At 69.4% G+C, this 115343-nt stretch carries 101 protein-coding genes and 2 tRNA genes (2 of these 103 only partly in view); 64 read left to right on the forward strand and 39 right to left on the reverse strand.

Annotated features, from left to right (window positions below; all coding sequences use genetic code 11):
- Both AB5J53_RS25860 and AB5J53_RS25865 read left to right on the forward strand, forming a co-directional pair.
- Positions 1-256: the 3' end of a substrate-binding domain-containing protein gene (locus AB5J53_RS25860; protein ID WP_369252465.1), read on the forward strand. It extends 1277 nt beyond the left edge of the window; only the last 256 of its 1533 coding nucleotides appear in the window; its start codon lies beyond the left edge, outside the window; the stop codon is at positions 254-256.
- 149 nt (positions 257-405) lie between these two features.
- On the forward strand, positions 406-1335 hold the full coding sequence (locus tag AB5J53_RS25865) for an NAD(P)H-binding protein (RefSeq protein ID WP_369248042.1): 930 nt from the start codon (positions 406-408) through the stop codon (positions 1333-1335).
- Between the two features lie 103 nt (positions 1336-1438).
- Here the strand turns inward: AB5J53_RS25865 and AB5J53_RS25870 are convergent, their stop codons facing one another.
- Positions 1439-2179: an SLATT domain-containing protein gene (locus AB5J53_RS25870; protein WP_369248043.1), complete on the reverse strand. Its 741-nt coding sequence runs from the start codon at positions 2177-2179 to the stop codon at positions 1439-1441.
- A gap of 278 nt (positions 2180-2457) precedes the next feature.
- On the opposite strand from AB5J53_RS25870, the gene AB5J53_RS25875 reads away from it, so the two are divergent.
- The 3 genes from AB5J53_RS25875 to AB5J53_RS25885 all read left to right on the forward strand — a co-directional run bounded on the left by AB5J53_RS25875 (position 2458) and on the right by AB5J53_RS25885 (position 4135).
- Positions 2458-2802, forward strand: a complete 345-nt coding sequence (locus AB5J53_RS25875; protein ID WP_369252467.1) for a YbaB/EbfC family nucleoid-associated protein — start codon at positions 2458-2460, stop codon at positions 2800-2802.
- Positions 2803-2883: 81 nt separating this feature from the next.
- Entirely contained in the window at positions 2884-3483 is a 600-nt protein-coding gene (recR, locus tag AB5J53_RS25880) for a recombination mediator RecR (protein ID WP_369248044.1), read from the forward strand.
- The gene (locus AB5J53_RS25885) at positions 3476-4135 is read left to right on the forward strand and encodes a DUF5063 domain-containing protein (protein WP_369248045.1); all 660 of its coding nucleotides are present in this window, start codon (positions 3476-3478) and stop codon (positions 4133-4135) included. The genes recR and AB5J53_RS25885 overlap by 8 nt, the downstream gene beginning before the upstream one ends.
- Positions 4136-4151: 16 nt before the next feature.
- Here AB5J53_RS25885 and AB5J53_RS25890 read toward each other — a convergent pair whose 3' ends face one another.
- Positions 4152-4667 (reverse strand): DUF3592 domain-containing protein, encoded by a 516-nt coding sequence (locus tag AB5J53_RS25890; RefSeq protein WP_369248046.1) that lies wholly within the window; start codon positions 4665-4667, stop codon positions 4152-4154.
- A gap of 268 nt (positions 4668-4935) precedes the next feature.
- A complete protein-coding gene (locus AB5J53_RS25895) occupies positions 4936-5655 on the reverse strand; it encodes a sulfite exporter TauE/SafE family protein (protein WP_369248047.1) in 720 nt (239 codons plus the stop codon).
- 226 nt (positions 5656-5881) lie between these two features.
- Between AB5J53_RS25895 and AB5J53_RS25900 the strand changes: the two genes are divergently transcribed.
- Positions 5882-6391: an SgcJ/EcaC family oxidoreductase gene (locus tag AB5J53_RS25900; protein ID WP_369248048.1), complete on the forward strand. Its 510-nt coding sequence runs from the start codon at positions 5882-5884 to the stop codon at positions 6389-6391.
- On the opposite strand, the gene AB5J53_RS25905 is transcribed toward AB5J53_RS25900, so the two are convergent.
- Both AB5J53_RS25905 and AB5J53_RS25910 read right to left on the reverse strand, forming a co-directional pair.
- Positions 6354-7694, reverse strand: coding sequence for a sensor histidine kinase (locus AB5J53_RS25905; RefSeq protein ID WP_369248049.1), 1341 nt, complete (start codon positions 7692-7694; stop codon positions 6354-6356). The genes AB5J53_RS25900 and AB5J53_RS25905 overlap by 38 nt on opposite strands.
- On the reverse strand, positions 7691-8404 hold the full coding sequence (locus AB5J53_RS25910) for a response regulator transcription factor (protein ID WP_369248050.1): 714 nt from the start codon (positions 8402-8404) through the stop codon (positions 7691-7693). Before AB5J53_RS25910 ends, AB5J53_RS25905 begins: the two co-directional genes overlap by 4 nt.
- Positions 8405-8663: 259 nt before the next feature.
- On the opposite strand from AB5J53_RS25910, the gene AB5J53_RS25915 reads away from it, so the two are divergent.
- The 4 genes from AB5J53_RS25915 to AB5J53_RS25930 all read left to right on the forward strand — a co-directional run bounded on the left by AB5J53_RS25915 (position 8664) and on the right by AB5J53_RS25930 (position 13220).
- Entirely contained in the window at positions 8664-9941 is a 1278-nt protein-coding gene (locus AB5J53_RS25915) for an aspartate kinase (protein ID WP_369248051.1), read from the forward strand.
- Positions 9942-9972: 31 nt separating this feature from the next.
- A complete protein-coding gene (locus AB5J53_RS25920; RefSeq protein WP_369248052.1) occupies positions 9973-11037 on the forward strand; it encodes an aspartate-semialdehyde dehydrogenase in 1065 nt (354 codons plus the stop codon).
- A 468-nt stretch (positions 11038-11505) separates the two neighbouring features.
- Positions 11506-12081, forward strand: coding sequence for a SigE family RNA polymerase sigma factor (locus tag AB5J53_RS25925; RefSeq protein WP_189188804.1), 576 nt, complete (start codon positions 11506-11508; stop codon positions 12079-12081).
- A complete protein-coding gene (locus tag AB5J53_RS25930; protein WP_369248053.1) occupies positions 12078-13220 on the forward strand; it encodes a hypothetical protein in 1143 nt (380 codons plus the stop codon). Before AB5J53_RS25925 ends, AB5J53_RS25930 begins: the two co-directional genes overlap by 4 nt.
- Positions 13221-13397: 177 nt before the next feature.
- Here AB5J53_RS25930 and AB5J53_RS25935 read toward each other — a convergent pair whose 3' ends face one another.
- The 3 genes from AB5J53_RS25935 to AB5J53_RS25945 all read right to left on the reverse strand — a co-directional run bounded on the left by AB5J53_RS25935 (position 13398) and on the right by AB5J53_RS25945 (position 15570).
- Positions 13398-14261, reverse strand: coding sequence for an SURF1 family protein (locus AB5J53_RS25935; RefSeq protein WP_369248054.1), 864 nt, complete (start codon positions 14259-14261; stop codon positions 13398-13400).
- A gap of 44 nt (positions 14262-14305) precedes the next feature.
- Positions 14306-14680 (reverse strand): nuclear transport factor 2 family protein, encoded by a 375-nt coding sequence (locus AB5J53_RS25940; protein ID WP_369248055.1) that lies wholly within the window; start codon positions 14678-14680, stop codon positions 14306-14308.
- Positions 14681-14745: 65 nt separating this feature from the next.
- The gene (locus AB5J53_RS25945; RefSeq protein ID WP_369248056.1) at positions 14746-15570 is read right to left on the reverse strand and encodes a class I SAM-dependent methyltransferase; all 825 of its coding nucleotides are present in this window, start codon (positions 15568-15570) and stop codon (positions 14746-14748) included.
- A 70-nt stretch (positions 15571-15640) separates the two neighbouring features.
- On the opposite strand from AB5J53_RS25945, the gene AB5J53_RS25950 reads away from it, so the two are divergent.
- A complete protein-coding gene (locus tag AB5J53_RS25950; protein ID WP_369248057.1) occupies positions 15641-17500 on the forward strand; it encodes a prolyl oligopeptidase family serine peptidase in 1860 nt (619 codons plus the stop codon).
- 285 nt (positions 17501-17785) lie between these two features.
- Here the strand turns inward: AB5J53_RS25950 and AB5J53_RS25955 are convergent, their stop codons facing one another.
- Both AB5J53_RS25955 and AB5J53_RS25960 read right to left on the reverse strand, forming a co-directional pair.
- The gene (locus AB5J53_RS25955; protein ID WP_369252469.1) at positions 17786-19786 is read right to left on the reverse strand and encodes an NAD-binding protein; all 2001 of its coding nucleotides are present in this window, start codon (positions 19784-19786) and stop codon (positions 17786-17788) included.
- 207 nt (positions 19787-19993) lie between these two features.
- On the reverse strand, positions 19994-20524 hold the full coding sequence (locus AB5J53_RS25960; RefSeq protein WP_369248058.1) for a winged helix-turn-helix transcriptional regulator: 531 nt from the start codon (positions 20522-20524) through the stop codon (positions 19994-19996).
- A 1068-nt stretch (positions 20525-21592) separates the two neighbouring features.
- On the opposite strand from AB5J53_RS25960, the gene AB5J53_RS25965 reads away from it, so the two are divergent.
- Together AB5J53_RS25965 and AB5J53_RS25970 are read left to right on the forward strand one after the other, a co-directional pair.
- Positions 21593-22723, forward strand: a complete 1131-nt coding sequence (locus tag AB5J53_RS25965; protein ID WP_369248059.1) for a helix-turn-helix transcriptional regulator — start codon at positions 21593-21595, stop codon at positions 22721-22723.
- A gap of 447 nt (positions 22724-23170) precedes the next feature.
- Positions 23171-23449: a hypothetical protein gene (locus AB5J53_RS25970; RefSeq protein ID WP_369248060.1), complete on the forward strand. Its 279-nt coding sequence runs from the start codon at positions 23171-23173 to the stop codon at positions 23447-23449.
- Between the two features lie 155 nt (positions 23450-23604).
- Here AB5J53_RS25970 and AB5J53_RS25975 read toward each other — a convergent pair whose 3' ends face one another.
- From AB5J53_RS25975 to AB5J53_RS25990, 4 genes are all read right to left on the reverse strand, one after another.
- Positions 23605-23886, reverse strand: coding sequence for a hypothetical protein (locus AB5J53_RS25975; RefSeq protein WP_369248061.1), 282 nt, complete (start codon positions 23884-23886; stop codon positions 23605-23607).
- A gap of 802 nt (positions 23887-24688) precedes the next feature.
- Positions 24689-25486, reverse strand: coding sequence for a hypothetical protein (locus tag AB5J53_RS25980; RefSeq protein ID WP_369248062.1), 798 nt, complete (start codon positions 25484-25486; stop codon positions 24689-24691).
- Between the two features lie 1106 nt (positions 25487-26592).
- On the reverse strand, positions 26593-27528 hold the full coding sequence (locus AB5J53_RS25985) for a hypothetical protein (RefSeq protein WP_369248063.1): 936 nt from the start codon (positions 27526-27528) through the stop codon (positions 26593-26595).
- 1346 nt (positions 27529-28874) lie between these two features.
- The gene (locus AB5J53_RS25990; RefSeq protein ID WP_369248064.1) at positions 28875-29318 is read right to left on the reverse strand and encodes a LexA family protein; all 444 of its coding nucleotides are present in this window, start codon (positions 29316-29318) and stop codon (positions 28875-28877) included.
- Between the two features lie 320 nt (positions 29319-29638).
- On the opposite strand from AB5J53_RS25990, the gene AB5J53_RS25995 reads away from it, so the two are divergent.
- Positions 29639-30793, forward strand: a complete 1155-nt coding sequence (locus AB5J53_RS25995; protein ID WP_369248065.1) for an ImmA/IrrE family metallo-endopeptidase — start codon at positions 29639-29641, stop codon at positions 30791-30793.
- A complete protein-coding gene (locus AB5J53_RS26000; protein ID WP_369248066.1) occupies positions 30793-31293 on the forward strand; it encodes a DUF4411 family protein in 501 nt (166 codons plus the stop codon). Before AB5J53_RS25995 ends, AB5J53_RS26000 begins: the two co-directional genes overlap by 1 nt.
- A 366-nt stretch (positions 31294-31659) precedes the next feature.
- On the opposite strand, the gene AB5J53_RS26005 is transcribed toward AB5J53_RS26000, so the two are convergent.
- Positions 31660-31809, reverse strand: a complete 150-nt coding sequence (locus AB5J53_RS26005) for a hypothetical protein (RefSeq protein ID WP_369248067.1) — start codon at positions 31807-31809, stop codon at positions 31660-31662.
- A gap of 476 nt (positions 31810-32285) precedes the next feature.
- Between AB5J53_RS26005 and AB5J53_RS26010 the strand changes: the two genes are divergently transcribed.
- Both AB5J53_RS26010 and AB5J53_RS26015 read left to right on the forward strand, forming a co-directional pair.
- Positions 32286-33521, forward strand: a complete 1236-nt coding sequence (locus tag AB5J53_RS26010) for a helix-turn-helix domain-containing protein (protein WP_369248068.1) — start codon at positions 32286-32288, stop codon at positions 33519-33521.
- A 50-nt stretch (positions 33522-33571) separates the two neighbouring features.
- Positions 33572-34081, forward strand: a complete 510-nt coding sequence (locus tag AB5J53_RS26015; protein WP_369248069.1) for a flavoprotein — start codon at positions 33572-33574, stop codon at positions 34079-34081.
- 216 nt (positions 34082-34297) lie between these two features.
- On the opposite strand, the gene AB5J53_RS26020 is transcribed toward AB5J53_RS26015, so the two are convergent.
- Entirely contained in the window at positions 34298-34693 is a 396-nt protein-coding gene (locus tag AB5J53_RS26020) for a GntR family transcriptional regulator (protein ID WP_369248070.1), read from the reverse strand.
- Positions 34694-35149: 456 nt separating this feature from the next.
- Here AB5J53_RS26020 and AB5J53_RS26025 point away from each other — a divergent pair, with 456 nt between their 5' ends.
- From AB5J53_RS26025 to xerC, 14 genes are all read left to right on the forward strand, one after another.
- Positions 35150-35440 (forward strand): hypothetical protein, encoded by a 291-nt coding sequence (locus AB5J53_RS26025; protein ID WP_369248071.1) that lies wholly within the window; start codon positions 35150-35152, stop codon positions 35438-35440.
- Positions 35437-36402 (forward strand): DUF2637 domain-containing protein, encoded by a 966-nt coding sequence (locus tag AB5J53_RS26030; RefSeq protein ID WP_369248072.1) that lies wholly within the window; start codon positions 35437-35439, stop codon positions 36400-36402. Before AB5J53_RS26025 ends, AB5J53_RS26030 begins: the two co-directional genes overlap by 4 nt.
- A complete protein-coding gene (locus AB5J53_RS26035) occupies positions 36402-36782 on the forward strand; it encodes an RRQRL motif-containing zinc-binding protein (RefSeq protein ID WP_369248073.1) in 381 nt (126 codons plus the stop codon). Before AB5J53_RS26030 ends, AB5J53_RS26035 begins: the two co-directional genes overlap by 1 nt.
- Before the next feature lie 29 nt (positions 36783-36811).
- Positions 36812-37027 (forward strand): hypothetical protein, encoded by a 216-nt coding sequence (locus tag AB5J53_RS26040; protein ID WP_369248074.1) that lies wholly within the window; start codon positions 36812-36814, stop codon positions 37025-37027.
- Positions 37028-37119: 92 nt separating this feature from the next.
- Entirely contained in the window at positions 37120-39366 is a 2247-nt protein-coding gene (locus AB5J53_RS26045; RefSeq protein ID WP_369248075.1) for a cell division protein FtsK, read from the forward strand.
- A gap of 140 nt (positions 39367-39506) precedes the next feature.
- Positions 39507-39761, forward strand: coding sequence for a hypothetical protein (locus AB5J53_RS26050; protein WP_369248076.1), 255 nt, complete (start codon positions 39507-39509; stop codon positions 39759-39761).
- A gap of 21 nt (positions 39762-39782) precedes the next feature.
- Positions 39783-39971: a hypothetical protein gene (locus tag AB5J53_RS26055; protein ID WP_369248077.1), complete on the forward strand. Its 189-nt coding sequence runs from the start codon at positions 39783-39785 to the stop codon at positions 39969-39971.
- Between the two features lie 8 nt (positions 39972-39979).
- The gene (locus AB5J53_RS26060; RefSeq protein WP_369248078.1) at positions 39980-40591 is read left to right on the forward strand and encodes a hypothetical protein; all 612 of its coding nucleotides are present in this window, start codon (positions 39980-39982) and stop codon (positions 40589-40591) included.
- Positions 40591-40818, forward strand: coding sequence for a hypothetical protein (locus AB5J53_RS26065; protein ID WP_369248079.1), 228 nt, complete (start codon positions 40591-40593; stop codon positions 40816-40818). Before AB5J53_RS26060 ends, AB5J53_RS26065 begins: the two co-directional genes overlap by 1 nt.
- Positions 40819-40977: 159 nt before the next feature.
- Positions 40978-41868 carry a bifunctional DNA primase/polymerase gene (locus AB5J53_RS26070; RefSeq protein WP_369248080.1) on the forward strand — a complete coding sequence of 297 codons (891 nt, stop codon included), beginning with the start codon at positions 40978-40980 and terminating at the stop codon, positions 41866-41868.
- Positions 41865-42218 carry a hypothetical protein gene (locus AB5J53_RS26075; protein WP_369248081.1) on the forward strand — a complete coding sequence of 118 codons (354 nt, stop codon included), beginning with the start codon at positions 41865-41867 and terminating at the stop codon, positions 42216-42218. The genes AB5J53_RS26070 and AB5J53_RS26075 overlap by 4 nt, the downstream gene beginning before the upstream one ends.
- The gene (locus AB5J53_RS26080) at positions 42215-43381 is read left to right on the forward strand and encodes a DUF3631 domain-containing protein (protein ID WP_369248082.1); all 1167 of its coding nucleotides are present in this window, start codon (positions 42215-42217) and stop codon (positions 43379-43381) included. The genes AB5J53_RS26075 and AB5J53_RS26080 overlap by 4 nt, the downstream gene beginning before the upstream one ends.
- Positions 43382-43812: 431 nt before the next feature.
- Positions 43813-44022, forward strand: a complete 210-nt coding sequence (locus tag AB5J53_RS26085) for a helix-turn-helix domain-containing protein (RefSeq protein ID WP_266479907.1) — start codon at positions 43813-43815, stop codon at positions 44020-44022.
- Between the two features lie 73 nt (positions 44023-44095).
- A complete protein-coding gene (gene xerC / locus AB5J53_RS26090; protein ID WP_369248083.1) occupies positions 44096-45274 on the forward strand; it encodes a tyrosine recombinase XerC in 1179 nt (392 codons plus the stop codon).
- 83 nt (positions 45275-45357) lie between these two features.
- On the opposite strand, the gene AB5J53_RS26095 is transcribed toward xerC, so the two are convergent.
- The 3 genes from AB5J53_RS26095 to AB5J53_RS26105 all read right to left on the reverse strand — a co-directional run bounded on the left by AB5J53_RS26095 (position 45358) and on the right by AB5J53_RS26105 (position 47480).
- Positions 45358-45431 (reverse strand) — tRNA-Pro (locus AB5J53_RS26095).
- A gap of 29 nt (positions 45432-45460) precedes the next feature.
- The gene (locus AB5J53_RS26100) at positions 45461-46261 is read right to left on the reverse strand and encodes a Pr6Pr family membrane protein (RefSeq protein ID WP_369248084.1); all 801 of its coding nucleotides are present in this window, start codon (positions 46259-46261) and stop codon (positions 45461-45463) included.
- 292 nt (positions 46262-46553) lie between these two features.
- The gene (locus tag AB5J53_RS26105) at positions 46554-47480 is read right to left on the reverse strand and encodes a metallophosphoesterase (RefSeq protein ID WP_369248085.1); all 927 of its coding nucleotides are present in this window, start codon (positions 47478-47480) and stop codon (positions 46554-46556) included.
- Positions 47481-47600: 120 nt separating this feature from the next.
- On the opposite strand from AB5J53_RS26105, the gene AB5J53_RS26110 reads away from it, so the two are divergent.
- Both AB5J53_RS26110 and AB5J53_RS26115 read left to right on the forward strand, forming a co-directional pair.
- A complete protein-coding gene (locus AB5J53_RS26110) occupies positions 47601-48065 on the forward strand; it encodes a GatB/YqeY domain-containing protein (protein ID WP_369248086.1) in 465 nt (154 codons plus the stop codon).
- A 257-nt stretch (positions 48066-48322) separates the two neighbouring features.
- On the forward strand, positions 48323-48604 hold the full coding sequence (locus AB5J53_RS26115; RefSeq protein WP_369248087.1) for a hypothetical protein: 282 nt from the start codon (positions 48323-48325) through the stop codon (positions 48602-48604).
- A 173-nt stretch (positions 48605-48777) separates the two neighbouring features.
- On the opposite strand, the gene AB5J53_RS26120 is transcribed toward AB5J53_RS26115, so the two are convergent.
- From AB5J53_RS26120 to AB5J53_RS26130, 3 genes are all read right to left on the reverse strand, one after another.
- Positions 48778-49020: a LuxR C-terminal-related transcriptional regulator gene (locus AB5J53_RS26120; RefSeq protein WP_369248088.1), complete on the reverse strand. Its 243-nt coding sequence runs from the start codon at positions 49018-49020 to the stop codon at positions 48778-48780.
- Between the two features lie 182 nt (positions 49021-49202).
- A complete protein-coding gene (locus AB5J53_RS26125) occupies positions 49203-49703 on the reverse strand; it encodes a hypothetical protein (RefSeq protein ID WP_369248089.1) in 501 nt (166 codons plus the stop codon).
- 128 nt (positions 49704-49831) lie between these two features.
- Entirely contained in the window at positions 49832-52120 is a 2289-nt protein-coding gene (locus tag AB5J53_RS26130) for a transglycosylase domain-containing protein (RefSeq protein ID WP_369248090.1), read from the reverse strand.
- A 418-nt stretch (positions 52121-52538) separates the two neighbouring features.
- Between AB5J53_RS26130 and wblA the strand changes: the two genes are divergently transcribed.
- Entirely contained in the window at positions 52539-52877 is a 339-nt protein-coding gene (gene wblA / locus AB5J53_RS26135; protein WP_028799159.1) for a transcriptional regulator WblA, read from the forward strand.
- Between the two features lie 11 nt (positions 52878-52888).
- Here wblA and AB5J53_RS26140 read toward each other — a convergent pair whose 3' ends face one another.
- On the reverse strand, positions 52889-54301 hold the full coding sequence (locus AB5J53_RS26140) for an ArsA family ATPase (protein ID WP_369248091.1): 1413 nt from the start codon (positions 54299-54301) through the stop codon (positions 52889-52891).
- A complete protein-coding gene (locus tag AB5J53_RS26145) occupies positions 54298-55275 on the reverse strand; it encodes an ArsA family ATPase (protein ID WP_369248092.1) in 978 nt (325 codons plus the stop codon). The genes AB5J53_RS26140 and AB5J53_RS26145 overlap by 4 nt, the downstream gene beginning before the upstream one ends.
- 95 nt (positions 55276-55370) lie before the next feature.
- On the opposite strand from AB5J53_RS26145, the gene AB5J53_RS26150 reads away from it, so the two are divergent.
- The 4 genes from AB5J53_RS26150 to AB5J53_RS26165 all read left to right on the forward strand — a co-directional run bounded on the left by AB5J53_RS26150 (position 55371) and on the right by AB5J53_RS26165 (position 57953).
- A complete protein-coding gene (locus tag AB5J53_RS26150; protein ID WP_075033571.1) occupies positions 55371-55532 on the forward strand; it encodes a DUF4177 domain-containing protein in 162 nt (53 codons plus the stop codon).
- Positions 55529-55999 (forward strand): RidA family protein, encoded by a 471-nt coding sequence (locus AB5J53_RS26155; protein WP_369248093.1) that lies wholly within the window; start codon positions 55529-55531, stop codon positions 55997-55999. The genes AB5J53_RS26150 and AB5J53_RS26155 overlap by 4 nt, the downstream gene beginning before the upstream one ends.
- 257 nt (positions 56000-56256) lie before the next feature.
- A complete protein-coding gene (locus tag AB5J53_RS26160) occupies positions 56257-57126 on the forward strand; it encodes an NUDIX hydrolase (protein ID WP_369248094.1) in 870 nt (289 codons plus the stop codon).
- Positions 57123-57953, forward strand: coding sequence for an MBL fold metallo-hydrolase (locus AB5J53_RS26165; RefSeq protein ID WP_369248095.1), 831 nt, complete (start codon positions 57123-57125; stop codon positions 57951-57953). The genes AB5J53_RS26160 and AB5J53_RS26165 overlap by 4 nt, the downstream gene beginning before the upstream one ends.
- Positions 57954-58006: 53 nt before the next feature.
- Here AB5J53_RS26165 and AB5J53_RS26170 read toward each other — a convergent pair whose 3' ends face one another.
- Positions 58007-58813 (reverse strand): nucleotidyltransferase domain-containing protein, encoded by an 807-nt coding sequence (locus tag AB5J53_RS26170; RefSeq protein ID WP_369248096.1) that lies wholly within the window; start codon positions 58811-58813, stop codon positions 58007-58009.
- A gap of 197 nt (positions 58814-59010) precedes the next feature.
- The gene (locus tag AB5J53_RS26175; RefSeq protein WP_006382668.1) at positions 59011-59685 is read right to left on the reverse strand and encodes a Crp/Fnr family transcriptional regulator; all 675 of its coding nucleotides are present in this window, start codon (positions 59683-59685) and stop codon (positions 59011-59013) included.
- A 398-nt stretch (positions 59686-60083) separates the two neighbouring features.
- On the opposite strand from AB5J53_RS26175, the gene nth reads away from it, so the two are divergent.
- The 3 genes from nth (at position 60084) to AB5J53_RS26190 (ending at position 63176) form a co-directional block, all read left to right on the forward strand.
- On the forward strand, positions 60084-61133 hold the full coding sequence (nth, locus tag AB5J53_RS26180; RefSeq protein WP_369248097.1) for an endonuclease III: 1050 nt from the start codon (positions 60084-60086) through the stop codon (positions 61131-61133).
- A 52-nt stretch (positions 61134-61185) separates the two neighbouring features.
- Complete coding sequence (locus AB5J53_RS26185) at positions 61186-61881, forward strand: CoA pyrophosphatase (protein WP_369248098.1); 696 nt, start codon at positions 61186-61188, stop codon at positions 61879-61881.
- Between the two features lie 95 nt (positions 61882-61976).
- On the forward strand, positions 61977-63176 hold the full coding sequence (locus AB5J53_RS26190) for a MarP family serine protease (RefSeq protein WP_369248099.1): 1200 nt from the start codon (positions 61977-61979) through the stop codon (positions 63174-63176).
- Positions 63177-63212: 36 nt separating this feature from the next.
- Here the strand turns inward: AB5J53_RS26190 and AB5J53_RS26195 are convergent, their stop codons facing one another.
- From AB5J53_RS26195 to AB5J53_RS26220, 6 genes are all read right to left on the reverse strand, one after another.
- A complete protein-coding gene (locus tag AB5J53_RS26195) occupies positions 63213-63392 on the reverse strand; it encodes a hypothetical protein (protein WP_369248100.1) in 180 nt (59 codons plus the stop codon).
- A gap of 349 nt (positions 63393-63741) precedes the next feature.
- Entirely contained in the window at positions 63742-64680 is a 939-nt protein-coding gene (locus AB5J53_RS26200; protein ID WP_369248101.1) for an alpha/beta fold hydrolase, read from the reverse strand.
- Positions 64677-65153, reverse strand: coding sequence for a phage holin family protein (locus AB5J53_RS26205; RefSeq protein WP_369248102.1), 477 nt, complete (start codon positions 65151-65153; stop codon positions 64677-64679). The genes AB5J53_RS26200 and AB5J53_RS26205 overlap by 4 nt, the downstream gene beginning before the upstream one ends.
- Positions 65154-65320: 167 nt before the next feature.
- Positions 65321-66718 (reverse strand): Na+/H+ antiporter NhaA, encoded by a 1398-nt coding sequence (gene nhaA, locus AB5J53_RS26210; RefSeq protein ID WP_369248103.1) that lies wholly within the window; start codon positions 66716-66718, stop codon positions 65321-65323.
- Between the two features lie 607 nt (positions 66719-67325).
- The gene (gene acs / locus AB5J53_RS26215; protein WP_369248104.1) at positions 67326-69326 is read right to left on the reverse strand and encodes an acetate--CoA ligase; all 2001 of its coding nucleotides are present in this window, start codon (positions 69324-69326) and stop codon (positions 67326-67328) included.
- Between the two features lie 266 nt (positions 69327-69592).
- Complete coding sequence (locus AB5J53_RS26220) at positions 69593-71953, reverse strand: SulP family inorganic anion transporter (protein WP_369248105.1); 2361 nt, start codon at positions 71951-71953, stop codon at positions 69593-69595.
- A gap of 338 nt (positions 71954-72291) precedes the next feature.
- On the opposite strand from AB5J53_RS26220, the gene AB5J53_RS26225 reads away from it, so the two are divergent.
- Positions 72292-73563, forward strand: coding sequence for a hypothetical protein (locus AB5J53_RS26225; RefSeq protein WP_369248106.1), 1272 nt, complete (start codon positions 72292-72294; stop codon positions 73561-73563).
- A 54-nt stretch (positions 73564-73617) separates the two neighbouring features.
- On the opposite strand, the gene AB5J53_RS26230 is transcribed toward AB5J53_RS26225, so the two are convergent.
- Complete coding sequence (locus AB5J53_RS26230) at positions 73618-74598, reverse strand: ATP-binding protein (protein ID WP_369248107.1); 981 nt, start codon at positions 74596-74598, stop codon at positions 73618-73620.
- A gap of 101 nt (positions 74599-74699) precedes the next feature.
- Between AB5J53_RS26230 and AB5J53_RS26235 the strand changes: the two genes are divergently transcribed.
- Positions 74700-75524 (forward strand): oxidoreductase, encoded by an 825-nt coding sequence (locus tag AB5J53_RS26235; protein WP_369248108.1) that lies wholly within the window; start codon positions 74700-74702, stop codon positions 75522-75524.
- A gap of 434 nt (positions 75525-75958) precedes the next feature.
- Here AB5J53_RS26235 and AB5J53_RS26240 read toward each other — a convergent pair whose 3' ends face one another.
- Positions 75959-76792, reverse strand: coding sequence for an HAD family hydrolase (locus AB5J53_RS26240; protein WP_369248109.1), 834 nt, complete (start codon positions 76790-76792; stop codon positions 75959-75961).
- Positions 76793-77388: 596 nt separating this feature from the next.
- Between AB5J53_RS26240 and ssd the strand changes: the two genes are divergently transcribed.
- The 7 genes from ssd (at position 77389) to AB5J53_RS26275 (ending at position 82963) form a co-directional block, all read left to right on the forward strand.
- Positions 77389-78483 carry a septum site-determining protein Ssd gene (gene ssd, locus AB5J53_RS26245; RefSeq protein WP_369248110.1) on the forward strand — a complete coding sequence of 365 codons (1095 nt, stop codon included), beginning with the start codon at positions 77389-77391 and terminating at the stop codon, positions 78481-78483.
- Positions 78480-79790, forward strand: coding sequence for a TadA family conjugal transfer-associated ATPase (locus tag AB5J53_RS26250; protein WP_369248111.1), 1311 nt, complete (start codon positions 78480-78482; stop codon positions 79788-79790). Before ssd ends, AB5J53_RS26250 begins: the two co-directional genes overlap by 4 nt.
- Positions 79791-79831: 41 nt before the next feature.
- Positions 79832-80683: a type II secretion system F family protein gene (locus AB5J53_RS26255; protein ID WP_369252471.1), complete on the forward strand. Its 852-nt coding sequence runs from the start codon at positions 79832-79834 to the stop codon at positions 80681-80683.
- Positions 80680-81465, forward strand: coding sequence for a type II secretion system F family protein (locus AB5J53_RS26260; RefSeq protein ID WP_369248112.1), 786 nt, complete (start codon positions 80680-80682; stop codon positions 81463-81465). The genes AB5J53_RS26255 and AB5J53_RS26260 overlap by 4 nt, the downstream gene beginning before the upstream one ends.
- A 76-nt stretch (positions 81466-81541) precedes the next feature.
- Complete coding sequence (locus AB5J53_RS26265) at positions 81542-81757, forward strand: DUF4244 domain-containing protein (protein WP_369252473.1); 216 nt, start codon at positions 81542-81544, stop codon at positions 81755-81757.
- A 160-nt stretch (positions 81758-81917) separates the two neighbouring features.
- A complete protein-coding gene (locus AB5J53_RS26270; protein WP_369248113.1) occupies positions 81918-82250 on the forward strand; it encodes a TadE family type IV pilus minor pilin in 333 nt (110 codons plus the stop codon).
- Positions 82251-82459: 209 nt separating this feature from the next.
- Positions 82460-82963: an Rv3654c family TadE-like protein gene (locus AB5J53_RS26275; protein ID WP_369252475.1), complete on the forward strand. Its 504-nt coding sequence runs from the start codon at positions 82460-82462 to the stop codon at positions 82961-82963.
- Here AB5J53_RS26275 and AB5J53_RS26280 read toward each other — a convergent pair.
- Positions 82929-85382 carry a DEAD/DEAH box helicase gene (locus AB5J53_RS26280; protein ID WP_369248114.1) on the reverse strand — a complete coding sequence of 818 codons (2454 nt, stop codon included), beginning with the start codon at positions 85380-85382 and terminating at the stop codon, positions 82929-82931. The genes AB5J53_RS26275 and AB5J53_RS26280 overlap by 35 nt on opposite strands.
- 80 nt (positions 85383-85462) lie before the next feature.
- Between AB5J53_RS26280 and bldG the strand changes: the two genes are divergently transcribed.
- The 14 genes from bldG to AB5J53_RS26350 all read left to right on the forward strand — a co-directional run bounded on the left by bldG (position 85463) and on the right by AB5J53_RS26350 (position 105613).
- Positions 85463-85816 carry an anti-sigma factor antagonist BldG gene (gene bldG / locus AB5J53_RS26285; protein ID WP_099504946.1) on the forward strand — a complete coding sequence of 118 codons (354 nt, stop codon included), beginning with the start codon at positions 85463-85465 and terminating at the stop codon, positions 85814-85816.
- A gap of 102 nt (positions 85817-85918) precedes the next feature.
- Complete coding sequence (locus tag AB5J53_RS26290; protein ID WP_369248115.1) at positions 85919-86356, forward strand: ATP-binding protein; 438 nt, start codon at positions 85919-85921, stop codon at positions 86354-86356.
- Between the two features lie 334 nt (positions 86357-86690).
- Positions 86691-89096 carry a sodium-translocating pyrophosphatase gene (locus AB5J53_RS26295; RefSeq protein ID WP_369248116.1) on the forward strand — a complete coding sequence of 802 codons (2406 nt, stop codon included), beginning with the start codon at positions 86691-86693 and terminating at the stop codon, positions 89094-89096.
- A 216-nt stretch (positions 89097-89312) separates the two neighbouring features.
- On the forward strand, positions 89313-89906 hold the full coding sequence (locus AB5J53_RS26300; protein WP_369248117.1) for a small secreted protein: 594 nt from the start codon (positions 89313-89315) through the stop codon (positions 89904-89906).
- Between the two features lie 369 nt (positions 89907-90275).
- Positions 90276-91796 (forward strand): methyltransferase, encoded by a 1521-nt coding sequence (locus tag AB5J53_RS26305; protein WP_369248118.1) that lies wholly within the window; start codon positions 90276-90278, stop codon positions 91794-91796.
- A 192-nt stretch (positions 91797-91988) separates the two neighbouring features.
- Positions 91989-94391, forward strand: a complete 2403-nt coding sequence (locus AB5J53_RS26310) for a protein kinase (protein ID WP_369248119.1) — start codon at positions 91989-91991, stop codon at positions 94389-94391.
- Positions 94392-94499: 108 nt separating this feature from the next.
- Positions 94500-94697 carry a hypothetical protein gene (locus AB5J53_RS26315; RefSeq protein WP_369248120.1) on the forward strand — a complete coding sequence of 66 codons (198 nt, stop codon included), beginning with the start codon at positions 94500-94502 and terminating at the stop codon, positions 94695-94697.
- Between the two features lie 238 nt (positions 94698-94935).
- Positions 94936-97749: a type I DNA topoisomerase gene (gene topA / locus AB5J53_RS26320; protein ID WP_369248121.1), complete on the forward strand. Its 2814-nt coding sequence runs from the start codon at positions 94936-94938 to the stop codon at positions 97747-97749.
- A 233-nt stretch (positions 97750-97982) separates the two neighbouring features.
- Positions 97983-101354: a dTMP kinase gene (tmk, locus tag AB5J53_RS26325; protein ID WP_369248122.1), complete on the forward strand. Its 3372-nt coding sequence runs from the start codon at positions 97983-97985 to the stop codon at positions 101352-101354.
- Positions 101355-101478: 124 nt separating this feature from the next.
- A complete protein-coding gene (locus AB5J53_RS26330) occupies positions 101479-102684 on the forward strand; it encodes a DNA polymerase III subunit delta' (RefSeq protein WP_369248123.1) in 1206 nt (401 codons plus the stop codon).
- A gap of 265 nt (positions 102685-102949) precedes the next feature.
- Positions 102950-104533: an alpha/beta hydrolase gene (locus AB5J53_RS26335; protein WP_369248124.1), complete on the forward strand. Its 1584-nt coding sequence runs from the start codon at positions 102950-102952 to the stop codon at positions 104531-104533.
- A 107-nt stretch (positions 104534-104640) separates the two neighbouring features.
- Positions 104641-104714 (forward strand) — tRNA-Thr (locus AB5J53_RS26340).
- Positions 104715-104948: 234 nt separating this feature from the next.
- Positions 104949-105362, forward strand: a complete 414-nt coding sequence (locus AB5J53_RS26345) for a hypothetical protein (RefSeq protein WP_369248125.1) — start codon at positions 104949-104951, stop codon at positions 105360-105362.
- 86 nt (positions 105363-105448) lie between these two features.
- Positions 105449-105613 carry a hypothetical protein gene (locus tag AB5J53_RS26350; protein ID WP_369248126.1) on the forward strand — a complete coding sequence of 55 codons (165 nt, stop codon included), beginning with the start codon at positions 105449-105451 and terminating at the stop codon, positions 105611-105613.
- 135 nt (positions 105614-105748) lie between these two features.
- Here AB5J53_RS26350 and AB5J53_RS26355 read toward each other — a convergent pair whose 3' ends face one another.
- From AB5J53_RS26355 to AB5J53_RS26370, 4 genes are all read right to left on the reverse strand, one after another.
- Entirely contained in the window at positions 105749-111400 is a 5652-nt protein-coding gene (locus AB5J53_RS26355; protein WP_369248127.1) for a DUF4011 domain-containing protein, read from the reverse strand.
- A gap of 428 nt (positions 111401-111828) precedes the next feature.
- Positions 111829-112242 carry a hypothetical protein gene (locus AB5J53_RS26360; RefSeq protein ID WP_369248128.1) on the reverse strand — a complete coding sequence of 138 codons (414 nt, stop codon included), beginning with the start codon at positions 112240-112242 and terminating at the stop codon, positions 111829-111831.
- A complete protein-coding gene (locus tag AB5J53_RS26365; protein WP_369248129.1) occupies positions 112239-114701 on the reverse strand; it encodes an AAA family ATPase in 2463 nt (820 codons plus the stop codon). The genes AB5J53_RS26360 and AB5J53_RS26365 overlap by 4 nt, the downstream gene beginning before the upstream one ends.
- Positions 114702-114992: 291 nt before the next feature.
- Positions 114993-115343: the 3' portion of a hypothetical protein gene (locus AB5J53_RS26370; RefSeq protein ID WP_369248130.1), read on the reverse strand. Its footprint extends 84 nt past the window's final position; only the last 351 of its 435 coding nucleotides appear in the window; its start codon lies beyond the right edge, outside the window; it ends in the stop codon at positions 114993-114995.

Consider the following 115343-nt stretch of genomic DNA (forward strand, 5'->3'; position numbering starts at 1 on the left):
CACCGCTCACGAGGGTCTGCGGAAGCTCAACCTCGACGGCCACACCCCGTCCGTCGAGGACCTGGAGCACGGCACCTCCGACTACCCGTACCGCGAGATCGAGTACGCCTACACCTACGGCCAGCCGCCCGCCGACTCCCTCGCCTCCAGCTTCCTCTCCTACATCAGCCGGGGCAGCGGCCAGGACGTGATCCGCACGCACGGACATCTGCCGTGCGGGACGCCGGTGGGGTTGAAGATCTGCGGCGACGGGTGACGTTCACCGTTCGACCCCGGTGTTCCGGTACTCCGGGGGAAGCAGGGGAGGTGCCTCCTTCTGCGGGACGCCGACGGGCAGTTGCGCGACCACTCTGGAATGGAATCCGGGCCGAACGAGATCCGGACGACTTCCGAGGGAGGCGCACGATGATCCTGGTGACCGGAGCGACGGGGCATGTGGGCGGCGAGCTGGTACGACAGCTGGCCGAGGCCGGACAGCCGGTGCGCGCGATGACGCGCCGGCCCGCGCAGGCGCGGTTCTCCACCGGGGTGGAGGGGCGGGTGGAGACGGTGTACGGCGACGCGAACGACCCGGCGAGCCTGGACCAGGCGTTCGCGGGCGTGCGCGGCGCCTTCCTGATGTCGTCCCAGGCGGTGGGATCGGCCCCGGGCCCGACGCACGACACGGCCCTCGCGGAAGCGGCTGCCCGCGCGGGTGTGGAGCGGTTGGTGAAGCTGTCGGTACTGAACGGAGGGGCCGCAGGGGCTGCGGGAGCTGGAAGGGCCGGAGGGGACGCGGGGGACGGTGCGGATGTCATCGCCCGCTGGCACGCCACGGCGGAAAGGGCGGTGACCTCTCCCGCCAAGGGGTGGGCTTGGACTCTGCTGCGCCCGGGCCGTTTCATGTCGAACGCGCTCCAGTGGGCGCCGGCGATCCGCGGGGCCGACGAGGTCCCCATCCCGTTCGCCGACCGGCCGGCGGCGAGCATCGACCCGGCGGACATCGCGGCGGTGGCGTGCGCGGCGCTGACCGCGCGGGGTGATGAACACGCGGGCGCCGCCTACGAGTTGTCGGGCCCACGATCCCTGACCCCGACGGAGGAACTGACGATCCTCGCGGACGTCCTGAGCCGCCCCCTGCGCGTACGCGAAGTCCCCGCCGAAGCGACCCGCACCGCCATGACCCGCTACGGATTCCCGCCGGAGGTGGTGGAAGCGATCATGAACCGCACCCTCCACGACGACCGGGGCACCGAGGTCCTCCCCACGGTGCAGAAACTCCTGGACCGCCCGGCCCGCACATTCGCCCAGTGGGCGAGGGCGCACGCGGGGGCATTCAGCCCGTCCGGCGCTTGATCTTTCAGCCCGTCCGCCGTCCGAGGGTGAGGCCGTCAAGGCCGAAGAGGGGGTCTGGGGGCGGCAGCCCAAGGCACGGGGCGGAGGGGGCGAGAGCCTGCTTCTACCGAGGCTCCGGCGGCCGCTGCCGAGGCATGTTCGGCCGGTTCCCCGGAGGCAACGGCAGCCGCCCGGTCGGGGTGCCCTCAGGGCGGGGTGAACCGGCCAGGGAGGACTGAATACCCAGCGGCGCCGACCCCGTCCGGAACTCCACCATCCAGTCCGCGGTCTCGGCGCGCACCAACTCCGTCACATCCTCGGAGAACCGTCGCAACACCCCCAGACACCGTTCCGCGGCCTCACTGGCCGTCCCGTCCGTCGGCCCCAGCACCTCCCGCACACACTCGGACGCCCAGTCGAACTGCAGCACCTGCAGCCGCCGCTGCACGGCCTGTGCCGTGGCCACGTCCCTTATCCACCCCGAGGTCACCCCGAAGAACCGGTCCCCGGCGACGCACGCGACCCCGAGCAGCAACGCCAGATACCCCCAGGGGGCGACCCCGCCCACCACCCCGGTGAGGTCGAGCAGCGGCAGCGCCGCCCCGGCCACGGCCCCGGCCGCGGCCCCGCACCGCAGCACCCGCGCCCCCCACCGCTTCCACACCCGGTCCGCGAGATACCAGGAAGCCGTGTCGAGCGCCCCCCGCTCCACCCACCGGTACAGCTCGTGGAGCCGCTCGGCGGGCTCCCCCCAGTCCCCGAGCGGAAACGGCCGGCCCGTCAGGTCGCCCGGCCGCAGCTCCGCCGCACCGTCGCTCCGCCCGTCCTGGGGCGGCCCCTCGGGCTGCATCTCCGGCTGACTCACCCGGCACTCCCTACTGACGACGGTGATGACGCTGCACTGACGACGCTGCGTGACGCATCGTGACGTGTGGTGCCAAAGCGCCGCACCCTTCCTACCGCCCAATGGGTGGCGATGACCCGGGTTTCACCGCTTTTCCGCCCGGAAGAGGGCCTTGATCAGGTATAGGAATCCAGATTGGCTCACTCGAAAGAGTGCTGGAGCGATCGCCCACCGAAGCACGTAGGCTCGTGCCAGGCGGGAAAACCCTGCCGGAAAGCCGTACGAACCAGGAGCTGATCGTGATTCCCGGTGGTGGCCAGCCCAATATGCAGCAGCTGCTCCAGCAGGCCCAGAAGATGCAACAGGACCTTGCGAACGCGCAGGAGGAGCTGGCGCGCACGGAGGTCGACGGCCAAGCGGGCGGCGGCCTGGTGAAGGCGACCGTGACGGGCTCCGGAGAGCTCCGCGCCCTGGTGATCGACCCGAAGGCGGTCGACCCCGAGGACACGGAAACCCTCGCCGATCTGATCGTCGCGGCCGTCCAGGCGGCCAACGAGAACGCGCAGGCGCTCCAGCAGCAGAAGCTCGGCCCGCTCACCCAGGGCCTCGGCGGCGGCAGCGGTATCCCCGGCCTGCCTTTCTAAGACAGGCAGCGGCCAACTACCGTACGCACCAGGACGACAGACAAGACGAAGCAGGATCCAGGAACCAGGAAAGGCAATCCGTTGTACGAAGGCGTGGTCCAGGACCTCATCGACGAACTGGGGCGGCTGCCCGGCGTCGGTCCCAAGAGCGCGCAGCGGATCGCCTTCCACATCCTGCAGGCCGAGCCGACGGACGTCCGCCGTCTCGCACAGGCCCTCATGGAGGTCAAGGCGAAGGTCCGCTTCTGCGCGACCTGCGGCAATATCGCGCAGGAGGAGCTGTGCAACATCTGCCGCGACCCGCGCCGCGACCTGTCGGTGATCTGTGTGGTGGAGGAGCCGAAGGACGTGGTGGCGATCGAGCGCACCCGCGAGTTCCGAGGCAAGTACCACGTGCTGGGCGGAGCGATCAGCCCCATCGAGGGCGTGGGTCCGGACGACCTCCGGATAAGGGAACTCCTCGCGCGCCTGGCCGACGGCACGGTCACGGAACTGATCCTCGCCACGGACCCGAACCTGGAAGGCGAGGCCACGGCCACGTACCTCGCCCGCATGATCAAGCCCATGGGCCTCAAGGTCACCCGCCTGGCCAGCGGCCTCCCTGTGGGCGGCGACCTGGAATACGCGGACGAGGTCACGCTCGGCCGCGCCTTCGAGGGGAGACGACTTCTAGATGTCTGACGCCACGCTGCACGCGACCAGCCAGGACCCCGACGACTTCGTGGTCCAGATCGCGGACCAGGTAGAGAGCTTCCTGGTCGCCGTCACCGAGGTGGCCAAGGGCGACGAGCCGGACTCGGCCGTGCCCTTCCTCCTCCTGGAGGTCTCCCAACTCCTCCTGGCCGGCGGCCGTCTCGGCGCGCACGAGGACATCGTCCCCGACGAGCGCTACGAGCCCGACCTGGGCCCCGAGCCGGACGTCGACGAACTCCGCGAGCGCCTGGCGGTGATGCTGGAACCGATCGACGTGTACTCGGAGGTCTTCGACCCCTACGAGCCGCGCAAGGCCCCGGTGCCCGCCCGTATCTCCGACGACCTGGCCGACGTCATCACCGACCTCCGCCACGGCATGGCCCACTACCGCGCGGGCCGCACCACGGAAGCCCTGTGGTGGTGGCAGTTCTCCTACTTCTCCAACTGGGGCTCCACCGCCTCCGCGGCCCTGCGCGCCCTGCAGTCCGTGGTGGCTCACGTGCGGCTGAACCAGCCCCTGGAGGAGCTCGACGGTCTCGACACCGACCAGGACCTCGGCGAGGACGCCCTCGCGGAGGAGGCGGGCAAGGTCATGGCGGAGGAGATCGCGGGGCCGCTGGGCTTGCGCACGGTCAAGTAACTCCCTTCCGCCGCCTTCATCTCCCCGTACGCTGCGGCCAAGTGGCGATGCCACCGCTGATGCCCGCGCCGAGCAGGACGAGCGCGAGGGTCAGTGCGGCCCAGTGGTGGGTCGCCAGGTCGAGGAACCCTTGGTCCAGGGCGCCCTGGGCCTGGGCCTGGTCCGGATGTGCGGGGTCGTAGACGACCGTCGTCGCCACCCGGCCCTCGGGGTCCCGGGGACCGTGCGGGACGTAGAGGGAGCCGTCGATCGCCTCTTCGGGTTCGGTGACGGGCTGACCGGCGGTGTCCGTGAAGTCGAGCCACACCGAGGACGTGTCGCAGCTCGTCCCGCGCCCTCCGAAGGAGCAGGCGGTGGCCAGGGTCGCATGAGCCGACGTATGCCGCCCGTGGTCACGCAGTGCGGCCAACTCCGCGTCGCCGTGCTGGAGTTGGAGAATCTGGCCGGCCAGGAGCAGACCCCCGATCAGCGCAACCGTCACCGCGGCCGCCGCCGGCCACCATCGGCGCGCCGGACCGTCCACGTTCTGCACCGGAATCCTCCCCGCGAGCGTTGATCTGGCTGGCACCGTAGTCGTCGATGTCTCCGGCCCCACGTCGGGGTTGCTCCGAAGGGGCCCCGGGCGCGCGGCAATCAGCGTGTGTGCGGGACGTCCAAGGCCGGTCGGGGCGGCGGCCGTGACCGGGACACGGCGGGATGGGCGCGGAATGCCCGGCCGCCCGACGGGGCGGTGCGGCCTCTGCCGTACGGCGCGGATGACCAAGCGCCGAGGATGCGCGGGGCAGCCTTCGCCGCCGCCCTCACAACCCCCACAGCCCTTTCCCCAGCGTCGTGACCCCGCCGGTCAGCGCCAGCAGCAGCACCAGCAGGCGGGCCCCCTTCTCGGGTACGCGCTGTGCGAGCGCCCTGCCGACCAGGGCTCCCGCCGCCATCCCCGCCACCGCCAGTGCCCAGACCGGCCCGTCGAGGTGGGGCACCCCGTTCGCGGCCACCGAGAACGCGTTCACCACCACCCCGTAGAACTGTGCGTTCGGCACGAACTCCCGTACGGTCCAACCGGCGTTGACGGCGTACAGGGAAACCGGCGGGCCGCCGACCCCCGCCGCGGAGTTCATGAACCCGCCCGCCGCCCCCGCGGCCACCGCGCCCTTGGTCCCGCGCAGGGCGGGCACCCGCGCGCCCCGCATGACCAGCGCCACGGCGACGGTCACGAGCGCGCCCATGAACACCAGCAGCACGGGCTCCGGCAATCGCCGGGCCAGCCAGGCACCCGCCGGAACCGTGCACGCCGCCGCCACGCACAGCGGCACCATCGCGCGCGGCCGTACCCTCCGCCACCCGCCCGCGAGCCCCACGACACTGATCGCTCCGGCGGCGCAGTTGGCGAGGACGACCCCTTCGGCCGGGCCGAGCAACAGCACGAGCGCGGGCACCGCGACGAGCGCGAAGCCCATTCCGGTGAGCCACTGCACGCAGGACCCCACCAGCACGATGACACCCAGCAGCAACTCACCTGTCATGGAAGGCCTTTGCCCCCGCCGGAACCCCCGCACGCGACCCGGCTCATGCGTAACCCCCCGCTCACCCGACGTGAGTTGGCCGGGTCTTGGATCAGCCCTGCACGTCTCCTGAACAGCCCCTAACCAGCGCAACGCGAGGCTGGAGTCACTCCCACCGCAGAGCAAAGCAGGCCGCCGCGGAGCCTCGTGGACGGGAGCAATCCACCCCCACCGCACTGGAGTTGCCATGCAGCGTCAGCCCCGCAGCCGCACCCGAGCCGCGATACTCACCGCCTCCGCCCTCGCCGTCGCGACCACCGTGGGCGTCGGAATCACCTCGGCCAGTGCGGAGCCCAAGTCCACCAAGCCCACCAAGGCGCAGATCGCCGCTCTCTTCGACGGCTGGAACGACGCCCTTGCCACCGGCGACGCCGAGAAGGTCGCGGACCGGTACGCGAGCGACGCCGTTCTCCTGCCCACCGCCTCGCCCAAGATCCGCACCACGCACGGCGAGATCGTCGACTACTTCGAGCACTTCCTGCTGAACAAGCCGCGGGGCAAGAAGATCAGGACCGTCGTCAACGTCCTCGACAAGAACTCCGCGATCGACGCCGGTCTGTACGCATTCACGCTGACCGACCCGAAGACGGGGGAGAAGCGTCAGGTCGAGGCCCGTTACTCGTACGAGTACGAGAAGCGCGACGGCGAGTGGCTGATCGTCAACCACCACTCCTCTGTGCTGCCGAGCGAAGGCTGATCGCCACGCACAGCCCGCCGCCAAGGGGGTGCCCGCGGTCCAGCGAAGCCGGGACCGGGGGAGCGTCCTTCAGCGCCACCGTCCCGCCGTCGTCCGTCACCAGCTGCTTGACGATCGCGAGGCCGAGGCCCGAGCCGGAGCGCCCGGTCAGGCCCTGACCGCGCCAGAAGCGGTCGAAGGCGCGGGCCTTCTCGGCGTCGGACATGCCGGGGCCCTCGTCGAGGACCGACAGGACCACCGAGTCCGCGCCCGCCGTCATCCGTACGGTGATCGTCGCACCGTCCGGGGAGACCTCCAGGGCATTGGAGAGCACGTTGTCCAGCACCTGGTCCAGGTGGCCGGGGCTGGCCAGCACGGGCAGCCGGCCGTCGACATCCCCTTCGAGCGCGATTCCCACGCCGCGCTCCTCGGCGGCCGGCCGCCACACCGCCAGCCGCTCCGCGACCACGTCGCCGAGCGGCAACGCCTCCGCCGAGGTCACCTTCGCCTCGGCCCGGGCGAGCACGAGCAGGCCGTTCACCAGGCGGCTCATCCGGACCACCTCGGCGGTGGCCTGCTCCACGTCCTCCTGGACGAACGCGTCGTCGACCCCGTCCGCGATGTTGTCCAGCGACAGGCGCAACGCGGTCAGAGGCGTACGGAGTTGGTGGGAGGCATCCGCCACGAAGATGCGCTGGGAGTCGATCAGGATGTCCAGGCGTTCCGCACCCGAGTTCAACGTCCGTGCGAGCCGCTGGGTCTCCGGGGGGCCCGTCACCGGTGAGCGCGCCGTGAGGTCACCGTCGCCGAAGCGGCTCGCCATGTCGTTCAACTGCCGCAGCGGGCGGGTCAGCCGGCGCGCCACCAGCGCGCCCAGACCCGCCGCCACCGCCAGCACCCCGACCGCCAGGATCGCCCGGAAACCCCAGATCCGCCACAGCCGGGCCGTCAAGTCGGAGGTGGGGTACGTGACTTGCACCGCACCCACCGTCCGGCCGTCCCGCCGCGCCGGAGCGGTCACCTTCAGCGCGCCGCCGCCCCAGTGCGCCGTGGCCTTCCCGCCCGAGGGCGCCTCGGAGGCCGGGAGGACGTGCACGGTGCCGGGGGTCTCGGCGGCGTACGCCGCGGACATCCGCGTCAGCGCCGCCCGCGACGCCGCGTCCCCGTCCGCCAGCAGCAGTGCCATGGTCCGCGCCTCCCGCCGTACGGACTCCTCGGTGTCCCCGCGCAGCTGCGCGGTCAGCGTGAACGCGACCGGCACGGTGAAGGCCGTGAGCGCGACGGCCACGAGAAGGACGTAACTGACGATCAGCTGCCGGATCATGACGTGCCGTCAGCCAGTCGGTGGGGCGGGTCGTCGTCAGCGGTCTTCACGACCTCCAGGCGGAAGCCGACCCCGCGGACGGCCTCGATGGCGATCGCGCCCGCCAGCTTCCGGCGCAGCGCCGCCACATGCACGTCCAGCGTCTTGGTCGGCCCGAACCAGTTGGCGTCCCAGACCGCTTCCATGATCTGCTCGCGCGACATCAGAGCGCCCGGCTCCTCGGTGAGGAACGCGAGCAGGTCGTACTCCTTGGGCGCGAGGGCCACCTCCTCGCCGTCAAGGCGTACGCGGGCGGCCCTGCGGTCGATGGTCAGGCGGGGTCCGTAGCGGTCCGGGCCGCTGTCCGCAAGAGTGCGCGGCTGCACGCGGCGCATCACCGCCCTTATCCGCGCGATGACCTCGCGTACGCCGAAGGGCTTGGACACATAGTCGTCCGCGCCGATCTCCAGGCCGACCACCCGGTCCGTCTCGTCGCTGCGCGCGCTGATCACGATGATCGGGATCTCGCCGCGCGCCCGCAGCGCCTTGCAGACGTCGAGGCCGTCGGTGTCGGGCAGGCCGAGGTCGAGCAGGACGACGTCGCAGGGGCCCTCGTGCGCCAGCGCCGCCCCGCCCGTGGTCACCCACTCGACCTCGAAGCCGTAGCGCAGCAGCCCGCGCCGGAGCGATTCGGCGACCGGCTCGTCGTCTTCCACCAGGAGTACGCGCACAGGCGGAACCTTAGTGCTTGAAACTTAAGTCACAGAGGCCCCGTGTGACACGGGGCACTTTCCGGAGTGGCGGGCGGGAGCGCGGGCAGGTGCGGTCTCGGAGCGGCCGGAAGGCCCGGCTGACCTGACGTCCTCGGAGTGATCACGTCGTGAGCGGGACATCTCACGATGCGATACTTCGGAAGGGATTTCCGGCCGCTCGTTAGACTGAGCCGACCGCAGTTGTGCGGTGCAGAGACAGACTGAGCGAGGAGCGCACGTGGGCCTTGTCGTGCAGAAGTACGGAGGCTCCTCCGTAGCCGATGCCGAGGGCATCAAGCGTGTTGCCAAGCGGATCGTGGAAGCGAAGAAGAACGGCCACCAGGTGGTCGTGGTCGTTTCCGCGATGGGCGACACGACGGACGAGCTGATCGATCTCGCCGAGCAGGTATCCCCGATGCCCAGCGGACGAGAGTTCGACATGCTGCTGACCGCCGGAGAGCGGATCTCCATGGCCCTGCTGGCCATGGCGATCAAAAACCTGGGCCACAGCGCCCAGAGCTTCACCGGCAGCCAGGCGGGTGTCATCACCGACTCGGTCCACAACAAAGCGCGGATCATCGACGTCACGCCCGGTCGTATTCGTACGGCCCTCGACGAGGGCAACATCGCCATCGTCGCCGGCTTCCAGGGCGTCTCGCAGGACAAGAAGGACATCACCACGCTGGGGCGCGGCGGGTCCGACACGACGGCTGTCGCGCTCGCGGCCGCCCTCGACGCCGAGGTCTGCGAGATCTACACCGACGTGGACGGCGTGTTCACCGCCGACCCGCGGGTGGTGAAGAAGGCGAAGAAGATCGACCAGATCGCCTTCGAGGACATGCTGGAGCTCGCCGCGTCCGGCTCCAAGGTGCTGCTTCACCGCTGTGTGGAGTACGCGCGCCGCTACAACATCCCGATCCATGTGCGCTCCTCCTTCTCCGGGCTGCAGGGCACCTGGGTCAGCAACGAGCCGATTCAGCAAGGGGACAAGACGGTGGAGCAGGCCATCATTTCCGGTGTCGCGCACGACACCTCCGAGGCCAAGGTCACGGTCGTGGGCGTGCCGGACAAGCCGGGCGAGGCCGCCTCGATCTTCCGCGCGATCGCCGACGCCGAGATCAACATCGACATGGTCGTGCAGAACGTGTCCGCCGCCTCCACCGGCCTGACGGACATCTCCTTCACCCTTCCCAAGACCGAGGGCCGCAAGGCCATCGACGCCCTGGAGAAGGCCAAGGGCGTGATCGGCTTCGACTCGCTGCGCTACGACGACCAGATCGGCAAGATCTCCCTGGTCGGCGCCGGGATGAAGACCAACCCGGGCGTCACCGCCGGCTTCTTCGAGGCCCTCTCGGACGCGGGGGTGAACATCGAGCTGATCTCCACCTCCGAGATCCGTATCTCCGTGGTCACCCGCGCCGACGACGTCCCCGAGGCCGTCCGCGCCGTGCACACCGCCTTCGGCCTCGACTCCGACAGCGACGAAGCCGTCGTCTACGGAGGCACCGGACGATGACCGTCCTTTCGTACGGCGGCACCGGCCGCTGATGGCCAGGCCCGCGGGACCGACGCTCGCGGTCGTGGGAGCGACCGGAGCCGTCGGCACGGTCATGCTCCAGATCCTGTCCCAGCATGCGGACATCTGGGGCGAGATCCGTCTGATCGCCTCGCCGCGCTCCGCCGGTCGCAAGCTGACCCTGCGCGGCGAGGAGGTCGAGGTCGTGGCCCTGTCGGAGGAGGCCTTCGACGGGGTCGACGTCGCGATGTTCGACGTACCGGACGAGGTGGCCGCTCAATGGGCGCCCATCGTCGCCGCCAAGGGCGCGGTCGTCGTCGACAACTCGGGCGCCTTCCGGATGGACCCGGACGTGCCCCTCGTCGTCCCCGAGGTCAATCCGCACGCGGCGCGCGTGCGCCCGCGCGGGATCATCTCCAACCCGAACTGCACGACCCTCTCCATGATCGTCGCCCTGGGCGCGCTGCACGCCGAGTTCGGGCTGCGCGAGCTGGTCGTCTCCAGCTACCAGGCGGTCAGCGGCGCGGGCCGCGCGGGCGTCGACACCCTGCGCCGGCAGATGTCGCTCGTCGCCGGTACGGAACTGGGGACGAACCCCGGAGACGTACGGCGCGCCGTGGGCGACCACACGGGGCCGTTCCCGGAGCCGGTGGCGCTGAACGTGGTGCCGTGGGCCGGATCCCTCGCCGAGGACGGCTGGTCCTCGGAGGAGATGAAGGTACGGAACGAGTCACGCAAGATCCTCGGGCTCCCGGGGCTGAAGGTCGCCGTGACGTGTGTACGCGTCCCCGTCGTCACCACGCACTCCCTGACCGTGCACGCCCGCTTCCAGGGCGAGGTCACGGTCGCGAAGGCGCGGGAGATCCTCGCCACCGCCCCCGGGGTCGTGCTGTTCGACAACCCCGCCGCCGGTGAGTTCCCCACGCCCGCCGATGTGGTGGGCACCGACCCGACCTGGGTGGGCCGGGTGCGCCGGGCGCTCGACGATTCGACGGCTCTCGAACTGTTTGTGTGCGGGGACAACCTGCGCAAGGGTGCTGCATTGAACACCGCTCAGATCGCGGAGTTGGTGGCGGCGGAGATCATCGGAGCGTAGGTTCAGCGTTCTGGCGGTGCGCCGGGGCCGCAGGTTCTGCGCTCCCGATGTCCGGCAGCCGGAATCTCGGTGGCCGTCGAGGGATTCGTTTGTAGGATCTGTGTCGGTTCTGTGGCCGGAGTAATGGTCCGGACCACTTGAATCGAACCCGCTCGGCGTTCGAAGATTTCACTCCCCGTCCTCCGCAACCGCGCGGAGGGCGGGGAGCGTCTTTGCGGTCGCCATTCAGGGGTGGCCCGAGCGGTATGGCATATGGGGCATAGGGGATGAGCTGGTACGCATGAGGGCATTTGACGCATTGTCAAACGGGGTGCCTGACGCAAAAGCGATGCCTGATGCGTACAACCCTCTCGGGGGGACGCGTGTCCAACTGGCGTGGCAGAGGTACTCGAATTCACCGCGGTACAGACGAGGGGCACAGCCCTCCGTCCACCCCGCCGTCTCCGCAGCCCCGGCGCGCCCGGCGGCATGCCGGTGATCGCGCCCATGCCCGCAGCGCGGCCCGCCCGCATACCGAACCAGCGCGACGGCGCTGAGGACAGCCTGGCGGCGGGTACCACCGTCGACCATCTCACCGAGACCTACCGCGCCCACTACCGGTCGCTCCTGGGCCTCGCGGCACTCCTGCTCGACGACACCGCCTCCTGCGAGGACGTCGTCCAGGAGGCCTTCATCCGGGTGCACTCGGCGCGCAAACGCGTCCGCGACCCCGAGAAGACGCTCGCGTATCTGCGCCAGACCGTCGTGAACCTCTCGCGCTCCGCCCTGCGCCGGCGCATCCTCGGCCTCAAGCTCCTCTCGAAGCCGATGCCCGACATGGCGAGCGCCGAGGAAGGTGCGTACGACCAGCTGGAGCGGGACGCGCTGATCAAGGCCATGAAGGGACTCCAGCGCCGCCAGCGCGAGGTCCTGGTCCTGCGCTACTTCGCGGACATGACCGAGGCCCAGGTCGCCGAGACGCTCGGGATATCGCTGGGCTCGGTGAAGGCGTACGGCTCGCGCGGCATCGCGGCGCTCCGTATCGCCATGGAGGCCCCGGCATGAGCGAGCGACGTGACACCCACGACCGACACGAGCCCTACGAGTGGCATGAGCCGATGGACCGGCACGAGCCCCACGAAGACGAGCGCGAGCAACATGCTGGGAACGGAACTGTGAACCACGGCCCCGACGGACACCGCCCCGACGGACCGGGACCCGACGGGCTCGGCTCGGACGAGCTGGCGCTGCGCCGGCTGCTGCACCAGGCGGTGCAGGAGATCGAGCCCACCGACGGCACCCTGGAGCATCTGCGCCGTGCGGTTCCGGCCAGACGAGCCCGCAAGCGCCAGGCCGTCGTCGGTATGGCGGCCGCCGCGCTCTTCATCGGCACCGCCGTCCCCGCCTTCGTGCACGTCTCGAACTCCTCGGGGTCGAACGCCGACCCGTCCATAGCCGCGAACAGCTCGCAGGCCCAGGGTGGCGCGGGCGAGGGCAAGGGCACGGACGGCGGCGACGGGAAGGCCGCCGGCGGCTCCGCCGGCACCTCCAAGGACAAGGGCAAGGACGGCCAGAAGGGCACGCCCGACAAGGGCAAGGACGGGGGCAGCGGGGCCGCCACGGGCGGAGCCGACCCGACCGCCTCGGCCGTGACCGCGACCGCGTGTACGGCGGCGCAGCTCGGCGGGGCCACCAGCGCCGTCGGCACCCCGGACTCCGCCGGCGCGGTCTACGGCTCCTTCACCGTCTCGAACGTCTCCACGGCCGCCTGTACGGTCTCCAGCGCGGGCACGGTGAGCGCGGCAGCGCAGGACGCGGCGGACCAGGCCAAGGTCGGCGTGGCAACGCATGTGTCGGGCGACGCGGCCACCGGGCTGCCCGACCCGTCCGCCGAGGTCACCTCCCTGGTGCTCCAGCCGGGCGCCTCGTACGTGGTGAAGTTCGCCTGGGTGCCCTCGGAGACCTGTCCGACCACCTCGGAGCCCTCACCGGACCCGTCCCCCACGGAGGGCACCACCGACACCGGCGGCACGTCCACCGAAACGGGCGGCACCTCGGCGCAGCTCGTCACGGAGGACGGCGTGGCCGACGGCAGCGTCGTCGTCACCAACACGGCGGAGACGGGCGCGGCCACGGCGTCGGCCACGGTGTCCAACGCGTGCGCGGGCACGGTCATTCACACGGGGATCCTGGCGGCCTCCTGAGCGGACGCCTTCGGCCCGTTGGGCGTGGCGACTTCCTGGGCGGACGCGTTCGGCCCCTTGGGCGTGGCGGCTTCCCGGGGTTTCTGAGGGGAGAGACGTCGCACTCTGGGCGTAGCGGCACCCTTGTCCCGTCCCGGTCCCGGTCCCCGTCTTCGTCCTTGGACGAAGCGGCGATCCCTAGGCGGTGGGCGACGCCGACGCGGGGGCGCTCGTCTCGCCCTCGGTCCGCTGCTCGGCCTCGTCCTTGGCCCGCTGCTCGCCCCCGACCCGCTCCTCGGACCCGTCCGGGGCCAGGCCCAGCTCCGCGTCCCGTGCGAACTCCACCTCGCGGCGCAGCAGCCGGAACCACATGAAGACCACGAAGCCCGCGAAGACGAACCACTCCCCGGTGTAGCCGAGGTTCTGGAACGCCTTCAGGTCCAGGCCGCTGTTCTGCGGCGCGGTCGCGGGCACCGCCTTCATCCCACTGTCCGCCTTGTCGAGGGTGATCCACGCGTCGTACGGCTTGTACGGCACCAGGTTCACCAGCGACGCCGAGCTGATCGCGCCGGTCTGCCCCTTGGGGAGCCCGCCGGCCGCACTGACGCCGTTCGACCCCGGGCTCTCGGACGCCTGCAGGGCACCCGTCACCGTGACCTCGCCGGTGGGCGCGGCCGGTGCCTTCGCCGGGTCCGCGTCACCCGGCAGCCAGCCCCGGACCACGGGCAGCGCCTGGCCGCCGTCGATCCGCAGCATCGTCAGCACATAGAACCCGTGCTTGCCGTCCAGCTCACGGTCGGGCACCAGCAGCTGCGTGTCGTACCGGCCGGTGGCGGTGGCCTGCTTGCCCGACGTGTTCTGGTCCACGGGCAGCAGCTGGGTGAGCGGACGGGCCGCCTGCGTCTTGGCCGACGTGACCTGTTCGCTCGCCGTCCGGTGGTCCTTGACCCGGTCCTCGAACCGCCCCAACTGCCATGACCCCATGAAGATGCAGAAGGGGATGGCCAACAGCACGAAGACGTTGATCCCCCACCAGCGGGGCGTCAGCAGGAACCGGTACACGCCTTCCAAGGTACGGGGCCCGTACGGGCTGCCGGGCCGCGGGGTCAGTACCGCTCGGTCAGGTGATCGCGGCCCGCCGGGGGTTCGTACGGCTCCGGCCAGAAGTCGGTGATGGCGGCTATTCGCCCGGATCCGTCCCCCGTGAAGAACGAGATGGCGTACATCTCGTCCAGACCCACGGTGAAGTGGGCCCAGGTGACGACCTGATCGGGCTCGGCTATCACCCGCTCGACCGTGAGGTGCCAGTCGCCCGGATACTCACGGTTGAACTCGACGTACCGCCCGCGGCCGCGGATTCGCTCCCGCGTCTGCGGCAGCGTGTACTCGACGTCCTCGGCCAGGGTGTCGGAGAACGTAGCCCAGTCCCGGGACTCGGCGGCGGCCCAGAACCTCTCGACTGTCTTGCGCAGATCCGTCATGCGAAGAAGTCTGCATCCCGCCACTGACAATCGGCCCTGACCTGTACAAATGCCCGATTGTGGCGCTACCCCTTACTGGCCTTCAGCGAGTACATGAGTGGGATGCGCGGCCGGTCCGCCGGGAAGCGGTGATACCCGTCCCGCACCTCGAACGACTCGAACCGCCGGAAGAGCGAGACGTCGTGCTCGTGCAGGAACTCGATGCGCAGGCCCGCGGCGGCGAGCGCGGAGACGACCTCGCCGAGCGGGTGCTGCCACTCCACGCTGCGGTTGTGGGTCGTGGCGGCATCGAGATCGGCGTATGTGCCCGACAGCCCGTTGATCCAGGCGTCCCGCGTGAAGTAGTCGTTGATGATCCGCGAGCCGGTCTCGTCGTCGAGGACGTCGGTGAGCGGGTGGAACTCGGCGAGGTAGAGGAAGCCGCCGGGGGCGATCAGGGCGGCGACGGTCTCGGCCCAGCGGCGGATGTCGGGCAGCCAGCACAGCGCGCCCACCCCCGTATAGACGATGTCGTACGAGGAATCCGGCACGGTCTCCCTCGCGTCGTACACGTCGGCCGCGACGAAGGCCGCGCGTCCGGCGGAGAACCCCAGTTCACCGGCGAGATCGCGGGCCACCTCGACGGCCGGTTCGGAGAAGTCGAGGCCGACGACGCGGGAGGCTCCGTGCCGTGCCCAGGACAGGGTGTCGAGGCCGATGTGGCACTGCAGATGAAGCAGCGACCGTCCCGTGATGTCCCCGACCTCCGCGCGTTCGAAGTCGCGCAGGGCGTCCTTGCCGGCGCGGAAGGCGTCGAGGTCGTAGTAGTCGCTGGCGACGTGCAGCGGGACCCGTTCGTCCCAGTGTGCTTGGTTGGCTTCGTGCCAGTCGGCGGGCGTCGGAGAGTACATGGCCGCGAAGTTATCCACAGGCTGAGGGCCTCGCCAGCGAATTGTCGGGAGGGCCAGGCACTATGGGGCCATGACTGAGAGCAACGGGTCCATCGAGCAGCAGGCGGCCGTCGAGCAGCCGCAGGAGCAGCGGCAGGCGGCCATGCCCGACTGGGAGAAGCGCTTCCGGGCGCCGAGGGTGTCGCTGCCGGACTGGGCGGAGAACGCCCCGCACCGCTCCCTGTTCGTCTCGAACGCGACGGGGACGTACGAGCTGTACGCGTGGGATCGCGTGACGGGGGAGCAGCGCCAGGTCACACACCGGGCGAACGGCACGACGGACGGGGTGCTCTCGCCCGACGGCGAGTGGATCTGGTGGTTCGACGACAAGGACGGCGACGAGTTCGGCATCTGGCGCCGCCAGCGATTCACCGGTGAACCCTCGGGTGGGGACGTCGACGACCCGGCAGTCCCCGGCCTCGAACCCTCCTACCCCGCAGGACTCGCCATCGGACGCGACGGGCGTACGGCGGTGGTGGGCCGCTCGACGGACGACGACGGCTCGACGATCCATGTGGCCCGGGTCGGCGAGGCCCCCGTGGAGATCTACCGCCACCGCGAGTCGGCGGGAGTCGGCGACCTCTCGCACGACGGCTCGCTGATCGCCATCGAGCACACCGAGCACGGCGACGCGATGCACTCGGCGCTGCGGGTGCTGCGCCCGGACGGTTCGACGCTCGCGGAGCTCGACGACACCAAGGACGGCACGGTCGAGCTGGGCCTGGAGGTGCTCGGCTTCGCCCCGGTCGACGGGGACACGCGGCTGCTCATCGGACACCAGCGGCGTGGCCGCTGGGAGCCGCTGGTGTGGGACGTCGGGACCGGCGAGGAGACGGACCTGGGCCTCGACCTGCCCGGCGACGTGGCGGCCGAGTGGTACCCGGACGGTTCCGCCCTCCTCATCGCCCACAGCTTCGAGGCCCGCAGCGACCTGTGGCGCTACGACCTCGTCTCCCGCGAGCTGGTGCGGGTCCCGACGCCTCCCGGCACGGTGTCCGGGGCGACCGCCCGCCCGGACGGCACGGTGGAGTACCTGTGGTCCTCGGCGGCCGAGCCCTCGACGGTCCGCTCGACGACCGGCGAGGTCGTCCTCGATCCCCCCGGCCTGAAGTCCCCGGGATCGGTCCCGGTGGAGGACGTCTGGGTCGAGGGCCCCGGCGGCCGCATCCACGCCCTGGTCCAGAAGCCGGCGGGCACCACGGGCCCCCTCCCCACGGTCTTCGACATCCACGGCGGCCCGACCTGGCACGACAGTGACTCGTTCGCGGCGGGCCCCGCCGCCTGGGTGGACCACGGCTACGCGGTGGTCCGGGTCAACTACCGAGGCTCCACCGGCTACGGCCGAGAGTGGACGGACGCGCTCAAGCACCGGGTCGGCCTGATCGAGCTGGAGGACATCGCCGCGGTCCGCGAATGGGCGGTGACGTCCGGTCTGGCGGACCCCGACCGCCTGATCCTCACCGGCGGCTCCTGGGGCGGCTACCTCACCCTCCTCGGTCTCGGCACGCAGCCAGACGCCTGGACTCTCGGCATCGCCGCCGTCCCGGTCGCCGACTACGTCACGGCGTACCACGACGAGATGGAGGCACTCAAGGCCATGGACCGCACCCTCCTCGGCGGCACCCCTGAGGAGGTCCCCGAACGCTTCGAGGCGTCCTCCCCCCTCACCTACGTCGACGCGGTCAAGGCCCCCGTCTACATCTCCGCAGGCGTCAACGACCCCCGCTGCCCCATCCGCCAGATCGACAACTACGTCACCCGCCTCGCCGCCCGCGACGCCATCCACGAGGTCTACCGCTACGACGCGGGCCACGGCTCCCTGGTCGTCGACGAACGCATCAAGCAGGTCCGCCTGGAACTGGACTTCGCGGAGAGGCACTTGGGTCGGTAACTGCCGTGGCCGGAGAGTTCTGGCCCGTCGGGTGTTGAAGACGAGGCCGTTCAGGCCGAAGCGGGGGCCTGGGGGCGGCAGCCCCCAGGTACGGGACGGGTAGGGGCGGCGGGGGCGAAAACGCCTACGCCCCCCGCCCGCGCTCCCGAGGGCGCCGCGGCGCCTACGCCCAGGCGCCTACGCCCCGGCCCCGCTCCAGCGGGCCTACGCCCCGGCCCCGCTCCAGCGGGCCTACGCCCCGGCCCCGCTCCAGCGGGCCTACGCCCCGGCCCCGCTCCAGCGGGCCTACGCCCCGGCCCGCTCCCGCGGCCGCCGCCCGAGCAGCTCCGCGAGCCCCCGCCGGGTCGCGGCCAGCACCACCCGGTCCTCAGGGCGGAGCACATACGTGGAGGGGAGGTCCCACACCAGCCCAGGACTGCGTGAGCCGGACGTCGAGCCGGACGTCGAGCCGGACGCTGAGTCGGACGTCGAGCCGGACGCTGAGTCGGACGTCGAGCCGGACGACGTTGAACCGCCCCGGCGCTCACCCGGCGCCGCGGTATCCAGCGCAAGCACCCGCCACGCCCCCGCCCGAAACGCCTCCCCCACCGTCCGCCCCTCCAACTGCGGATGCCCACCCACATCCACCGCGGCAAAGAGCAGCACCCGCCGCTCAACAGGAATCGTCCCAAGGATCTGCCGCCCCATCATGGCCCCGGCGAACGCGGGCGCCGCCAGATGGGACACACTCCGACTCCGGGTGAGCGCATCGGGATACGCGGCCCGCAGGGTCCGGTACACCGCGGTCGCGAAGTCGTCGTCGTACAGCCGCAGCACCACCCGCAAATCGGGCCGCACGGTGCGCGCGTACAACGCGGCCTCCAAGTTCATCGTGTCCGCGCTGGTCAACGCGAGCAGCGCATGCGCCCGATGAATCTTGGCGGCCTCCAGCACCCCCTCCTGAGTCACATCACCCAGCACCACCGGCACCCGAAGCCGCCGCGCCAGCGCCAGCCCCCGCGCCTCGGGGTCGGCCTCGACGCACACCACGGGAATGTGCAGCTCCCGCAGCCGCGCCAGCACCCGCGTGCCGATCTTGCCGACCCCGAGCAGCACCACATGCCCGGACAGTCCACGCGGCGGCCGCCGCAACGCGGAGCCACTGCGGAACGTGCCGAGCGCCTCCAGCACGGCGGCCAGCAGCACGGGCAGCAGCAGCAAGCCGACGAGCCCGGAGAAGAGTTGGAGGATCTGCCGCCCGAGGGGTTGCCCGATGGCGGGGTCGTTGATGGCGAAGAGATCGAGCAGTGTCAGATAGGTCGCCTTCAGCGGAGGCTCCCCGGTGACCATCATCGACGCGACGGCGAGGCCGACCACACACCCCACGAGCCCCGCGAACGACCAGCGCAGCCGCCGCGACAGCAGCGACGCGAAGGGTACGACGCTGCGCCCCGAGGACAGCTCGGGACCGGAGTACGACACGTTCTCCAGCACGACGGTCCCGCGCCCCGTGGCGGCGGCCACCGCCCGCTCGTCGGGCAGGAGTTGGGGCCCTTGCGCCCCACTGCTCTCGGATCCGTCGGCGCCGGCGGGGTCGTTGGTCGTCGCGGACAGCAGCGCCAGCGTGCACAGTCCCGGATCGGCGACCTCCCCCGGCCCCGGCGGCGGCCGCTCCACCGCGCGCAGCATCAGCCCATCGGTCTGGACGACCTTGCTGGTGCCGGCCACGGCGGTCGCGGCCAGCGCGGGCGCGGCGGTGTCGGCGTCGGACAGCACGGTTGTGGACGCGTCGAACGCCTCGACGCCACTGTCGACTCCCGCGGCCGCAGCGTCTGCCGCGGCTCCCGCGGCGGCCAACGCCGAGGCCTGGTCGAGGAGGGCCTCGATGTGCTGGCCGAGGCGCCGGTTGTAGAGCCGCAGGACCAGCCGGATCCGCGGGTTGAGCCGCCGGGCGGTGAGCGCGGCCCGGATGTTGGTCTCGTCGTCGTCGTACACGAGTGCCAGCGCGGCTGCCCGCTCGACGCCCGCGTCGGCGAGCATGGCCTCGGTGAGCTCGGGGGCCTCCAACAGCCGCTCGGAGCCAGGAGGTTCGAGCGTCCGGGTGCCCGCTGAATCACCATTCCCGGAGGCCCGGTTCACCGCCGCGGACACCCGGTCGAACAGGGCCGTGGCCCGCGTCCGTCCCACCACCGGCGGCCGCACGCTCCGCTGGGCGGGCGGCACGACCAGGGTCACCTGCTCGCCGTACACCCCGCGCAGTTCGGTGGCGAGCCGGTGCGCCAGGGCGTCGTCCCCGGCCACCACCATGTGCGCGGCATCGGTCGACGCGCTCTGAGCCGGAAGGTTCCCCAGGTTCACCACGGAAGAGAAGACTGCCGTACTGGTACGGGTGGTTCCAGAGGGGCAGGCCGGTGAGCGCCCACGAACCGCCGCGCGCTACGGTCCCGTAGAGGACGTCTCCGCCACGGGGCCGTAGAGGATGTCTCCGCTACGAGGCGGTAGAGGATGTCTCCGCTATGAGGCCGCAGAGGACGTCTCGCCCACCGAATCGCACCCGAACCGCTCCCGCACCTCGGCCCGTTCGGCCAGCCGCGCCGGATAGCCGGGCCCGAGCCGCGGCCGGGTGTCCTCCGCGGTCATCGCCTCGCCGCACGAGGAACACACCACCTCGGCATGCCCCTCGTGCCCGCACCGCTCGTGCCGGAAGACGATCGGCGCGCCCTCTTCCCCGGCGAGCCAGCGGTCGCCCCAGGCGTTCATGGCCATCAGCACGCCGAAGAAGTCCCGCCCCTTGGCGGTGAGCAGGTACTCGTACCGCACCGGCTCGCTCTGATACGGCTTCTTCTCCAGCAGCCCCTCGTCCACCAGCCGCCGCAGACGCTCCGCCAGGGTGTTCCGCGCGATCCCCAGCGACTGCTGGAACGCGTCGAAGCACCTTACGTCATAGAACGCCTCCCGCAGGACGAGCGGCGTCCACCAGTCCCCGAGCAGATCCATGGTGCGGGCAATGGAACAGGGCCAGTTCGCGAAGGAGGTCCGCCTCATGCCCGCCAGGGTACGGCCGCTCCCACCACGAGACGCGTCCTCTTCTGACGGTGTGTGACCGGGCACCGTATCGGCACGCCGGGGGTGCATCAGGGCAACTGGCTCCAGATGAGCGGAAGATGGTACATCGCAATCGGAGGCGGGCCGCCCGCGTCGTGATCCGTTGCAGATGTTGCTCACTCTTTTTTCGCCTTACCTGAGGGTAACAACTGCCGTCGTTTGCAAAGCACTTGAGCGGCCAGTCCTTCAGATGGAAGGAAACCGGTGCCCCTCACGCGCGATTGTCGACTCATCTACCCGAACTGGCGCTCCGTAGCCCGGTAGTTGCGGCTCCAGCCTCTTGACGAACCACCGTTAACCCACATGAGCGATACGGGTTCGGGCCCCGTCACCCGGTAGTCTCTCCCTAGCTCTTCTCTGTGCCGGTTCCGGTGGGCTCCGCGCGGGTTCATTCGGCCCGGATCCCAACAGAGAGGAGCAGGTACGTGGCTAGCTCTGAGCGGCCAAGCGACCGGGACGACGCCGTCCCCCCTGACCCGGATGATCCGGACCCATCGGGCCCGGAAACCCTGGATCAGGACGACGGTTCTCGCTCGCGCGGCCCCGCAGAGCCGGACCGCGGTAGCGCGTCGCGCAGGCGTCGGGTGCGCGTGGTCGGGGAGTGCCTGTATTGGCTGATCCGACTGCTGCTCGACCTGTACGGCAACGGCGGATGAGGATGGGACCTCACCCGCCGTCAGTTACCGAATAGCCGGTACGTGGGCCCGTGCTCAGGTTTCCCGCCGGACACGGGTCCACGGTCACTTTCGGTAAGCCGTCGCGGAGCGACGCGCTCCAGGGGCAGTCCCCACGATAGAGATCCCCCCGGAAAGCCTCCCCGCTTGTGCTCAATCCTCTCGCTCGCGCCGTACGCCGTGAACCCAATTCAGCTCTAAGCGGTACCACAACACAGGGATTGAGCTGCGAAAAGTGGTCGAACCACTCTCCCGGATGAATCGCTAGACACGATTCTGTCCCTAAACGGTACCGTAGCGGTTGTTGAAGCGATGACGAGAGGGGTCGTTGTCAGTGGCTCGTGGTACCGCGGACTTCGACGGCGAGGCGCTGCGCTTCGCGCGGCTGACACGTCCGGTGGAGGGCAGACTGCTCAGCGCGGCGGCCGTCGCCAAGCGCCTGGGCACCTCCAAGAGCCGCATCCTGGCGTACGAGAACAACACCTCGAAGCCGGACCCCCAGCGGATCGCCGAGCTGAGCGGTCTCTTCGGCATCCCCGCCCGCGAGTTGCGCACGAAGCGCGCACTGGCGGACATCCACGGGCTGCGCTGCCAGGCCGGCCTCACGGTGACCGAGACGGCCGAACACGTCGGCATAAGCCGCAGCAGCTACTCCAACGTCGAGCGGGAGGCGCTCCTTCCGGTACGGGACGACGGAACCGTCCGGATGAACCTGGCCCGAGTCTTCAACGTCAGCCCCGCCGTCATCGACCGCGCTCTGCTGCGCCACCCCGCTGCGGTCGCCCGGCAGACCGAGCTGACCGAGCATCTGCGCGTCGTCTTCCAGCGCGCCCACCGGGAACACGCCCCGGCCGTGGTCGACGTGGACGAACCCCTCCTGCAGGAGATCGCCCCCCTCCTGCAACGCCCACCCCAGGTCGCCTGCCGCCTCATCAACGCCGAACTCGACGCGTACCGCGACCTGTTGCGCGACCGCGCCCGCGTGGAGGTCGACGAGGCCTATGCCCAGAACAGGACCGCCGCCACGCGCGCACGGGCCGCCCACGCACGCATCGAACTCCTCATCAAGGACGCGGCACCGACCGCCGCGAAGCACCTGACCCGTTTCCTGTCCGAAGCGATGAACGTCCGCCAGTGGCGTCTGATGGTCACGCTGGCCAACACCGGCATGGAGGGGATCTCCTTCGCCAGCACCTCCCGCTACGCACCCTTCGAGGACGTCGTCGCCCTCCAGATCCGCCAGTACGTCACCCTCCTCCAGCGCGGCGACCAGTCCTACCTCGCCCCCACCGAAAACGGCATCGCCACGGTCCGCGCCAATTACCCCCGCTACGGCCGCCTCTACCCCCGCGTACCGTCTCCCACCTTGATCCACTACGCACCCCAGCGCCGCCAGCCCCGCATCGCGGTACGCCCCCGCCCGGGAAGACCCCCGACGGAGGGCGGCTCGCCGACACTCACGTGAATCGGCGGACTCACTCTCGCGAGCTCGCCGAGTCCGAGATCGCCGAGACGCGCTCCGTGCTGGGGGAGACCCCCGACGGGGAGGACCTCGCTCTCGCCAGGTCAGGCCCGATCCGCCCACTGGGTCGTGCCCGCCTTTCAGGCGGTGGTGTCGTCGTCGGCCAGGTCGCCGCCCAGTTCGCGGGTTGCGTGGGCTTGGTAGAGCCTCCTCACCTATACCGCCGAGCCCGGGTCACCCTCGCGGGACGCCCTGAACCTGCCGGCGGCACGATCCGTCGCCAAAACAGCCGGTCAACCGGGGGTGGTCGAGGTCAGTTCCGGTCGTGGTGGTTGCGGAACCACGGGGCCGTGAGGCGCTCGGGTGGTACGTTCCGCCGATCAGGTGTTACCTGGTGTGAGGGGAGAAACCGGAGGGGTGCGGACATCTCGGGGCAAAGGAGACCGAAATATGCGCAGGAATCCGGTCATGCGAACCCTGGCCGCCGCCCTTCTCACGGGCGGCGCAATCGTGGGAGTGGAAGCGGCTGCGAGCCCGGCCTCAGCCGCGGCCACCACGGACGGCGTCGTGTCGCTGTCGCACAGCAGCCAGGCCAACGGCGGGTGCCGGTTCGGTGTGGGCTTCAACCGCGGCTTCAGCCCGTACTGCGGGTTCGGGTACGGCTACCCGTTCGGGGGCTTCGGCGGGTACCCCTACAGCAACGTCCCCGTGGTGGTCATCGTCCGCTGACGCGCCGACGGCGTAGAAGTAGAAGGGGACAGGAGGAGGGCCGCCGCGCTGCTGCGCGGCGGCCCTCCTTGCGACACCTCAGCACCAGCCCGGCAGCACCTGCTGGAGCTGATCGACGAGACAGCCGCCGGCCGGCGCGAAGAGTTTCGCCCCTGCTATAGCACGATGATCACGACACTTCCGTGGTTGAAGAAGCGGTGGTGGTCAAAGCGGTGGTCGAAGCGGTGGTCGAAGCGGAACCTGTGGTGGTCGAAGCGGTGGTCGGAGCAGTGTCCGCCCCAGTCATCGCGGTCGCCGCACCAGTTGGTGGTCACTTGAGTGTGCACGGCAGGGGCTGCTGCTGCGGCCGTGCCTGCTGTGCCGATCGCAGCGCCGCTGGCCATCACAATGCCGGCCGCGGACACCGCGGCGAGACGCCTCGCGCGTTGTGCTCGCATGATGGATGCACCTTTTCCTCCATCGTCTCGCGCAACTCTCAGCGGCACGAGATGGTTAGCCGCAGCCGAAAGGGAGGAGCGGCGCGGTCGCAGGCGTCGCCTCGCACATACGAGGAGCACGTCTTGCAGCCAAGATCCCCGCTGTACGGAAACCAGCCGACCGGGGCGTATCCCCGGGTTGCGGCTCTCCTTTCAATACGTTGACGGCGCCGTTTTGGATTGGCGTGTCGGCGGGAAGTCCGCGAAGGGGCTCGCACCTCACGGGCTGCGCGACATGGCCAGGACGCGCATGGAGGGGTTCCGTACCCCGCCGACGCTGATGGTCGGCCGACGAGGTGCCTCACCATCTCCGCCGGTTGTGCTCACGCCCTCGTGCAGGAGCGTCTGCGGGAGCTCCGTCAGGCAACGCCTGGGGGAGAGGTTCCAAGATCTTCTCCCAGATTTCTCCCCAGAGGCCTCGGAAACCACTCAGGGGCCCGATCCGCTCTGCGGATCAGACCCCTGACCTGGTACTTCACTGTCGGGGTGGCGGGATTTGAACCCACGACCTCTTCGTCCCGAACGCGATCAGAACCTGTATGCCTTTGATTCTGAGCGCTGACCTGCGGGTGCGCTGTCCAGGACCGCCCGTGTCAGTTCGGGTCAGTCGTTGTTCGTCCGCTCCGTTTGGCCCCCTGTTTGGCCCCCAGGGATCGGCCTGCCCGGGCCGTTGGAAGCGGGCGCTCCGGGCCCGCCGCGTGCATGTTTGTGGGTGGCTTGGAGCGTCTGCAGCGGCAGTGCGCTGCGGCTGTTGGTGTGTGGATCAGGCTGGTGTCACGAGCATGCGGACGAGTCCGGGTTCGCCTTCCAGGGATGACATGGCCTTTCCGAGAATTGCGCCGACTGCACGGCCGCGGTCGGATACGCGCATTGCGCATCCTTGGGTGGGTGAGGTTGTGAGGAGGTCGCCGGCGGCGATGGTTCCGTACTGGGGGTCTGCCTTGACGTAGACCTGCCCTGCGAGTGCCAGTGTCACGTGATGTGAGGATTCGGGGTTACTCTCCATGATGCTTCCTGGGGTGAGGCCGCCAGCGCCTGAAACAACCCCGGTTGCGCGCGTGTCGTATTGCGTGTCGCATGACGTCAGCAGGCCGTCGTCTCCGATGACGAGAACAGTCCCCGGCTCGAAGTTGTCTCCTGATGCAAAGGTCTCGGCGTAGTCTCCTCCCGATTCGTAGACCCTTGTCGCTTGCACGGTCCCGAGGGTGGCATTTTTGCCGTATAGATAGCCGTTGAGCTCCACCGCGCCTTCGAACCAAGCGGCTCTCTGCCCGCCCTTCCCGTAGACGCCGATGCCCCACTCGCTGTGCCCCGCGACTCCACAGGTGTACTTCTTGCCTAGTCCCCGCACGGCGTCTACGCCTTGGCCTCCTTCGGACTCGGCATAGACGCCGATGCCGCTTTCGCTAAGTCCTGTCACTCCACGGGTGTTCCCCTTGCCCTGTCCCCGTACGCCGTCTTCGCCCGCGGATTCCCCGTAGACGCCGATCCATGCTTCGCTTACTCCGACCACTCCAGTCCCGTGAGCTTTCCCCTCGACCCCGTATCCGTCTGTGCTCACGCCTGATACTGCTGTGCCTTTTGCCTGTGCTGCCAGGGCAATTGAGCTATCTGCTACGGTTATCCGCACGGGTGCGCTGAAGTTATTCGATGACATTTCGGCCTCCAGGGCGAGAGACGGGTGATGTCTATTTCGGGAGAGTGGGCCGGCTGCCGGAATGAGAACACAGAATCAACGGTACGACTGTGTGCGGTAAGCGGCAACAGGTTGCAAATTCAGTTGAATTTGCGATATCTGACGGAGTAATGATCGTCATCCCGAGCCCCGGGGTCGCGCTGCTCCCAAGCGGAACTGGCAACGGTCGGAAGTGTCGACCGGTGTGGAACGGAGTCGCGTGCCCTTGAATTCCGATTCCGAGGTTACGCGGCGAGGGAATCTGACTGTCGGACAGCTGTCGTTTTCTCTCACCAAATTGCAGATCGACAACCTCTTGCTGAGGCCTGCAACCCTGACTGGACGTTAGCGATTGCGCCATGGATCGGGTCACCAACGGACCCCGGTTGCGCTCCGAGTGGTCTCTGTGGCGTGCCGTCATCCACTTCGTGTGGCAGTCGGGTGAGGAGGACCCGTACCTGGGCCGGGCCGGTGCCCGTATGGTGATTTGATCGGGGGTGATCCTGCTTCATTGCCAACTGAGCGAGTCTCTCCGTCGCGTGGTTGACCGTGTGCTAACGGAGCTGTTGGAGAGCATCAGTGAGCGGCCCGCAGAGGTGCGGGGGCCCTACTCGCTGCGGCCCACGCGGTCGGCGGGGCGTGGCCGGCAGGTCCGCGCCGCCTGCATCGATCTGGTGAACGCGGTGAAGGCCGCCGCGGCATGCTCATCACAGTAGGTGCTGGACGGTCCGGGCTTTACTTCTAGACCGCTTGCTCCCGAACGCGATCAGGCCCCTCGTGACCTTGATCTGGAGGCACTGACCCTGACCGTTCGACTCCGGTGCTGTCCATCACCGTCCGGGACGGTCTTGGTGCGGTTGCCGCGTTTGGCCCCCTGTTTGGCCCCCCGAAGTTCGCACCTTCAGATCGCATTCGAGCTGTTCAGGGCCTAATTACCAGGTGAGCGAGTGATGGTGGCGTATGTCAGTGGTCGCACCGTTAGGTGTGCCGTCTTATGAGATTGGTGCCAGGGAATCGCGATCGGCGAAGTTGTGGCCTTCTTCAGGTAGGACGATGAAGACCCCGGATCCAGGAGGGCTCTCCACGGATGCTCTGTGGATGCGAGCTGTCCACTCAGGGGTGGGCCACTGTGTGTCGCTGTCCCAACGGATCCCTGCGAGGTTGACCGGAGCAGGGTCCACGGTGGTGAGGTCGGCGCCAATGAAGTTATTTGCCGCGTCGGTCAGGTTGTCACGAGCTTCGATGAAGTCGCGGGCGCGGTCGAGGTCGCGGCCGCGCCCGCGGGCGAGGGCGCGGGCGAGGTCGCGGGCGCGGTCGAGGTCGCGCCCGCGACTGAGGTCGCGGGCGAGGTCGAGGTCGCGGATGCGGGCGGGGTCGAGGGCGCGGGCGAGGTCGCGGACGAGGTCGCGGACGCGGGCGGGGTCGAGGGCGCGGGCGGGGTCGAGGTCGCGCCCGCGGGCGAGGTCGCGGGTGAGGTCGAGGTCGCGGGCGAGGTCGACGGCGAGGGCGAGGGCGAGGGCGAGGGCGAGGTTGAGGTCGCGCCCGCGGGCGAGGTCGAGGTCGAGGTCGCGGGCGCGGGCGAGGTCGCGGGCGAGGTCGCGGGCGAGATCGACGGCAAGGTCGAGGTCGAGGTCGAGGTCGAGGGCGCGGGCGAGGTCGAGGGCGCGGCTGAGAGCGCGGGCGAGGTCGAGGTCGCGGATGCGGGCGGGGTCGAGGGCGCGGGCGAGGTCGAGGGCGCGGTCGAGGGCGCGGGCGCGGTCGAGGGCGAGGTCGAGGGCGAGGTCGAGGGCGAGGGCGGGGTCGAAGGCTGCGGCGGCGGCCTTCAGTTCATCTGCGACTTCCAGAAGGTCGTCGCGACGTCGGAGCCGATCTTGTGGAGATATGGACTTCCAGCGAGCTGTTACGTCAGCCAGCCTCAGCCCCGTCACGCCGTCCTGGGCTGGATCGGCCTGGGGAGTCTCACGGGTGCGAGGAGCATCCGGAACTGGAGGGGGAGGAGACGTAGTAGGACTATCCGGCGCGGACAGCAGGGCGGAAGTCTTCGGGGCTGGCCGGAAGCCGGGAGAACCATGTGAACACTCTGAGTCAGTGTGTGGCGCCGGAGGCTCTTTGTGTGTGGTGTCCACAGGCTGGCCGGGGCTCTTTCTGACCTCCGTGTGCTCGCTTGGAGGGGCAGGGGGCGCAGCCTGCGGCGGCGGGCTCACTGCTTCGGTGGGCATGACGACTGCCGGCATGCGGGCCAGCGCGGCGACTAGTTGGCTCCAGAAGCTCCGCTCGCACACGGGCCGAGCAGCGGGGCGAAAGGCATCGGTCTCACGAGCGAGTGAGATGCGCACCTGCTCCATGAAGGACTTAGGCGACACCGGCTTCCCCTTCGATTGCGGTTCCAGGCTGCCCGGTAGGAGCATTTGACGGAACCGGTTCTACTGGAGCAGGTGTGTCGGCTGGCGGGGGAGCCATGGCGGGTACGGGTGCCGACATGGGTTCCACGGTCGGGTGGGCCAGCCCTTGACGCAGGAGTTGTTCCACTATCTTCGGTGCGGCTACACCGACCGCGATCGCGCCGAGTGGACCCGCGATCTGCCCTGAAGTGCCGAATGCTGCGGCTAGACCCGCTCCCAGGCCGTTGCGGATGATCACAGCGACGGCGTAGGGGCTCAAGGGGATCTCGCCGGGCATCTTCCACGGGAAGCCTTTAACGCGCTGGATCGCTCGGTAGAGCTCTAGCGCCTCAACTGCGGCGGAGCCTGCGAGCCCCCATAAGCACGCCTCCCACCAATTCATGGTCGGCCTCCTTGCCAGACTCAGCACAGCAACTGGTCCTAGGATGGCGGCAGATGGCTTCGTCGTACTACGAGTATGAGCAAAGCCATCTTCGGTCGCCTAGCCGGATGCCTCGCCGTCGTTCCCCTCGCATCGAATGCGATCACCGGTCTGCCTGACCTTCCCAATCGCTTCGCTGGCCCGGGAGTTGGCCGTGGTCACCGTCCATGAACGTCCAGAACCGTCCCCGGTTGTTCACGCCGTATGGCCCCTGTCTGGCCCCGCCTCGCTGCACGCTTGGCTTCGGTCGGCACGGCCAGGCACCGCTAGCCGACCACCTACGCATTACGAGTTGTCCGATCTTGATCTAAGGGCATCCCTGGACGTCCATCGCCCGGCTCGCGTGCCTGGTCAGCCGGTCTCCCGGACTTCAGCGGACCACCCCGGAGCGAGCATCAATCGAGACCGCGATTGAGACCATGCCCAACGTTGCTGAGGTGCCGCTCGACGGTCACCAGCGCAGGGCAATTCCCCTCCCCCTGCCGCGGCTCGGGCCGCGAACGATGACACCGAGCTCTTCCATCCTGTCGAGCTGGTACCCGACTGACGCCGTGCTCGACAGTCCCACGCAATCGCCGATCTCCCGCATCGAGGGGGCCTCGCCATGTTCGGCTACCCAGTCCCTGATGCACTCCAGGATGCGCTCCTGCCGTTCCGTGAGGCAGCCCTCCGCCTGCTCCAGCTCCCGGACCCGTCGACGCAGCTCGACCTTGGCCGCAGGCGACCGGCCGGCTCTCGTCTCCCAAAACGGATGAGAGGCGAGCCGAGCGGAGAGTTGCTGCAACCTACGACGCAGCACGGCCGTTTCGAGCGGTCGGCGCTCAAGCGCCGCGTAGGTGCGGTTCCAGTCGCGCTGAGCCTGGATCAAGTCGAGCGGAAACGTCGTGTGCACCATGGCTGCGATTCAAGCATATGTTCGATTTTTGAGGCCAGGATCAGAGGAGGCTCCTGCGACGTGCAGCGATAGGTGGCCAGGGTCAGGGACAGTCGGGGCCAGCTCCGAGCCTGCGGACGGAAAGAGAGCGCCGCAGACGCGCTCTCTCAGCTCACCCAGGCTCCGGCCGTACCTGTGCGACGACTGCCGGCCAGTCCGCATGCCAAGTAAGGCAACTGGGCAGAGAGACACGTACGACAGTGACCGATCCGTGACTGAACGTGGAGTTCGCAAGCATCCACTTACGTCTCTAACCTATCGTCGTGGGGGAGGTGGGTTACGTGTCTGTTCGTGTCCATGTGGAGCCTGCGCTGTTGCGCTGGGCGGTGGAGCGGGCTGCTTGGTCGGAGGAGACGATTGCTAGGCGTGCCCCGCACTTCGAAGGCTGGCTCGACGGAAGTACGCGCCCCACGCTGAAGCAGTTGGAGAATTTCGCCCATGCGACGCATGCACCGATCGGGCTGCTGTTTCTCCCCCAGCCCCCAGAGGAGTCGGTACCGATCCCCGATATGCGAACGCTGGGCAATCGGGCCATAGTTCGTCCGTCTGTTGACCTGCTAGACACAATTTACTCTTGTCAGTCGCGGCAGGAATGGTACCGAGATTACGCGAGCACGCACGGTTATCCCCGTTTGGAATTCGTGGGTTCCGCGCGTACCTCTAGCAATCCCAACGAAGTGGCTGCCAAGGTACGGCAAATGCTGCGCTTCGGTATCCCAGAGCGGGCATCGTTTACTTCGTGGCAAGAGGCGCTACGTCGGCTAATCGACCGGATCGAGAGTCTCGGCGTCCTCGTCATGGTTAACGGCGTTGTGGGGGCTGACACGCACCGCAAGCTAAATCCGGAAGAGTTCCGTGGGTTCGCTCTAGCAGACCCTGTTGCTCCCTTGATTTTCATTAATGGAGCGGATACTAAAGCGGCTCAGATCTTCACGATGGTTCATGAGCTATGCCATATTTGGCTGGGCGAGAGCGCGCTTTCTGATGCCCTCATGGCGAGCAAGGCAGACAATGAGGCTGAGCTCTGGTGTAACCGCGTAGCAGCAGAAGTTCTAGTGCCCTTGAAAGTAATTCGCGACGACTATCGCGGTGAGCCCACTATTACCGAATTGGAGCGCCTTGCTCGCCGGTACCGCGTCAGTACTCTTGTGGTTCTGAAGCGACTCTATGACGCCCGTTTCCTTGTGTGGGACGATTATCAGCAGCGGTACGCGGCTGAACGCCGCAGGGTAATTGCGGCAATGAAATCCGGGGAAGGGGCGTCTGGCGGTGACTTCTATAATACGCATCCCCTCCGTTTGAGTCGTCAATTTGCGCGTGCAGTTATCACCGACACCCTTGAGGGAGGGACGCCCTTCAGGGATGCCTATCATCTGCTAGGCACGAAGAAGCATGAGACTTTCCAGAATCTGGCCGAAAAAATCGGAGCCGCTTGATGTACCTGGTTGACTCCAACGTACTCATCGAGGCGAAGAATCGCTACTATGCCTTCGATATAGCGCCTGGATTCTGGGCATGGCTCGACTACGCCCACACCAACGGTATCGCTTGCAGCGTGGAACCCGTACGGGACGAGCTACTTGAGGGCGGCGATGAACTCGCCACGTGGGCGCGAAACCATCCCGACTTCTTCCGCCCCGTTGATACGGCTGCCACTTCACACTTCGGCCCGCTGACAGCGTGGGCACAATCTCGGCACTACACAGCGGCTGCACTCACGGAGTTCTTGACCAACACGGCAGATTTCTTCTTGGTTGCCTACGCAATTGCGCATAGCCATACGCTGGTAACTCACGAACAGCCGCGGCCAGAGGCAAGGAAGCGCGTTCTCATACCTGACGCATGTCAGGCCATGGGGGTCACCTACGTAAACACTTTCATGATGCTTCGAAGCACCAAGGCCAGACTGGACTTCCAATTCCCCGCGGCCGCTTAGGGACTGCTTTAGCGCCGCTCTGGTGCACTGGCCGGCACATGCAGGTTTGGTCGTCCTGTTCTAGGGCCGAGGCTGTCCATGAGGCCGCTCGACCATTCGGCGTAGGGGCCAATGATGCCAACCAGTCTTTGGAAGCCTGATGAGGCATGGCGCCAAAACAAAGGTTGTCGTGTGGGGCGCAGTAATGCGTGCCCTGGCCTTGACAGGGCGTGACCTCCAGCGATAGGTGGCCACTGGCAGCCTATTTGGCCACATGATCCCGTTTCGGGCGCTCATGAGGGGAGCCGGATGCTGCACTGCTAAGCAGCAATCCCCCCACACCGATGCGTCGCCCACCTCGCGGGTGGGCGACGCATCAGGATGCTGTTACAGCGTCCGGTCGATCTGCCTCTCCTCGATCTGCTCTTCCGTCTGAGTCTGCTCGTCGCGGACGGTGTACTTCACATTGGGTTCCTGCCCCCGGACACCCTGGATCTGTCCCGTGTGCTTCTGCTTGTCCTGCCCCTTGTACTGCACGCGATCTCCTTGGGCGTACTGCATTGCTGTCTCCACCTTCCAAGGTTGACTTGCACGGGCTCGCCTGCTGAAGGGCGCAGCCCGCCGCGTATCCGCTTCCAAGCGCGGGTCGCGCTGTCATGACACCGCGACTGATGACCACTAGCCACCGCTGTCGGCCGAACGAGGCAACGCAGCCGCAGTTGGCCAACTAACGCTGCTCAACATGGCCAACTGCGGCTGACCACTCTCCGCTCGCCTGGGGGTTTCGAGCGGCACTGGCCACCTATCGCTGACGGTCACAAGGGGGAGCGCACGGCCCCCTGCCCGCGGCGACGTCGCGTGGTCGTACAACGGACCCTGACTGTCTGTCCGGGCCGCGTCCCATCGGGCCTCTCACACTCAGGGCACCAGCAGGCTGGGGGAGGCCATCTGTCCCGGTCGGCGCCCTGCTCTGTACGGTGAAGCAGGCCCCTTCGATCAGGAGGCAGCACGCAATGCGTGGTCTTGGAGATCACCTCAGCATCGGCGAACGAATCGCGTTCTACCGGAAGCGCCGCGGCTACACGCAAGAGGTCCTGGCTGGACTGGTCGGCCGTAGCACTGACTGGCTGGCGAAGATCGAGACTGGCCGCAGGAAGCCGCCGCGTATCGACATGCTCGCGGAACTGTCGCGCATCCTGCGTGTGCCTCTCGGTGACCTGTTGGGGCAGACCGTGCTCGTGGAGGACGAGAAGCAGCAGGACGACGTTCCGGCCGTACGCGACGCGCTCATGAGTCCGCGGCGACTCTCGCGCCTGCTCTTTGGCCCTGAAGCGGAGACTCAGCTCCCGACGCCCGCCCCTGTGGCCGTACGTGTGGAGCACGCGTGGAACGACTACCAGGCAGGGCGACTCGGCAGCGTCATCGCCGCTCTTCCTGCGCTCCTCCAGACTGCACAGGAGCTGGAGGAGCGAGCCGCCCGCCGCGGCGATGACCGTAGCGACTGCTGGGCGGTGTCGGCTCGTACGCACCATCTGGCAGCAACGACACTGGCGAAGATCGGCGAGTCGGACATCTCGTGGCTTGCTGCCGAACGCGCGATGCGGGCCGCTGACGAGTCCGACGATCCTCTCGTGCTGGCGTCGGCTGCACGGTCCGGCACGCACGCACTGTTGGCCAACGGGCGCTATGACGACGCCCTGGAGGTGGGCAACACGGCCGCCGCGTGGTTGTCGTCCCAGGTGGGCGACAATGACCCCGCAGCGCTCAGCCTGCTTGGGATGATCCACCTGCGGGCCGCCGTTGCCGCAGCGCGTCACCAGGACCGTCCTACCGCAACGGGCCTATTGGACCGAGCCGAAGAACTCGCGGATGACCTCGGGTCGGACGAGAACTACTGGCAGACCGGCTTTGGGCCCACGAACGTCCTGCTTCACCGCCTGTCCGTTGAGCTGGACCTCGACAACGTGTCGTACGTGGTGGAGCACGGGCGGATCAACGTCGACCACATGCCGCAGGAGCGGAGCGTGTCGCACCGAATCGACTTCGCGCGCGCCCTGTCCCTCGCCGGACAAGGCGACGAGGCGTTCGCCGAGCTGCGAACTGCTGAGCGCACGTCGCCGCAGCTCGTACGCAACAATCCGAGGGTGCGCGAGACGCTGAGGGACCTGATCAAACAGTCACCCGTCACCGGCGCCTCGCGTTCGTCCGATGTGTTCGTGATGGCTCAACGGTGCAGGGCGGTGCAGTGAGTTCAGGCAAGCGTGGTGTGCTCGGGGTCGTCGGGTCCGCTGCAGGAGGAGTGGAAGTCCTGCGCACCGGTCTGGTTGAGCCCGCCATGGACCGTGGATGGCAAGTGGCCGTGACGCTGACGCCGACCGCGGGTCAGTGGCTGCGGCTGAGCGGCGAGGTTGAGCGGCTGGAGAAGCTGACCGGTCTTCCCGTGCGTGATGAGCCGCGATTGCCCGGCGACGTCCGCCCGCATCCCCCGGTTGACTGCTACGTGGTCGCCCCCGCGTCGGCGAACATGGTGGCCAAGCTTGCGACGGGCCTGATGGACAACCAGGCACTGACGCAAGTGGGCGAAGCCATCGGCACCCTCGATCTGCCCGTCGTCGTCTTCCCGCGGGTGAACGCGGCGCACGCTCGTCACCCGGCATGGCAGCGCCACATCGAGACTCTCCGGGCGGGAGGCGTGCACATCGTCTACGGCCCGGACGTGTGGCCACTGTACGAACCGCGGGAAGCGCCGGCAGGGCGCGAACTCCCCTGGGAAGCGGTGTTGGACGCAGTGGACGAAGTCACTCGATGACGAGTCGTCAACCCTTCTGATCTGCAAGGAAAGAGGACCCGGACAGTCTGTCCGGGTCCTCTGCCGTTCGCGGCCACATGCTCATTGGCATGTCAGGGATCAATGAGCGAAGCGGCGAGCTGGAAGGCATGACTCCTGCTGAACTCGCTTTGATCAAAGCGAGTTTGAGCGAGGCGCGCGTCAAGGTCGAGCGACTGCTGAGGCGTGCGGACGATCTCACGGCGATGGTGGAGTCTCGTTGCCCACCAGCCGCTCAAGCCGATCCAGACGCTCGCCGAGCGAATGGAGGGCGTCGTGAATCGTGCTGAGCTCTGCCGCCAGGGCAGTGAACGCCGGGCTACTTCCCGGCTCGGTGCCGAGGGGTACGGAAGGGTCGCGGACGAACGTCCCACGGCCCTGCTGAGTGAGAACCAACCCCTCATCGCGGAGCTGACCGAACGCACTCTGAACGGTCATGAGCTGCACGCCGAGCTCCTTGGCGAGCTTGCGGGCTGCCGGGAGCTGGTCGCCCGGGGCGTACTCCCGGTCGGGGCCCGTGATCTTCTCGCGGTACTCCGCCGCGATCTCCTTGGCCGTGGGCATCTGCTTGGGCGCTTCGGGGCTCTGGTCCATGGCTTCGAGAGTAGCCGGACCTAGGTCAATCTCTGATCCTTCGCCGGATCCTCTTGACAGTTCAGATTGACATAGGTCAATCTGAACTCACGCCGGAACGGGATAGCTCGGCAGGAAGGCGGCCTTAGGCCGCTCGCCTCGGGCCCCGGACTGGTTGTTCCTTGAGAACTCAACAGCGTGCCTGAGGTAAACCCGCCCCGCCTCTGCCAGTAAGTGGGCGGCCCGCGCGGAGCAAGTTCCCCGCGCACATCTCGAATGCATCGGCTCAACGGCCGTCCGTGCCGCTGAGCCGCCATGCAGCCCCGGTATCCGGCCGTGAGGGCGCGGGATCGAATCCCGCTCGGGGCACTCACCTCGTCGCGCTCGCGGCCTGGGTTCTTCCGGAGTAGCTGCCGTCTCACCAACACGCCTGCGGCTCTCCGGTTCTCCGTGTCCCTCCCACTTCAGGAGACATTCATGCGTGCGTACATCGGCCGCCAACAGGCCATCTCTGCCGAGGACTTCGCGGAACTGGCGCTCGGTACCCCGGTTGAGTTGTGGCTCGGGGTCGAGGGCGAGACAAACGAAGAGCGCGCGGCACGCGAGGACGCGGCGCGCGACATCCTCGCCGATCACCCGAACCTTCCCGACGACCTGATCCGCATCGCCGCGGTAGTCATCGAGGAGAACCCGGACCTGTTCGATGTCATCCCGCTGGTCCGCCCCGTCCGGCGCCGCCGCAACGCACGCAGGGTGGTGGCGGCATGACTGCCACCACCCCCGCCTCGCAGGCGCCCCCGCCTGGGGTGCCGCCACTGACTCGCCCGGAACTGGGCCTCGCCGGAGTCGGCGCGCTTGCCGCGGCCGCAGTCGGCGCGCTCGGTCTGATCTCCTCGTTCGACGCGGTGTCCGCTGCCGCGCTGCGTTGGGGCTTCGCCTCGCCGTGGATGCTGCCCGTCGGTATCGACGTGGCCATCCCGGTGTTCACCGTCGCCAACCTGCTGTTGATCCGGATGGACATGGCGCTCGCCTGGGTGCGGTTCGTGCCCTGGGCGCTCACGCTCATCACCTGCGGCCTGAACATCGCGGCCGGACACTCCCTGTCGGCAAAGGTCGCGCACGGCACGATGCCGCTGCTGTGGGTGGTGTTCTCCGAGATCGGCGCGCACATCTACGCCGTGAGGATCGGCGCGGCCACCGGTCGCCGTATGGAGAAGATCCGGGTTTCCCGCTGGCTGCTCGCCTTCCCCTCCACGTTCGCGCTGTGGCGCCGCATGACGCTGTGGGAGGTCACCTCCTACACCGCCGCACTCTCGCTGGAGAAGGAACGGCAGTTGGCCCGTGCAGACCTGCGCGAGCAGCACGGATGGCGGTGGCGCTCGAAGACCCCGCGGCGCGAGCGCGTGATGCTGCGCATGGGCGAACTCGCCCCCGCCAACGAGCAGGCGACGCCCGCGCCGAACCCGGCAGGCAATGCGCCGGCACAACCGCCCGCGGCCACGCCGCGCCCGCGCCGACGCACCAACACCAAGGCCGCAGGCAAGGTGCAGCGCACCTTCGAGGACCTGCTCATCGAGGCGCGCGCGATCACCGCACAGTGGACATACGCGGAGCTGAACGCGGAGTCCGTGCGCACTGCGGTGCACTGCTCGGCCGGCAACGCCCGCAAGCTGCGCGACGCGTTGAAGGCTGAGCGTGCCCAGGGCCCTGCACTGCATGTCGTTCCGTGATGCCCGCGGCATTCGGCAAGTGCTTCGACCCGAACGGCGCCCGCTTCGGTATCCCCACCTACCCGTGGCGCTACGCCCCCGACGGGCTCGCCACACGCCGCCAACTGCGCGCCCGCGGCCTGCGTCCCGGTGGCCAGCCGATCGCGGCGCAGGTGCTGCGCCCGCGCTACCGGTGCGGCCCGCTGGTCGCCTACCTCTACCGCATCGACCGCGCCAAGCCCGTCCGGCCGATGACTCCGGGCAAGCGGGCGGCGCTCGCCAAAGCGATGCGCGCCCGCCGTACCTGCCCCGCCTGCCGCACGGACGCCGGATACGTCATCCCCACCTCGCTCGGCATGTGCGTGCCCTGCGCCTACCCCGACGAACAGTGCGCCGCCTGAACACTCCACCGACTCGAAGGAGTTCCGCCATGACGAACCCGACCCCGACTCCGGTGCACACCGTCGCTTTCCACTGGTCCGCGCTGGTCCTGGTCGGCCGTCTCTGGCGCCCGGTGTCCGGGATCGTCACCGGCCCGGACAGCTACCAGAAGGCTGACGCCTACTTCGAGGCCACCGACCAGCTCACGATGCAGGGCTTCCACGGTGCCGTGGCCCGCTTCCAGGCCACCCGCATCCAGCTCTGACCGTCCACCCACGTTCGCGCGGGGTCCGTCCGCCCACCTCCTACAGCGACGGCCGGACCCCGCTTCCCTCCCGCATTTGGAAGGAAGTTTCAGTGAAGCACCCCGACGACGAGAACGAACTCTTCAACCGACTCGAAGCAGAGATGGGCACCGACTCCGGGGGCGAGGTAGTCGACCTCGACAAGGCCCGATCGGCCCGCACCGAGTCGCCCGACTCCAACCCGACCGAGTCGGGCGACGGCACGATCTACGTGACCGACTCGCAGGGCAGCGGAGACTTCGGCCCGTTTCGCGCTGAGTCGGGCGACCCGACCGCCCGCGTGATGGTCGACCAGTCGGCCGTGAAGGCGACCGGTCCGGGCTACCTGGGTCGGCTGCTCGCCGCGCAGCGACGCCCGGTCGTCCCCATCTGGCTTCAGTCGGTCGCGGAGCTGAAGACCGCTACCGGATGGGTGGCGCGGCACTACGCGCACTCGGTCGGCTATCACGCGCTGCGCTCCCCGGTCTACGCCGCCCGCCTCACCCTCCAAGCGCCCTCCGGTGCGGCGAAGTTCGTGGGAGGCACACTGCGATGGGTGGCCGACCGCGAGGGCGAACCGGTCCGTCTCGCCGCCGTCCGCCGTGAGGATGCGGCCGAGTACCTGAAACTGTCGCGGCAGCGCGACGGTCGGGTCCGACTGCGCACCCTGGTGGCCGTGCTGGCGATGTTCATCGGGCTCGGCTCCGCGCTCGCCATCTACGTCCTCGCCCCCGACTGGCTGCAAGCCCTCTCGGTCGGCGCGGTCACGATGGCGCTCGGGGTCGCCGGAGGTAAGGCGGATGACCCGGTTATCCACAGGGCTGTGGAGCTGCCCAAGGCGGTCAAGCTCACCAGTGACATCGTGCTGCGGGCGCTCGGCTCGCTCGGGATCCCCGCCATCAACCAGGCGCAGGCCAAGGGGCGGGACGGGTTCGAGTTCACCGCCCCGATCACCCGGGATGGTCCGGGCTGGCGGGCCGAGGGGAACCTTCCCTACGGCGTGACCGTCACGGACGTCATCGAGCGGCGCGACCGTCTCGCTTCCGGTCTGCGCCGCCCGCTGGGCTGCGTGTGGCCCGAGGCGGTACCGGATGAGCACACCGGGCACCTGGTGCTGTGGGTCGGCGATCAGGACATGTCCAGGGCCAAGCAGCCCAAGTGGCCGCTGCTCACCTCGGGCAGCGTGGACTTGTTCAAGCCCGTCGCGTACGGCACCGATCAGCGCGGACGATGGGTGACCGCGACGCTCATGTACATCGCGGGGATCATCGGCGCGATCCCGCGGATGGGCAAGACGTTCCTGCTCCGCCTGCTCCTGCTCATCGCGGCGCTGGACCCGCGGGCGGAGCTGCACACCTACGACATGAAGGGCACCGGCGACCTGGACCCGGTCGGCAACGCCGTCTCGCACCGGCACGCCGCGGGCGATGACGACGACGCCATCGAGTACTGCCTGAACGACTTCCGGGCGCTGCGCGAGGAACTGCGCCGGCGCACCAAGGTGATCCGCTCGCTGCCGCGGGACATCTGCCCGGAGTCGAAGGTGACCAGCGAACTCGCCGACAAGCGCTCGCTGGGGCTGCATCCGGTCGTGATCGGGGTGGACGAGTGCCAGGTTCTCTTTGAACACCCCAAGCACAAGGACGAGTTCGAGGAGATCGCAACCGACCTGGTCAAGCGGGGTCCCGCCACCGGCATCGTGCTGCTGCTCGCCACGCAGCGGCCGGATGCGAAGGCGCTGCCCACGGGCATCTCCGCGAACGCGTCGGCCCGCTGGTGCCTGAAGGTCATGGGCCAGCTGGAGAACGACATGGTGCTGGGCACGTCCGCCTACAAGCGGGGCGTGCGGGCGACCATGTTCGCTTGGGGCGACAAGGGCATCCACTACTTCGTGGGTGAAGGCTCCGACGCGCGGATCGTGCGCTCCGTCTACATCGACGGCCGCGGCGCCGAAGCCATCGGCGCGCGGGCCCGCAAGCTCCGCGAGATCGCAGGCACCCTCTCCGGGCACGCGCTCGGGGAGGAGCCGGAAGTCACGGCGAGCGCGTACGACCTGCTCGCCGACATCCTCGCCGTCGTCCAGGCCAAGGAGCCCAAGGTCTGGTCCGAGACTGTCGTCGCCCGGCTCGCCGAGCTGCGGCCCGAGGTCTACGAGGGATGGGAGCCCGAGGCGCTCACCGCGGCGCTCAAGCCGCATGGCATCTCCACGATCCAGGTGGGGCGCCGGGTGGAGGGCAAGGTCGTCAACCGGCGCGGCATCGACCGCTCCCACATCACCTCGGCGATTGCGGAGCGTGACGGGAAGCGGGACGCGGGCTGAGATCCCGGGGCCGCTAGCGCTAGCGGCACACCCCGCTAACGTTAGCGGCCCCGCTAGCGCCCCAAACCAGCCCTGATCAGGCCGCTAGCGGATAGCGGCCCACCTGCGGAAACCCCTGAAACCGCCCCGGAGGGCCCGTCATGACCCCTGCCCTGCTCGCTATCACCCTGCTGCTCGGCGTGACGTTGTGTTACGTCGCTGTCTGTGCTGCCTCGCCGTTCGGGCCCTGCCGCAAGTGCAACGGCTGGGGCTTCGCCATGAAGACCGACCGCAAGGGCCGCATGAAGCGCGGCAAGGACTGCCGCCGCTGCCAGGCCACCGGCAAGCGGATACGCGTCGGCCGCTGGCTCTACAACCGCGCCTCGCGGATCTACCGCGCAGGCACCCCCGACTAGCCCGGAAAGGAGACTTCCGGCATGGCCGTGACCATCTCCCTGGTCCTGTTCTTCGGCTTCCTGCTCGCCCTGCTCCTGCGCTCCAAGACCCTCGGTGCAGGCTCCGCGTTCGTCGCCGCGATGTTCGGCTTCTACCTCGCCTCTACCGGCGCCGCCGACACCGTCAACGCCCTGATGAGCGCCCTCGTTGCCGCGCTCCCGGACCTGTGAGGCCAGACATGAGCGAACAGATCGTGGCGCGCCACTGGCTCGCCCACATCACCCCCAAGGCTGCGCCGGCACTCGCCACCACGACCGTGCTGGCGCTGGCCCGGATCTGGAACGCCAACGGCGCCGAACACTCCCTCGGCAACGCGGTGTTGATGACCGTGCTGTCCCTCGGTGCCGCGGGAGCCGGGGCGTGCGCGAGCGTCGGCCACGCCGGAGACAGCACAATCGCGGGGACCGCGTTCGCCGCATCCGGGGCGCTCGCCTTCGCCGGAGTCGCCGGATACGCCGACGGACTGCCGCTGCCCCTACTGCTGTGGTCGGTGGCCACCGCGGGCGCCTACGGGCTCGCCGCCCGCTACTGGCGTACCGACCGCCGCGAGCGCGTCGCCCACGAGCGACACGTGAGCGAGCGGCGCGAGGAACGCACCCATGTGGAGCGTGTGGAGACCATCCGCGGCACCACACAGATTGAAGTGGCCCGTACCGGCGCTGCGTACGCCGAATCCCTCGCCGCCGCACTCACCGCCCGCGCCGCCCTGCCCGGCTTCGACCCCAAGGCCCTCACAGCCGCAGGCCTTCCCGAACTCCCCGGCGTCGACAGCAGCAAGGAGCGTGACTGATGAGCGCCAACCAAAGCTGGCGCGTCGATGCACTGCTCGCGGAAGCACGCCGCAACCCGCGGCGACAGATCACCACCAGTGGTGCTCTGCGCCTCTACAGCCGCCTCGGCATAGCCCCGAAGAGGACGACCGCGCGAGCCGACCTCAAGGCACTCGCCCGGCGCGGGGTGCTCATCGAGCGCGGCCCGCGCAACCAGCGGCACTACGCACTCTCCATCGACCACTAGATACGCCCAGGGCGGGCGCCGTCTCACCACAAGCCTGCGCCCGCCCCGGTTCTCCGTGTCCCTCTCAGAACAGGAGACCTCCAGCATGACCCAACGAGCGTCAATCGGCGAGGGCCGTCCAGCCCACGCCACCCCATCGAGCACACGAGGGGTGGCGGCATGAACAACCACCTCCTATACGCCGCCCTGGACGCTGCGGAGCGGGGATGGGCCGTCCTCCCGCTGCGCCCCGGCGACAAGCGCCCGGCCCTGCACGGTGAAGACGTCTGCCCCGGCATCGGCGACTGCGCAGGCGGTCACCGTAAGTGGGAAGAGCGCGCCACCATCGATCCGGACCGCATCCGCCGCGCCTGGGGTGACTTGCCGTTCAACATCGGCATTGCGACCGGCCCATCCGGGTTGGTCGTCGTCGACCTCGACATGCCCAAGCGCAAGAGCAACGCGGACACGCCTTCCGGCGTGACGACCTTTCGTGCGCTCTGCGAGCGCGCCGGACAGGCCGTCCCCACCACGCGCACCGTGCGGACCGCGAGCGGCGGAGTCCACCTGTACTTCACCGCCCCGCCCGGAGTCCGGCTCGGCAACACGGCCGGACGGCTCGGCAAGCGCATCGACACCCGCGCCTGGGGCGGCTACGTCGTCGCCCCCGGCAGCATCACCCCCACGGGCGCCTATGCGATCGTCGACGACACCCCGCCCATCCCACTGCCGGATTGGCTGTACGCCCGCCTGACGGTCCGTCAGGCTTCTCGGGCACTGACGGCTGCACCGTCATCCGTGCAGGCGTCCAGCTACGCCGCAGCAGGCCTGAACGCGGAAACCGCATCCGTACGGCAAGCCCCGGAGGGCGAGCGCAACGCCACGTTGCTGCGGGCGGCGCGAGCCCTGGGGCGGTTCATCGCGTGGGGCGACCTCCCCAGGGAGCGAGTTGAGGAGGCTCTTCAGTGGGCGGGGGAGCAGGCCGGTCTCTCGCCGCGGTCCTGTGAGGCGACCATTCGCAGCGGTCTGAACTGGTCGATTGCCCGCAATCAGCAGCGGAGGGCCGCATGAGCGCCCCTCCCCGCCCCCTACTGAAGAGCCTTCCCGCCACTTCCTGCGGCCCGCGCGCCGCCGCACGAGCCGCGCTCGGTCCGGCCATGGGCGAGCCGAAGGGCGCCGCCGAAGGCGTCACTTCAGCTCTTCGTCCTGACGTGCAGCAGGGAGATGGCCGCTATCCGGTCGCCTGGCTCCACATCAGCGCGCCCCAGAGTGCGATTCCCACGGCCACATCGCGCTGTCTGTGTGGCTGGGACCGCAGCGCCGTGGGCCACCGCAAGGTGCTGGCCCTGATCGACGACCACACCGCCCACCGCACGAACTGCCCGCTCCGCACCACCCAGGAAGGGAGGGCCGCGGCATGAGCACCAAACCGCCGGCACACCCCACCGACGGCTCCGCCCTGCTCGACGAAGTCGAAGCGTTCCACCGGCGCTTCAACGTCTTCCCCCTCGAAGCGGCCTACGTCGCCGTGACGCTATGGAACGCGCACGCGCACCTGCTCGACTGCTTCGACGCCACACCGAGGATCGCGTTCCTCTCGCCCGAGCCCGGCTCGGGAAAGTCCCGCGCGCTGGAGATCATCGAAACTCTGGTGCCCAAGCCGCTCGTTGCGGCCAACGCGTCCGCGTCGGTGCTCTTCCGCGCCGTGTCGACCCTGGAGACCCGTCCCACGATCCTCTTCGACGAGGTGGACACCGTGTTCGGGCCCAAGGCCGGAGACAACGAACCCCTGCGCGGATTCCTGAACGCCGGACACCGCCGCGGAGTTGGCATGTGGCGCTGCGTCGGCGACGGAGCCAACCAGCAAGTGCAGGAATTCCCCTCCTACTGCGCCGTCGCCATGGCAGGGCTCGGCTCGCTGCCGGACACGATCCTGACCCGCTCCGTCATCGTCCGCATGCGCCGCCGCGCGAGGAACGAATACGTGGAGCCCTACCGGCAGCGCATCCACGAAAAGGAAGGCAACGCCCTGCGCGACCGGCTCGCCGACTGGGCACAGTCCGTACGCCACCTGGTCGACGGAGTGTTCCCCACCATGCCCCCGGAGGTCACCGACCGGCCCGCGGACGTCTGGGAACCGCTCATCACGGTCGCCGACGCAGCCGGAGGAGAGTGGCCGGAGCGGGCCCGCACGGCATGCGTGGAACTGGTCAACGCCGCCAAAGTCGGGGACAAGGGCAGCATCGGCATCCGGCTCCTGACAGACCTGCGGGACTACGTGTTCAACGGCATCGACCGCCTGCCCACCGTCGCCGTCCTTGACCGCCTCCACAGCCTCGAAGAGGCCCCGTGGGCCGACATGAGCGGCAAGCCCCTCGATGCCCGCGGGCTCGCGCGGATGCTGCGCGAGTACATGACCGCGGACAACACCCCGGTAGCGGCGCGGAACATCAAGACCGGTGGCAGCGTGATGAAGGGCTACTACGCCGCGGACCTGCACGACGCCTGGGACCGGTACTGCCCCCCACCCCCTGAGAGTCCGCTACTTCCGCTACCTCCGCTACCGCGCAGGTCAGAGGCCTAAAAAAGGTAGCGGCAAGCCCGGATTTATCCGCTACCCGCACCGCCTCATCCGCTACCTGCCCCACGCCACCAGGCCTGGGGCGGGTAGCGGGAGCCGAATTAGGACGCCAGGAAGAACCACAGAGGGAAGCCAAAAACAGCGATCAGAGCAAGTGCCAGTCCTGCCAGACAGCCGTAAGTCGTCAATCGGGCACTGGTTCTCGCGTAGTCGTCGCTGGTCGGCATGCCCTCATCCAAGCGTCGCACCTGCCCCATCCGCTACCGCCCGCGGCCACCTCGCCCGGGCCGGTAGCGGACTTATCCGCTACCGCTACCCCTATCCGCTACCTCGATCATGCCCCTGACCAGGGCGGTAGCGGAGGTAGCGGAAGTAGCGGACCTGACAGGAAGGGGGTCACCGCCCCCGACTCCCTGCCGAGGAGGCACCGCCGCATGAGCACCGCCACTGCACCTGCTGAACAACTCCTCTACAGGCCCGAAGAGGCGGCCAAAGCTCTCAGGATCGGCCGCTCGATGGTCTACGAGGAGATACGCCTCGGACGACTCCAGACCGTTCGCATCGGTCGTCGTCGACTCGTGCCCCCCGAGTACATCGCGCAGTACGTCGAACTCCTCAAGCGCGAGGCAGAGGCCACCGCTTGAACTCCCCACCACCCATCTCAGCAGGGCCGCACCCATCAGGGCGCGGCCCTGCTTCTTGGAGGCACAACGCAGCATGACCGAGACCCCGAAGCGCTCCCGTAGGGCAGGCCACGGCGAGGACACGATCTATTGGGACGCGGCGAAGAACCGCTACGTGGGAGCCGTATCCCTGGGGCACGCCCCGAACGGCAAGCGCCGTCGGCCGAAGGTGTACGGCAAGACAAAGACCGAGGTCCGCACGAAGATCCGGGACTTGAAGAAGGAGGTACAGACAGGCGTCAAGTCGCCCGCGAACTACACCGTGGCCGAAGCGGTGAACGACTGGCTCGAACGCGGCCTGAAGGGGCGCGATGAGAAGACCGTCAGCAAGAACCGCACGATGGCGGACAAGCACCTGATTCCGCTGATCGGCAAGGCCAAGCTGAGGGACCTCAGCGCGGACGACGTCGACGACTGGTTGGACGACAGGGCCGAGTGGCTCGCGACACGGAGCCTTCGGGACCTGCTCGCCGTGCTGCGTCGCTCCATCGCGCACGCTCAGCGCAGGGACAAGGCTGTGCGGAACGTCGCGCTTCTGGTGACCGTGCCGGAGGGGCGACCCGGTCGTCCGAGCAAGGCGCTGAACTTGGAGCAGGCGAAGGCTGTTCTTGCCGCGGCGCGCGGATCGCGGCTGTACGCGTATCTCGTGCTCTCGCTTCTCAGCGGTGTTCGCACGGAGGAGGCACGCCCCCTCACGTGGGATCACGTCTACCTGTCTCCGCACGATGGCGTCCCGCCCCACGTCGCTGTTTGGCGATCGGTGCGCAAGCACGGCGACACCAAGACACGGAAGAGCCGTAGGACCATCGCTCTGCCGAAGCAGGTGGTCGACGTACTCGAAGAGCACCTGAGATGGCAGATGCAGGAACGGGCATCGAAGGGGAAGGAGTGGAGCCCCATCGGCCGTGTCTTCACGACCCGGAGCGGCGAGCCGCTCGATGCCGCCAACGTCCGACGCGACTTCAAAGCCATCGTGAAGAAGGCCGGACTGGAGCCAGAGTGGACTCCGCGGGAGCTGCGACACAGCTTCGTGTCTCTGCTCTCGGACCACGGCATCCCGCTGGAGCGGATCGCGCTACTGGTCGGTCACAGTAGTCAGACGACCACGGAAGCGGTCTACCGGAAACAGCTCCGTCCCGTGATCACTCAGGGGGCCGAAGCGATGGACGAGATCTTCGCCGAAGATGCCGAGGCGGACGCGCTCGGGGCTTGACCGTTCTCGTTTGGCCCCCTGTTTGGCCCCCCGGGCATGACAAAGGCCCATTCGCGATCACGCGAATGGGCCTTTGACCAGCGTCGGGGTGGCGGGATTTGAACCCACGACCTCTTCGTCCCGAACGAAGCGCGCTGCCAAGCTGCGCTACACCCCGATTGTCGCTGCTTGTCGCGGCGACGTCGTTTACTTTAGCCCACTGGTGGCCGGAGACGAAATCCGGTTTTCAGGGCATCGGACGCGACGTCGGACCGGGTCGGGGCGCAGGTGGTCGAGGGCCACGGCGAGGAGGGCGAGGGCGTAGAAGGCCACACCGAGGATCGCCGCGTTGCCGAGGATGCCGACGTAGCCGTGCTGGTCGACGTCCACGAAGGGGTAGAGGTAGCGCATCGGGGTGCCGGGGGACATCATCGCCCCTCGAGCCAGGGAAAAGACCAGGTAGGCGAGGGGGTAGACGACCCAGGTGGCCGCGTTTCGTACGGCGAGCGGGGTCGGGCGGGTCAGCAGGAGCCAGTCGGCCAGTACCGCGATCGGCGTCACCGTGTGGAGGAGGTGGTTGGCCACCGCCTGCCAGCCGGTGAGCGGAGCGATGTCATCCGTCATCGAGAAGCCGCCGGACTGGTTCGTCAGGATCAGGTGGTAGACCAGGCCCGTGATCGAGATGTAGAGCAGTGTGCCGCCTGTCACAACGCCGGGCAGGGGGCGGCGGGCCGTCAACGCGCGCCAGGCCGAGGCGGTGAAGACGAGGGCCACGAGGGCATTGCTCTGGATCGTGAAGTAGCTGAGGACGCGGACCGGGTTGCCCAGGACCAGGTCGATGGCCACGCCCGTCGCCGCCACGAGGGCCACGAGGATGCGGAAGGTCGCCGCCACCGGGCGGCGCGTGGGGGCCACCACTGCTGTCGCGGGGACGACGGAGGGGGGCGGCGGGGGGATACCCGGTATCGCGGGGAGGTCGGGTAGGTCCTTGGGCATGGGGGCGATCATGGCCCCACGCTAAGCGGATCGGGCGAATCGGGCGATATGGGGCGTCTGGGTGGGTTACATCGCCCGGACCATCGCTCGTGCCTTCGCCTGGAACATCGCCCGCACCTTCGCGGTCAGGGCTCGATCGTCAGTAGTGGCTCGAACCCTGGTAGTGGCTCGCGCGACCGCCCGAGGGCGGAGCCCACCGGCCCGCCGCAGGCCTGCCGTCCCTCGCGGTGTCTGCCCCGCGCGTGATCAACAGGCGGCGTGGGCTCTGATCCGTCCGCCCCGTCAGGGCCCCGCGCCCCTGCCCCTACCTCCGCTCCACCAACGTCAGCAGCGACGCCTCCGGCGGACAGGCGAACCGTACCGGCGTGTAGCGGTTCGTCCCGCAGCCCGCCGAGACGTGCATGTACGACGTGCGGCCCTCCGCCGTATGGGTGGACAGGCCCTTCACACGGTCCGTGTCCAGGTCGCAGTTGGTGATGAAGGCGCCGTAGAAGGGGAGGCAGAGCTGGCCCCCGTGGGTGTGGCCGGCCAGGATCAGGGGGTAGCCGTCGGCCGTGAAGGCGTCCAGGGTGCGCAGGTACGGGGCGTGGACCACGCCCATCGAGAAGTCGGCCGACTCCGACGGCCCGCCGGCCACGCGCGCGTAGCGGTCCCGCTTGATGTGCGGGTCGTCGAGGCCGGTCAGCTCGATCTCCGCGCCCTCGACCTTCAGCATCCCCCGCGTGTTCGTCAGGTTCAGCCAGCCCGCCGTGTCGAAGCCGTCGCGGAGGTCCTCCCACGGGTTGTGGATGACGCCCACGACCGGTGCGTTGCCGTTCAGACCGTGGCGACCCTGCGCCTTCTCGAACAAGTAGCGGGCCGGGTTGCGGAATTTGGGGCCGTAGTAGTCGTTCGAACCGAAGACGTACGCCCCCGGGAATTCCATCAGGGGGCCCAGCGCGTCCAGGACTTCGGGCACGCCCTCGGGGTCGGAGAGATTGTCCCCGGTGTTGATGACGAAGTCGGGGCGCAGCCCGGCCAGGGAACGCAGCCAGCGCTGCTTCTTGCGCTGGCCGCTCACCATGTGGATGTCGGAGACCTGGAGGACACGGAGCGGTCGCATCCCCGGTGGCAGGATCGGGACCGTCACCCGCCGGAGACGGAAGGAACGGGCCTCGAAACCCGCCGCGTACAACAGACCGGCGGTGCCCACCGCCGCGATTCCCAGGGGTACTCCGTATCGCGCGTGCATACGTCCATCGTGTCAGACACCGGCGGCTCCACGTCCCGGCCTGTGGACAACCCCGGGCGCGCACGGCCCGCGCCGAAATCAACAGGCGACCGTCGCACCACACCTGCGACAATCGACGGCATGACCACGCTCAAGTCGAAGCTGCAGGAAGACCTCAACGCCGCCATCAAGGAGCGCGACGAGCTCCGCTCCTCGACGCTCCGGCTGACCCTCGCCGCCATCACCAAGGAGGAGGTCGCGGGCAAGACCAAGCGCGAACTCTCCGACGACGAGGTGCAGAAGGTGATCACCCGCGAGGCGAAGAAGCGCCGTGAGGCCGCCGATGCCTTCGCGCAGGGCGGGCGCCCCGAGTCGGCCGAGCGGGAGAAGGCGGAGGGCGAGGTTCTCGCCACGTACCTGCCCAAGCAGCTGTCCGACGAGGAGCTCCAGCAGATCGTGGCCCAGGCCGTCGAGGAGGCGAAGGCGGCGGGTGCCGAAGGGCCGCGTGCCATGGGGCAGGTCATGAAGATCGTGAACCCGAAGGTGGCCGGCCAGGCCGAGGGCGGCCGTGTCGCCGCCGTGGTGAAGAAGCTGCTCGCCGGCTGAGGTTTTCGCGTACGAGACATGCCCGTACGAGACATGCCCGTACGAGACATGCCCGTACGAGACACGCCCGTACGCGAGAAGCCCGTACGCGAGATGCCATACGAGAGATGAGGGTGCCCCCTGCGAACAAGGGGGCACCCTCATTCTGCGTCCACCGATCGGTGACGGGCGTGGGCGCCCGATGACCCCGTGCCGGGCCATCGCATCGAATTGGATGAGACAGGTTGGCGTAAACGGAAATGGAAAAGTCGCGCAGGATGAAATCGCTCGCCAAGCCGGCGCTGGTTCCGGTGGCGGCGGCCGTGGTCTCTCTGGTTCCTCGTGGCGGGACCGCGTACGCGGCCGGGTGCAACGGCACAGGCTGCGAGAACGATCCGGACAGGACCACGCTCATCAGCCGTCGAACCGTGGATGCCAAGGACGGGCAGCACGACTGGACCAACATGGTCGGCGGCAAGGGCTATATGGTCCGCGCCTGCGGCAAGGAGAAGACCTCGGGCAAGCTGAGCTGCACGCCTTTCGCCGGCACCGACGCGTAGTAGTCGAATCCAACGAGCAGTACGACCGAGGCGCATATTCGCGAAGGCATGCGGCGTAAGCCCGGGCAGGCCGACGCCCGCACGTGGGCGTCGGCCTGCCGGCAGGTCACCCGCACCCCTGCACGCAAGGACCTAGAGGTCACCCAGGTGTCCACGTGCGTCCGTGCGGGTCGCTAGTGATCGGTGGAACTGCCCAGCAGTCCGAGTTCCTGGGCGCGTGCGCCCAGGGCTACCCTCCCATTGGCCTGGAGCTGTTCCATAAGTCGGTGCACTTTGCGCTGTATCGTGCGGTGTCCCACTCCTAAGTGCCGTGCAATCGACGCGTCGTTCAGCCCCTCGTACAACAGATTCAGGATCTTCTGGTCGTTGGCGTCGATTCTCGGATTACCGGCGTTTACTTCTGGCGTAACGGTCAAGTCGCCTCCCCCAAGTAGCAGCAGTCGATCGCTGCCTCTCGCGGGGCCAGTCTAGGAAGCGCTTGTGGATCCGGACAGTTGAATAAATCTCACCAAAGACTGTTAACGGGGCGAGCGGGGTGACGCAATTGCGCCATCCCCGCTCGTTTTCCGGCCATAGGCAGTGTGGTCGCCGGTCGGGCTCAGTACCAAGGGGTGCACGACTCGTCGCCCGAGGGGTCCTCCACGCAGGCCCGCATTTCATAACCCGACGGGTTGTAGTACATCGGGGTGCGTGTGAAGTAGTAGTTGGTTCCCCCGGGTACCTTCGAGGTCCAGCCGGAGGCCCCGCCCTTCTTCTCGCCCAGGCGCCAGTAACAGGTCGAGTGGCTCTTCGTGCAGCGCTGGACGTAGACCGTCCACTTCTGCTCGTCCGAGCCGCTGATGTACCACAGCCGGCCCCAGCTGTACTGGTCCCCGTCCGTCTTGCCCCAGCGCAGCTCGTACTCGAACGAGCCGCCGAGGTCGTACGGGCCGTAGGGGCTGACAGGGCCGGTCTGCCAGGTCTGGACGTTCGGGTCGTGGCCGTCGCAGCCGAAGTTGTCGCAGGAGGCCGCCTGTGCCGAAGTGGGTATGGCCACGGCCAGGGTCAGGGAACCGAGTAACGCACTGAACGTGACACCGAGCCGGGATCTGAGTTTCATGTCCCCTCCACGGGAGATGGCAACGACAAGGGCACCCTCAAGGCGGGGCCGGAGGCGAATATGTCATGGCCTCCGCCGAGAAGGTGCCCTTACCGTGGAGCTGACGTAATTACGTCAGGGAGTACCGGTCAGCCGCGTTGCCCGCCGTTTCCGTTGCCGCTGTTGGTGTTGCCCTGAATCCATCCCTCGGGAATGGAGAAGGAAGGCGTCGGGAACGTTCCGCCGTCGGTCTGACCGGCGATGGTGTTCCCATCGGTGGAGTTCCCGTTGCCGTTCCCGTTGCCGTTCCCGTTTCCGTTCCCATTGCCGTTGTTGTCGTCGTTGTTCCCGTCGTCCTTGCCCTTGTTGTCGTCGGGAATGTCGACGAGGTTGAAGGACGGGGAGTCCTTGCCCGTGAGAGCGCCGGCCATCAGGTCCCGCCAGATGGGCCCGGGGACCTGACCGCCGTAGACCTTGTCGCGGTAGACACCGCCGATGTTGATGCTCACCATCTTGACCTTCTGGGTGGCGCTGCCGACCCAGACCGCGCCGGACAGGTTCGGCGTGTAGCCGACGAACCAGGCGTTCCTGCGCTCGTCCGTCGTACCGGTCTTACCGGCGTTGGCGCGGTCGGTGAGACCGGCCTGCTGGCCCGTACCGGAGTCGATCACGCCGCTCAGAAGGGTGTTGATGGTGTCCGCGGTCTTCTCGGACATCGCCCGCGAGCACGTCGACTTCGGCACCTCGAGGGACTTCTGCGTGCCGTCGATCTTCTGCGTGATCGACTCGATGGCGATCGGGGTGCAGTACATGCCGCGGGAGGCGAAGGCGGCGTACGCGGTGGCCATCGTCAGCGGGGAGATGCCCTTGGCACCGAGGGCGATGGAGGGCACCTGGGGGAGCTTGTCGCCGTTGCCCTGGACCACGCCGAGCTTGTCGATCTGGTTCATCACCGGGCAGAGGCCGATGTCCGAGATCATCTGCACGAAGTAGGTGTTGACCGACTTGGCCATCGCCTCCTTCAGCCGGTACGGACCGACCTCGGACAGGCTCTCGTTCGGCACTTGCTCGTTGGCCTGGTTGGTCCAGGGCTTGCTGCCGCACGTCTGTACGGGGCTCGGGTAGGGCATCTTGTTCGGCGACGAGTACTCCTTCGTCGCCGGCACGCCCTGCTCCAGCGCGGCCGCGGCCACGAACGGCTTGAAGGTGGAGCCGGTCGGGAAGCCGTAGTTCGAGCCGCCCATGTCGTAGTTGACCGAGAAGTTGTACTCGGTCTCGTTCTTCCCGTAGCCGTAGGGCTTCGACTGGCCCATACCGAGGATCTTGCCGGTGCCGGGCTCGACCAGGGTGGCCGCCGCGGCGACCTTGTCCGACTTGTAGACGTGATCCTTTATCGATGTCTGCACCGACTCCTGGGACTGCGGGTCGAGCGTCGTACGGATCGTCAGGCCGCCCTGGTTCCAGATCTTCGCCCGGGCCTCCTTGGTCTTGCCGAAGACCGGGTCGCTCAGGAAGACGTGCTCCACGTACTTGCAGAAGAAGCTGGCGCCCTTGGCGGCCGTGATGCAGCCGTTCTTGGGCTGGCTCACGTGCAGGCCGAGCTTCTTCTCCTTGGCCGCGTCCGCTTCCTGCTGGGAGATGTCGTGCACCTCGGCCATGCGCTGCAGCACGGTGTTGCGGCGCTTGGTGGCTTCCGCCTCGTCGTTGACCGGGTCGTACCGGCTGGGCGACTGGACGATGCCCGCGAGCAGCGCCGACTCCTGGAGGTTCAGGTCCTTGGCGGGCTTGGAGAAGTAGCGCTGGGCGGCGGCCTCGATGCCGTAGGCCTGCTCGCCGAAGAACGTGATGTTCAGGTAGTTCTCGAGGATCTTCTTCTTGCCGAGCTTCTCTTCCAGCTGGATCGCGTACTTGAGCTCGCGGATCTTGCGGCCGAGGGTCTGCTGGGTGGCCTGGGCGACCTTCGTCGGGTCGTCACCGGCCTCCTCGACGAAGTAGTTCTTCACCAGCTGCTGGGTGAGCGTGGAGGCGCCCTGGGCCACTCCGCCGTTCTGCGCGTTCTGGTTCAGGGCGCGCAGGACGCCCTTCATGTCGACCGCGCCGTGCTGGTAGAAGCGCGAGTCCTCGATCGCGACGATCGCCTTCTGCATGTACGGCGAGATGTCCTTGAGGTCGACCACCGTGCGGTCGCGCGAGTAGACCGTCGCGATCTGACCGCCCTGGCTGTCCAGGATCGTGGTCCGCTGACTCAGCGACGGACTCTTCAGGTTGTCGGGAATCTCGTCGAACCCCTGCACGGATCCCTTGGCCGCCAGACCGAGCGCGCCCGCGGCGGGCAGCGCGATTCCGGCCATGACGGCGCCTGCGAGCACGCTGACACCGAGGAACTTGGCGGCCTGCTGCGTTGCCGACAGACCGCCGCCCGAGCGCTTCTTTGGCATGGGGGCAGCCTACGTTCTCATTCGCCGGACACGCGTATATGCCTTGGCCTAAGCTGCTCTCAACTGTCACAGCAGTGCGGCCACGTATCAATACGTCCGGCGACCCCGAATCGTTCCGGAGGATCCCCAACTTTTTGTCGGGGGTTCGTTGAGGGCGTGTCCGAATCAGCCTCATGCGTCACCAGGCGTCCGTTGTGACTCAACTGAACTGTCCCGGTTTGCCGGGATACTCACGCATGTCCTCAGCTCACTCCCCCGGGTGATCTGCCGCTTACGCATAGTCCGTTCGGGCCATTCAAGATTGGGCCCGAAGGGGGTGTTGCGCTGTGCCCACCTTCCGTAACGTCCTCAACTGGCGGCGGTGAATATGCCGCTGCCGCCGTGGGGGAGCCTCGATTCGGGAGAGGACGGCGCCGGTATGGGCTGGGTAACCGACTGGAGTGCGCAGGCGGCCTGCCGCACTACCGATCCGGATGAACTGTTCGTTCAAGGAGCAGCGCAGAACAGGGCGAAGGCAGTGTGCACCGGATGTCCGGTACGCACGGAGTGCCTCGCCGATGCGCTCGACAACCGCGTCGAATTCGGCGTGTGGGGTGGCATGACGGAGCGGGAGCGCCGCGCACTGCTGCGCCGCCGGCCGACCGTCACCTCGTGGCGTCGCCTGCTGGAGACCGCGCGTACGGAGTACGAGCGCGGCGCGGGCCTGCTGCCCCTCGACGAGGAAGAGGTGTACGAGCGCTACGCGGCGGTGGGCTGAGGGCGTTCCCCTCAGGCCCCCGGTTCGAGGGTTTCGGGCAGCTCCGGCCGATTGGCCGCGAGCCGGTCCCCGATGTCCCGCAGCCCCGCGAGGTCGTGTACGTCGCCCGGCAGGGCGGCCACTTCGGCCACCGCCACCTCGGGGTGGAGCGCGGCGAAGCGGTCACGCGTGCGCTGCTCGCGGGAGAGCAGCTGCATGCGCTCGGCATGCAGCCTCAACAGGCCTGCGGTGAGTTGTTCAACGGTCCGGTCGGTGTCCGTGGCGGCGGTCCGGGTCTCGTCCGTGGTGGCGGTCTGGTGCTCGTCCGTGACGGCGGTCCTGTCCGTGGCGGCGGGGGAGCCTTCGTCGGAACCGTCCGGAGCTGGTGTTTCGGAAGCGGGAGATTCTGAACTGTCGTACGTGTCGGGAGAGTTACGAAGTCCAGCTTTCCCGTCCCCCTGATCGACAATGCGGGCGTCGTCAAGATTTTCTGCGGCCGCGGAATCCGCCGCGGAATCAAGATCTTCCGCGGCGGCGAGCGCCCGCTCGGCGGACAGCTGAGCGGCGCCGCTGCCGTGCACCCGGTTGAGCACCAGACCCGCGAACGGCATGTCCTCCGCGGCCAGCCGCTCCACGAAGTACGCGGCCTCGCGCAGCGCGTCCCGCTCCGGGGCCGCCACCACCAGGAACGCTGTGCCGGGCGCCTGGAGCAGCTTGTACGTGGCGTCCGCGCGGGTACGGAATCCCCCGAAGGTCGTGTCCATAGCGGCCACGAACGTCTGGACGTCCTTGAGGAGCTGGCCCCCCAGGAGCTTGCCCAGGGTGCCGGTCATCATCGACATCCCCACGTTCAGGAACTTCATCCCCGCCCGGCCGCCCAGCTTCGCCGGCGCCGTCAGCAGCCGGATCAGCCTCCCGTCCAGGAACGAGCCCAGCCGCTTCGGGGCGTCCAGGAAGTCCAGCGCCGAGCGCGAGGGCGGCGTGTCGACGACGATGAGGTCCCACTCGTCCCGCGCCCGCAGCTGCCCCAGCTTCTCCATCGCCATGTACTCCTGTGTGCCCGCGAAGCCCGCCGAAAGCGACTGGTAGAAGGGGTTGTTGAGGATCGCGGCCGCTTGCTTGCCGTTTGCGTGCGCCTCGACGATCTCGTCGAAGGTGCGCTTCATGTCGAGCATCATGGCGTGCAGCTCGCCGTCCCCCTCGACGCCCTTCACGCGCCTCGGGGTGTTGTCCAGCGAGTCGATGCCCATGGACTGGGCGAGCCTGCGCGCCGGGTCGATGGTGAGCACGACCACCTTGCGGCCGCGCTCGGCGGCGCGCAGCCCCAGGGCCGCCGCCGTGGTCGTCTTGCCGACGCCGCCCGAGCCGCAGCACACCACGATGCGGGTCTTCGGGTCGTCGAGCAGCGGGTCGACGTCGAGTACGCGGGCCGGGTTCAGACTCATGAGATCCCTTGCGTGCGCAGTTCCGCGGCGAGCTCGTACAGGCCCGCCAAATCCATTCCGTCGGCGAGCAGCGGGAGTTCGTGCAGCGGCAGGTCCTGCTCGGTGAGCACGGCCCGCTGCTCGCGCTCCAGGGTGTGGCGCTCGGCGTACTCCTCCGCCTGCTGGAGCAGCGGGTCCACGAGCCGCTCGGCGAGTCCGCCGCGGCGGGCACCGCCGAGTCCGGCCGCGGAGAGCGACTTGGCGATGGCCGTACGGGGAACGGCGGCCGTGAGCTCCAGGTCGGTGTCGTCCAGGAGCGCGGGCCGCACCATGTTCACGATGATCCGCCCCACCGGCAGCTTCGCGGCCCGCAGCTCGGCGATGCCGTCCGCGGTCTCCTGGACGGGCATCTCCTCAAGGAGCGTCACCAAATGCACCGCGGTCTCCGGGGACTTGAGGACGCGCATGACGGCCTGTGCCTGATTGTGTATCGGCCCGATCTTCGCGAGGCCGGCCACCTCGTCGTTGACGTTCAGGAAACGCGTGATGCGCCCGGTGGGCGGCGCGTCCATCACCACGTAGTCGTACGCGAATCGCCCGCTCTTGTCCTTGCGGCGTACGGCCTCACAGGCCTTGCCGGTCAGGAGTACGTCCCTGACGCCGGGCGCGATGGTGGTGGCGAAGTCGATGGCGCCGAGCTTCTTCAGGGCACGGCCCGCGCTGCCCAGTTTGTAGAACATCTGGAGGTAGTCCAGAAGGGCCAGTTCGGGGTCGATGGCGAGCGCGTACACCTCCCCGCCCCCAGGAGCGACGGCGATCTTCCGCTCCTCATAAGGCAGCGCTTCTGTCTCGAAGAGCTGCGCGATGCCCTGTCTGCCCTCGACCTCGACGAGGAGGACGCGCTTGCCCTCGGTCGCGAGGGCGAGCGCGAGGGCCGCGGCCACCGTGGTCTTGCCGGTACCGCCCTTGCCGCTGACGACCTGGAGCCTGCTCACGTATTCGAGCCTAACCAGTCCGCCGCCGTACTACGCAGGAGGCTGTGGACAACGTGTGCGCGAGGCCCCGGACGGCAACGGCTAAAGTCGGCCGCATGACCAAGTGGGAATACGCAACTGTGCCGCTGCTCGTCCATGCCACGAAGCAGATTCTGGACACCTGGGGCGAGGACGGCTGGGAGCTCGTCCAGGTCGTGCCCGGGCCGAACAACCCCGAGCAGCTGGTGGCCTACCTGAAGCGGGAGAAGTCGGCATGAGCGGCGCCGTCGAGTCGAAGCTGGCGGAACTCGGGCTGAGTCTGCCGGACGTCGTCCCGCCGCTCGCCGCGTACCAGCCCGCCGTGCAGTCCGGTGTGTACGTCTACACCGCGGGCCAGTTGCCGATGGTGGACGGCAAGCTTCCGGTCACCGGCAAGGTGGGCGCCGAGGTCACCGCCGAGGAGGCCAAGGAGCTGGCCCGCACCTGCGCGCTGAACGCCCTTGCCGCGGTCAAATCCGTAGCGGGCGACCTCGACCGCATCGCTCGTGTCGTGAAGGTCGTCGGCTTCGTCGCTTCCGCCTCGGACTTCACGGGTCAGCCGGGCGTCCTGAACGGCGCGAGCGAACTCCTGGGCGCGGTCCTCGGCGACAAGGGTGTCCACGCCCGCAGCGCGGTCGGCGTGGCGGTCCTCCCGCTGGACGCCCCGGTGGAGGTCGAAATCCAGGTGGAGCTGACGGAGGCGTAGGCGGGGCCGCGGGCAAGGGTTGTCTCGACCCCTCCGGCTCTACCCGTCCCGTACCGGGGGGCTGCCGCCCGCTGCCGTGCCCCGTCAGGGGCGCGGGGAACTGCGTGACAACCCCCCACCGGCCCGCAGTCGAAAGACCGGTACGGGACGGGCAGGGGCGGAGGGGGCGAAAAAGCCTCACCCGCACCCCCGGCACCGGACGCCGTGATCGTCGACGGCCTCTCGAACATCCGCCCGGCACGGGATAGCCTCCGCCCATGGCGAATGGGCAGTGGTACCCCCCGGAGTGGCCCGAGAGGATCCGCGCGCTCGCGGAGGGCTCCCTGACACCGGTGGCCCCCAAGCGGGCGGCCACGGTCATGCTGCTCAAGGACACCTCTGCCACCCCTGTGGTGCACATGCTGCGCAGACGCACCTCCATGGCCTTCGCCGGAGGCGCGTACGCGTATCCGGGCGGCGGCGTGGACCCCCGCGACGACGAGCACCAGATCCGCTGGGCGGGCCCCACGCGCGCGTGGTGGGCGAAAAGACTCGGAGTGGACGAGACCTCGGCCCAGGCCATCGTGTGCGCGGCGGTCCGCGAGACGTACGAGGAGGCGGGCGTCCTGCTCGCCGGGCCCACCCCGGACACCGTGGTCGGCGACACCACGGGCGAGGAGTGGGAGGCGGACCGCGCGGCCCTGGTCGCCCGCGATCTCTCCTTCGCCGAGTTCCTCGACCGCAGAGGGCTCGTGCTCAGATCCGACCTCCTGGGCGTCTGGACCCGCTGGATCACCCCGGAATTCGAGACCCGCCGCTACGACACGTGGTTCTTCGTGGCCGCCCTCCCGGAGGGCCAGCGCACCCGCAACGCCTCCACGGAGGCCGACCGCACCGTGTGGATCCGCCCCGCGGACGCGGCCGACGGATACGACAAGGGCGAGCTCCTGATGATGCCGCCCACCATCGCCACCCTGCGCCAGCTCATCCCGTACGACAGCGCCGCCGACGCCCTGGCCGCCGCTCCCGCCCGCGACCTGACCCCCGTCCTGGCCAAGGCCCGCCTGGAGAACGGTGAAGTGATCCTCGCCTGGCCCGGCCACGACGAGTTCACCAAGCACATCCCGACCGGTGGAGCCTCCGCATGACCGACGCCACCGCCCTCCCGGGCCAGCCACGCGGCGGAGTCCTCTCCGGCCCCGCCACTTCGCGCGCGGTCAACGTGCTCGCTCCCAACGCCTCCGCGATGACCCTGGACGGCACCAACACCTGGATCGTCTCCGAGCCGGACTCCGAGCTCGCGGTGGTGATCGACCCGGGGCCCCTGGACGACGTACATCTGCGGAATGTCGTGGATACGGCGGAGAAGGCGGGGAAACGGGTCGCGCTGACGCTGCTCACGCACGGGCACCCCGATCACGCCGAGGGGGCGGCCCGGTTCGGCGAGCTGACGGGTACGAAGGTGCGGGCCCTGGACCCGGCGCTGCGGCTCGGGGACGAAGGGCTGGCCGCGGGGGACGTGATCGCCGTCGGCGGGCTCGAGCTGCGCGTCGTACCGACGCCCGGGCATACCGCCGACTCGCTGTGCTTCCATCTCCCGGCCGACCGGGCCGTCCTGACCGGGGACACCATCCTGGGCCGCGGTACGACCGTGGTGGCCCATCCGGACGGCCGTCTGGGCGACTATCTCGACTCCCTGCGCCGGCTCCGCTCACTGACGGTCGACGACGGCGTCCACACCGTCCTGCCCGGCCACGGGCCCGTCCTCGAGGACGCCCAGGGCGCCGTCGAGTTCTACCTCGCCCATCGCGCGCACCGCCTCGCCCAGGTCGAGACGGCGGTCGAGAACGGCTACCGGTCGCCGGACGAGGTCGTCGCGCACGTGTACGCGGACGTGGACCGTTCGCTGTGGCCCGCGGCGGAGCTGTCCGTGCGCGCACAGATGGACTACCTGCGCGAGCACGGCCTCATCTAGGGCAGCTGGGCAACTGGGGCCTCCAGGCGTTTTTGCGGCCCCTGGGGAGGCACTCAGGGACGCGGGGCCTTGATGCCGTGCACGCGCGCGTACTCCGCGGCCAGCCACGGCCCGAGGTCGTCGACGTACGAGCGCAGGACGGCGAGATCGCCCGTCGGCTCGTATCCGAGGACGGCCGCTTCGCGCAGCTGCGCGGCCCGCTCCGGGTAGTACGCGCCGAACGTCTCGGCCATCTCTTTCAGGTCGCTGGTCCAGCCGTTCCAGCGGGGCATGACGAGCGTGAAGCCGGTGCGGACGAGATGGCGTGACATGAAGCGGACCAGCGGGCGCCGGGCCTCGTCCGTGTCGGCGGCACCGGCGATCCGCTCCCGCCAGCGCGGCAGGAACAGCGCGAGGTCGCCGTTGGTCTCCCGGGCGAGTCGGGAGTCGGGACGATAGCGCGGCAGGAACTCGGCCAGATCCTCGCCCAGGAGAGGCGTACAGAGGCAGGCGACGAACCACCCGAGGTCGTACGTCTCCAGGTCGCTCAGCAGCCGCGCACGGCTGGCCAGCAGCGTCCCGACGCCGTCGATCTGCGGGAACTCCTTGTCGAGCGCCTCGTCCAGCGCCCGAGCGTCCGCCCGGTCCGCGTCGGTGGGCTCCTCGCGCAGCACCAGCAGCAGATCCAGGTCGCTGCGCCCCACGCGCGCGGTGCCACGCGGAATCGACCCGTAGAGGTACGCGCTGGTCACCCGCGCCCCGAAGGCGTCCAGCAACCGATCGCGGGCCGCGGCGACGACGGGCCGGAACGCGTGCGGAATCCGCCCGAGGGATCCTTCGGGCTCGATGTACCCCTGGGCGTCGAGCCCTCTGCCGCTCATGCGCCCACTGTGCCCTGGATCTTTTGGCCCGTCCGGCGTTTGAGGACGATGCCGTTCAGGCCGATACGGGGGTCTGGGGGGCGGAGCCTCCAGGCACGGGACGGGCAGGGGCGGAGGGGGCGAGAACCATCCCCCGGCAACCACAGCGGGGCCCCGCCTCTCAAGAAGGCGGAACCCCGTCGACGTACGGCCAAAACTCAGCGCGACCGCTTGGCCAGCCGCTCCACGTCCAGCAGAATCACGGCCCGCGCCTCCAGGCGGAGCCACCCGCGGCCCGCGAAGTCCGCGAGCGCCTTGTTGACCGTCTCGCGAGACGCGCCGACCAGCTGGGCCAGCTCCTCCTGCGTGAGGTCGTGCACGACGTGGATGCCCTCTTCGGACTGCACACCGAAGCGGCGCGAGAGGTCCAGGAGCGCGCGGGCCACGCGGCCGGGCACGTCCGAGAACACCAGGTCGGACATCTGGTCGTTGGTCTTGCGCAGGCGCCGGGCGACGGCGCGCAGCAGCGCGGCGGCCACCTCGGGCCGTGCGTTCAGCCACGGCTGGAGGTCGCCGTGGCCGAGGCCCAGCAGCTTGACCTCGGTCAGCGCGGTGGCGGTCGCCGTGCGCGGGCCCGGGTCGAACAGCGACAGCTCGCCGATCAGCTCACCGGGGCCGAGGACGGCGAGCATGTTCTCGCGGCCGTCGGGGGAGGTGCGGTGGAGCTTCACCTTGCCCTCGGTGACCACGTAGAGGCGGTCCCCGGGGTCGCCCTCATGGAAGAGAGCGTCACCGCGTGCCAGGGTCACCTCACTCATGGAGGCGCGGAGCTCCGCGGCCTGCTCGTCATCGAGCGCCGCGAAGAGCGGGGCGCGCCGCAGAACGTCGTCCACGAGTTCTCTCCTTGTCGACCTGCTCAGGGGATCTTGCCCCCCGGTGTACCAGGGGACCGTGTTCCCCATTTTGCCGGACGGTCCAAACAGTGTGATCAGTCACAAGTCTGCCGCACTGGCGTCCCGGGCAGTGCGGCAGGGGGCCAATTGGGGGCCGATCTCTTGGGTCCGGGGCGGATGTCGGTGCCGGGCTTTAGGCTGGCCGGGTGTCCAAATCGCCGGTGAGAGCACAGGCCAAGGGGGCTGGGCGGGTGGTTGTACGTCGCGATTCCGCTGTGGGCGAACAAGTCCCCGACGGAACCAAGAAACCGACAAAAGAGACAAATTCGACGGCCGCGAAGGCGGCGGGCGCCAAAAATACGAAGGCGGCGGCCGCCGAAAAAGGGACGGCGACGGAAGTGACGGCTGCGAAGAAGACGTCGGCCACGAAGTCGACAGTCGCCAAGAAGGCCACGGCTGCCAGGAAGACGACGGCCGCCGAGAAGGCCACGGCAGCCAAGAAGACGACGACCGCCAAGAAGGCCACTGCCGCCAGGACAACCGTCGCCAAAGCCGCCGCAGGCAAGACCCCCACCCCCGCCAAGAAGTCGCCCCCGGCGAAGAAAGCGCCCCCGGCCAAGAAGTCGCCGTCGGCCAAGAAGTCGCCCCCGGCCAAGAAGTCCCCGCAAAAGGCGGCCCCGCCAGACACCGCCCTGGTGCGCCGAGCCCGCCGCATCAACCGCGAGCTCGCCGAGGTGTACCCGTACGCCCACCCGGAGCTGGACTTCGAGAACCCCTTCCAGCTGCTCCTTGCCACGGTCCTGTCCGCCCAGACCACCGACCTGCGGGTGAACCAGACGACTCCGGCGCTCTTCGCCAAATACCCGACCCCCGAGGACCTGGCCGAGGCCAACCCGGAGGAGGTCGAGGAGATCCTCCGCCCAACTGGATTCTTCCGGGCCAAGACCAAGTCGGTGATAGGGCTCTCCAAGGCGTTGCGGGACGACTTCGGGGGCGAGGTCCCCGGCCGCCTCGAAGACCTCGTCAAGCTCCCCGGCGTAGGCCGCAAGACCGCCTTCGTCGTCCTCGGGAACGCCTTCGGGCGGCCCGGAATCACCGTGGACACCCACTTCCAGCGGCTCGTCCGCCGCTGGAAGTGGACCGACGAGACCGAGCCGGACAAGATCGAGGCGGCCGTCGGCGCGCTCTTCCCGAAGAGCGAGTGGACGATGCTCTCCCACCACGTGATCTTCCACGGCCGCCGTATCTGCCACGCCCGCAAGCCCGCCTGCGGCGCCTGCCCCATCGCCCCGCTCTGCCCGGCGTACGGGGAGGGCGAGACCGACCCCGAGAAGGCGAAGAAGCTCCTGAAGTACGAGAAGGGCGGCTTCCCCGGCCAGCGCCTCAAGCCCCCGCAGGCGTACCTGGACGCCGGCGGTATCCCCGCACCCCCACTGGGCGCCGGATGACGGAACGAACACGGCACCGGCAGGCGTTGGGAACAGCAGAACGGGGGTGGCGATGACGCACGCGAGCAACACACAGGGCGGGCCGGTGGCACTCAGCAAGGACGGCCTGCCCGACTGGCTGGCCCCGGTGGTGCACGCCGCCGAGACGGTCGAGCCGCTCCAGCTGAGCCGTTTCCTGCCCCCGGAGAACGGCGCGGGGCGCCAGTCCGCCGTCCTCATCCTGTTCGGCGAGGGCGACCGCGGCCCCGAGCTGCTGCTCATGGAGCGCGCCGGATCCCTCAGGTCGCACGCCGGGCAGCCCTCCTTCCCCGGCGGCGCCCTCGACCCCGAGGACGGCGACCCGAAGGCCGACGGTCCGCTGCGGGCCGCGCTGCGCGAGGCCGAGGAGGAGACCGGGCTCGATCCGAGCGGCGTCCAGCTCTTCGGCGTGCTGCCCAAGCTGTACATCCCGGTGAGCAGCTTCGTGGTCACCCCGGTCCTGGGCTGGTGGCGCCGCCCGACCCCGGTCGGCGTCGTCGATCCCGCGGAGACGGCCCGGGTCTTCACGGTCCCCGTGGCGGATCTCACGGACCCCGCCAACCGCGCCACCACCGTGCACCCCAGCGGCCACCGAGGCCCGGCATTTCTGGTCGAATCGGCCCTGGTCTGGGGCTTCACGGCCGGCGTGATCGACAAGATCCTGCATTACGCGGGCTGGGAGCGCCCGTGGGACCGGGACAAGCAGGTCCCGCTGGACTGGCGCGCATGACAAGGTGACCTCGGTGAGTGTCTGCCTGGGGGACAACCCCCAGACCCCCGGCCGGGCGATCGCGACCGGAAAGTGATGAGGCGAGGCTTGAAGCGGTGAACGTGCTGGACATCCTGTTGCTGGTCGCCGCCGTGTGGTTCGCGATCGTGGGCTACCGCCAGGGCTTCGTCGTCGGCATCCTGTCGGTGATCGGCTTCCTGGGCGGTGGCCTCGTCGCCGTATACCTGCTTCCGATCATCTGGGGCTGGGCGACCGACGACACCAAGGTGAGTACCACCGCCGCCGTCGTCGCGGTGGTCGTCGTGATCGTCTGCGCATCCGTGGGCCAGGCCCTCACCACCCACCTCGGCAACAAGTTGCGCCGGTACATCACCTGGTCCCCGGCCCGCGCCCTGGACGCGACGGGCGGCGCCCTGGTCAACGTCGTGGCGATGCTGCTCGTGGCCTGGCTGATCGGCTCGGCCCTCGCCGGTACGACGCTGCCGACGCTCGGCAAGGAGGTCCGTAACTCCAAGGTGCTGCTCGGCGTGTCCCGCGCCCTGCCCTCCCAGGCCAACACCTGGTTCGCCGACTTCTCCTCGGTCCTCGCGCAGAACGGCTTCCCACAGGTCTTCAGCCCGTTCGCCAACGAGCCCATCACCGAGGTCCAGCCCCCCGACCCGGCGCTCGCCAACAGCGCCGTGGCGACGCGCGCCCAGAAGTCCATCGTCAAGATCATGGGCACCGCGCAGGGCTGCGGCAAGGTCCTCGAAGGCACGGGCTTCGTCTTCGGCAACCGCCGCGTGATGACCAACGCGCACGTGGTCGGCGGAGTCGACGAGCCCACCGTCCAGATAGGCGGCGAGGGCAGGAAGTACGACGCCACGGTCGTCCTGTACGACTGGGAGCGCGACATCGCCGTACTCGACGTACCGAACCTGAACGCGCCCGCGCTCAAGTTCTCGACCCAGGACGCCACCAGCGGCAACAGCGCGATCGTCGCCGGCTTCCCGCAGAACGGGTCGTACAACGTCCAACCCGCGCGCGTGCGCGGCCGCATCACGGCCAACGGACCGGACATCTACCACCGCGAGACGGTGCGCCGCGATGTCTACTCGCTCTACGCGACCGTCCGCCAGGGCAACTCCGGCGGCCCGCTGCTCACGCCCGAAGGCAAGGTGTACGGCGTGGTCTTCGCGAAGTCGCTCGACAGCGCCAACACCGGGTACGCGCTCACCGCGGACGAGGTCCAGGAGGACGTCACCAAGGGGCGTACCGCCAACCAGCAGGTGGACAGCGACAGCTGCGCGCTGTAGTTCCGGCGGGTGAAACGGGTGAAAGGCGCCGCGGGCTCAGCCGCGTGGGTGGCGCAGCCGCACCGAGACCCAGCGGGCCCGGCGGCGCAGAATGTGCGGAATCCCCACTCGGGGGTCCGCGCCCGCCAACTGCGGGGTGCCCCTTTGATGGGAGCTCAGGCCCGTGGCCGAGCGGCGGTTTCGTGCTGCGTCACTGTAGTCGTGCGTCCAGCCCATACCCCGACGTCTGCCCCTGCCCCAAGGTCGATAACCGCGCCCCGGCCGCCCAATTGGCCTATGCGCCAGGCAATTGGCCGTTCGTAGGACAGGTGTTCTCGTTCGGCTGTCGGGCGGGACACCGGGCGCGTTCAGACGGTCACCGTCGGCTCACCGACGGCTCGCCAACGGGTCATCGATGGGGTGTCGATGACCCGTCGATGAGGTGCCCACCGGTCACCGATCGGGTTCGGGATCCTTCAGCCAGTTGACGAGCTCCGAGGAGAAAGCCACCGGATCCTCCTCGTGCGGGCTGTGCTGTCCCGGGGGGCAACCCCCGGACCCCCGGCCGAGTACGGCGCAGGCGGCTTCAGCGGTCGGGTTCGGGATCCTTCAGCCAGTTGACGAGCTCCGAGGAGAAAGCCACCGGATCCTCCTCGTGCGGGAAGTGCCCGAGGCCGTCGAACAGCCGCCAGCGGTACGGCGCTTCGACGTACTCCCCGGATCCGGCCGCGCTCCGCGTCCGCATCACCGGGTCGAGTGATCCGTGCAGATGCAGCGTCGGCACCCGAACCGGCCTCTTCATCCGCCGGTTGAACTGGATGCCGTCCGGGCGGGCAATGGACCGCACCATCCACCGGTACGGCTCGATCGAGCAGTGCGCCGTCGACGGGATGCACATGGCGCGGCGGTACGTCTCCACGGCCTCGTCGTCCGGCAGCCGCGGCCCCGACCAGTCCCGTACCAGACGACCCACCAGGGCACCGTCGTCCGCGACGAGTTGACGCTCCGGGATCCAGGGCCTCTGGAACCCCCAGATGTAGGAGCCCGCGGCCGTCTGCTTGACGTCGGACAGCATGGCGGAACGCCAGCGCCGGGGATGGGGCATGGACGACACCGCGAGCCGGCGGACGAGCTTGGGCCGCATCACGGCCGCCGTCCACGCCAGGTACCCGCCCAGGTCGTGCCCGACCAGCGCGGCGTCGGGCTCGCCGAGAGACCGTACGACCCCGGTGATGTCGAGCGCGAGGTTCGCGGGGTCGTAACCGCGCGGGGTGCGGTCGCTGCCGCCGACGCCGCGCAGGTCCATGGCCACGGCCCGGAACCCGGCGTCCGCGAGAGCGACCAGCTGATGCCGCCACGCCCACCAGAACTGCGGAAAGCCGTGGAGCAGCAGGACGAGCGGCCCGTCCCCCATCTCGGCGATGTGGAAGCGCGCGCCGTTGGCGGCGACGTCCCTGTGCGTCCAGGGTCCGTCGAGCCGTACAGCTGAGGCAGGTTGCGCCGAAGGTGTGGCGGGGTCCGTCATGAGGACGAGCGTGCCACAGCCTTGACGGTGTCCTCGACCCGCTCCGGGCGGGGATGCGGCTTGGCGTTCTGCAGAACGCCCGCCGTCTCCTTCATCGAGGCGGCGACCTTCTGCGGGCCCTGCCCCTTCTTGGCCTTCTTCGCGAAGACCACGCCGATGAGCGCGAGGACGAGGGCGACCAGCACGTTCGCCGCGAAGGACAGCACGAAGCAGATCGCGAGATTCCAGTCGCTCCAGGTCCGGATGCCGTAGGCCAGGGCGAAGTTCAGCATCGGCAGGGAGAAGAGCAGCACCGCACCGGCCGCCGCGAACGCTCCGCCGCCGACCGCGCCGCGCTTGACGTCCTGCTTGAGCTGCGCCTTCGCCAGCGCGATCTCGTCGTGCACCAGCGCGGACATCTCGGTCGTCGCCGAGGCGAACAGCTGGCCGATGCTGCGTTCGGCGCCGACCGGGCTGCCGTCGGGTGCGCTCATCGCGATCTCCCTCTTCTGCATATGTGTGTGCGGTCCGGCTGCTGCCGGTGTCGGTACGGTCCGGCTACCGCGTCCGCTGGTTCCGTGTCGGCACGGTCCGGCATCTGCGGCGGTCTTTCCCGTTTGCACGGTCTGGCATCTGCTTCTGTTTGTACTGTCTGGTCAGATCATGCCGGACCGTCGTCCCCCTCGCTTGCCCCGCCCGCCACTTCGGCAAGCCTCCGGTGTTCGGCGGCCTTCCGTTCGTAGATCTCGGCCATGCGCAGGTGGTACGCCGGGTTGTCCTGCTCGTAGATGTCGGGGATGCCGTCGCGGTCCTCGTCGCGCTCCTCCGCCTCACAGAGCGCGCGGTACTTGGCATTGCGTATCTTCAGCAGCGTCGTGGCGAGAATGGCCGCGATCAGCGAGCCGATCAGGACGGCGGCCTTGACCTCGTCGGTCAGCACCGCGTTGTCCTCGAAGGCGAGCTCGCCGATGAGCAGGGAGACGGTGAAGCCGATCCCGGAGAGGCTGGCGACGGCGAAGACGTCCGGCCAGGCCAGATCCTCGCTGAGCGAGGCTCTCGTGAACCGTGCGGTCAACCAGGTGCCGCCGAAGATACCCACCGCCTTGCCGACGACGAGTCCGAGCACGACACCGAGGGTCTCGGGCCGGGTGAACACATCCCCGATGGCCCCGCCGGAGACCGTGACCCCCGCGCTGAACAGCGCGAACAGTGGCACGGCCAGCCCGGCGGACAGTGGCCGCACCAGATGCTCGATGTGCTCACCGGGGGAGTGCGCCTCGCCCTCGTGCCGGTGGCAGCGCAGCATCAGGCCCATCGCGACACCGGCGATGGTGGCGTGGATGCCGCTGTTGTACATCAGCCCCCAGATGACGAGGGCGAGCGGGACGTAGACGTACCACCCGCGTACGCCCTTGCGCAGCAGCAGCCAGAAGACGGCGAGTCCGACGACGGCCCCACCGAGCGCCGCGAAGTCGATGGTGTCGGTGAAGAACACCGCGATGATCAGAATCGCGAACAGATCGTCGACGACGGCGAGCGTCAGCAGGAAGGCGCGCAGAGCGGACGGCAGCGACGTCCCGATCACGGCCAGCACGGCGAGTGCGAAGGCGATGTCGGTGGCGGTGGGCACGGCCCAACCCTCGAGCTCGCCCCCGCCGGTGATGTTGGTGAGGGCGTAGACGAGCGCGGGCACTGCCATACCGCACACCGCGGCGACCACGGGAAGCAGCGCGGCCTTCGGATCCTTGAGGTCCCCGGCCACCAGCTCGCGCTTGAGCTCGATCCCGGCGACGAAGAAGAACACGGCGAGCAGCCCGTCGGCCGCCCAGTGCTGCACGGACAGATCGAGCCCGAGGGCAGCGGGCCCGATGTGGAAGTGGCTGACGCTCTCGTAGCTGTCCCGCAGCGGGGTGTTCGCCCAAATCAGCGCGGCGACCGCGGCAACCAGCAGCAGCACGCCACCCACGGTCTCGGTACGGAGCGCGTCCGCGACGAAGTTCCGCTCGGGCAGGGACAGCCGTCCGAGGAACTTGCGGGTGGGGGTGCGGGGCGCGGCCACGAGTGAGACCTCCGGTCGGGTAGGCAGGACTGAGCACTTGCCGACCAGACTTCCCGGCACACCTTGGGTTCTTCTTGTCACGCTGTTGATGCGTTCCTTAGCTTACCTAAGATGTAGCCGGGTTTTTGCGGCGATCTTCACATTAGGTGCAAAAGGGGGCTTCGGGCGCGCTGTGGAGACCTGATTTGGGGGGTGGGGAAGCGGGGAAGGGGGGGCGGGGCGCTCCTGGCCTGGGCGACAGGTCTTCAGCCCGTCCGGCGTTTGAGGACGAGGCCGTTCAGGCCGATGCGGGGGTCTGGGGCGGCAGCTCCCAGGTGCGGGACGGGTAGGGGCGGAGGGAGCGAAATCAGCGGCGTTTGCGCAGCGCCTTGGGCAGGGCGACCGCTGAGGCTAGGGCGCCGGGGCCGCGGCGGGGGCCGCCCAGCGGAGGTCGCGCGCGACGTGGCCTTGGGGTTCAGGGCGGAGCCCCGTTCCCGCTGGGGTGTGGGGCACGCAGGGCCCCCACGCCTGAAAGAGCAGGGCCCCCACGCCTGAAAGAGCAGGGCCCCCACGCCTGAAAGGAGCGGGTGGGAGGAGGAACCCTTCCCACCCGCTCCTCGCTCGGTCCTCAGTCCTCGCTCGGCGCCGCCGGCAGCTTCGCCTGGATCAGATCCATCACCGTGGAGTCCGTGAGCGTGGTGACGTCACCGAGCTCCCGATTCTCAGCGACGTCCCGCAACAGCCGCCGCATGATCTTCCCGGACCGGGTCTTCGGCAGCTCCGCCACCGGCAGCACCCGCTTCGGCTTGGCGATCGGCCCGAGCGTGGCCCCCACGTGATTGCGCAGCTCGGCCACCAGCCCGTCATCCTCGGCGGAAGCCGACCCCCGCAGGATCACGAACGCCACGATCGCCTGCCCGGTCGTCTCGTCGGCCGCGCCCACAACCGCCGCCTCGGCGACCGAAGGATGCGAGACGAGCGCCGACTCGACCTCGGTCGTCGAGATGTTGTGCCCGGAGACCAGCATCACGTCATCCACGCGCCCGAGGAGCCAGATGTCCCCGTCCTCGTCCTTCTTGGCACCGTCCCCGGCGAAGTACTTCCCCTCGAACCGCGACCAGTACGTGTCGATGAACCGCTGGTCGTCCCCCCAAATGGTCCGCAGCATCGAAGGCCACGGCTCGGTGAGCACCAGATACCCGCCACCACCATTCGGCACTTCCCGAGCCTCGTCGTCGACGACCGTCGCCGAGATCCCGGGCAGCGGCCGCTGCGCGGACCCCGGCTTCGTCTCGGTGACCCCCGGCAGCGGCGAGATCATCATCGCGCCGGTCTCGGTCTGCCACCAGGTGTCCACGATCGGCGTACGGTCGCCGCCGATGTGCTTGCGGTACCAGATCCACGCCTCGGGGTTGATCGGCTCGCCGACCGACCCGAGCACCCGCAGCGACGACAGATCGAACTTCGCGGGGATGTCGTCGCCCCACTTCATGAACGTACGAATGGCCGTGGGCGCCGTGTACAGGATCGTCACCCCGTACTTCTGCACGATCTCCCAGAATCGCCCCTGGTGCGGCGTGTCCGGCGTGCCCTCGTACATCACCTGCGTCGCACCGTTCGAAAGCGGCCCGTACGTGATGTACGAGTGCCCGGTGACCCAGCCGATGTCGGCGGTGCACCAGTACACGTCGGTCTCCGGCTTGAGGTCGAAGACGGCGTGATGGGTGTACGAGGCCTGCGTGAGGTAGCCGCCCGAGGTGTGCAGGATGCCCTTCGGCTTCCCCGTCGTCCCGGAGGTGTAGAGGATGAACAGCGGCTGCTCGGCGTCGAACGCCTCCGGCGTGTGCTGGGCGGACTGCCGCTCGACGATCTCGTGCCACCACACGTCGCGGCCCTCGGTCCAGGCGACCTCCTGCCCCGTACGCCGTACGACGAGGACGTGCTCGACCTGATCCACCCGGTCGATGGCGTCGTCGACGGCCGGCTTGAGCGCGGACGGCTTGCCGCGCCGGTAACCGCCGTCGGAGGTGATGACCAGCTTGGCGTCGGCGTCCTGGATACGCGTGGCGATCGCGTCCGCGGAGAACCCTCCGAAGACCACCGAGTGCGCGGCACCGATCCGCGCACAGGCCAGCATGGCGACGACGGCCTCGGGAATCATCGGCAGATAGACGGCGACCCGGTCGCCCTTCCCAACCCCCAGCTCGATCAGGGCGTTGGCGGCTTTGGACACCTCGTCCTTGAGCTCGGCGTAGGTGACGGCCCGGCTGTCGCCCGGCTCGCCCTCGAAGTGGATGGCGACGCGGTCACCGTTTCCGGCCTCGACATGGCGGTCCACGCAGTTGTACGCGACATTCAGCTTCCCGTCGGCGAACCACTTCGCGAACGGCGGGTTCGACCAGTCCAGCGTCTCGGTCGGCTCGGTGGCCCAGGTCAGCCGGCGGGCCTGCTCGGCCCAGAAGCCGAGCCTGTCAGCCTTGGCCTGCTCATACGCCTCCGCGGTGACGTTGGCGTTCGCGGCCAGGTCGGCGGGCGGCGCGAACCTGCGCTCTTCCTTCAGCAGGTTGGCCAGGCTTTCGTTGCTCACGACATCTCCCTTTCCCAGGGTGTCCGTTGTGTCCCAGGCCACAGCTCATCAGACCGGGGGGCCCGGTGACAAGGGCCGACCCGAAATTGGTTTAGACCTATTGATGTGCGGTGGCACCCCTCAGGGGCACGTACCGTCCGGCCGTCGGGTTCACTCGGTGCTCTGCGCCCCCCAAACGCGCCCCAACCCATCCTTGCAAGGGCGGAAACACGGAACCCCTCCATCCGCCGAACGGTCGTCCGCCCGTGCGCCGGTGACCGATCCATGGTGCGCGACCCCGCCGACTGGGGCCGCGCACCACGCCCAGGTCACGCGGGACGGCGCAGATCCTCCGTCGCCCCCACGTGATCGAACAGCTCGCCCCCGTCGCCGTCGGCCAGCAGATACGCCTGAGCCTCTCCGACGTGGAAGTACATGCCGTGCAGCTCGAGCACACCCTCCCGCAGGGCCCGCGCCACGGACTCATGCGCCCGCAGATGCTCCAACTGCTGCACCACATTGGTCAGACAGAGCTGCTCCACAGCGTCGGCCGGTGCCCGCCGGGCAAGCCGCGCCCGCGGCCGGTCCTTGGCGGCCATGCGCTCCAGGCTCGGCGCCCCGTGCCGCAGCCACCGCTTGAGCGGCGTGATCGCCCCATCGGGCTCCGACGTCATCAGAGCCTGCATCGCCCCGCACCCGGAGTGCCCGCACACCGTGATGGACCGCACCTTCAGCACGTCCACCGCGTACTCGATCGCCGCGGCCACTGAGTCGTCCCCGCTCTCCTCCCCGGGCAACGGCACGAGGTTGCCCACATTCCGTACGACGAAGAGGTCACCCGGACCACTGGAGGTGATCATCGACGTGACGAGCCGCGAGTCGGCACAGGTCAGGAACAACTGGGACGGCCGCTGCCCCTCCCGCGCCAGCCGCGCCAGCTCACCCCGCACCAGGGGCGCGGTGTTGCGCTGGAACGCGCTGATGCCGCGCGCCAGTTGATGCCCACTCTGCCCATCGGTCCCGACCGACCCGCCCGGATGGCCACCGGGAGGTACGGGCTGCGCGCCCGCGGAGGTCTCGCATTGGTGGTTGCGCCAGGGCGTCCAGGGCCGGCACCGGCAGTGGGCGGAGCTCGCGGGCTCGGCGATCCGGGTCCCGGCCCGCCCGGTGAGCTCGACCGCGCCGCCTCCCGCGAAGTGCGCGCTCTGCCAGTCCTGCAGTGACTCGTACGCCGCGTGGTCCATGAACGACCCGTCCAACTCCACGACGACATCGGCCCCTTGGGGTACCAGATGCAGAGCACGGCTGAGCCGTGGCACCGCGAGGAACGTCAACTGCCCTCGTACATGTACGTAATGGACTCCCCCCTTCTCTTCGTGCGTGATACGGGTGCGGGCGAGGCGGTGCAGGGCGACGCCGACGGCCACGCAGACCCCCAGCGCCACGCCCTCGAGAACTCCGAGGCATACGACGCCGAGCGTGGTGACGGCATACACCAGAACTTCGCGGTGGCGGGTGACCGTGCGGATGTGGTGCAGGGACACCATCTGGATGCCGACGGCCATCACCAGGGCGGCGAGCGATGCGAGGGGGATCAGATCCAGGATCGGAGCCATCAGCAGCGCGGCAACTATGACGAAAACGCCGTGCACCATCGTGGAGTTCCGGCTCACGGCACCGGCTTGCACATTCGCGGAACTTCTTACGGCGACCCCGGCGACCGGCAGTCCGCCGAGCGCGCCGGAGACGATATTGGCGGCGCCCTGCCCGAGCAGCTCCCGGTCGAGGTCGGAGCGGTTCACCCGGGACTGCAGCTCGGGCCGGCCGGCCACCATCTTGTCCACCGCGACGGCGCCGAGCAGCGACTGCACACTGCACACCAGCGTCACGGTGAGGACGGCGGCTGCGATTCCGAGCACCGGCCCTTCGGGCAGCCCGGCCAGCGCATGGCTGCTCCAGGACGGCAGGTCGACCTTGGGCAGGCTCAGCCCGGCGAGCGAGGCGGTCGTGGTGGCTCCGGCGACGGCGATGAGCGCGGCGGGGGCCTTGCGCAATACGTGCCCGACCCGCCCGGGAATCCGCGGCCAGGCGAGCAGGAGCGCCAGCGTCAGCGCGCTCATCGACACCGCGGCGGGGTGGACGTGCACCAACTGGTTCGGCAGCGCACGGAGGTTGTCGAGGACGGAACTCTGCGGGGTGCCGCCCAGCACGATGTGCAGCTGGGCGACGGCGATGGTCACGCCGATGCCGGCGAGCATGCCGTGCACGACCGCGGGGCTGACGGCGAGGGCCGTGCGGGCCACGTGCAAGCAGCCCAGACCCAGTTGGGCGATTCCGGCGAGGACGGTGATGGCGCAGGTCGCACGCCATCCGTAGTGGTGGATGAGCTCGGCGGTGACGACGGTGAGCCCGGCGGCGGGCCCGCTCACCTGGAACGGTGAGCCGCCGAGCCGTCCGGCGACGAGTCCGCCCACGGCGGCGGCGACGAGGCCGGCCTGGAGCGGCGCGCCGGTGGCGAGGGCGATGCCGAGGGACAGAGGCAGGGCGATCAGGAAGACCGCGATCGAAGCCGACAGATCGGCGCCCGCGATACGGAATCGGCGGGGCGGCGTCGGCGGGGGGCTGTGGGGCTGGTGGATGGGCTTCGGCCGAGTCGAGTCGGCGGCGCGGGTGGGGACGCAGGCGGACATGGTTCCCGTCTCCTCCGGGGCAGCGCGGTCGCGGAACAGGTGGTCCCCCGTCCAGGACGGCGGGGGGCGGATCGCGGCCGTGGGTCACGGCGTGCAGCGGCGGGATTTTCAACACTCAGTAAACGGATCGTAATGCAGAGTAAAGGCATCGTGCGAAATTTCGGATCAAATGGGGCAGTAAATCACTCTCCAGGGTGAACCGAGCGTTTTATCGGCTTGTCGTATTTATTCCTCCTCGGTCCCGTGCGACGTTGGCCGCGCTGTCGGCAAATCACTGCACATCAGCACAGAACGCCCTAATCAGCGTTGCCCGACCGAAGGAAGAAGGAGGGCGGAAGATGGCCGCCACCCAGAGGATCGCCGCGGGCGCAGCGCTCGCTGCGGCCTGCGCCACGGCGCTCGCCGGTTGCTCGAGCGATACGACCGGTTCCAAGGAAGGCGCGCACGGCGCGAAGGAGGCGGCCGGGGCCCCAGCGCCCAAGAGTGCGGTCCGCCTGATCGGTGACGGCTCCACCGCGTTCACCGGTGCGCAGCCGCATCTGCCCAGGCCCGTACGGCTGAAGCCCGGTCAGAAGCCCCCGCAGTTCGTGGTCTTCTCCTGGGACGGCGCCGGCGAGGACAGCCAGAAGCTCTTCTCGCACTTCCGGAAGATCGCCAAGGCCAACAAGGCGACGATGACGTACTTCCTGAGCGGCGTGTACCTGCTGCCGGAGGACAAGCGCGACCTGTACAGACCGCCGCAGCACTCACCCGGAAGCTCCGAGATCGGCTTCAACGACGAGCAGGGCATCACGGACACCGTGAAGCAGCTGCGCGGCGCGTGGCTGGAGGGAAATGAGATCGGCACGCACTTCAACGGCCACTTCTGCGGCAGCGGAGGCGGGGTCGGCGAGTGGTCGGTCGCGGACTGGAAGAGCGAGATCGCCCAGGCGAGGTCGTTCGTGAAGTCCTGGAAGACCAACACGGGCATGAAGAAGGCGTCTCCGCTGCCCTTCGACTACGACAAGGAGCTCATCGGCGCCCGCACGCCGTGCCTGGAGGGCCAGAAGAACTTCATGAAGGCGGCCCGCCAGCTGGGCTTCCGCTACGACACCAGTGGTGTCAACAACCAGGTCTGGCCCAAGAAGAAGCAGGGCCTGTGGGACCTGTCGATGCAGCTCGTGCCCTTCCCCGGGCACTCCTACGAACAGCTCACCATGGACTACAACTTCATGGTCAACCAGTCGGGCACCAAGACCCAGGGGGACCCGGACAAGCAGGAGTACTGGGGCGACCAGATGCGTGACGGCCTGCTCAAAGGCTTCGACCGCGCCTACAACGGCAACCGCGCGCCGCTGATCATCGGCAACCACTTCGAGTCCTGGAACGGCGGCAATTACATGCGTGCCGTCGACGAGGTCGTCGAGAGTGTCTGTACCAAGCCAGAGGTGCGCTGCGTCTCCTTCCGGCAACTCGCCGACTGGCTCGACGCCCAGGACCCGGCCACCCTCGACAGGCTCCGCGGCCTCAAGGTCGGCGAGGCCCCGAAGCAGGGCTGGGCGTCCTTCCTCTCGGGTCGCCCCGCCCCTGCCCCCAAGGGCGTCCCCGGGGCACCGGCGGTCAAGCCGTAGCGGCGGCCCGAGGCCTCCGGCTCGAGCCGCAGCGGTCCCCCGTGGGCCGGCGGCTCAAGCCGTGGCCACCAGGCCCTCGCCGAGTACGAATCCGGGGTCGACCTGCGCCGCCAGGTCCGCCCCGGCTTTCGCGTTGCCCCAACTGCTGGCGTTCTTCAAGTGGAAGTGCACCATCTGGCGCGTGTAACGCTCCCAGTCGCGCAGTTCGTACGTGGCGTCTGCTGCGGTCTGCAAGGCGCGCAGGGAGCGGCGGTTGGCCTCCTCCAGGCGCTCGAATCTGGGCGGGCGGCCTTTCTCCATGGCGCGCACCCAGTTCGAGTGCCCGACGGTGACCAGGAGGTCGTCACCGACTTCGGTGCGGAGGAAGTCGATGTCGTCCTGGCCCTGCACCTTGTTGCCGACGACCTTCAGGATGACGCCGAAGTCGCGGGCGTATTCCTTGTACTGGCGATAGACGGAGACCCCCTTCCGCGTCGGCTCGGCGACGAGGAACGTGATGTCGAAGCGTGTGAACAAGCCGGACGCGAAGGAGTCGGAGCCCGCCGTCATGTCGACGACGACGTACTCGCTCTGGCCGTCGACGAGATGGTTCAGGCAGAGCTCCACTGCACCGGTCTTGGAGTGGTAGCACGCCACTCCCAAATCGGCCTCGGTGAACGGGCCGGTGACCATCAAACGGACGGCGCCGCCGTCGAGTTCCAGCGAACGCGCGCAGGCGTCGTACACCGGATTGTTCTCGCGCACCCGCAGCAGCCGTGATCCCTCGCCGGGCGGGGTCGTCTTGATCATCGTCTCGACGGACGCGATGCGCGGGTTGGAGCCGCGCAGGTAGTCCTTGATCAGTGGCAGCCGCTCGCCCATCGCGGGCAGCGCGGCGGCATCCGTCTCGTCGAGGCCGAGCGCGGCACCCAGGTGCTGGTTGATGTCGGCGTCCACCGCGACGACCGGCGATCCGCAGGACGCGAGGTGGCGGACGAAGAGCGAGGACAGGGTGGTCTTGCCGCTGCCGCCCTTCCCTACGAAAGCAATTTTCATGTTCACAAAGCGTAGTGGGATGATTGCCCAGGGTGCCTGCTGTGCGTGAAGAAGACCACTCCTTCGTGGGGCAGGCCGCCGGGGTGCGTAATGTCGTACTCATGAGTACGACAGGCGCGACCGCCGATCCGCTCGCGGCCCTGGGTTCGCTTCCCGGAGTGGCCGAATCCGTGGAGTCCGTCCGCAAGGCCGTGGACCGGGTCTACGGCCACCGGATCATGCGGCGCCGCAGCAACGAGATCACGTCCGAAGCGGCGCTGCGCGGCGCACGCGGTTCAGCGGCGCTGGCCGGTGCCGACTGGGCCCTCGAAGAGGTGCGCCGCCGCACCGACTTCAGCGCGGAGGACGAGGCCCGGACGGTCGGCGCGGCCCTCAGGCTGACCGCCGAGGCGGGCCAACTCCTTTCCATCTGGCGGCAGTCGCCCCTTCGGGTGCTGGCCCGGCTGCATCTGGTGGCGGCAGCGGACAAGGGCGACGAGGTCGGCCGGCCGCGGCAGAACGGCGAACCGGTCGACGAGCCCCTCGTCGAGCTGCCGCTGCCGGACGCGCATGAGGTGGCCGGGCGTCTCGAAGGACTCTCGCAGCTGATCATCGCGGGAGGTTCCGCCCCCGCGCTGGTGACTGCGGCCGTCGTTCACGGCGAACTGCTCGCCCTGCGCCCCTTCACCTCCCACAACGGCCTTGTCGCGCGCGCGGCCGAACGCATCGTCCTGGTCGGCAGCGGCCTCGACCCGAAGTCGATCTGTCCGGCAGAGGTCGGTCACGCCGAACTCGGCCGCGCGGCCTATGTGGCTGCCCTGGACGGCTACGCCTCCGGCACCCCGGAGGGCATGGCGGCCTGGATCGCCCACTGCGGCAAGGCGGTTGAGCTGGGCGTGAGGGAGTCGACGGCGGTCTGCGAGGCGCTGCAGCGCGGGGCGGCGTGAGGAGCTCAAAAATCGCCCTCCACAAGAAAATCGCCCTCTACCAGGAGGGCGAAAACTCTCTCTGAGAGGGGCGAAAACTCCCCGAACAGGGTTGCGGCGGTACGAGTTCTCGTACCGCCGCTGGCATGCTCACCGGGTTACCAAGCGTCCTCGATATTTGCCCATCAGGTCGGGAACTGTGGCCCGTGGCCTGGTGCGGCTGGCCCGTAATCGACGGGTCGACGTCGCGTGGGTGCTCGGCGTTCATGCTCGGTCCGTGGGGCCTTGGTTGCGTTTAAAGGTGATCCTCTCGGATGTCCTTGGTCTCGCGGGCCGTTACCTTCTTTGTACTCCAGGTTCCGAGGAAGCGGAAGCCCTGACTGCACTTCTTTACTTTTAGGTTCAAACGGGTGTGAACCGGACGTGAATGTGCTGTCCGCACAACTGTGACGTGATCACATCGCTGTCGCGCGCCGTCGACTGGCGTACCAGACGAGCCCCGCCGTGGCCGCCGCCGCGCCTATGGCGGCCGCCGCGACGAGCGCCGGGCGGGGCGGTACGGACAATGTGGGTAGTCGCTGCTTGAGCCGGACCGGGCGGTGGAAGTCCAGAATCGGCCATGAGCGGGCGAGTGCCTCGCGGCGCAGCGCACGGTCCGGATTCACCGCATGCGGGTGGCCGACGGACTCCAGCATCGGCAGGTCCGTCGCCGAGTCGCTGTAGGCGTAGCAGCCCGCCAGGTCGTATCCCTCGGACGCGGCCAGCTCCTTGATCGCCTCGGCCTTCGTCGGCCCGTACGCGTAGTACTCCACCTCGCCGGTGAAGCAGCCGTCCTCGCCCACGATCATGCGGGTCGCCACCACCCGGTCCGCGCCGAGCAGTTCGCCGATGGGCTCGACCACTTCCGTTCCGGACGTGGACACGATCACGACGTCGCGCCCGGCCGTGTGGTGTTCCTCGATGAGGGACGCGGCCTCGTCGTAGATGATCGGGTCGATCAGGTCGTGCAGCGTCTCGGCGACGATCTCCTTGACCTGCTGGACGTTCCAGCCGCGGCACATCGCGGACAGGTACTTGCGCATCCGCTCCATCTGGTCGTGGTCGGCGCCGCCCGCCAGGAACACGAACTGGGCATATGCGGTACGCAACGCGGCCCTGCGGTTGATCAGCCCGCCTTGGTAGAACGACTTGCTGAACGTGAGCGTGCTCGACTTCGCAATGACCGTCTTGTCCAGGTCAAAGAAGGCTGCTGTGCGAGGCAAGGAGTGGTTTTCCACGAGCCCGAGCATAGGCGCCCACCATTCGGCGTAAGGTGAGGCGCGTGGGTTTGCCTGAGAGGGCTCTCGGGTACACCATGGAAGTCACGGATCGTTCGCGACCGTGCTAACCCGGTCCGACTCCTCCCCCCCCGAGTCGGCCGTGGGGACGACCCCCGCTCTCCCCCCCGGCGGGGGTCGTCGCATGTCCGGATGGGTTTTTCCCCTCTCTTGCGCGGCCTCGGGGCCTTGCTGTCACCACTCTGGCCGCCCTCTTCGCATGCGCATGATCCGTCACTGTGCGTAGCCGTTGGGCTGCTCTAAGGAAGTCGTACACGAGTCACCGGTATGGGTGAAGGCGATATTCACAACCACTGAGTTGTCCACAGTTATCGACCAAGATCCACACGATTTCCGGGATCGCTGCACCGTGATTCAAGCGCGCTCCGCTCGCGGCAAGTTCCTCGTGGCGAGTTCATGGCCGGATCCGTTTGTCGGGCGCGTTTGGCCGGTTCGTATCGGCCGTTCATATGGAGGCCGGTTGCCGGTTCTTCACACGAGCGGGAATCGCGAGTCCGCAGAGGACCCTGCGGGCCCCGCGCAAGAAGCAGCGAAGGGGGCTGGAGATCGTGGCGGGAGCCATCACACATGACCGGCCGCCCGCCGCCGACGGGCGGCAGGGCGGACCGTTGATCGTCACGGAGGACGCCGAACTGCTGGACGACCTGCTGCGCCTGTGCGCTGCGGCGGGCGCCAGGCCGGAGGTCCACCACGGGGTGCCGGAGCGCAGGGGCAGCTGGGAGGCGGCACCTCTCGTGCTGGTCGGCGACGATGCCGCCCGGCGCTTGCGCGGGGCAGCACGCAGAAGGGGAGTGGTGCTGGTTGGGCGGGATCAGGACGATTCCGGCGTCTGGCGGCGGGCCGTCGAGATCGGTGCCGACCATGTCCTGATGCTGCCCGATGGCGAGCAATGGCTGGTCGACCGCATCGCCGACGTGGCCGAAGGAGTCGGCAGGCCCGCCCTCACCGTCGGCGTGCTAGGCGGCCGAGGCGGGGCCGGAGCCTCCACGCTGGCGTGCGCGCTCGCCGTCACCTCGGCGCGCGAGGGTCGGCGCACCCTGCTCGTGGACGCGGATCCGCTGGGCGGCGGACTCGACGTACTCCTGGGCGGAGAGGCGGCCGAAGGTCTGCGCTGGCCGGCCTTCGCCGCGTCCCGCGGCCGGGTGGGCGGTGGCGCCTTGGAGGAGTCCCTGCCCGAACTGCACGCGCTGCGGGTCCTGAGCTGGGACCGCGGTGACTCCGTCACCATTCCCCCGCAAGCCGTACGAGCGGTCCTGGCCGCCGCCAGACGGCGCGGCGGCGCGGTGGTCGTCGACCTGCCCCGTCGCATCGACGAAGGCGTTACCGAGGCCCTCGCCCAGCTCGACCTGGGACTTCTGGTGGTCCCCGCCGACCTGCGCTCGATCGCGGCGGCGGGCCGGGTGGCGTCCGCGGTCGGCATGGTCCTGCGCGATCTGAGGGTCGCGGTACGCGGCCCGTACGCGCCGGGCCTGGACGACCGAGAGGTGGCGCGGCTGCTCGGGCTGCCCCTAGTGGGCGAAGTGCCCGCCGAGCCCCCGCCGTTGGACGGTGGACAGCCACCCGGAGGAGCGGCGCGGGGGCCGCTCGCCCGGTTCTGTGCCGCCTTCTGGGAGCGGCTTCCGGTGGAAGGCGGGGGCGTATGAGCTGGGACGCCGCCACGGGGATGGACTGCGGCGCGGGCCTGGACGGGCGTGCCGGCCCGCGGGACGGGCACGCGGGCTTGTCGGACGGTCCTGCGGGCCAGTGGGACGGGTATGCAGGCCCGCTCGAGGGGCGTACGGGCCTGTTGGACGGCGTACGGCAGTGGCTCGCCGAGAGCGGCTCCGAGCCGACCCCCGCGCGCGTGGCACAGGCGCTGCGCGAGCAGGGGCGCGTGCTCGGAGACGCCGAAGTCCTCGGCGCGGCCGAGCGGTTGCGCTCCGAACTGGTCGGCAGCGGACCACTGGAACCACTGCTCGCCGATCCGTCGGTGACCGATGTCCTGGTGTCCGCACCGGACCGGGTGTGGGTCGACCGGGGCGCGGGCCTGGAGCTGACGGCCGTCTCCTTCCCGGACGCGGCGGCGGTACGACGCCTCGCGCAGCGCCTCGCGGCCGTGGCCGGACGGCGGCTCGACGACGCACGCCCCTGGGTGGACGCGCGGCTTCCGGACGGCACCCGCCTGCACGCGGTGCTGCCGCCGGTCGCCGTCGGCTCCACCTGCCTGTCCCTACGGGTCGTACGGCCGCGCGCGTTCACCCTCGACGAGTTGGTGGTGGCGGGGACGGTGCCGCCCGGCGGGGACCGGGTGCTGAGAGCGCTGCTGGACGCCCGGCTGTCCTTCCTGATCAGCGGAGGCACGGGCTCCGGCAAGACGACGCTGCTGAGTGCGTTGCTGGGGCTGGTCGGTCCCGGGGAGCGGATCGTGCTCGCCGAGGACTCGGCGGAGCTGCGACCGGACCACCCTCATGTGGTGCGCCTGGAGGGGCGGCCCGCGAACCAGGAGGGCGTCGGGCTCGTCGCGCTCCAGGACCTCGTCCGTCAGGCCCTGCGGATGAGACCGGACCGGTTGGTCGTCGGCGAGGTGCGCGGGCCGGAGGTGGTCTCCCTGCTGGCCGCGCTGAACACCGGCCATGAGGGCGGCTGCGGCACGGTGCACGCGAACGCCGCGGCACAGGTGCCGGCCCGCCTGGAGGCACTGGGCACCGCGGCCGGGCTCGACCGGGCCGCCCTGCACAGCCAGTTGGCGGCGGCGTTGTCCGTGGTCCTGCATCTCGTACGCGACCGGGCCGGGCGGCGGCGGATCGCCGAGGTGGATGTGCTGGAGCGCGCTCCGTCCGGGCTGGTGGTGACGGTGCCGGCGTTGCGGTGGGGCACGGAGGCCTTCGCGTACGAGCGGGGCTGGGAGCGGCTGCGGGGGCTGCTCAGGGACGGGAGCGAGGGGAGTGGCTGTTGTGACGGAGGTCGGTGACGGGCGTGAGGGGAGTGGCTGTTGTGACGGGAGTTGGTGAGATGTCGGCGGGGGCGGCCATGGCGTGCGCCGGGGCGGCGACCTGGTTGATGGGCGGCTCGGATTCCGGGGCGCGAAGGGCGCGATTGCTGTGCGCGGGCGGCGGGGTGGTGGCGACCGGTCCGCCGTCGTGGGAGCGGGCGGTCGTCGGATGGCGGCGGGTGCGCGGGCGGCTGCGGGACGAAGGGTGGTCGGTGGCCGCCGGGTTGGTGATCGCGCTGCTGGGCGCGTCCGTGCTGCCGCTGCTCCTCGGGGCAGCAGGAGTGCCGCTGCTCCGGCGGGTGCGGCGGGTCGCGGAGGCACGGCGCGAGCGGGAGCGCCGGGGCGATGCGGTGATCGCCCTGTGCGGGGCCCTCGCCGGGGAAGTGCGGGCCGGGCGGCAGCCGGGCGAGGCGCTGCTCAGGGCCGCGCGCGATTCAGGCGGGCTGGGCGAGGCGCAGGCGGTGGTGCTGGCGGCGGCGAAGTTCGGCGGGGATGTGCCGGGCGCGCTCACCGATGCGGCGCGGCAGCCCGGGGCCGACGGTCTTGTGGGACTCGCCGCGTGCTGGCGCGTGGCGGTGGACCGGGGCGCGGGCCTGGCGGCGGGTCTCGACCGCTTGGAGGGTGCGTTGCGCGCGGAGCGGGACCAACGAGCCGATCTGCGTGCTCAGTTGGCGGGGTCGCGGTCGACGGCAGTGATGCTCGCGGGGCTGCCGGTCCTGGGACTCCTGCTCGGCACCGCGCTGGGCGCCGATCCGCTGCACGTGCTGCTGCACACCGGCCTCGGCCTCGGCTGCCTGCTGGTCGGCGGGGTGCTGGAAGGCATGGGGCTGTGGTGGGCGCTGCGGATCGTGAGGGGAGCGGAGGCGGCATGAGCGCGGAGGTTGTCCACAGGCTGGGGGCGGTTGTGTGCGGGGTGCTCGCGCTCGGGTGGCTGGTCCAGTGGCTCGGGGTGGCGCGGCGTGAGCGGCGGGCGCGCAGAAGGCTGGCCCAGTTGCTGGCCTCGGGGAAGGCGCGTTCGGAGCGGCCGCGCTTCGAGGTCCGGGAGGTGGCGCGACGTCGGCTGCCGGTCGCGGGTGCGGTGTGCGCCGGCTGGTTGCTGGTCGGCGGTCTTGCCGGGGTTCTGGTGGGGTTGGCGGCCGGGTTCGGGGTCTGGCGATGGCGCAGTCGGCAGCGCCTTGTGCCCGTGGAGGAGTACGACGTGGCGCGGGCCGCCCGGCAACTCCCGCTCGCAGCCGACCTGGTGGCGGCGTGCATCGCGGCCGGAGCAGGACCCGTAGTGGCGGCCCAGGCCGTCGGGGAGGCCCTGGGCGGGCCCGTCGGGGAGCGGCTGGCCCGGGGCGCGGTCGAGGTGCGGCTCGGCGGTGAACCGGCCGAGGCCTGGCGGAGGTTGGCGTCGATACCGGGTGCCCGGGCATTGGCGCGGCTGCTGGAGCGGGCGGGCGAGTCGGGCGTACCGGCGGCCGTGCCGGTCGGGCGGCTCGCCGCGGAGGCCCGCGCCGAGTGGGGGCGTACCGCGACGGCGCGGGCACGTCGTGCCGCCGTGATGGTCACCGCGCCCGTGGGGCTGTGCTTTCTGCCCGCCTTCATCGCGATCGGCGTACTGCCCGTGGTGATCGGGCTGGCCGACGGGCTGCTGGGAAGAGGTGGTGGGTGACGGGCGACGGCGACGGCATGCGGTGAACGACAAGTGATCAACGGGGTTGAACCTTACGGGGGTTGAAATGCGCAGGATGGTACGAGGGCTCGTTCGGGGACGTGCGTGGGCGCGGGCATGGATGCGCGGTCCGGTGGCACGCAGGGACGCGGGAATGGTCACCTCCGAGTACGCGGTGGGGATCATCGCGGCGGTGGCTTTCGCAGCCGTGCTCTACAAGGTGGTGACGAGCGGGCAGGTCAGCGAGGAACTGCAGGGCATCGTGGGGCGGGCGCTCAATGTCCAGATGTGAGCGGGTGCCCTGGGGCCCGGCCGCTATGTCGCTGGGCGAACGGTGGGCGCGTAACCCGGCCGCTACGTCCGAGCGTGAACGGTGGGCGCCTGGCCCGGCCGCATCGTCGGGGCGCGAACGGTGTGCGAGTGGCCAGGCCCGGTCTCGGGACCGTGGATTCGTGACCGCAGAGGCCGCCGTGGTGCTGCCTTCGTTGGTGCTCGTCGGAATGGCGCTGGTCTGGGCCCTGCTCGCCGCGTCCGCGCAGATCCAGTGCGTGGACGCGGCGAGGGCGGGCGCCCGGGCGGCGGCGCGCCAGGACCCGCCCGACACGGTCATGGCGACGACCCTCCGGGCGGCACCGCGCGGCGCGAAGGTGACCGTGAGTCGGGAGGACGACCTGGTACGGGTGACGGTCACCGCGAGTGCGCCGGGTCCCGACGCGCTGTCTGTGGAGCTGAGCGACGAGGCCGTGGCTCTGGCGGAGGAGACGGTGGGGGTGGTTGGCGGATGAGGGGAGCTGGTTGGGACACGCGGACTCCCTGGGACATGCGAATCCTCCCGGGCAAGCGGACCCCCTGGGCGGTGCGGACTCCCGGGCGCGCGCGGACTCTCCGGGATGCGTGGACTCTCCGGGACATGCGGCCCCCGTGGGACGTGCGGACCCCCCACGAAACGCGGACCCTCCGGGACATACGGCCTCCTGGGGACTCGCGGAGCTCCCTGGACAAGCGGAACCCCTGGGGCAAGCGGACCCTTTCCTCGGACAGAGGGTCGGCGACCGTCTGGACCGTCGGGGCGATCGCCGTGCTGTGTGTCGTGTTCGGGGCGGTCCTGGCCATGGGGCAGGTCGTCGTGGTCCGCCACCGCGCGGCGGGGGCGGCCGACTTGGCGGCACTCGCCGCGGCGGACCACTGGATGGACGGTGGCACGGCGGCCTGCGCCCGTGCGGAGCGGGTGGCACGGGCGCAGCGCGCACGACTCGTCCGGTGCGCGGTCGAGGGGGAGATCTCGGACGTGACGGCGGCGTCGGGCAGGGGACCGTTCGCCGCGGAGGTCAGGTCGCGGGCGGGACCCGCGGGACCGGTTGAACCCGGCCCGGCGGGACCTTCAGGGCCCGTCGCCCCTGGCCCGCCCGCCGGCCCACCGCTTGCGGCCCCGGAGCCGCCGGCAGCGCTCGATCGCCGGGCGCTCAGCCCTCCGGTGCCGCCCGCAGCAACTCCGTGAGCAGCCGTACGGCCCCTCGCTTGTGCAACGGATCGTTCCCGTTGCCGCACTTGGGGGACTGGATGCAGGACGGGCAGCCGGCGTCGCACTCGCAGGAGGCGATGGCCTGGCGGGTGGCGGTGAGCCAGGTGCGGGCGGTGTGGAAGGCGCGCTCCGCGAAGCCCGCGCCGCCGGGGTGACCGTCGTACACGAAGACGGTGGGCAGCAGGGTGTCCGGGTGCAGCGGGATGGACACGCCGCCGATGTCCCAGCGATCGCAGGTGGCGAAGAGCGGAAGCATGCCGATCGACGCGTGCTCGGCGGCGTGCAGGGCGCCGCCGAGGATCTCCGGGTTGATCCGGGCCGCGTCGAGCTGGTCCTCCGTGACCGTCCACCAGACGGCGCGGGTGCGGAGCGTACGAGGAGGGAGGTCGAGTTTCGTCTCACCCAGCACTTCACCGGTGATGACACGTCGGCGCAGGAAGGAGACGACTTGGTTGGTGACCTCGACGGAGCCGTAGCACAACCGGCCGTCGCCCCAGGGGACCTCGACGTCGGTCTCCAGGACGGAGATGGACGTCGTGTCGCGGGCGACCGTCGAATACGGCGGGTTGGCCTCCTCGACGAGTGCGACGGAGTCCTCCAGGTCCAGCTTGCGCACCAGGTACGTACGGCCCTGGTGCAGATGGACCGCGCCCTCGTGGACCGTCGTGTGCGCGGCGCCGGCGTCGACCGTGCCGAGCAGCCGTCCGGTTCCGGCCTCGACGACCTGCACCGGGCTGCCGCCCTCGCCGCGGATGTCGGTCAGATCGGCGGCCCGCTCCCGGCGCGTCCAGTGCCAGGCCTTCGTCCGGCGGCGCAGCAGCTTCGCGGCCTCCAGCTGCGGGAGCAGGCCGGCGGTGGCTGGGCCGAAGAGCTCCAAGTCGTCGTCCGTGAGCGGGATCTCGGCGGCGGCGGCGCACAGGTGCGGGGCGAGGACGTACGGGTTGTCGGGATCGAGGACGGTGGATTCCACGGGCTGGTCGAAGAGAGCCTCGGGGTGGTGGACGAGGAAGGTGTCCAGTGGGTCGTCGCGGGCGACCAGGATCGCCAGCGCGCCCTGCCCTGAGCGTCCCGCGCGGCCCGCCTGCTGCCACAGGGACGCGCGGGTGCCCGGGTAACCGGCGATGACGACGACGTCCAGGCCGGAGACGTCGACGCCGAGTTCGAGGGCGGTGGTGGCGGCGAGGCCGAGGAGTTCGCCGGAGTGCAGGGCGCGTTCGAGGGCGCGGCGTTCCTCGGGGAGGTAGCCGCCGCGGTAGGCGGCGACGCGCCGGGCCAGCGAGCGGTCGACCTCGGCGAGGCGTTCCTGGGCGATCACCGAGATCAGCTCGGCGCCACGCCGGGACCGTACGAAGGCGATCGAGCGCATGCCCTGGACGGTGAGATCGGTCAGCAGGTCGGCCGTCTCGGCGGTTGCGGTACGCCGAACGGGTGCGCCCTTCTCGCCGTGCAGCTCGGTGAGCGGGGGCTCCCAGAGGGCGAACACCAGTTCACCTCGTGGGGAGGCGTCGTCCGCGACCTCGACGACGGGAAGGCCGGTCAGCCGGCGCGCGGCCACCGACGGCTCGGCGGCGGTCGCGGAGGCCAGCAGGAAGACGGGAGAGGCGCCGTAGCGGGCGCACAGGCGGCGCAGACGGCGCAGCACCTGGGCGACGTGGGAGCCGAAGACGCCGCGGTAGGTGTGGCACTCGTCGATGACGACGTAGCGCAGCGAGCGGAGGAAGGAGGACCAGCGGGGGTGGGAGGGCAATATCCCGCGGTGCAGCATGTCGGGGTTGGTCAGGACGTAGTTGGCGTACTGACGTACCCATTCGCGTTCCTCGAAGGGCGTGTCGCCGTCGTACACGGCTGGGCGTACGGCACTGCCCAAAGGTTGTGAAAGTTCCTTCACGGAGCGGCACTGGTCGGCCGCGAGGGCCTTCGTCGGGGCCAGGTACAGCGCGGTGGCGCCACGGCCGTTCGGCGCCTCCGAGCCGTCCAGCAGGGCTGTCAGGACCGGGACGAGGTACGCCAGGGACTTGCCGGAGGCCGTGCCCGTGGCGACGATCACCGACTCGCCGTCCAGGGCGTGCTCGGCGGCCCGTGCCTGGTGGGCCCAGGGATGCTCGATACCCGCGGCCTGCACCGCGGCGATGACCTCCGAGCGGATCCGGTCGGGCCAGACGGCATGGCGGCCCTCGCGCGGGGGCAAGTGCTCCGTATGAGTGATGCGCGAAGCCCGGCTCGGTCCAGAGGCGAGCCGGTCCAGGATCGTGCCCGGCGAGGGGCGGGAAGCGGTGTCCGACGAGGGTCGATCGGATCGGAGATTCTTGGCCATCGGCATCGAGTGTGTCACTGGCGTGACGGACAATGGGGCCAAGGCGTCGTGCACGCCTGCCGGTAAGTGATTGAATGCCATCGCGGCTGGCGAACCGTCCCGGGGGCTCTGCCGAGGTGTCCCATGGGGCGACCGCTCGATAGCAAGGTGCTGGAGGATCCGTGGACCTGTCCCTGTCGACTCGCAATGTGCCCGGCCCTAACGGCGACCGTACGGTCGTCGAGGTCGGCGGCGAAATCGATGTATATACCGCGCCCAAGCTGCGCGAGCAGCTGGTCGAGCTGGTGAACGACGGCAGTTTCCACCTTGTCGTCGACATGGAGGGCGTGGACTTCCTCGACTCCACCGGGCTCGGCGTGTTGGTGGGCGGCCTGAAGCGCGTAAGGGCCCATGAGGGCTCACTGCGACTGGTCTGCAACCAGGAGCGCATTCTCAAGATCTTCCGTATTACCGGTCTCACCAAGGTGTTCCCGATTCACACCTCGGTGGAGGAGGCGGTCAACGCCACCGACTGACCACCAGTCTTCCCGGGCTGTGGGCCCGGGCTCGCCAGTAGTGGGGGGACTGGGCCACAGCCCCGTCCCCCTGACAGCACGCCCGTAGTCTGAGGGGGATGCATGGCCACCGTTGAACTCCGCTTCAGCGCGCTGCCCGAGCACGTCAGGACCGCCCGTCTGGTGGCGGCAGCGGTGGCGCGCAGGGCCGGAGTGGACGAGGCCGTACTCGACGAGGTCAGGCTCGCTGTCGGCGAGGCCTGCAGTCGTGCCGTCGGACTTCACCAGAGCGGCGGCATCTCGGCGCCGGTGCGGGTGAGCCTGATCGAGGACGAGAAGCAGTTCTCCATCGAGGTCGGCGACGAGGCGCCGCGGACGGCTCCCGGTGAGACCGTGCCCGGCGCCGCCCCCGGTGACTCGGACGCGGACGCCGAGGAGGACGAGATGGGCCTCGCGGTCATCAGCGGCCTCGTCGACGACGTCGAAGTCACCGCCGGGGAGAACGGCGGACTGATCAGGATGAGCTGGCCGACCACGCCGCCGGCCTCGCTCGCTTCCTGACCACACACCGACCGCGGCTGGATCGGATCCCGATCGCAGCCCCGGCTGCATCCTCGTAGCAAACCCGAAGGGCCCTGCTCAGCAGGGTCCTTTTTGCATGCCCCGCCTGGGCGCCCGCCTTTTCGTGAATTAATTCACGATCAATCACGCGATTATTTGATCAAGCGTCAACGCTTTTGGGGCATTACCTCTTTCGGGTTCCGTGGGCACGGGTCGATCATTTGCTGAAGAGCATGTGAAGGCTAATTCCGCTTACCGCGCACTGTTTTGATCAGGTTCCGGTACCTACAATCCGTCCACATCTTGAGCTCAGCACAGGCGTCAAGGAGGACGAATGGCGGGGCTTTCTACCCCTCATCAGTTTGACCAACCCACAACCTTCGCAGCCGCAGTACTGACCGACGACAACCGTCTCATCGTGATGGTCATCGGGGCCGTCGCGCTGGCGGCGCTCGTGGTCGCCGGGATCCTGGTGCGCCAGGTCCTCGCGGCGGGCGAGGGCACCGACAGTATGAAGAAGATCGCGACGGCGATCCAGGAAGGCGCGAATGCCTACCTGGGCCGGCAGATGCGCACGCTCGGCGTTTTCGCCGTCGTGGTGTTCTTCCTGCTCATGCTGCTGCCCGCGGACGACTGGAATCAGCGTGCGGGCCGATCGATCTTCTTCTTGATCGGCGCGGCGTTCTCGGCGACCACCGGTTACACCGGTATGTGGCTCGCCGTACGGAGCAATGTCCGCGTGGCCGCCGCGGCACGGGAAGCGACCCCGGCGGAGGGTGAGCCCGAAAAGGATCTCACCGCCGTCTCGCACAAAGCCATGAAGATCGCTTTCCGCACGGGCGGCGTCGTCGGCATGTTCACGGTGGGGCTCGGTCTGCTGGGCGCCTCTTGTGTGGTGCTGGTGTACGCGGCCGACGCGCCGAAGGTCCTGGAGGGCTTCGGTCTCGGCGCCGCGCTGATCGCCATGTTCATGCGTGTCGGCGGTGGCATCTTCACCAAGGCCGCCGACGTCGGCGCCGACCTGGTCGGCAAGGTCGAGCAGGGCATTCCGGAGGACGATCCGCGCAATGCCGCGACCATCGCCGACAACGTGGGCGACAACGTCGGCGACTGCGCGGGCATGGCTGCCGACCTCTTCGAGTCGTACGCCGTCACGCTCGTCGCCGCACTCATCCTGGGCAAGGCGGCGTTCGGCGACTCCGGGCTCGCGTTCCCGCTGATCGTGCCCGCGATCGGCGTAATCACCGCGATGGTCGGCATCTTCGCGGTGGCGCCCCGGCGCTCCGACCGCAGTGGCATGTCCGCGATCAACCGCGGCTTCTTCATCTCCGCGGTGATCTCGCTGGCCCTGGTGGCCACGGCCGTCTACGTCTACCTCCCGGCGAAGTACGCCGATCTTGACGGAGTCACGGACGCGGCGATCAAGGCCAAGGCGGGCGACCCGCGGATCCTCGCGCTCGTCGCCGTCGCGATCGGCATCGTGCTGGCGGCACTGATCCAGCAGCTGACCGGCTACTTCACCGAGACCACCCGCCGTCCCGTCCGGGACATCGGCAAGACCTCGCTCACCGGCGCGGCCACCGTCGTCCTCGCCGGTATCTCCGTGGGTCTCGAATCGGCCGTCTACACAGCCTTGTTGATCGGCCTCGGCGTGTACGGGGCGTTCCTGCTCGGCGGTACGTCGATCATGCTGGCGCTCTTCGCGGTGGCGCTGGCCGGTACCGGTCTGCTCACCACGGTCGGCGTCATCGTGGCCATGGACACCTTCGGTCCGGTCTCCGACAACGCGCAGGGCATCGCCGAGATGTCCGGCGACGTGACGGGCGCGGGCGCCCAGGTGCTCACCGACCTGGACGCCGTGGGCAACACCACCAAGGCCATCACCAAGGGCATCGCCATCGCCACGGCCGTCCTCGCGGCCTCCGCGCTGTTCGGCTCGTACCGGGACGCGATCACCACGGCCGCGAGCGAGGTGGGCGAGAAGGTCTCGGGCGCGGGTGCGCCGATGAACCTGATGATGGACATCTCGCAGCCCAACAACCTGGTGGGTCTCATCGCAGGCGCCGCGGTCGTCTTCCTCTTCTCGGGGCTGGCGATCAACGCGGTCTCGCGGTCCGCCGGGGCCGTGGTCTACGAGGTGCGGCGGCAGTTCCGCGACCACCCCGGGATCATGGACTACACCGAGAAGCCCGAGTACGGGCGCGTCGTCGACATCTGCACCAAGGACGCGCTGCGCGAACTCGCCACGCCCGGGCTGCTCGCCGTCCTCACCCCGATCGCGATCGGGTTCACGCTCGGGGTCGGCGCGCTCGGCTCGTTCCTCGCGGGCGCGATCGGGACCGGCACGCTGATGGCGGTCTTCCTCGCCAACTCCGGTGGTGCGTGGGACAACGCGAAGAAGCTCGTCGAGGACGGTCACCACGGCGGCAAGGGCAGCGAGGCCCACGCCGCGACGGTGATCGGCGACACGGTCGGTGACCCCTTCAAGGACACCGCGGGACCCGCGATCAACCCGCTGCTCAAGGTGATGAACCTGGTGTCGCTGTTGATCGCCCCGGCGGTCGTCAAGTTCTCGTACGGTGACGACAAGAACGTCGGTGTGCGGGTACTCATCGCCGTTCTCGCGATCCTCGTGATCGTGGGCGCGGTGTACATCTCCAAGCGGCGTGGGATCGCCGTGGGTGACGAAGGCAACGCCGAGCGGGTTTCGAAGCCGGCCGATCCTGCGGTGGTTTCGTAGGCAACCGGACGGTTCCTGGCCTTGCACCTGGTCAGGGTTCCGCGCACGGGGCGGGCGGACGGCGCGTACTCACGCGCCTCCGCCCGCCTTGTGTGTGTTCACACCTTCTCCGTGAGCCTTCTCTCGCTTGGTGCAAATGGCTGCAAAAGCTGTTCAGGCGGACATTCGGCACGCGAATGTCGCCCGCTTGCCGTGTATGTTCCGGGGCCGAGAGCCATGGAAGGGACCAATCCGGTGAACAAGAAGCTCGCGGCCGCACTGTCCGGCGGTGCGGTACTGGTACTGGCGCTGTCGGGATGCAGTAACAGCAACGGCAACAACGACAAGCTGAACTCCTGGGCCAAGCAGGTCTGTGACGCGGTGCAGCCGCAGATCAAGAAGATCGCGACCGCCAACGTCGCGATCCAGAAGGAGGCCTCGGACGACAGCGCGCCGGAGGACGTCCAGAAGGCCGACACCAAGGGCTTCCAGGACATCTCGGATGCCTACAAGGTGATGGCGGCCGCCATTGAGAAGGCCGGCCCGCCGGACGTCGACAACGGCAAGAAGAAGCAGCAGGACGCGGTCAAGGAGCTCAACGACCTCTCCGCCTCCTACGCCGACCTGGGGAAGCAGTCGGACGCCCTGAACACGAAGGACCAGGCGAAGTTCGCCGACGGACTCAGCGGGGTTGCCGAGCAGCTCGGCAAGCTGAGCCAGAGCGGGACCGACGCCCTGAAGAAGCTCGAAGAGGGGGACGTCGGCAAGGCGATGGCCACGCAGGCCAGCTGCAAGGCCGCGTCCGCCTCGCCTTCGACGACCAAGGGCTGATCCCCGGGAGAGCGATCGTTCGGCCAACCGAAAGAGGGCCCGGTACGCGCGCGTACCGGGCCCTCGGCATGGGGTGCGCGCGTGTCGGGCCTTCGATATCGGATGCGCGCGTCAGGCCTTCGGTATCGGGTGCGCGCGTGTCCGGCCCGCGGTGTGGCTGTGCGGCCCGTGGCGCGGGCTGTCCGCGGCGGGCGCCACGGGCTGTCCCCGGAAGGCGTCACGCGGCCGTCCGCCGGCGTCGGCGCGGGGCCGTCCACAGGCGTCGGCGCGGGGCCGTCCACAGGCGTCGGCACGCGGCTGTCCACGGGAGTCGGGCGGGGCTGTCCACAGGAGTACGTCCCTTTCGTCGGGAGCGGACACAATGGGAGCGTGAGCCATACCAGCCTGTCACCGTTGCCCTCGTCCGATCGCGTCGACGTCGCCGCTCGGCTGCGGGACGCCCTGCTCGGCGCCTCCTTCACCGCCGACGGACTGCTCGATCTGCTCGGCGCCCCCGCGTACGCGGCGCTGGCGCGCAGTGAGACCGTGCCCGCGCTCCGGGCGACCCGGGGGGACACGCCGCTCGAGACGCTCGTACGGCTCTTCCTGCTGCAGCAGCCGGTGCCGCAGGCGCGCGTGGCGGACGTGCTGCCGGTCGAGGACTGTCTGGACAGCGGCTGGCTGACCCGGGTGGGTGGGGACGAGGTCGCCGCGACCGTGGACATCCGGCCGTACGGCGGGTCCGACGGCGACGACTGGTTCATCGTGTCCGACCTCGGGTGCGCCGTCGGCGGCGCGGGCGGTATCGGCAGCCGGGAGGAAGGCGTCGTCCTCGGGGTGGGCGGAGCCTCTACGACCCTCGCCGGTATCACCGTCCGTACGCCCGTCGCCGCCGCACTCGACCTCGGCACCGGCTCCGGGATCCAGGCCCTGCACGCCGCGCAGCACGCCACGCGCGTGACCGCGACCGACCTCAACCCCCGCGCGCTGCACATCACCGCGCTCACCCTCGCGCTCTCCGGAGCCCCTGCCTCCGACCTGCGCGAGGGCTCGCTCTTCGAACCGATCGCGGACGACGAGACGTACGACCTGATCGTCTCGAACCCGCCCTTCGTGATCTCGCCCGGCGCCCGGCTGACCTACCGTGACGGCGGAATGGGCGGGGACGACCTGTGCCGCACGCTCGTTCAGCAGGCGGGCGATCGCCTGAACGAAGGGGGGTACGCGCAGTTCTTGGCCAACTGGCAGCACGTGGAGGGCGAGGACTGGCAGGACCGGCTGCGCTCCTGGGTGCCCCGCGGCTGTGACGCGTGGATCGTGCAGCGCGAGGTTCAGGACGTCACGCAGTACGCCGAGTTGTGGCTGCGGGACGCGGGCGACCACCGCGACGACCCGGCCGAGTACCAGGCGCGGTACGACGCGTGGCTGGACGAGTTCGAGGCGCGCAAGGTGAAGGCCGTCGGCTTCGGATGGATCACGCTGCGCAAGCTGACTGCCGTCGAGCCCTCGATCACGGTGGAGGAGTGGCCGCACCCCGTGGAGCAGCCGCTCGGCGAGACCGTGCGCGCGCACTTCGATCGCGTCGACTATCTGCGGGCGCACGACGACGCGGCCCTGCTCGCCGGGCACTTCAAGCTCGTCAAGGAGGTTGTCCAGGAGCAGGTGGGGCTGCCCGGCGCCGAGGACCCGGAGCACGTGGTGCTGCGCCAGCACCGCGGGATGCGCCGGGCCACCAAGGTCGACACGGTCGGCGCGGGCTTCGCGGGCGTGTGCGACGGCACGCTCAGCGCGGGCCGGATTCTCGACGCCATCGCCCAATTGGTCGGCGAGGACCCGGTGTTGCTGCGCGACCGGACGCCCGCGCAGATTCGGCTGCTGGTGGAGCAGGGGTTCCTCGAACCTGCCGCGTGAAGGGGGCGCGGACCTTCTGGCTGCGTAGCCCCTGAGGCGTACTCGCACCGCTGAGTCGCATGCGCCCGTTCTGGCGGGATTGGATGTGATTGGCCCGCAAAAGGGCTCCTGTCAGTGGTGCGTGCGAAGCTACCTTCAAGAGACAAGTTCCACGCGTCCTCGGGGGAGGCGCGCTGTCTCGGGGGAGGCGTGATGGCGGGGGAGACGCCGGATCAGGGTGAGGGAAGGGTCATCAGTGGCCGGTATCGGCTGCTGCGGACGCTCGGCGCGGGCGGCATGGGTCGCGTATGGCTCGCGTACGACGAGGAGTTGGCCTGCGAGGTCTCCATGAAGGAGGTCGCGCTGCCGGACGTGCCGATGGACGCGAGCGAGCCCGCGCAGCGCATCGCGCGGGCGCGCAGCGAGGCTCGGCACGCGGCGCGGTTGCGCGGGCATCCCCATGTGGCCACCGTGCACGACGTGGTGGTGCACGAGGGGCTGCCGTGGATCGTCATGGAGTACGTGCCGGACGCGGTCGATCTCCAGGCGGTCGTACGGCAGTCGGGGCCGTTGTCGCCCGCGGGGACCGCCAGGATCGGGCTCGCGGTCCTCGACGCGCTCACCGCGGGACATCGGATCGGCATCCTCCACAGGGATGTGAAACCGGCCAACATCCTTCTGGCACCGGACGCTTCGGGCGACCCGTACGCGCGCGTGCTGCTCACCGACTACGGGATCGCGCTCCAGCCGGAGTCCCGCGAGCCGCGGCTCACCGCCACCGCCGGCATTCTCGGCACGCCCGGTTACCTCGCTCCCGAGCGCGCCCGCGGCGAGCCGCCCACGCCCGCCGCCGACCTCTTCTCCCTGGGTGCCACGTTGTACGCGGCCGTCGAAGGCCGCGGCCCCTTCGACCGTCGCGGCGACTACGCGACATTGACGGCCCTGCTCGGCGAGGAGCCCACGCCGCCGACCCGCGCCGGTGAACTGACGCCCGTGCTGCACGGGTTGCTCGCCAAGGACCCGGTACGGAGGTCGTCACCGGAGGCGGTCGCGCGGGGGCTGGAGCGAGTGGTGCGGGGCGCGCCGGGCGCGGGGTTCGGGCCCCCGCCCGGGTGGGGAGCGACACCCCTGCCGGGTCCTGCGCCCGGCGGATTCGGGCCGCCGCCGGGCGGATTCGGAGCGGTGCCGGGCAGCCCGTCCGCGAGCGTGCCCTCGGACGAGGTCGCGGGCGCGCCTCCCGGGTATGTCGCGGGCTTGCCCCCGAGGCAGGCGGGAGCTTCGGCGCAGGGGCCGTACGGCGACCCGTACGCGGACCGGGCAGGGGGATCGACGCCGGGTACCCCGCCGAGCTCGGGTACACCGCAGACGCCGGGCGCGCCCCCCACGCCGAACACCCCGCAGACGCCCGGTGGTCCGGCCGGCCCGGGCGCGGGCGACACCCCCGCTGCCGGCGGCCCCGCCACACCGGGTGGCCCGGCCGTGCCGGCCTCCGGCACCCCGTCGCCGTACGCCCCTTGGAGTTCGGCGGCCCCGCAGGGTGCGTACGACGTCCGCAACAACCCCTACGCGAGCGGCCCGGACGTGGGGACCGGCGCCGCGCCCCAGCCCCACGAGGGCAGCCCGCCCCTGCCGACCCACCCGTACGGGGGCAGCCCCTCCGTGTCGGAGCCCTACCTGGGCGGTCCGCCCGGACCGCCTCCGCCGCCCGTGGGGCGCAAGAAGCCCGTCGCCGCCGTCATCGCCCTCGTCGTGGCCGTCGTCCTCGTGCTCGCCGGCGGCGCCTGGGCCGCCGTCTCGCTGACCGGCGGTGACGGCGACAAGAAGGACAGCGCGGCGAAGAAGGCCCCTTCGGCCTCGGCGAGCACGTCGGCGCCGGAGCCGACGGGGCCGGTCTACCCGTACGGCGAACAGGCGGGACTCACCGACCCGTTGCAGGCCGGCGACTGTGTGAAGGCGGTCTGGTCGGGCACGCCCTTCAAGTCGGTGCCGAACCTCGGCGTCGTCGACTGCGCCGACGACTGGCCGGACGGTCAGGTCGTGACCGTCGACACGGCGACCGACTACGCCGACGCCCGCGCCCAGGGCGCGACACGCTGTGCGGGGCAGGCCGAGCCGGTGGCCACCGCCCTGCCCGACGCCGGCGCCTATGCCCTCGTCCCGACGAAGGCGGGGTTCACGGCGGCCGACGGCGGTACGGCATGTCTCGTACTCGGACGGCATGTCCCCATCGGGGGCGAAGTGGCACGGTTCCGCGACAAGAACATGGACCTGTACGCCGCGCAAATGGCCATCGGGGACTGCTGGACGTACGTCGACAAGGGGGGTGACTCGTTCCAGTCCCTGCTGACCGACTGCGCCAAGCCGCACACCGACCAGGTCGTCGGGTTCGTCGCCGCGCCCAAGAACATGGACTACAAGAAGGGGATCGACAACGGAGGAAAACTCTGCAGCAACAAATTCGAGTCGAGTTGGGCGCCCGGATCGGAGCTGAAGACCTACGGCTGGCTGGGCGACAAGGAAGACTGGAACGACGGATTCACCACAGTCGTGTGCACAGTGGGCCACGCCGACAACACAAAGACGACCGGGAAGATACCCACGCCCGGCACGGTCTGAGCCTCCCCTGGGGTTCTGGTCGCCCGGCGTTCACCTCAGGTTCGCACGTCCGCTTCCGGGGCGTGTCAGCCTCCCGAGGCTGAGGACTCGGGGCGGAAGGACACACCCATGGAAAGCGGACCGGCGATCTTCGCGGGGACGGTGTTCGCCCTGTTCGGAGGCGGACTGCTGGCCTGGACCGCGATCCGGCTGCGACAGGGCGAGCCGGTCGCCCACGGTGTGAACCGCGTCGCATCGGCGACCCTCGCGAGCGTCGCCGGAACCGGTGCGCTGGTACTCGGGATGTGGTGCTTTACGCGCGCGTGAGGACCGGCACTCCGGTAACTGGGAGGTCACGCTCCGGATAGGCCCGAAAAGAGCTGGTGGACACTCCGGGCGGCAGGAATGGCGGGAGTCGGGTTACCGTTCGAGTGGCCGTTGCGGGCTTTTCCCGTTTGACACGGGGGCGGGATGTACCGTCACACTCCGCAGCGTCAGCACGACCCGACCCCCGGGAGCAAGACCTGGGGAGGACCCCCCGCGTCGACCGGAGAGAAGAGCGAAGTTGTCCCCGACCAGCGACACCGCACACGGCGGCCGCCGACTCGTCATCGTCGAGTCGCCTGCCAAGGCGAAGACGATCAAGGGCTATCTCGGCCCCGGCTATGTCGTCGAAGCGAGCGTCGGGCACATCCGCGACCTCCCGAACGGCGCCGCGGAAGTGCCGGAGAAGTACACCGGCGAGGTGCGCCGCCTCGGCGTGGACGTCGAGAACGACTTCCAGCCGATCTATGTGGTCAACGCTGACAAGAGGGCCCAGGTCAAGAAGCTCAAGGACCTGCTGAAGGACTCCGACGAACTCTTCCTCGCCACCGATGAGGACCGCGAGGGCGAAGCCATCGCGTGGCACCTCCTGGAGGTCCTGAAGCCCAAGGTCCCGGTCAAGCGGATGGTCTTCCACGAGATCACCAAGGAGGCGATCCGCGAGGCCGTCGCCAACCCGCGCGACCTCAACCAGCGCATGGTCGACGCCCAGGAGACCCGCCGCATCCTCGACCGCCTCTATGGCTACGAGGTCTCGCCGGTCCTGTGGAAGAAGGTCATGCCGCGTCTGTCGGCGGGCCGTGTCCAGTCCGTGGCGACCCGCCTCGTCGTCGAGCGGGAGCGCGAGCGCATCGCCTTCCGCTCCGCCGAGTACTGGGACCTGACCGGCACCTTCGGAACCGGCCGCGCAGGCGACCTCAGCGACCCGTCCTCCCTGGTCGCGCGCCTCACCACGGTCGACGGAAAGCGCGTCGCCCAGGGCCGCGACTTCGACTCCCTCGGGCAGCTGAAGAGCGCGAACACGCTCCACCTGGACGAGGCGAACGCCCGTGCGCTCGCCGCCGCCCTGGAGAACACGAACTTCTCGGTCCGCTCGGTCGAGTCCAAGCCGTACCGCCGCTCGCCGTACGCGCCGTTCCGTACGACGACGCTCCAGCAGGAGGCCTCGCGCAAGCTCGGCTTCGGCGCGAAGGCGACCATGCAGGTGGCGCAGAAGCTGTACGAGAACGGCTTCATCACCTACATGCGTACGGACTCCACGACCCTGTCGGACACCGCGATCGCCGCGGCCCGCGCCCAGGTCACGCAGCTGTACGGCGCCGACTACCTGCCGGCACAGCCGCGGACGTACGCCGGGAAGGTCAAGAACGCGCAGGAGGCGCACGAGGCGATCCGGCCCTCGGGTGATCGTTTCCGCACCCCGGCCGAGACGGGTCTGACCGGTGACCAGTTCAAGCTGTACGAGCTGATCTGGAAGCGGACCGTCGCCTCCCAGATGAAGGACGCGGTCGGAAACTCCGTCACCGTGAAGATCGCGGGCACGGCTTCCGACGGCCGCGACGCCGAGTTCAGCGCGTCCGGCAAGACGATCACCTTCCACGGCTTCCTGAAGGCGTACGTCGAGGGCGCGGACGACCCGAACGCGGAGCTCGACGACCGTGAGCGCCGCCTCCCGCAGGTCAGCCAGGGCGACCCGTTGTCCGCCGACGAGATCACGGTCGACGGGCACGCCACCAAGCCGCCCGCCCGCTACACCGAGGCCAGCCTGGTCAAGGAGCTCGAAGAGCGCGAGATCGGCCGCCCGTCGACGTACGCGTCGATCATCGGGACCATCCTCGACCGCGGATACGTCTTCAAGAAGGGCACGGCACTCGTGCCGTCCTTCCTGTCCTTCGCCGTGGTCAACCTCCTGGAGAAGCACTTCGGGCGGCTCGTCGACTACGACTTCACGGCCAAGATGGAGGACGACCTCGACCGCATCGCACGCGGCGAGGCGCAGGCCGTGCCGTGGCTGAGGCGGTTCTACTTCGGTGAGGGCGAGGCGACCGGTGCCGCCGAGGCCGGCAACGGCGACGGGGACCACCTCGGCGGCCTCAAGGAGCTCGTCACCGACCTGGGCGCCATCGACGCCCGTGAGGTGTCGTCCTTCCCGGTCGGCGACGACATCGTGCTGCGCGTCGGGCGCTACGGCCCGTACATCGAGCGCGGCGAGAAGGACTCCGAGAACCACCAGCGCGCCGATGTGCCCGAGGACCTGGCCCCCGACGAGCTGACGGTCGAGCTCTCGGAGGAGCTGCTCGCCAAGCCGAGCGGTGACTTCGAGCTGGGCGCCGACCCGGAGACCGGCCGCCAGATCATCGCCAGGGACGGCCGCTACGGCCCGTACGTCACCGAGGTGCTCCCCGAGGGCACCCCGAAGACGGGCAAGAATGCCGTCAAGCCGCGCACGGCCTCGCTGTTCAAGTCGATGTCGCTCGACACGGTGACGCTGGACGACGCGTTGAAGCTGATGTCGCTGCCGCGCGTCGTCGGCAAGGACGCCGAGGGCGTGGAGATCACCGCGCAGAACGGGCGCTACGGGCCGTACCTGAAGAAGGGCACGGACTCGCGCTCCTTGCAGTCCGAGGACCAGCTCTTCACCATCACGCTCGAAGAGGCGCTGGAGATCTACTCGCAGCCCAAGCAGCGTGGCCGTGCGGCCGCCAAGCCGCCGCTGAAGGAGCTGGGCGAGGATCCGGTCAGCGGGAAGCCCGTCGTCGTCAAGGACGGCCGTTTCGGGCCGTACGTGACCGACGGCGAGACCAACGCGACCCTGCGGTCCGGCGACAGCGTCGAGGACATCACCCCGGAGCGCGGCTACGAGCTGCTCGCCGAGAAGCGTGCCAAGAGCCCGGCCAAGAAGACCGCGAAGAAGGCGGTCGCGAAGAAGGCACCCGCCAAGAAGGCCCCTGCCAAGAAAACGGCCGCAAAGAAGACGACGACTTCGAAGACGGCTGCCAAGAAGGCACCTGCCAAGAAGGCCGCCGCGAAGAAGACGGCGGCTTCGGAAGGCTGAGGCCTTCTCACGGAGGCGGCGGCTTCGGAGGGCTGAGGCCGCCGGGATGACGGTGGCCTGTGGGCGTCGTGATCCGTGCGCCTTCCGAGGCCCGGTTTCGGTGCCCTCGGAGCGTCGGTTTCCGTGTGCGTGAGGTGCCCGGCACGTGTACGCCCCTACACCTTCTGGTGTGGGGGCGTCCGTATGTTCGGCCACCCCTTCGGGGAGTCAGTGGGTCCGGATAGGCTTGCAGGATGACGCGAGCCGAGCAGCCAACGGCCCACAATCCGGCCCCCGACGACGCCCTGGTCGCAGATTCCCGCGAGCGCGCCGTCCGCGCGCTGCTGCGCCAGCCGCAGTTGAAGCGACTGTGGAGCGCACAGCTCGTAGGAGGTGTCGCCGACGCCCTGGCCCTCCTCGTGCTGGTCGTCCTGGCCCTCCAGGCGGCGATCTTCGAGGGTTCCTTCGGCGGTGGCTACCGGGGAGTGGCCTTCGCCGTGGCGGCCGTCTTCGGGGCACGCGTGCTCGCGACGCTGCTCTTCGGAGCCGTGCTCCTCGGGCCGCTCACCTCTCTGACCTCCCCGGAGGGGCCCCTCGACCGGCGCTGGACCATGGTCGCAGCCGACGGTCTGCGGGCCGCGCTCCTCATCGTCGCGCCCCTGTGGATCGACTGGACCCCGGACGACGCGCTCGCCGTCCTCCTGGTCATCGCGTTCGTGACCGGTGTCGCCGAGCGGTTCTGGACGGTGTGCCGGGAGAGCGCGGCGCCCGCCCTGCTGCCCGTGCCGCCGCTGGAGGGCGCCACGGTGCGCCCGCTGCCGGACCACATGGACGCGCTGCGGCGCCTGTCGCTTCGTACGGCCTTCATGGCGGTGCCGCTCGCGGCCGCCACGCTCGTTGTGGTGTCGCTCGTCAACAATCTGCTGGGCGCCGGGATCGACTGGTTCGACCAGCACCAGGTGGCGCTCGCTTCGTACGTCGCGGCCGGACTGTTCGCCGCCTCGCTCTCGGTGCTCACGTTCCTCGAACTGCCCGACGCACGCACCCCCCGCGCGCGGTCGCCCCTCGAGGGGCTGCGCCGTCCCAAGACGGGCACCGGCGTCGACAAGGGCCGTACCGGCGCGATTCCGCTGCTGGTCCTGGCCTGCGCGGCGGTCGCCGGGGCCATCTCGGCCGCCGTCGCCGTCTCCGTGCTGCACGCCAAGGACCTGGGCGGCGGACCGGTGACGTACGGGCTGCTGGTGCTGGCCCTGACCGGGGGTGTCGTCATCGGCATCCGTACGGCCCCTTCGGTGCTGCCGTCGCTGTCGCGGCGCAGGCTGCTCGCACTGGCGATCGCCTTCACCGGGGTCGCGCTGCTGGCCGCAGGGCTGGTCCCGGACGTCACCACCGTGCTGCTGATCGTGGCCTTCGCGGGCATCGGCGCGGGCGTCGCCGCGAACACCGGGCACGCGCTGCTCGACCAGGAGGCCGAGGAGTACCGGCGGGCGCGGACGACCGAACATCTGCACGCGGTCGTACGGGTCTCCGTGGCGCTCGGCGCGCTGGCGGCGCCCCTGGTGGCCGCCGCGATCGGTCCGCACCGCCTGGAGAACGGCAAGTTCGTGTTCGCGCACGGGGGCGCCGCCTTCACGCTCATGCTGGTGGGCGCGCTGCTGCTGCCCGTCGCCGCGCTGGTGCTCGCCAAGGTCGACGACCGCTCCGGGGTGCCACTGCGGCACGACCTGCTGGACGCGCTGCGCGGCGGCGACGACCCGGCGCAGGTGCCCGCCACGAACGGTTTCTTCATCGCCCTGGAGGGCGGCGACGGGGCCGGCAAGTCCACCCAGGCGACGGCGCTCGCCGAGTGGATCCGCGCCAAGGGCCACGAGGTCGTGGTGACCCGGGAGCCGGGCGCCACACCGGTCGGCAAGCGGCTGCGGTCGATCCTGCTGGACGTGTCCTCGGCGGGGCTTTCGCACCGCGCGGAGGCGCTGCTGTACGCCGCCGACCGCGCGGAGCACGTCGACACGGTGGTGCGGCCCGCGCTGGAGCGGGGCGCCATAGTCATCTCCGACCGGTACATCGACTCGTCCGTGGCCTACCAGGGCGCGGGACGCGACCTGTCTCCGACGGAGATCGCCCGCATCAACCGGTGGGCGACGAACGGGCTCGTACCGCATCTGACGGTTCTGCTGGACGTGTCTCCTGAGGCGGCCCGCGAGCGGTTCACGGAGGCGCCGGACCGGCTGGAGTCGGAGCCCGTCGAGTTCCACACGCGCGTGCGGTCCGGTTTCCTGACGCTCGCCGCCGCCGACCCGGGCCGGTACCTGGTCGTCGACGCGGCCCAGGAGCCCGAGGCGGTCACCACGGTCATCCGGCACCGGCTCGATGTGATGCTGCCCCTCTCCGAGGCCGAGGTGAAGGCCCAGGAGGAGGCCCGCAAGGCGGCCGAGGAGGAAGCCCGGCGCAAGGCGGAGGAAGAGGCCGCGCGCAAGGCGGAGGAGGAGCGGCTGGAGCGCGACCGTCAGGAGCAGCTCGCCAAGCTCCGTGCCGAGGAGGAGGAGCGCAAGCAGCGCGAGCTGGAGGAGGCCCAGCGGCGCGAGGCCGAGCGCCAGGCGGAGGAGGCCCGGCAGCGCGCCGAGGAGGCCCGCCGCCGTGCCGAGGAGGAGCGGGTCAGGCGTCTCGCCGAGGAGCAGGCGCGGGCCGCCGAGGAGGAGCGTCGGCGCAAGCAGGCCGAGGAGGAGGCGCGGCTGCGTGCCGAGGCCGAGGCGCGCCGCCTGGAGAAGCAGCGGAAGGCCGAGGAGGCCCTGCTGCGGGCCGAGGAGGCTCGGCGGGTGGCGACGGAGGCCGCGTCGGCGGCTGCGGCGGCTTCCGCCGAGGCCGCGGCGTCGACCGCGGTGGCGAACGCTACTGGGGCTCCGGCTGCTCCGGCCACCCCGGCTGCTCCGGCCGCCGCTCCCGCGCCGGACAACGAGACGACGGTGCCCACGCCCGTTGTGACGCCGTCGCACGCCTCGGGTGGGCCCGTGGACGAGACGGCGGTGCTGCGGCCGGTGCGGGCGGGTGAGGGCCCTGGCGGTTCTCGGTCCGGCACGGGTGAAGTGCCTGCCGGTTCTCGGTCCGGCTCCCGGTCCGACGGGGAGGAGACGGCGAAGCTGCCGAAGCCGCCTGTGCCCGAGGGCGCGGCGGACGAGACGGCAGTGCTGCCGCCGGTGCCTTCCGGTGCGGCGGACGAGACGACGGTGCTTCCGCCCGTTGCCCCGGGTGCGGCGGACGAGACCGCCGTGCTGCCGCCCGTGGCTCAGGGCGCGGCCGATGAGACGGCGGTGCTTCCTCCGGTACGGGACGGGCGCGCGGGTGCGTCCACGGGTGCTCCCACGGCCGGTGCTCCCGCCGGTGATCCGGCGGACCGGGTACCGCCCGGCTTCTTCCGGGACGAGCGGGCGGCGCCGCGGCCGGACGGTCCCGGCGACCGTACGCGCGAGCTGCCCCAGGTCGACGACGCGGGCGCCCCGCGTCGCCGTCCCCGCTCCGACTGGGCCGAGGAGACTCCGCTGGACGACCTCCCGACCCTGGCCGACGAACTGCTGGGCCCGCGCGAGGACGACGACCGGGACGAGGGACGGGGCGGCCGCCGCCCCTGAGTCCCGGCGGTCGGCGCTGCAGGAGCGCCCGTGAGGCCCCGGTCACCCGGCCGGGGCCGGATTGTCAGTGGCGACCCGCACAATGGACGCGGCAAGGCAAAGTGCGACGAAAGGGCGGTGCTCCATGCCCGTGTGGGACGACCTGGTGGGCCAGGAGAAGGTGAGCGAGCAGCTCGCCGCCGCTGCCCGGGACGCCGACGCCCTCGTCACGGCGGTCGCCGCGGACACCCCGGTCCCGGAGGCGTCCAAGATGACGCACGCATGGCTGTTCACGGGTCCGCCCGGTTCGGGCCGTTCCACGGCGGCGCGGGCGTTCGCGGCGGCGCTCCAGTGCCTGAGCCCCGACCGCGCACTGGGTGGAGTCCCCGGCTGTGGCTTCTGCGACGGCTGCCACACCAGCCTCATCGGCACTCACGCCGATGTGCAGATCGTCCGCACCGACCTCCTCTCCATCGGTGTGAAGGAGACCCGCGACCTGGTCCGCCGCGCCCAGATGTCCCCGGCGAACGGCCGCTGGCAGGTCATCGTCCTGGAGGACGCGGACCGTCTCACGGAGGGCGCGGGCAATGTCCTCCTGAAGGCCGTCGAGGAGCCCGCCCCCCGCACGGTCTGGCTCCTGTGCGCCCCGTCCATCGAGGACGTCCTGCCCACCATCCGCTCCCGCTGCCGCCTGCTCACCCTCCGCACCCCGCCGGTGGACGCCGTCGCCGACATCCTCGTACGCCGTGACGGCATCGAGCCCGACGTCGCGGCGGCCGCCGCGCGCGCGACGCAGGGACACATCGGGCGGGCCCGTCGCCTCGCCACGGACCCGAGCGCCCGGGCGCGCCGGGCCGCCGTCCTCAAGCTCCCGCTCCGGGTCGACGACATCGGCGGCTGCCTCAAGGCGGCCCAGGAGCTGATCGACACGGCCGCCGAGGACGCCAAGCAGCTCGCCGAGGAAGTCGACGTGAAGGAGACCGAGGACCTGAAGGCGGCCCTCGGCGCGTCTCAGGGCGGCCGTATGCCGCGCGGCACCGCGGGCATCATGAAGGAGCTGGAGGACCGGCAGAAGCGCCGAAGAACGCGAACGCAGCGCGACAGCCTGGACCTGGCCCTGATCGACCTCACCGGGTTCTACCGCGACGTCCTTGCCCTCCAGCTCGGCTCCCGTGTGGCCATCGCCAACACGGAGGCCGAGGACATCCTGCAGCGCCTGGCGCGCGGCGGCTCGCCGGAGGCGACTCTGCGCCGCATCGACGCGATCGCCGCGTGCCGCGAGGCCCTCGACCGCAACGTGGCCCCGCTGCTCGCGGTGGAGGCCATGACGATGGCGCTGCGGGCGGGCTGAAGGCGCCCAGAGGGCCGGGACTGCCGGCGCATCGGGCGGGACCGGCGGGAGCGTCGGGCAGAACCGGCGCGTCGGGGTACGCGACGGGTTCGCGAGGTCGCGCACCACGGGCGCGCCAAGAGTGCACGACGGGCGCACCATGGGATGCACGACGGATGCACTACGGGATGCACGACGGATGCACGACGAGTTGACCAAGTCACTCGTACGAGGCGCATCCGCGACTGAAGGTGATCAATTGATCGCGCAAGGTTACGCTCGCGGGATGTACATCAGGCGCACCCTTCGGCCGACCAGGCCCCTCCGTGTGAGTGGCGTGCTGTTGGCCGCCGCAGCGCTGCTCATCTCGGCCTGCTCCTCCGGGAGTTCGACGACGTCGACGGCGACGGCGGACGCGGTGCTGGCCGCGCTGCCGAGCTCCACGCCCTCCACGCTGTCGCGGTACTACGGGCAGAAGCTGAACTGGCGCACCTGCGGGGTCCCCGGCTTCGAGTGCGCCACGATGAAGGCGCCGCTGGACTACGCCAAGCCGGCGTCGGGCGACGTCAGGCTGGCGGTCGCCCGCAAGAAGGCCACGGGGCCGGGCAAGCGCCTCGGTTCGCTGCTGGTCAACCCGGGAGGACCGGGCGGCTCGGCGGTCGGCTATCTCCAGCAGTACGCCGGGGTCGGCTACCCGGCGGAGGTCCGCGCCCGCTACGACATGGTGGCGGTCGACCCGCGCGGCGTGGCCCGCAGCGAGCCGGTCGAATGCCTCACAGGCCGCCAGATGGACACGTACACGCAGACGGACACGACTCCGGACGACAAGAAGGAGACGGGGCAACTGGTCGACGCGTACAAGAAGTTCGCCGAGGGCTGCGGCCGACGCTCGCCCGATCTGCTCCGGCATCTCTCCACGGTGGAGGCGGCCCGTGACATGGACATCCTGCGCGCCGTGCTGGGCGACCAGAAGCTGACGTATGTCGGGGCGTCGTACGGGACGTTCCTCGGGGCGACGTATGCCGGCCTCTTCCCGGACCGCGTGGGCCGCGTGGTCCTGGACGGCGCGATGGATCCGCAGCTCACCGCGCGCAAACTCAATCAGGACCAGACGGCGGGCTTCGAGACGGCCTTCCAGTCGTTCGCGAAGGACTGCGTGCGCCAGAGCGACTGCCCGCTGGGCGGCACGGGCACGAGCCCGGAGCAGGTGGGCAAGAACCTGAAGGCGTTCTTCCAGCAGCTCGACAAGGCGCCCATCCCGGCCGGCGACGCGGACGGCCGCAAGCTCGGCGAGGCGCTCGCGACGACGGGTGTGATCGCGGCGATGTACGACGAGTCGGCCTGGCCGCAGCTGCGTGAGGCGCTCACCGCGGCGATGCAGGAGAAGGACGGCGCGGGTCTGCTCGCCCTGTCCGACAGTTACTACGAGCGCGACGCCGACGGCAGGTACGCGAACCTGATGTTCGCCAACGCGGCGGTGAACTGCCTCGACCTCCCGGCCGCCTTCGCCACCCCCGACCAGGTGGAGAAGGCCCTCCCCGCCTTCGAGAAGGCGTCCCCCGTCTTCGGTGAGGGCCTGGCCTGGGCCTCCCTGAACTGCGCGTACTGGCCGGTGAAGCCGACGGGTGAGCCCCACCGCATCGAGGCGAAGGGCGCGGCCCCGATCCTCGTGGTCGGCACCACCCGCGACCCGGCGACCCCATACCCCTGGGCCCGGTCCCTCGCCTCCCAGCTCTCCTCCGGCACCCTCCTCACCTACGTCGGCGACGGCCACACCGCCTACGGCCGCGGCAGCGCCTGCATCGACTCCACGATCAACCGTTATCTCCTCCAGGGCACCCCTCCCACCAAGGGAAAGCGCTGCTCATAGCCCGCCCGCACACCCCGGCACCGGAGGCCCCGGGGTGTGTACGGAGCACCCTTGGAAACTGTGTAGACTTACCGACGTTGCTGATCGCACCATAGTGCGGAGAGCGCGCCGCCTTAGCTCAGATGGCCAGAGCAACGCACTCGTAATGCGTAGGTCTCGGGTTCGAATCCCGAAGGCGGCTCCGAGAAGCCCCAGGACTCACTCGCCGTGACCTGGGGTTTTTCCTTTCCTTGATTGACTTTTGGTCTAAACCACTTACTCATCGGGGCTCCGAGGTGCCCCGATGGGGCCCAATATGGGGCCCGCGCGGGTCCTGTTTGTCCGCCTTCAGTACCTTCTTCTTCGATGCCCGGTATGTGGTGATGGGGTCCAAGGGGGCTGAGAGGCCTTCGCGGCGTGCAACACCGTCTGGTACGTGGCGGTCGGCGTCCGCATCGAGGTGTGCCCGAGCATCGCCAGCACGGCCTTCAGCGTGACGCTGGCGGCCAGCGCCAGACTCTCGGCCTCGTGGCGGCCGTCGTTGAGCCGGATCGGTGGGAGGCCGTACAGCTCTACCAGCCGGTCCCAGCAGTCGGAGAAGAACTGCGGGTGGTGCGTCTTGCAGTTCGCCGACGCGGGCGCGGTGTTCCGGGCGGCGCGCGTTGTCGGAGACGATGCAGCCGGAGATACCTTGGGTGTGGCGGGCGCGAAGGTCGCGCATCTTGAGCACGCCGAGGTGGGGGACCGGGTACAGCTCGATCCCGCGGCCGTACTCGTGGGCGGTGGTCCTCTTCGGCTCGGTCTTCTTCTCGTGCCAGTTCAGCAGGAATTCCGCCACGGTCTCATCTGACAGGACGTTCACTCCGGCCGTGGAGGACCCGAGATCCACAGACTGCAGAATCGGCAGACCGACCACACCATCCCAGGGGGACGTACTTGATGCAGGAACTGCGCTTTGATGACGTGCGATTCGCCGTGAGCACCGGCAACGATCAGGTGTGGCTGCACCGGGGGCTCGGTGGCCATGAGTTGCGTGTCCAGCTCAACGTCGCGGTGACGCCATTCAAGGAGGCTGGTGTCGACGGTCACGTAATTGTTTGACCGCTGACAGGCCGCACCGGTCACACTGGCTGACCCGCTGTGAGCACCCGGCACATGGCCCGGGGACCTCACCCCCTGACGCGCGTAAGATCGCTCCTCTGCATCTGGCTCTGGCCGATGACCGTACGGTTCCGTTCAGTCGCGAACGTGTCGGATGTGCGCGGTGCGGCGCTTCCCTGAACCGTCCTCGTACTCCACCGGGATGCCGGTCTCGCGCCACAGCAAGGCAACTGCGAGTGGCGTGAACGGGCTGAGCGCCTGACCCTCCTCCGCGGCCGGGCCCTGAGAAGTGATCTCGTAGTCCTCGACAACTGTGGAGCCATCGAAGCTCAGGCCGACTAGGCGGCCGGGGGCCACCATCGCTCCCCCGGTTGCGCGAGGGGTGGCAGGGGTTGCCCTGAGGAAGCTCTCCAGGAAGGTGGCGCGCTCCTCGAGCTGTTCACGCCGCTTTTCCCATTTACGCCGGTTATCGGCGCGCACCCGGTAATCAGTGGCGGTGTCAAGGGGTTCCGGCTGCCGCAGGTACTCGCGTATCTGAGACAGCTCGTTCTCGACACGTTGCCAGGATGTCCTGGCCAACGCTGTCACCGGGTAGGTGGCGACAGAAGGGGACTCGCTATGCCGTGGAGTCGGCACGGTTCTGCGCTGCCGCGCGGTGGGACCGGAAGTTGGTGAAGTCCGGGTTCCGCCGCCCTGACCCGCAGAGGGCCGCCGCGCAGGCCCACTCTGTGGCTCGGCTCGTGACGACGACGCTTCCGGTTTCGCCGCGTCACCTTCAACCGCGCCCGCTGCGCTGGGGCTTGTATCAACGAGGGCTACCGCACGTTCGACGGCGGATCGCAGCCGGGCTTCGGCACCGGACCGGTCGCGGTACCAGTCGGTGCCCCAGATCCGGTGTAGCTCCCAGCCAAGCCCACGCAGCACTCCTTCGCGCAGCCGGTCACGGTCACGGGCTGCCTTCGAGGAGTGGTACATGGCGCCATCGCACTCCACCCCCAGCGCGTACAACCCCGGCCGGTGCGGATGCCGGACGCCCAGGTCGATGCGGTAGCCGGCGACGCCAACCTGAGGCTGCACGTCATAGCCCCAGCTGCGCAGCACCGCCAGCACAGATTCCTCGAACGGGCTCTCCGGCTGGGCGTCCGGGTCCACCGTCTCCTGGGAGAGCACAGACGGACCGCTCTGTGCGTACTGCAGGTAGCGGTGGAAGTACCGGAAGCTCTTGCTGCCGGTGTTCCCCGGCACCTCACCCGGGTCGAACGAGGCCACGACCTCCACGCGGTAGCGTGCGCGGGTCACGGCGACGTTCAGACGGCGCCAACCATCCGCCTTGTTCATGGGGCCGAAGTTCTTCGAAAACTTGCCGTGGGCGTCACGGCCGTACCCGACGGACAGGATCATGACGTCCCGCTCGTCGCCCTGCACACTCTCCAGATTTTTGACGAAGAACCCGTTCAGCCGATCCTCGGAGAAGCACTCGTCGAGGTCGGGCCGAGTCCGGCGCGCCGCGTCCACGGCGTCCTGGATCGCGACGGCCTGTGACTGGGACAGCGCGACCACGCCCAGCGATCTGCCCTTGCGAGTACTGAAGTGGTGGATCACCCGGCGGGCCACCTCCTCAGCCTCGCCTGGGTTGTTCCGAGCGGCTGCCCCGGAACGGTAGACGCCTTCCCTGGCGCGGTAGAAGGCGACGCCGACATCCGCACCCTCCGCGTGAGCCCCGGGGAAGGTGGTCATGGACTCGTCGTAGAACTCCCGGTTGCTGAAGGCAATCAGGTCCTCATGACGGCTGCGGTAGTGCCAGCGCAGCGACAAACTCTCCAGCAGCCCGCTCGCCTTGCACAGATCCAGCACGGAACGGAACTGATCGGGGGACTCCTCGTCCTCGCTGTCCTCCTCGTCATCGCCTGTGGAGGAGAAGAATTCGGTGGGCGGGAGCTGCTTCTGGTCACCAGCCACGATCAGTGCCCGACCACGGTAGACACAGTTGATTGCGTCCTGGGGCAGCACCTGCGACGCCTCGTCGAAGATCACCACATCGAAGACGAGGTCGGGCGGCAGGAATCGGCTGACTGTAAGCGGGCTCATCATGAAGCACGGCTTGATCAGCGGTACCGCCTCCCTGGCGGCTTCCAGGAGCTCTCTCACCGGCTTGTGCCGAGTCTTCTTCTCGCCCTCTCGTCTGAGCAACGCCGCACCCGGAGCGTCCGTGGTTCGAGGGCGACGAGCGTCACAGGTCTGGATGACGCGCGCACGAGCGTGGTTGGCCAGTCTCGCGTCCAGTTCCCGGAAGCCGGCCACCAAGTCATCGCGGTCCGCGGATCGTGGGGTTGCCAGCCGTGAATCACTGGACAGCTGGAGATCAGCCCAGGCGCGGAGAGCCGCACGTTCGACCAGAGCCGGGAAGTCGGCCGGAGCAATCCCGCGGCGTACCGCCCGGTCCACCAGATCACCCAGGCTCAGGTCGTCGAGGGCCCTGCGACCTTTGTCGTAGGCACGCCACTCGTCAGGGCCGCCCCGATCGCCGTCCAGGACCGCGAGCGCCTTCAAGGCCGAATCCTGGCCGCGGGAGAACGACTCACGGAGCTGCTCCGCACGTTCCGGACGAAACAGGTCCGCCAATGCCTCCGTGGCCCGTGCCCATGCACCTGCGGCGGCTTCCAGTTCGGTGTCGGCTTCCGCGCAGTAGAGGATCTCGGCGGCTGAAGCACTCAGTGGCACCCTGCTCTGAAGCCCGGACGCCTCACGCAGAGTGGTGATCCAATCGAGGGCGGCACTCAGGTCGGACAGGCTGGTGCTTCGGCCCGTGTAGAGGTCCCCGAGCAGTGCCCGGTCGTCTTCCGCCCTGGACTCGAACTCCACCGTGGCAGCGCGGGCTGCCCGTACGGCATGCACACCGGCGCGTGCTGCGGACAGAGTCCAGGTGCCCGGTGCCGCGGCCGCTCCTCCGCCCGCGACGGCGGTCTCCTCCACCATCCGCATCAGTTGCTCGGCCCCTCGCAGAGGTGCAACATGCGCGCGGCTCCATTGAGCAGCGGCTCTGAGGCTTCCCGGTTCCAATTCGTACGACGGCCCCGCCACAGGTGGAAGGACGAGGGAGTCCCGCCACTCGGTCAGCCGGCCGGCTGCCCGTTCCGCGGTGTTCCTCGCGGCAGGGCGCGGTTGCCCTCCGAAAGCCACCTCGCGCGCCAGCGCATCTTGGTTCGTCACTCGGGGAGCGAGCCTGAGGATCTCATTGGCTCGCTTGATGAGGGAGTCCAGGCCATCGAAGTCGGTGTCTTCGCTCCGCCAGTGTGGACCGAGGACCGAAGCATGGCGACTGGCCTCGGCATTCAGTGTGCGTGCCGCCTGCTGCCAAGCCACCGCGACCGGAAGCGCGGCCACAACCGCCCTGGTGCATTTACCGCCGTCAGGGAGTAGCGACCTGACCAACCGCCGGTCGGCGCGGCACGCTGCAGACAGCCTTCCGGTGATGGACCGATGCATGGTGGCAAACCGGTGCGTGACTTCTTCGAGGGAATCTTCCTGCAGCACCCGGTCCGTGAAAACCTCTTCGGCCTTCCTCCGAGTCTCGCGCAGCCGTGTCACCGCTTCACGCAGGACTTCTGCGGCGGTCCTGGCGTCGGCCGCTCCCTCACGGGTGAGCCATGCGGGCAGCGGTTTGGCGTCGTCAGGGTGTCCTGCAAGAACGCCGAGGTGGCCCAAACGGAGGGCGTCGTCGCAGGACTCGGGGGCGGGCAAGCCGTACATCGCGGCAACGGCCGCCAGCGACTGGACCGCCTCGTCGAGTGCCGCGGCGTCTGACTCAAGGCGGTCACCGAGCTCACGGGCGGCGTCAGCAGTGAGCACACCGATATCGATGGCCGGGGGCAGCACAGCCGACAGAGCGGTCTCCTCCGCACTCGGCGTGGGGTCCGCCTCGGGCGGCAACCGCTCCCATGCCGCGCCGAGTGTCTGTTCCGCCGAGCGTTCGGCTTCGATGACCTCGTCCAGACGGCGCCGGAAGCCCGCTATCGCTGTGGTCAGGCCCTGGCTATCGGCGGTCAGCCAGGGGTGCGGCAGTGACGGCCGAGCGCCCGCGACGTGTAGTAGCGCGGTCAGTCGGGCGGTGTCACGCGCTCCCTCCCAACCGAGTTCAGCGAGGAGAGCCGTGTGCGGCAGCAGCCTCGTATCGAGTTCGCCGAGGGCTTCGGTGGCGAGGTCAAGCGTCTGCAGTGGGTTACCAGCGTCCGTCAGCCCGTACCAGGAGAATGCCGTGCCTTCCAATGCCGGGCGCCACGACCTGCTGACCTGACGGGCTGCCACAGTCGCCCGGTCAAGTCCCTCGGCTGTGAGCGTCGCCGCCTCGAAGGTCGGGTCCGCGGGCAGCGGATGAGAACTGTCCAGTAGTGAGATCCTGCCCAGGACGTAGTGCAGGCTCATATCGAGCCCGCGTCGGCTGTCGTTCATCGCCGCCGCGTACCCGGAGAGTTCCTGGCGCAGTTGGCGAGCACGCTGAAGGTCGGCCCGGGCACCGCCCGACAAGATGCGGCGAGGCGCTAGCAATGCCCCGCCGAGTTCCTGCGCCACTTGCTTCCGGCCCGTGTTGTTGCTGTGCAACGCCAAGACGTAGTCATCGAGACCGACATCGCCCAGACGGTTGCGGACCACGTCCAAGGCAGCCGCCTTCTCGCTGACGAACAGTACGGTGCGGCCCTGCTCCAGCAGGCCCGCGATCATGTTGGTGATCGTCTGGCTCTTGCCAGTGCCGGGCGGCCCGTCCATCACGAAACTGCGGCCCTCGATCGCAGCAGCGACGCACTGCCGCTGGGAAGAGTCCGCGTCGAGCACAAGCGGGGCTTTTTCGGGCGGCTGGATCTCGTCGATGCGATCGGTGTCGGCCGGTTCGAAGGCAAAGTTCCCTGGCGAGATGCCGGAGTCCGCGCCGAGCCCAATGGCGCGCACGAGGGCGCTTGCCTGCACCCGGTCGGCGTTGTCGAGGAGGTCCCGATACATGACCTCCTTGCTTGAGTTGAAGGTGTCCAACACCACTCGGTTGGTGACTTTCCAGCCGCGCATGCCCGCCACCGCACGCCGGACCTGCGCGATCAGGGCGGGAATGTCACGTTGTTCCACCTGCTCGACGCGTGGCCAGTCAATGCCCAACTCGCCCATCTTGATGGCGAGGGCAGGGTTGAGAGCCGGCTCCTCATCTGTGTTGGCCTTCAAGACGTACGAGTCCCCGCGTCGCCGTTCCAGCACGACTGGCACTATCACCAACGGCGAACTGAAGCTCTTCTCGGCAGACGGGGCCGGCGTCCAATCGAGAAAGCCCACACCGAGATGAAGCACCCACAGGCCGTAGTCGTTGTACTTCTCCCGCGCGACCAGGGCGAGGCGACGCAGATGCCGGTCCTGTTCAGCCTGCGTGGTCTTGGACGTGGTGAGCGTGACAACGGGGCGGTTGCTGCCGACTCCTGCCCGGGATGCAGGGGTGTCGATTGGCCTGGCGCCAGTGGTGGAACCGGCAGGGACCACTCTCGCGGGCGGCGCCAACCCGCCCGACGACGCACTCTCATCCTCGGATCCCTCGCCGCGTACAGCAGAGAAGGCACAACCGCGGGAAAGCCCTTCCAGCACGGTGGACAACCCGGGCTCGACCAAATCCGTACCTGCGGACGAGGAACGGCGCTGGTAGTTGAGCAGCCGGTTACGGAAGCTCAGATCGATGAGTGAGTCCCGCCATGAGGCGAGCAGCCTCTCCAGCCGAGCACGGTCCATGGAAGACCGCCTGCCTTGGAGGGTCATAAAGCGCAACTCCCTCATTGATGAAGAGGTCGTGAAGGCATTAGACGAAATGGGTGAAGCATAGCGGCGCGTCGCAACGACGTCTGGAGGGACGGCACAGGACGACTCTCCCCATGCCAGGGCTCTGGAGGATGGAGAAGAGGCTTGCCTACCAACATGAGTGAGGAGGCCATGGAAGGACGGCCCTTCCGCACAACGTCATGCCACTCCGGAGCCGTAGACCTCGCACCCGCCCAACGAGGCAATTCCGCCCCCACCTTCTGCCACAGCGCGTGAAGCGGTCGCCGACACCATCGACAGGGGTGGAGTTGGCCTCGATTGGCAGGCGGCGTACCACTGCTGTTCTGGGCTGCGTGGTGTTGGTCTCGAGGCCGGGTGAAATCCGACCGGTGAACGGCGGGCCAAAGGTGACCTCGATGACCAAACAGTCAGGGAACGTCAAGCGTCCGGACGAGCTCGCCGACCTCCGTGCGCCAGGCGCGGACTTGCTCGTAGGTGGGGCCGATCTCGTACTGGTGGTAGTGGCACCCCAGGCACAGGTGCGACCAGACGGCGCGGGTCCGTCGGGCAGTCTCCTCAGGGGTGTAGCAACGCAAGCAGAGCATCTTGGCCCGCATGGTGGTGCGGGCGAGTCCCGGTACCGCTGCGTCGAGCACCCGGTCCACGCAGATCTCCAGGGCAGTCCGTAGAGCCAGTGAAGCTCCGCGGTGACGGCCGGCAGCCGTGGCACCGCGGAGGTCGCCGTCGAGCATCCGGTCCGCCGTCAGCAGGAGGTCTTCGACGGAGGCGGGGGAAGCAGGTGCTGCGGATACGGAGGGTGAGGATGCAGCGGAGGCACTCATCGGGCGCTCCCCTCCGGCTTGCGCACCTTCTGCGCCAGAGCCTCGACGTCCTGGACGAAACGGCGCGCGTCGGTGATCTGCGCTCCTGCGGCGTGGGCTCCTCTCTGGCACTGCTTGATGAGGTAGGCCGCCTGCGCTCCGTAGCGGTTTCTCACTTCCTCGTCGACGTCGCGGATCCGTGTGATGTCGCCGAACAGGGCGAGCGCCGCGACCTTCGTGAACTTCTCGGCGTCGTCAACGGCGGCGTGCAATTCCTGCTCAGGTCCGCCGGAGAGGTGGTGCTTGATCCACGCGGCTTCCAAGAAGGCATTCTCCAAGGCGATACGGCACAGGCTGGGCAGCACATGGGTCCGGGCCGCCAGCGGCAAGTCCGGGGTGCGGACGATGGCCATCGCGTCGGCGATCGCCTGCGCGACCGGGTCGGTCACTCGCTCGACCTTCACCCTCGAGGCCTTGCTCCGCTCGACCTGGAACACCGTCACCGGCAACTCCTGGCTCGTGAACGCCCGCTGGAGCCGGGTGTCGTGGGTGAACACGACGACCTGTCGGTGCTTGCCGAGCTCGTGCAGGACCTGAGCGAGCCCGTTGACCTTGGCGGGATCCATGGACTGCACCGGGTCGTCGACGACTATGAAACCGAACGGGCTGTCGGCCGTAACGGCGCGGGGCAGGAACAGTGACAGCGCGAGGGAGTGCAGCTCGCCCTGGCTCATGACGCCCAGCGCCGAGGCGTCCTGGCCGTCGACGGAGACGTCCATGACGAGCTTGCGTACGGTGGCCTTCTCGCTGCCGCGCAGGCTCACACCGTTGAGGTCGATGTTGCTCTCCTGGCGGAGCTTCTCCCAGATGCGCTGCGACTGGTCGGCGAAGCCCTCCATGCGCCGCTCCCGCAGCTCGGTGCTCAGTGCCTTGATCCAGGCACGGGCCCGCCGGATGTCTCTCAGCCGGGGATCGCTCTCCTTCGCGGCACGGGCCCGCTCCGCCCAGCCGGCCAGGCGGGTGACGAGCCGGCGCCAGCGTTCGTCCCGCTTCTCCAGCTCCCTCGTGGCGTTCTCTCTCACCGCGGCGCAAGCGTCAGCCAGCGTCCCGGCCGCCTCGTGGGCGCGCCGGACGAGCTCGCCCGGATCGCTGACCGTGCGGCAGGCGGCCCAGGCGTCCCACGGGTCGGTCAACGCGGCCGGGATCCGCTGGGGCCTGTGCACGAGGTCCTGCAGGACACGCACCGCCGACCGCAGTGCGCTGCGCGCGTCGTCGGCGGCCCTGGCTTCCTGCCGCAGTACGGCGATCTGCGCGGCGGCACGCGCGGCCCACTCCCCGTCCAGGACGCGGTCCGTTCCGCAGACCGGGCAGGACCTCTCGTCGGGGTGCCGGTCGATGTGGGCCAGAGCCCTGGCGAGGAGGTCGGCGCGCTGGTGAGCGTCCTCGGCGCTCGTGCCGCGGACGTCCTCGGCATCGGCGAGGGCCTTGCGCAGCCCGACCACTGCGGCGGCGACCTGCTCCATGTCGGGGCCCTGCACGGCGACCGCGACCCGCAGCTCGGCGAGAAGGCCCTCGTCGGTGTCGGCGGGCAGTCCCGCCACCAGTGCCTCGACGGTGTCGAAGTCCGGGCTGCCCGGGGTGTCGATGGCCAGGAGGGCCTGCACTGCCCGCTCGTCGTCCTCCAGCGTGTACAGGGCGTCCACGAGTTCCGGGACTTCCGCCTTCGCCGCCTTCGCCGCGTCGTCGAGTACTTTCTCCTCCGCGCGAAGCCGGCTGTCCGCCGCGCTGAGATGCCGCAGGCCGAGGATAGTGGCGATGGCGTCGTACATCTCGGAGGGCTTGCCGCTGATCATGCGGTCGAGATCGACGTACGACAGAAAGGGCCGGTAGTCCTCCATGGCCTGCTTCCAGGCCACCTGGTCGAGAGGGACTCGTCCGTGTCCGGGCCGCTTGAACTCTGCCTGGGAGCCGCCGAAGTCCTCGCTCTCCCACGTGCGGGTGAGCGTGCTGCGGCCGGTGTCGCCCTCAATGGCGAGCTTGACCTCGATCTCCGGCTTGGCACCGTCCTCCAGGTGGAGGTTGCGCCAGTTGCTGCTGCGCGACGCGTGCAGCCCGTGCCAGCGCATGTTCGTGCCGGTGAACGCGGTCTCGATGCCCTCGGCGATGCTGGACTTGCCGGACCCGTTGCGGCCTACTACGAGGTTCACGCCTGGCCGGGGGCTGAGGTTCAGCCAGGTGCGGGGGCCGATGCCGCGGAATCCGGTAACGGCGACGGAGGCCAGGTAGATCCGGCCGACGGAGGATGGCCCTTCGGCCTCCTTCTCGCCCAGAGCGTCCTTGAGGAGCACCTTCACCGGCTCGCTGAGGACCGCCTCCGCGAGACGGGCCTCCACCAGTTCGGCTACGGGCATGGACGGGGCGGTCTGGGTCGGCTGGGTGGAAGGGTGCGCGGTGTGCTGGGGCTGTTCCGTCTCGGTCATGAGGTGCTCCGGGGTGGGCGCGGGAAAGTGTGGAAGAGCCCGAGGGCCGGGCCGAAGGCGAGGCAGGTTCACCGGATCCCCGGCCGGCAGCGGGGAAAGGCGGTCCGGGAGCGCCAGTAGTCGGCGAGGGCACCGACGGCCCACAGCGGGACCAGGCGCGGGAGTTCGGTGCGCGGGGCGTGTCACGCACGAAGTGCAGGCTGAGCTTGGCTAGGGAGTCGGCGGCCTCGTTGAGGGGTGCCGCGCTCGACGCGTCCACGTGACCTGCCGGTCAGTGCCAAGCGCCGCCGGTCAGGGCGCGGGGTCGGTCTTGGCGGTGTCGTTGACGTTGGTCAGGCAGGTCTTCATGAAGTCGTCGCGGTGGACGGTACCGCCGGTGGGCTCCTGGGAGATCTGCGCGTACTCCTGCGAGCAGGTGCTGTCGCTCGCGGTGTAGGTCATGCTGCCGTCGTCGGTGTACACGCCCCCCGATATCAGGCCGGACGCGTAGGCGCCGAGGAGCGTCGAGCGGCCGAAGACGGGCTTGTCCACAGTCTTGGTGACCGTATGGGTGACGACCTTGGGCGGGCGGGACTCGGCCTGATGGGCACGGTGGTCGGCAGCAGCCGCCTGACGGCGGGCGGCGGCGAGCGCAGAGTGGGT

Origin of the sequence: Streptomyces sp. R41, assembly GCF_041053055.1 — a bacterium.
GTDB lineage: Bacteria > Actinomycetota > Actinomycetes > Streptomycetales > Streptomycetaceae > Streptomyces.

What these genes read in the sequence shown, in the direction of transcription:
- AB5J53_RS25865 (WP_369248042.1), top strand. Translation starts at nt 406, where the DNA reads ATGATCCTGGTGACCGGAGCGACGGGGCATGTGGGCGGCGAGCTGGTA.
- AB5J53_RS25885 (WP_369248045.1), top strand. Translation starts at nt 3,476, where the DNA reads ATGTCTGACGCCACGCTGCACGCGACCAGCCAGGACCCCGACGACTTC.
- AB5J53_RS25895 (WP_369248047.1), bottom strand. Translation starts at nt 5,655, where the DNA reads ATGACAGGTGAGTTGCTGCTGGGTGTCATCGTGCTGGTGGGGTCCTGC.
- AB5J53_RS25900 (WP_369248048.1), top strand. Translation starts at nt 5,882, where the DNA reads ATGCAGCGTCAGCCCCGCAGCCGCACCCGAGCCGCGATACTCACCGCC.
- AB5J53_RS25905 (WP_369248049.1), bottom strand. Translation starts at nt 7,694, where the DNA reads ATGATCCGGCAGCTGATCGTCAGTTACGTCCTTCTCGTGGCCGTCGCG.
- AB5J53_RS25920 (WP_369248052.1), top strand. Translation starts at nt 9,973, where the DNA reads ATGGCCAGGCCCGCGGGACCGACGCTCGCGGTCGTGGGAGCGACCGGA.
- AB5J53_RS25925 (WP_189188804.1), top strand. Translation starts at nt 11,506, where the DNA reads ATGCCGGTGATCGCGCCCATGCCCGCAGCGCGGCCCGCCCGCATACCG.
- AB5J53_RS25930 (WP_369248053.1), top strand. Translation starts at nt 12,078, where the DNA reads ATGAGCGAGCGACGTGACACCCACGACCGACACGAGCCCTACGAGTGG.
- AB5J53_RS25940 (WP_369248055.1), bottom strand. Translation starts at nt 14,680, where the DNA reads ATGACGGATCTGCGCAAGACAGTCGAGAGGTTCTGGGCCGCCGCCGAG.
- AB5J53_RS25945 (WP_369248056.1), bottom strand. Translation starts at nt 15,570, where the DNA reads ATGTACTCTCCGACGCCCGCCGACTGGCACGAAGCCAACCAAGCACAC.
- AB5J53_RS25950 (WP_369248057.1), top strand. Translation starts at nt 15,641, where the DNA reads ATGACTGAGAGCAACGGGTCCATCGAGCAGCAGGCGGCCGTCGAGCAG.
- AB5J53_RS25955 (WP_369252469.1), bottom strand. Translation starts at nt 19,786, where the DNA reads ATGGTGGTGGCCGGGGACGACGCCCTGGCGCACCGGCTCGCCACCGAA.
- AB5J53_RS25960 (WP_369248058.1), bottom strand. Translation starts at nt 20,524, where the DNA reads ATGAGGCGGACCTCCTTCGCGAACTGGCCCTGTTCCATTGCCCGCACC.
- AB5J53_RS25970 (WP_369248060.1), top strand. Translation starts at nt 23,171, where the DNA reads ATGCGCAGGAATCCGGTCATGCGAACCCTGGCCGCCGCCCTTCTCACG.
- AB5J53_RS25975 (WP_369248061.1), bottom strand. Translation starts at nt 23,886, where the DNA reads ATGCGAGCACAACGCGCGAGGCGTCTCGCCGCGGTGTCCGCGGCCGGC.
- AB5J53_RS25990 (WP_369248064.1), bottom strand. Translation starts at nt 29,318, where the DNA reads ATGGTGCACACGACGTTTCCGCTCGACTTGATCCAGGCTCAGCGCGAC.
- AB5J53_RS26000 (WP_369248066.1), top strand. Translation starts at nt 30,793, where the DNA reads ATGTACCTGGTTGACTCCAACGTACTCATCGAGGCGAAGAATCGCTAC.
- AB5J53_RS26010 (WP_369248068.1), top strand. Translation starts at nt 32,286, where the DNA reads ATGCGTGGTCTTGGAGATCACCTCAGCATCGGCGAACGAATCGCGTTC.
- AB5J53_RS26020 (WP_369248070.1), bottom strand. Translation starts at nt 34,693, where the DNA reads ATGGACCAGAGCCCCGAAGCGCCCAAGCAGATGCCCACGGCCAAGGAG.
- AB5J53_RS26025 (WP_369248071.1), top strand. Translation starts at nt 35,150, where the DNA reads ATGCGTGCGTACATCGGCCGCCAACAGGCCATCTCTGCCGAGGACTTC.
- AB5J53_RS26030 (WP_369248072.1), top strand. Translation starts at nt 35,437, where the DNA reads ATGACTGCCACCACCCCCGCCTCGCAGGCGCCCCCGCCTGGGGTGCCG.
- AB5J53_RS26035 (WP_369248073.1), top strand. Translation starts at nt 36,402, where the DNA reads ATGCCCGCGGCATTCGGCAAGTGCTTCGACCCGAACGGCGCCCGCTTC.
- AB5J53_RS26040 (WP_369248074.1), top strand. Translation starts at nt 36,812, where the DNA reads ATGACGAACCCGACCCCGACTCCGGTGCACACCGTCGCTTTCCACTGG.
- AB5J53_RS26050 (WP_369248076.1), top strand. Translation starts at nt 39,507, where the DNA reads ATGACCCCTGCCCTGCTCGCTATCACCCTGCTGCTCGGCGTGACGTTG.
- AB5J53_RS26055 (WP_369248077.1), top strand. Translation starts at nt 39,783, where the DNA reads ATGGCCGTGACCATCTCCCTGGTCCTGTTCTTCGGCTTCCTGCTCGCC.
- AB5J53_RS26060 (WP_369248078.1), top strand. Translation starts at nt 39,980, where the DNA reads ATGAGCGAACAGATCGTGGCGCGCCACTGGCTCGCCCACATCACCCCC.
- AB5J53_RS26065 (WP_369248079.1), top strand. Translation starts at nt 40,591, where the DNA reads ATGAGCGCCAACCAAAGCTGGCGCGTCGATGCACTGCTCGCGGAAGCA.
- AB5J53_RS26070 (WP_369248080.1), top strand. Translation starts at nt 40,978, where the DNA reads ATGAACAACCACCTCCTATACGCCGCCCTGGACGCTGCGGAGCGGGGA.
- AB5J53_RS26075 (WP_369248081.1), top strand. Translation starts at nt 41,865, where the DNA reads ATGAGCGCCCCTCCCCGCCCCCTACTGAAGAGCCTTCCCGCCACTTCC.
- AB5J53_RS26080 (WP_369248082.1), top strand. Translation starts at nt 42,215, where the DNA reads ATGAGCACCAAACCGCCGGCACACCCCACCGACGGCTCCGCCCTGCTC.
- AB5J53_RS26085 (WP_266479907.1), top strand. Translation starts at nt 43,813, where the DNA reads ATGAGCACCGCCACTGCACCTGCTGAACAACTCCTCTACAGGCCCGAA.
- xerC (WP_369248083.1), top strand. Translation starts at nt 44,096, where the DNA reads ATGACCGAGACCCCGAAGCGCTCCCGTAGGGCAGGCCACGGCGAGGAC.
- AB5J53_RS26100 (WP_369248084.1), bottom strand. Translation starts at nt 46,261, where the DNA reads ATGATCGCCCCCATGCCCAAGGACCTACCCGACCTCCCCGCGATACCG.
- AB5J53_RS26105 (WP_369248085.1), bottom strand. Translation starts at nt 47,480, where the DNA reads ATGCACGCGCGATACGGAGTACCCCTGGGAATCGCGGCGGTGGGCACC.
- AB5J53_RS26110 (WP_369248086.1), top strand. Translation starts at nt 47,601, where the DNA reads ATGACCACGCTCAAGTCGAAGCTGCAGGAAGACCTCAACGCCGCCATC.
- AB5J53_RS26115 (WP_369248087.1), top strand. Translation starts at nt 48,323, where the DNA reads ATGAAATCGCTCGCCAAGCCGGCGCTGGTTCCGGTGGCGGCGGCCGTG.
- AB5J53_RS26125 (WP_369248089.1), bottom strand. Translation starts at nt 49,703, where the DNA reads ATGAAACTCAGATCCCGGCTCGGTGTCACGTTCAGTGCGTTACTCGGT.
- AB5J53_RS26130 (WP_369248090.1), bottom strand. Translation starts at nt 52,120, where the DNA reads ATGCCAAAGAAGCGCTCGGGCGGCGGTCTGTCGGCAACGCAGCAGGCC.
- wblA (WP_028799159.1), top strand. Translation starts at nt 52,539, where the DNA reads ATGGGCTGGGTAACCGACTGGAGTGCGCAGGCGGCCTGCCGCACTACC.
- AB5J53_RS26140 (WP_369248091.1), bottom strand. Translation starts at nt 54,301, where the DNA reads ATGAGTCTGAACCCGGCCCGCGTACTCGACGTCGACCCGCTGCTCGAC.
- AB5J53_RS26150 (WP_075033571.1), top strand. Translation starts at nt 55,371, where the DNA reads ATGACCAAGTGGGAATACGCAACTGTGCCGCTGCTCGTCCATGCCACG.
- AB5J53_RS26155 (WP_369248093.1), top strand. Translation starts at nt 55,529, where the DNA reads ATGAGCGGCGCCGTCGAGTCGAAGCTGGCGGAACTCGGGCTGAGTCTG.
- AB5J53_RS26160 (WP_369248094.1), top strand. Translation starts at nt 56,257, where the DNA reads ATGGCGAATGGGCAGTGGTACCCCCCGGAGTGGCCCGAGAGGATCCGC.
- AB5J53_RS26165 (WP_369248095.1), top strand. Translation starts at nt 57,123, where the DNA reads ATGACCGACGCCACCGCCCTCCCGGGCCAGCCACGCGGCGGAGTCCTC.
- AB5J53_RS26170 (WP_369248096.1), bottom strand. Translation starts at nt 58,813, where the DNA reads ATGAGCGGCAGAGGGCTCGACGCCCAGGGGTACATCGAGCCCGAAGGA.
- AB5J53_RS26185 (WP_369248098.1), top strand. Translation starts at nt 61,186, where the DNA reads ATGACGCACGCGAGCAACACACAGGGCGGGCCGGTGGCACTCAGCAAG.
- AB5J53_RS26195 (WP_369248100.1), bottom strand. Translation starts at nt 63,392, where the DNA reads ATGGGCTGGACGCACGACTACAGTGACGCAGCACGAAACCGCCGCTCG.
- AB5J53_RS26200 (WP_369248101.1), bottom strand. Translation starts at nt 64,680, where the DNA reads ATGACGGACCCCGCCACACCTTCGGCGCAACCTGCCTCAGCTGTACGG.
- AB5J53_RS26205 (WP_369248102.1), bottom strand. Translation starts at nt 65,153, where the DNA reads ATGAGCGCACCCGACGGCAGCCCGGTCGGCGCCGAACGCAGCATCGGC.
- AB5J53_RS26220 (WP_369248105.1), bottom strand. Translation starts at nt 71,953, where the DNA reads ATGTCCGCCTGCGTCCCCACCCGCGCCGCCGACTCGACTCGGCCGAAG.
- AB5J53_RS26225 (WP_369248106.1), top strand. Translation starts at nt 72,292, where the DNA reads ATGGCCGCCACCCAGAGGATCGCCGCGGGCGCAGCGCTCGCTGCGGCC.
- AB5J53_RS26230 (WP_369248107.1), bottom strand. Translation starts at nt 74,598, where the DNA reads ATGAAAATTGCTTTCGTAGGGAAGGGCGGCAGCGGCAAGACCACCCTG.
- AB5J53_RS26235 (WP_369248108.1), top strand. Translation starts at nt 74,700, where the DNA reads ATGAGTACGACAGGCGCGACCGCCGATCCGCTCGCGGCCCTGGGTTCG.
- AB5J53_RS26240 (WP_369248109.1), bottom strand. Translation starts at nt 76,792, where the DNA reads ATGCTCGGGCTCGTGGAAAACCACTCCTTGCCTCGCACAGCAGCCTTC.
- AB5J53_RS26250 (WP_369248111.1), top strand. Translation starts at nt 78,480, where the DNA reads ATGAGCTGGGACGCCGCCACGGGGATGGACTGCGGCGCGGGCCTGGAC.
- AB5J53_RS26255 (WP_369252471.1), top strand. Translation starts at nt 79,832, where the DNA reads ATGTCGGCGGGGGCGGCCATGGCGTGCGCCGGGGCGGCGACCTGGTTG.
- AB5J53_RS26260 (WP_369248112.1), top strand. Translation starts at nt 80,680, where the DNA reads ATGAGCGCGGAGGTTGTCCACAGGCTGGGGGCGGTTGTGTGCGGGGTG.
- AB5J53_RS26265 (WP_369252473.1), top strand. Translation starts at nt 81,542, where the DNA reads ATGGTACGAGGGCTCGTTCGGGGACGTGCGTGGGCGCGGGCATGGATG.
- AB5J53_RS26280 (WP_369248114.1), bottom strand. Translation starts at nt 85,382, where the DNA reads ATGGCATTCAATCACTTACCGGCAGGCGTGCACGACGCCTTGGCCCCA.
- AB5J53_RS26290 (WP_369248115.1), top strand. Translation starts at nt 85,919, where the DNA reads ATGGCCACCGTTGAACTCCGCTTCAGCGCGCTGCCCGAGCACGTCAGG.
- AB5J53_RS26295 (WP_369248116.1), top strand. Translation starts at nt 86,691, where the DNA reads ATGGCGGGGCTTTCTACCCCTCATCAGTTTGACCAACCCACAACCTTC.
- AB5J53_RS26300 (WP_369248117.1), top strand. Translation starts at nt 89,313, where the DNA reads ATGGAAGGGACCAATCCGGTGAACAAGAAGCTCGCGGCCGCACTGTCC.
- AB5J53_RS26310 (WP_369248119.1), top strand. Translation starts at nt 91,989, where the DNA reads ATGGCGGGGGAGACGCCGGATCAGGGTGAGGGAAGGGTCATCAGTGGC.
- AB5J53_RS26315 (WP_369248120.1), top strand. Translation starts at nt 94,500, where the DNA reads ATGGAAAGCGGACCGGCGATCTTCGCGGGGACGGTGTTCGCCCTGTTC.
- tmk (WP_369248122.1), top strand. Translation starts at nt 97,983, where the DNA reads ATGACGCGAGCCGAGCAGCCAACGGCCCACAATCCGGCCCCCGACGAC.
- AB5J53_RS26330 (WP_369248123.1), top strand. Translation starts at nt 101,479, where the DNA reads ATGCCCGTGTGGGACGACCTGGTGGGCCAGGAGAAGGTGAGCGAGCAG.
- AB5J53_RS26335 (WP_369248124.1), top strand. Translation starts at nt 102,950, where the DNA reads ATGTACATCAGGCGCACCCTTCGGCCGACCAGGCCCCTCCGTGTGAGT.
- AB5J53_RS26355 (WP_369248127.1), bottom strand. Translation starts at nt 111,400, where the DNA reads ATGACCCTCCAAGGCAGGCGGTCTTCCATGGACCGTGCTCGGCTGGAG.
- AB5J53_RS26360 (WP_369248128.1), bottom strand. Translation starts at nt 112,242, where the DNA reads ATGAGTGCCTCCGCTGCATCCTCACCCTCCGTATCCGCAGCACCTGCT.
- AB5J53_RS26365 (WP_369248129.1), bottom strand. Translation starts at nt 114,701, where the DNA reads ATGACCGAGACGGAACAGCCCCAGCACACCGCGCACCCTTCCACCCAG.